Source organism: Gilliamella mensalis, assembly GCF_900103085.1.
Taxonomy (GTDB): Bacteria; Pseudomonadota; Gammaproteobacteria; order Enterobacterales; family Orbaceae; genus Gilliamella; species Gilliamella mensalis.
This window is the reverse complement of the sequence record NZ_FMWR01000008.1, coordinates 1-115,343: the sequence shown is the minus strand read 5'-3', so window position 1 is coordinate 115,343 and position 115,343 is coordinate 1. Positions and strand designations below refer to the sequence as shown.

General features: G+C 35.3%; 101 protein-coding genes and 2 tRNA genes. 42 read left to right on the top strand and 61 right to left on the bottom strand.

Going from position 1 to position 115,343, the window contains the following annotated elements:
• Window positions 1-50 precede the first annotated feature (50 nt).
• The gene (gene dacB / locus BQ5209_RS04460; RefSeq protein WP_085247350.1) at window positions 51-1,478 is read right to left on the bottom strand and encodes a serine-type D-Ala-D-Ala carboxypeptidase; all 1,428 of its coding nucleotides are present in this window, start codon (window positions 1,476-1,478) and stop codon (window positions 51-53) included.
• A gap of 182 nt (window positions 1,479-1,660) precedes the next feature.
• On the opposite strand from dacB, the gene BQ5209_RS04455 reads away from it, so the two are divergent.
• Window positions 1,661-2,686 (top strand): TerC/Alx family metal homeostasis membrane protein, encoded by a 1,026-nt coding sequence (locus BQ5209_RS04455; RefSeq protein WP_085247349.1) that lies wholly within the window; start codon window positions 1,661-1,663, stop codon window positions 2,684-2,686.
• A gap of 49 nt (window positions 2,687-2,735) precedes the next feature.
• On the opposite strand, the gene cycA is transcribed toward BQ5209_RS04455, so the two are convergent.
• Window positions 2,736-4,106 (bottom strand): D-serine/D-alanine/glycine transporter, encoded by a 1,371-nt coding sequence (gene cycA / locus BQ5209_RS04450; protein WP_085247348.1) that lies wholly within the window; start codon window positions 4,104-4,106, stop codon window positions 2,736-2,738.
• A gap of 198 nt (window positions 4,107-4,304) precedes the next feature.
• On the opposite strand from cycA, the gene mltA reads away from it, so the two are divergent.
• The 3 genes from mltA to asmA all read left to right on the top strand — a co-directional run bounded on the left by mltA (window position 4,305) and on the right by asmA (window position 7,961).
• Window positions 4,305-5,396, top strand: a complete 1,092-nt coding sequence (gene mltA / locus BQ5209_RS04445; RefSeq protein ID WP_085247347.1) for a murein transglycosylase A — start codon at window positions 4,305-4,307, stop codon at window positions 5,394-5,396.
• Window positions 5,397-5,466: 70 nt separating this feature from the next.
• Window positions 5,467-6,048: a dCTP deaminase gene (dcd, locus tag BQ5209_RS04440; protein WP_085247346.1), complete on the top strand. Its 582-nt coding sequence runs from the start codon at window positions 5,467-5,469 to the stop codon at window positions 6,046-6,048.
• 32 nt (window positions 6,049-6,080) lie between these two features.
• Window positions 6,081-7,961, top strand: coding sequence for an outer membrane assembly protein AsmA (gene asmA / locus BQ5209_RS04435; RefSeq protein WP_085247345.1), 1,881 nt, complete (start codon window positions 6,081-6,083; stop codon window positions 7,959-7,961).
• Window positions 7,962-8,015: 54 nt separating this feature from the next.
• Here asmA and hslU read toward each other — a convergent pair whose 3' ends face one another.
• From hslU to sucC, 11 genes are all read right to left on the bottom strand, one after another.
• Window positions 8,016-9,344, bottom strand: a complete 1,329-nt coding sequence (gene hslU, locus BQ5209_RS04430; RefSeq protein ID WP_085247344.1) for an ATP-dependent protease ATPase subunit HslU — start codon at window positions 9,342-9,344, stop codon at window positions 8,016-8,018.
• Window positions 9,345-9,367: 23 nt separating this feature from the next.
• Window positions 9,368-9,895, bottom strand: a complete 528-nt coding sequence (gene hslV / locus BQ5209_RS04425) for an ATP-dependent protease subunit HslV (RefSeq protein WP_025316169.1) — start codon at window positions 9,893-9,895, stop codon at window positions 9,368-9,370.
• A gap of 150 nt (window positions 9,896-10,045) precedes the next feature.
• Window positions 10,046-11,191 carry a cell envelope integrity protein TolA gene (gene tolA, locus BQ5209_RS04420; RefSeq protein WP_085247343.1) on the bottom strand — a complete coding sequence of 382 codons (1,146 nt, stop codon included), beginning with the start codon at window positions 11,189-11,191 and terminating at the stop codon, window positions 10,046-10,048.
• A gap of 28 nt (window positions 11,192-11,219) precedes the next feature.
• The gene (gene tolR, locus BQ5209_RS04415) at window positions 11,220-11,648 is read right to left on the bottom strand and encodes a colicin uptake protein TolR (protein WP_370737823.1); all 429 of its coding nucleotides are present in this window, start codon (window positions 11,646-11,648) and stop codon (window positions 11,220-11,222) included.
• Window positions 11,648-12,328 carry a protein TolQ gene (gene tolQ / locus BQ5209_RS04410; protein ID WP_085247341.1) on the bottom strand — a complete coding sequence of 227 codons (681 nt, stop codon included), beginning with the start codon at window positions 12,326-12,328 and terminating at the stop codon, window positions 11,648-11,650. Before tolQ ends, tolR begins: the two co-directional genes overlap by 1 nt.
• Window positions 12,329-12,724, bottom strand: coding sequence for a tol-pal system-associated acyl-CoA thioesterase (ybgC, locus tag BQ5209_RS04405; RefSeq protein WP_085247340.1), 396 nt, complete (start codon window positions 12,722-12,724; stop codon window positions 12,329-12,331).
• A gap of 176 nt (window positions 12,725-12,900) precedes the next feature.
• Entirely contained in the window at window positions 12,901-13,011 is a 111-nt protein-coding gene (locus BQ5209_RS11000; protein ID WP_143421846.1) for a cytochrome bd oxidase small subunit, CydX/CbdX family, read from the bottom strand.
• Window positions 13,012-13,020: 9 nt separating this feature from the next.
• Window positions 13,021-14,157 carry a cytochrome d ubiquinol oxidase subunit II gene (gene cydB / locus BQ5209_RS04400; RefSeq protein ID WP_085247339.1) on the bottom strand — a complete coding sequence of 379 codons (1,137 nt, stop codon included), beginning with the start codon at window positions 14,155-14,157 and terminating at the stop codon, window positions 13,021-13,023.
• Window positions 14,158-14,176: 19 nt separating this feature from the next.
• Window positions 14,177-15,748 carry a cytochrome ubiquinol oxidase subunit I gene (locus BQ5209_RS04395; RefSeq protein ID WP_085247338.1) on the bottom strand — a complete coding sequence of 524 codons (1,572 nt, stop codon included), beginning with the start codon at window positions 15,746-15,748 and terminating at the stop codon, window positions 14,177-14,179.
• A 100-nt stretch (window positions 15,749-15,848) separates the two neighbouring features.
• On the bottom strand, window positions 15,849-16,721 hold the full coding sequence (gene sucD, locus BQ5209_RS04390; protein WP_085247337.1) for a succinate--CoA ligase subunit alpha: 873 nt from the start codon (window positions 16,719-16,721) through the stop codon (window positions 15,849-15,851).
• A 27-nt stretch (window positions 16,722-16,748) separates the two neighbouring features.
• On the bottom strand, window positions 16,749-17,918 hold the full coding sequence (sucC, locus tag BQ5209_RS04385; protein ID WP_085247336.1) for an ADP-forming succinate--CoA ligase subunit beta: 1,170 nt from the start codon (window positions 17,916-17,918) through the stop codon (window positions 16,749-16,751).
• A 184-nt stretch (window positions 17,919-18,102) separates the two neighbouring features.
• On the opposite strand from sucC, the gene fldA reads away from it, so the two are divergent.
• The 5 genes from fldA (at window position 18,103) to cls (ending at window position 21,718) form a co-directional block, all read left to right on the top strand.
• Window positions 18,103-18,615: a flavodoxin FldA gene (fldA, locus tag BQ5209_RS04380; protein WP_085247335.1), complete on the top strand. Its 513-nt coding sequence runs from the start codon at window positions 18,103-18,105 to the stop codon at window positions 18,613-18,615.
• Window positions 18,616-18,693: 78 nt separating this feature from the next.
• Window positions 18,694-19,152, top strand: a complete 459-nt coding sequence (gene fur / locus BQ5209_RS04375; protein ID WP_085247334.1) for a ferric iron uptake transcriptional regulator — start codon at window positions 18,694-18,696, stop codon at window positions 19,150-19,152.
• Window positions 19,153-19,222: 70 nt separating this feature from the next.
• Window positions 19,223-19,765: an inner membrane-spanning protein YciB gene (locus BQ5209_RS04370; RefSeq protein ID WP_085247333.1), complete on the top strand. Its 543-nt coding sequence runs from the start codon at window positions 19,223-19,225 to the stop codon at window positions 19,763-19,765.
• 27 nt (window positions 19,766-19,792) lie between these two features.
• Window positions 19,793-20,248, top strand: coding sequence for an acyl-CoA thioester hydrolase YciA (gene yciA, locus BQ5209_RS04365; RefSeq protein WP_085247332.1), 456 nt, complete (start codon window positions 19,793-19,795; stop codon window positions 20,246-20,248).
• Window positions 20,249-20,254: 6 nt separating this feature from the next.
• A complete protein-coding gene (gene cls / locus BQ5209_RS04360) occupies window positions 20,255-21,718 on the top strand; it encodes a cardiolipin synthase (protein WP_085247331.1) in 1,464 nt (487 codons plus the stop codon).
• A 42-nt stretch (window positions 21,719-21,760) separates the two neighbouring features.
• Here cls and cpdA read toward each other — a convergent pair whose 3' ends face one another.
• Entirely contained in the window at window positions 21,761-22,591 is an 831-nt protein-coding gene (gene cpdA, locus BQ5209_RS04355) for a 3',5'-cyclic-AMP phosphodiesterase (protein ID WP_167370310.1), read from the bottom strand.
• A 168-nt stretch (window positions 22,592-22,759) separates the two neighbouring features.
• Window positions 22,760-23,389: an ADP-ribose diphosphatase gene (nudF, locus tag BQ5209_RS04350; protein WP_085247329.1), complete on the bottom strand. Its 630-nt coding sequence runs from the start codon at window positions 23,387-23,389 to the stop codon at window positions 22,760-22,762.
• 139 nt (window positions 23,390-23,528) lie between these two features.
• Here nudF and tolC point away from each other — a divergent pair, with 139 nt between their 5' ends.
• Window positions 23,529-24,875: an outer membrane channel protein TolC gene (gene tolC / locus BQ5209_RS04345; protein WP_085247328.1), complete on the top strand. Its 1,347-nt coding sequence runs from the start codon at window positions 23,529-23,531 to the stop codon at window positions 24,873-24,875.
• Window positions 24,876-24,950: 75 nt separating this feature from the next.
• Here tolC and BQ5209_RS04340 read toward each other — a convergent pair whose 3' ends face one another.
• Complete coding sequence (locus BQ5209_RS04340) at window positions 24,951-25,841, bottom strand: LysR family transcriptional regulator (RefSeq protein ID WP_085247327.1); 891 nt, start codon at window positions 25,839-25,841, stop codon at window positions 24,951-24,953.
• Between the two features lie 109 nt (window positions 25,842-25,950).
• On the opposite strand from BQ5209_RS04340, the gene BQ5209_RS04335 reads away from it, so the two are divergent.
• Both BQ5209_RS04335 and BQ5209_RS04330 read left to right on the top strand, forming a co-directional pair.
• Window positions 25,951-26,622 carry an NADPH-dependent F420 reductase gene (locus BQ5209_RS04335; protein ID WP_085247326.1) on the top strand — a complete coding sequence of 224 codons (672 nt, stop codon included), beginning with the start codon at window positions 25,951-25,953 and terminating at the stop codon, window positions 26,620-26,622.
• Between the two features lie 122 nt (window positions 26,623-26,744).
• Window positions 26,745-27,530 carry an SDR family NAD(P)-dependent oxidoreductase gene (locus BQ5209_RS04330; protein ID WP_085247325.1) on the top strand — a complete coding sequence of 262 codons (786 nt, stop codon included), beginning with the start codon at window positions 26,745-26,747 and terminating at the stop codon, window positions 27,528-27,530.
• Window positions 27,531-27,815: 285 nt separating this feature from the next.
• Here the strand turns inward: BQ5209_RS04330 and metG are convergent, their stop codons facing one another.
• Window positions 27,816-29,843 carry a methionine--tRNA ligase gene (gene metG, locus BQ5209_RS04325; RefSeq protein ID WP_085247324.1) on the bottom strand — a complete coding sequence of 676 codons (2,028 nt, stop codon included), beginning with the start codon at window positions 29,841-29,843 and terminating at the stop codon, window positions 27,816-27,818.
• Between the two features lie 230 nt (window positions 29,844-30,073).
• On the opposite strand from metG, the gene apbC reads away from it, so the two are divergent.
• The gene (gene apbC, locus BQ5209_RS04320) at window positions 30,074-31,168 is read left to right on the top strand and encodes an iron-sulfur cluster carrier protein ApbC (protein WP_085247323.1); all 1,095 of its coding nucleotides are present in this window, start codon (window positions 30,074-30,076) and stop codon (window positions 31,166-31,168) included.
• A 122-nt stretch (window positions 31,169-31,290) separates the two neighbouring features.
• Here the strand turns inward: apbC and BQ5209_RS04315 are convergent, their stop codons facing one another.
• Window positions 31,291-32,034 carry an acid phosphatase gene (locus BQ5209_RS04315; RefSeq protein WP_085247322.1) on the bottom strand — a complete coding sequence of 248 codons (744 nt, stop codon included), beginning with the start codon at window positions 32,032-32,034 and terminating at the stop codon, window positions 31,291-31,293.
• A 299-nt stretch (window positions 32,035-32,333) separates the two neighbouring features.
• Window positions 32,334-32,687, bottom strand: a complete 354-nt coding sequence (locus BQ5209_RS04310) for a DMT family protein (protein ID WP_085247435.1) — start codon at window positions 32,685-32,687, stop codon at window positions 32,334-32,336.
• Window positions 32,688-32,971: 284 nt separating this feature from the next.
• Here BQ5209_RS04310 and tpx point away from each other — a divergent pair, with 284 nt between their 5' ends.
• The gene (tpx, locus tag BQ5209_RS04305; RefSeq protein WP_085247321.1) at window positions 32,972-33,484 is read left to right on the top strand and encodes a thiol peroxidase; all 513 of its coding nucleotides are present in this window, start codon (window positions 32,972-32,974) and stop codon (window positions 33,482-33,484) included.
• A gap of 139 nt (window positions 33,485-33,623) precedes the next feature.
• A complete protein-coding gene (locus tag BQ5209_RS04300; RefSeq protein WP_085247320.1) occupies window positions 33,624-34,805 on the top strand; it encodes a sugar transporter in 1,182 nt (393 codons plus the stop codon).
• A 97-nt stretch (window positions 34,806-34,902) separates the two neighbouring features.
• On the opposite strand, the gene BQ5209_RS04295 is transcribed toward BQ5209_RS04300, so the two are convergent.
• Complete coding sequence (locus tag BQ5209_RS04295) at window positions 34,903-36,828, bottom strand: ABC transporter ATP-binding protein (RefSeq protein WP_085247319.1); 1,926 nt, start codon at window positions 36,826-36,828, stop codon at window positions 34,903-34,905.
• A gap of 195 nt (window positions 36,829-37,023) precedes the next feature.
• Between BQ5209_RS04295 and BQ5209_RS04290 the strand changes: the two genes are divergently transcribed.
• Complete coding sequence (locus BQ5209_RS04290; RefSeq protein WP_085247318.1) at window positions 37,024-39,201, top strand: MerC domain-containing protein; 2,178 nt, start codon at window positions 37,024-37,026, stop codon at window positions 39,199-39,201.
• Window positions 39,202-39,249: 48 nt separating this feature from the next.
• On the opposite strand, the gene glyA is transcribed toward BQ5209_RS04290, so the two are convergent.
• From glyA to mnmL, 3 genes are all read right to left on the bottom strand, one after another.
• Window positions 39,250-40,506 (bottom strand): serine hydroxymethyltransferase, encoded by a 1,257-nt coding sequence (glyA, locus tag BQ5209_RS04285; protein WP_085247317.1) that lies wholly within the window; start codon window positions 40,504-40,506, stop codon window positions 39,250-39,252.
• A gap of 621 nt (window positions 40,507-41,127) precedes the next feature.
• Complete coding sequence (locus BQ5209_RS10995; RefSeq protein WP_370737822.1) at window positions 41,128-41,283, bottom strand: DUF2645 family protein; 156 nt, start codon at window positions 41,281-41,283, stop codon at window positions 41,128-41,130.
• Between the two features lie 121 nt (window positions 41,284-41,404).
• On the bottom strand, window positions 41,405-42,331 hold the full coding sequence (gene mnmL / locus BQ5209_RS04275; protein WP_085247316.1) for a tRNA modification radical SAM protein MnmL/YtqA: 927 nt from the start codon (window positions 42,329-42,331) through the stop codon (window positions 41,405-41,407).
• A 371-nt stretch (window positions 42,332-42,702) separates the two neighbouring features.
• On the opposite strand from mnmL, the gene BQ5209_RS04270 reads away from it, so the two are divergent.
• The 3 genes from BQ5209_RS04270 to BQ5209_RS04260 are packed head-to-tail and all read left to right on the top strand — an operon-like array spanning window position 42,703 to window position 46,267.
• Window positions 42,703-43,827, top strand: coding sequence for a glycosyltransferase family 4 protein (locus BQ5209_RS04270; RefSeq protein WP_085247315.1), 1,125 nt, complete (start codon window positions 42,703-42,705; stop codon window positions 43,825-43,827).
• Entirely contained in the window at window positions 43,820-44,623 is an 804-nt protein-coding gene (gene rfaP / locus BQ5209_RS04265; RefSeq protein ID WP_085247314.1) for a lipopolysaccharide core heptose(I) kinase RfaP, read from the top strand. The genes BQ5209_RS04270 and rfaP overlap by 8 nt, the downstream gene beginning before the upstream one ends.
• Before the next feature lie 15 nt (window positions 44,624-44,638).
• Window positions 44,639-46,267, top strand: coding sequence for a DUF2813 domain-containing protein (locus BQ5209_RS04260; protein WP_085247313.1), 1,629 nt, complete (start codon window positions 44,639-44,641; stop codon window positions 46,265-46,267).
• Between the two features lie 99 nt (window positions 46,268-46,366).
• Here BQ5209_RS04260 and ettA read toward each other — a convergent pair whose 3' ends face one another.
• Together ettA and nfsB are read right to left on the bottom strand one after the other, a co-directional pair.
• The gene (gene ettA, locus BQ5209_RS04255; RefSeq protein ID WP_085247312.1) at window positions 46,367-48,034 is read right to left on the bottom strand and encodes an energy-dependent translational throttle protein EttA; all 1,668 of its coding nucleotides are present in this window, start codon (window positions 48,032-48,034) and stop codon (window positions 46,367-46,369) included.
• 472 nt (window positions 48,035-48,506) lie between these two features.
• Entirely contained in the window at window positions 48,507-49,151 is a 645-nt protein-coding gene (nfsB, locus tag BQ5209_RS04250; RefSeq protein ID WP_085247311.1) for an oxygen-insensitive NAD(P)H nitroreductase, read from the bottom strand.
• Window positions 49,152-49,598: 447 nt separating this feature from the next.
• On the opposite strand from nfsB, the gene leuA reads away from it, so the two are divergent.
• The 5 genes from leuA to BQ5209_RS04225 all read left to right on the top strand — a co-directional run bounded on the left by leuA (window position 49,599) and on the right by BQ5209_RS04225 (window position 55,206).
• On the top strand, window positions 49,599-51,146 hold the full coding sequence (leuA, locus tag BQ5209_RS04245) for a 2-isopropylmalate synthase (RefSeq protein ID WP_085247310.1): 1,548 nt from the start codon (window positions 49,599-49,601) through the stop codon (window positions 51,144-51,146).
• 68 nt (window positions 51,147-51,214) lie between these two features.
• Window positions 51,215-52,294, top strand: coding sequence for a 3-isopropylmalate dehydrogenase (leuB, locus tag BQ5209_RS04240; protein WP_085247309.1), 1,080 nt, complete (start codon window positions 51,215-51,217; stop codon window positions 52,292-52,294).
• An 86-nt stretch (window positions 52,295-52,380) separates the two neighbouring features.
• Window positions 52,381-53,781, top strand: coding sequence for a 3-isopropylmalate dehydratase large subunit (gene leuC / locus BQ5209_RS04235; protein WP_085247308.1), 1,401 nt, complete (start codon window positions 52,381-52,383; stop codon window positions 53,779-53,781).
• Window positions 53,782-53,789: 8 nt separating this feature from the next.
• Window positions 53,790-54,395, top strand: a complete 606-nt coding sequence (gene leuD / locus BQ5209_RS04230; protein WP_143421845.1) for a 3-isopropylmalate dehydratase small subunit — start codon at window positions 53,790-53,792, stop codon at window positions 54,393-54,395.
• A gap of 46 nt (window positions 54,396-54,441) precedes the next feature.
• The gene (locus BQ5209_RS04225; RefSeq protein WP_085247306.1) at window positions 54,442-55,206 is read left to right on the top strand and encodes a class I SAM-dependent methyltransferase; all 765 of its coding nucleotides are present in this window, start codon (window positions 54,442-54,444) and stop codon (window positions 55,204-55,206) included.
• A 30-nt stretch (window positions 55,207-55,236) separates the two neighbouring features.
• Here the strand turns inward: BQ5209_RS04225 and BQ5209_RS04220 are convergent, their stop codons facing one another.
• The 10 genes from BQ5209_RS04220 to manD all read right to left on the bottom strand — a co-directional run bounded on the left by BQ5209_RS04220 (window position 55,237) and on the right by manD (window position 65,385).
• Window positions 55,237-56,652: an RNA polymerase factor sigma-54 gene (locus BQ5209_RS04220; RefSeq protein WP_085247434.1), complete on the bottom strand. Its 1,416-nt coding sequence runs from the start codon at window positions 56,650-56,652 to the stop codon at window positions 55,237-55,239.
• Window positions 56,652-57,377, bottom strand: coding sequence for an LPS export ABC transporter ATP-binding protein (gene lptB / locus BQ5209_RS04215; protein WP_085247305.1), 726 nt, complete (start codon window positions 57,375-57,377; stop codon window positions 56,652-56,654). Before lptB ends, BQ5209_RS04220 begins: the two co-directional genes overlap by 1 nt.
• Before the next feature lies 1 nt (window position 57,378).
• A complete protein-coding gene (gene lptA / locus BQ5209_RS04210; protein ID WP_085247304.1) occupies window positions 57,379-57,921 on the bottom strand; it encodes a lipopolysaccharide transport periplasmic protein LptA in 543 nt (180 codons plus the stop codon).
• A 3-nt stretch (window positions 57,922-57,924) separates the two neighbouring features.
• Complete coding sequence (lptC, locus tag BQ5209_RS04205) at window positions 57,925-58,488, bottom strand: LPS export ABC transporter periplasmic protein LptC (protein ID WP_085247303.1); 564 nt, start codon at window positions 58,486-58,488, stop codon at window positions 57,925-57,927.
• A gap of 81 nt (window positions 58,489-58,569) precedes the next feature.
• Window positions 58,570-58,845 (bottom strand): acylphosphatase, encoded by a 276-nt coding sequence (gene yccX, locus BQ5209_RS04200; protein WP_085247302.1) that lies wholly within the window; start codon window positions 58,843-58,845, stop codon window positions 58,570-58,572.
• Window positions 58,846-59,333: 488 nt separating this feature from the next.
• A complete protein-coding gene (locus BQ5209_RS04190) occupies window positions 59,334-60,017 on the bottom strand; it encodes a GntR family transcriptional regulator (RefSeq protein ID WP_085247300.1) in 684 nt (227 codons plus the stop codon).
• A gap of 201 nt (window positions 60,018-60,218) precedes the next feature.
• Window positions 60,219-61,700 carry a mannitol dehydrogenase family protein gene (locus BQ5209_RS04185; protein ID WP_085247299.1) on the bottom strand — a complete coding sequence of 494 codons (1,482 nt, stop codon included), beginning with the start codon at window positions 61,698-61,700 and terminating at the stop codon, window positions 60,219-60,221.
• 23 nt (window positions 61,701-61,723) lie between these two features.
• A complete protein-coding gene (locus BQ5209_RS04180) occupies window positions 61,724-63,073 on the bottom strand; it encodes an MFS transporter (RefSeq protein ID WP_085247298.1) in 1,350 nt (449 codons plus the stop codon).
• Between the two features lie 68 nt (window positions 63,074-63,141).
• Entirely contained in the window at window positions 63,142-64,155 is a 1,014-nt protein-coding gene (locus tag BQ5209_RS04175; RefSeq protein ID WP_085247297.1) for a Zn-dependent oxidoreductase, read from the bottom strand.
• A 15-nt stretch (window positions 64,156-64,170) separates the two neighbouring features.
• On the bottom strand, window positions 64,171-65,385 hold the full coding sequence (gene manD, locus BQ5209_RS04170) for a D-mannonate dehydratase ManD (RefSeq protein ID WP_085247296.1): 1,215 nt from the start codon (window positions 65,383-65,385) through the stop codon (window positions 64,171-64,173).
• Window positions 65,386-65,676: 291 nt separating this feature from the next.
• Between manD and BQ5209_RS04165 the strand changes: the two genes are divergently transcribed.
• Both BQ5209_RS04165 and pabB read left to right on the top strand, forming a co-directional pair.
• Window positions 65,677-66,252 carry an anthranilate synthase component II gene (locus BQ5209_RS04165; protein WP_143421844.1) on the top strand — a complete coding sequence of 192 codons (576 nt, stop codon included), beginning with the start codon at window positions 65,677-65,679 and terminating at the stop codon, window positions 66,250-66,252.
• Window position 66,253: 1 nt separating this feature from the next.
• Window positions 66,254-68,008, top strand: coding sequence for an aminodeoxychorismate synthase component I (gene pabB / locus BQ5209_RS04160; protein WP_167370309.1), 1,755 nt, complete (start codon window positions 66,254-66,256; stop codon window positions 68,006-68,008).
• A gap of 44 nt (window positions 68,009-68,052) precedes the next feature.
• On the opposite strand, the gene BQ5209_RS04155 is transcribed toward pabB, so the two are convergent.
• Genes BQ5209_RS04155 through BQ5209_RS04145 form a run of 3 tightly spaced genes read right to left on the bottom strand, consistent with a single transcriptional unit; the run spans window position 68,053 to window position 71,534 of the window.
• Window positions 68,053-68,637 carry a PqiC family protein gene (locus BQ5209_RS04155; RefSeq protein WP_085247293.1) on the bottom strand — a complete coding sequence of 195 codons (585 nt, stop codon included), beginning with the start codon at window positions 68,635-68,637 and terminating at the stop codon, window positions 68,053-68,055.
• Window positions 68,637-70,274, bottom strand: coding sequence for an intermembrane transport protein PqiB (pqiB, locus tag BQ5209_RS04150; RefSeq protein WP_085247292.1), 1,638 nt, complete (start codon window positions 70,272-70,274; stop codon window positions 68,637-68,639). Before pqiB ends, BQ5209_RS04155 begins: the two co-directional genes overlap by 1 nt.
• Window positions 70,275-70,289: 15 nt before the next feature.
• Window positions 70,290-71,534 carry a PqiA/YebS family transporter subunit gene (locus BQ5209_RS04145; RefSeq protein ID WP_085247291.1) on the bottom strand — a complete coding sequence of 415 codons (1,245 nt, stop codon included), beginning with the start codon at window positions 71,532-71,534 and terminating at the stop codon, window positions 70,290-70,292.
• A gap of 474 nt (window positions 71,535-72,008) precedes the next feature.
• On the opposite strand from BQ5209_RS04145, the gene recA reads away from it, so the two are divergent.
• From recA to rarD, 8 genes are all read left to right on the top strand, one after another.
• Window positions 72,009-73,055: a recombinase RecA gene (gene recA / locus BQ5209_RS04140; RefSeq protein ID WP_085247290.1), complete on the top strand. Its 1,047-nt coding sequence runs from the start codon at window positions 72,009-72,011 to the stop codon at window positions 73,053-73,055.
• The gene (locus tag BQ5209_RS04135) at window positions 73,048-73,554 is read left to right on the top strand and encodes a regulatory protein RecX (protein ID WP_167370308.1); all 507 of its coding nucleotides are present in this window, start codon (window positions 73,048-73,050) and stop codon (window positions 73,552-73,554) included. The genes recA and BQ5209_RS04135 overlap by 8 nt, the downstream gene beginning before the upstream one ends.
• Window positions 73,555-73,758: 204 nt before the next feature.
• Window positions 73,759-76,392 (top strand): alanine--tRNA ligase, encoded by a 2,634-nt coding sequence (gene alaS / locus BQ5209_RS04130; protein ID WP_085247288.1) that lies wholly within the window; start codon window positions 73,759-73,761, stop codon window positions 76,390-76,392.
• A gap of 139 nt (window positions 76,393-76,531) precedes the next feature.
• Window positions 76,532-76,732 carry a carbon storage regulator CsrA gene (gene csrA / locus BQ5209_RS04125; protein ID WP_085247287.1) on the top strand — a complete coding sequence of 67 codons (201 nt, stop codon included), beginning with the start codon at window positions 76,532-76,534 and terminating at the stop codon, window positions 76,730-76,732.
• Window positions 76,733-76,855: 123 nt separating this feature from the next.
• Window positions 76,856-76,948 (top strand) — tRNA-Ser (locus BQ5209_RS04120).
• Window positions 76,949-76,967: 19 nt separating this feature from the next.
• Window positions 76,968-77,044 (top strand) — tRNA-Arg (locus tag BQ5209_RS04115).
• 155 nt (window positions 77,045-77,199) lie between these two features.
• The gene (gene serS / locus BQ5209_RS04110; protein WP_085247286.1) at window positions 77,200-78,492 is read left to right on the top strand and encodes a serine--tRNA ligase; all 1,293 of its coding nucleotides are present in this window, start codon (window positions 77,200-77,202) and stop codon (window positions 78,490-78,492) included.
• A gap of 66 nt (window positions 78,493-78,558) precedes the next feature.
• Entirely contained in the window at window positions 78,559-79,452 is an 894-nt protein-coding gene (gene rarD / locus BQ5209_RS04105) for an EamA family transporter RarD (protein ID WP_085247285.1), read from the top strand.
• Between the two features lie 50 nt (window positions 79,453-79,502).
• On the opposite strand, the gene pflA is transcribed toward rarD, so the two are convergent.
• The 5 genes from pflA to BQ5209_RS04080 all read right to left on the bottom strand — a co-directional run bounded on the left by pflA (window position 79,503) and on the right by BQ5209_RS04080 (window position 86,112).
• Window positions 79,503-80,282, bottom strand: a complete 780-nt coding sequence (gene pflA, locus BQ5209_RS04100) for a pyruvate formate lyase 1-activating protein (RefSeq protein WP_244168440.1) — start codon at window positions 80,280-80,282, stop codon at window positions 79,503-79,505.
• Between the two features lie 247 nt (window positions 80,283-80,529).
• Window positions 80,530-82,812: a formate C-acetyltransferase gene (pflB, locus tag BQ5209_RS04095; protein ID WP_085247284.1), complete on the bottom strand. Its 2,283-nt coding sequence runs from the start codon at window positions 82,810-82,812 to the stop codon at window positions 80,530-80,532.
• A 68-nt stretch (window positions 82,813-82,880) separates the two neighbouring features.
• Window positions 82,881-83,729 (bottom strand): formate transporter FocA, encoded by an 849-nt coding sequence (gene focA / locus BQ5209_RS04090; RefSeq protein ID WP_244168439.1) that lies wholly within the window; start codon window positions 83,727-83,729, stop codon window positions 82,881-82,883.
• A 1,028-nt stretch (window positions 83,730-84,757) separates the two neighbouring features.
• Window positions 84,758-85,834, bottom strand: a complete 1,077-nt coding sequence (gene mltC, locus BQ5209_RS04085) for a membrane-bound lytic murein transglycosylase MltC (RefSeq protein ID WP_085247283.1) — start codon at window positions 85,832-85,834, stop codon at window positions 84,758-84,760.
• An 8-nt stretch (window positions 85,835-85,842) separates the two neighbouring features.
• Window positions 85,843-86,112 carry an oxidative damage protection protein gene (locus BQ5209_RS04080; protein ID WP_085247282.1) on the bottom strand — a complete coding sequence of 90 codons (270 nt, stop codon included), beginning with the start codon at window positions 86,110-86,112 and terminating at the stop codon, window positions 85,843-85,845.
• Window positions 86,113-86,325: 213 nt separating this feature from the next.
• Here BQ5209_RS04080 and argD point away from each other — a divergent pair, with 213 nt between their 5' ends.
• From argD to BQ5209_RS04065, 3 genes are all read left to right on the top strand, one after another.
• Entirely contained in the window at window positions 86,326-87,537 is a 1,212-nt protein-coding gene (gene argD / locus BQ5209_RS04075; protein WP_085247281.1) for a bifunctional acetylornithine/succinyldiaminopimelate transaminase, read from the top strand.
• A gap of 65 nt (window positions 87,538-87,602) precedes the next feature.
• Window positions 87,603-88,214 carry a ribosome biogenesis GTP-binding protein YihA/YsxC gene (gene yihA / locus BQ5209_RS04070; protein ID WP_085247280.1) on the top strand — a complete coding sequence of 204 codons (612 nt, stop codon included), beginning with the start codon at window positions 87,603-87,605 and terminating at the stop codon, window positions 88,212-88,214.
• 13 nt (window positions 88,215-88,227) lie between these two features.
• The gene (locus BQ5209_RS04065; protein WP_085247431.1) at window positions 88,228-89,217 is read left to right on the top strand and encodes a serine/threonine protein kinase; all 990 of its coding nucleotides are present in this window, start codon (window positions 88,228-88,230) and stop codon (window positions 89,215-89,217) included.
• 63 nt (window positions 89,218-89,280) lie between these two features.
• On the opposite strand, the gene BQ5209_RS04060 is transcribed toward BQ5209_RS04065, so the two are convergent.
• Window positions 89,281-89,577: a GIY-YIG nuclease family protein gene (locus tag BQ5209_RS04060; RefSeq protein ID WP_085247279.1), complete on the bottom strand. Its 297-nt coding sequence runs from the start codon at window positions 89,575-89,577 to the stop codon at window positions 89,281-89,283.
• Between the two features lie 190 nt (window positions 89,578-89,767).
• On the opposite strand from BQ5209_RS04060, the gene BQ5209_RS04055 reads away from it, so the two are divergent.
• The 5 genes from BQ5209_RS04055 to BQ5209_RS04035 all read left to right on the top strand — a co-directional run bounded on the left by BQ5209_RS04055 (window position 89,768) and on the right by BQ5209_RS04035 (window position 96,085).
• Window positions 89,768-90,472, top strand: a complete 705-nt coding sequence (locus BQ5209_RS04055) for a lipopolysaccharide core heptose(II) kinase RfaY (RefSeq protein ID WP_167370307.1) — start codon at window positions 89,768-89,770, stop codon at window positions 90,470-90,472.
• A gap of 611 nt (window positions 90,473-91,083) precedes the next feature.
• Window positions 91,084-92,403 carry a 2-hydroxycarboxylate transporter family protein gene (locus BQ5209_RS04050; RefSeq protein WP_085247277.1) on the top strand — a complete coding sequence of 440 codons (1,320 nt, stop codon included), beginning with the start codon at window positions 91,084-91,086 and terminating at the stop codon, window positions 92,401-92,403.
• 86 nt (window positions 92,404-92,489) lie between these two features.
• Window positions 92,490-93,650: an NAD(P)-dependent malic enzyme gene (locus BQ5209_RS04045; RefSeq protein ID WP_370737821.1), complete on the top strand. Its 1,161-nt coding sequence runs from the start codon at window positions 92,490-92,492 to the stop codon at window positions 93,648-93,650.
• 124 nt (window positions 93,651-93,774) lie between these two features.
• Window positions 93,775-95,403 (top strand): DcuS/MalK family sensor histidine kinase, encoded by a 1,629-nt coding sequence (gene dcuS / locus BQ5209_RS04040; protein WP_085247275.1) that lies wholly within the window; start codon window positions 93,775-93,777, stop codon window positions 95,401-95,403.
• Window positions 95,396-96,085, top strand: a complete 690-nt coding sequence (locus BQ5209_RS04035) for a response regulator (protein WP_085247274.1) — start codon at window positions 95,396-95,398, stop codon at window positions 96,083-96,085. The genes dcuS and BQ5209_RS04035 overlap by 8 nt, the downstream gene beginning before the upstream one ends.
• 120 nt (window positions 96,086-96,205) lie before the next feature.
• Here BQ5209_RS04035 and yfbR read toward each other — a convergent pair whose 3' ends face one another.
• The 17 genes from yfbR to mraZ all read right to left on the bottom strand — a co-directional run bounded on the left by yfbR (window position 96,206) and on the right by mraZ (window position 114,850).
• Window positions 96,206-96,793, bottom strand: a complete 588-nt coding sequence (gene yfbR, locus BQ5209_RS04030; protein ID WP_085247273.1) for a 5'-deoxynucleotidase — start codon at window positions 96,791-96,793, stop codon at window positions 96,206-96,208.
• A gap of 83 nt (window positions 96,794-96,876) precedes the next feature.
• A complete protein-coding gene (gene lpxC / locus BQ5209_RS04025; RefSeq protein ID WP_085247272.1) occupies window positions 96,877-97,791 on the bottom strand; it encodes a UDP-3-O-acyl-N-acetylglucosamine deacetylase in 915 nt (304 codons plus the stop codon).
• 62 nt (window positions 97,792-97,853) lie between these two features.
• Window positions 97,854-98,993 (bottom strand): cell division protein FtsZ, encoded by a 1,140-nt coding sequence (gene ftsZ, locus BQ5209_RS04020; protein ID WP_085247271.1) that lies wholly within the window; start codon window positions 98,991-98,993, stop codon window positions 97,854-97,856.
• Between the two features lie 81 nt (window positions 98,994-99,074).
• On the bottom strand, window positions 99,075-100,328 hold the full coding sequence (gene ftsA / locus BQ5209_RS04015; protein WP_085247270.1) for a cell division protein FtsA: 1,254 nt from the start codon (window positions 100,326-100,328) through the stop codon (window positions 99,075-99,077).
• Window positions 100,329-100,349: 21 nt separating this feature from the next.
• Window positions 100,350-101,183: a cell division protein FtsQ/DivIB gene (locus BQ5209_RS04010; protein WP_085247269.1), complete on the bottom strand. Its 834-nt coding sequence runs from the start codon at window positions 101,181-101,183 to the stop codon at window positions 100,350-100,352.
• A 13-nt stretch (window positions 101,184-101,196) separates the two neighbouring features.
• Window positions 101,197-102,105, bottom strand: coding sequence for a D-alanine--D-alanine ligase (locus BQ5209_RS04005; RefSeq protein ID WP_085247268.1), 909 nt, complete (start codon window positions 102,103-102,105; stop codon window positions 101,197-101,199).
• Window positions 102,106-102,121: 16 nt separating this feature from the next.
• A complete protein-coding gene (gene murC / locus BQ5209_RS04000) occupies window positions 102,122-103,555 on the bottom strand; it encodes a UDP-N-acetylmuramate--L-alanine ligase (RefSeq protein WP_085247267.1) in 1,434 nt (477 codons plus the stop codon).
• Between the two features lie 169 nt (window positions 103,556-103,724).
• Window positions 103,725-104,777: an undecaprenyldiphospho-muramoylpentapeptide beta-N-acetylglucosaminyltransferase gene (gene murG / locus BQ5209_RS03995; RefSeq protein WP_085247266.1), complete on the bottom strand. Its 1,053-nt coding sequence runs from the start codon at window positions 104,775-104,777 to the stop codon at window positions 103,725-103,727.
• A complete protein-coding gene (ftsW, locus tag BQ5209_RS03990) occupies window positions 104,777-105,928 on the bottom strand; it encodes a cell division protein FtsW (RefSeq protein ID WP_085247265.1) in 1,152 nt (383 codons plus the stop codon). The genes murG and ftsW overlap by 1 nt, the downstream gene beginning before the upstream one ends.
• Window positions 105,925-107,259: a UDP-N-acetylmuramoyl-L-alanine--D-glutamate ligase gene (gene murD, locus BQ5209_RS03985; RefSeq protein WP_085247264.1), complete on the bottom strand. Its 1,335-nt coding sequence runs from the start codon at window positions 107,257-107,259 to the stop codon at window positions 105,925-105,927. Before murD ends, ftsW begins: the two co-directional genes overlap by 4 nt.
• A gap of 22 nt (window positions 107,260-107,281) precedes the next feature.
• Complete coding sequence (gene mraY / locus BQ5209_RS03980) at window positions 107,282-108,364, bottom strand: phospho-N-acetylmuramoyl-pentapeptide-transferase (protein ID WP_085247263.1); 1,083 nt, start codon at window positions 108,362-108,364, stop codon at window positions 107,282-107,284.
• 4 nt (window positions 108,365-108,368) lie between these two features.
• Complete coding sequence (murF, locus tag BQ5209_RS03975; RefSeq protein WP_085247262.1) at window positions 108,369-109,745, bottom strand: UDP-N-acetylmuramoyl-tripeptide--D-alanyl-D-alanine ligase; 1,377 nt, start codon at window positions 109,743-109,745, stop codon at window positions 108,369-108,371.
• On the bottom strand, window positions 109,742-111,295 hold the full coding sequence (gene murE / locus BQ5209_RS03970; protein WP_085247261.1) for a UDP-N-acetylmuramoyl-L-alanyl-D-glutamate--2,6-diaminopimelate ligase: 1,554 nt from the start codon (window positions 111,293-111,295) through the stop codon (window positions 109,742-109,744). The genes murF and murE overlap by 4 nt, the downstream gene beginning before the upstream one ends.
• Before the next feature lie 10 nt (window positions 111,296-111,305).
• Complete coding sequence (locus BQ5209_RS03965) at window positions 111,306-113,075, bottom strand: penicillin-binding transpeptidase domain-containing protein (RefSeq protein ID WP_085247260.1); 1,770 nt, start codon at window positions 113,073-113,075, stop codon at window positions 111,306-111,308.
• Window positions 113,075-113,458, bottom strand: a complete 384-nt coding sequence (gene ftsL / locus BQ5209_RS03960; protein WP_085247259.1) for a cell division protein FtsL — start codon at window positions 113,456-113,458, stop codon at window positions 113,075-113,077. Before ftsL ends, BQ5209_RS03965 begins: the two co-directional genes overlap by 1 nt.
• Entirely contained in the window at window positions 113,455-114,387 is a 933-nt protein-coding gene (gene rsmH / locus BQ5209_RS03955; RefSeq protein ID WP_085247258.1) for a 16S rRNA (cytosine(1402)-N(4))-methyltransferase RsmH, read from the bottom strand. Before rsmH ends, ftsL begins: the two co-directional genes overlap by 4 nt.
• Before the next feature lie 16 nt (window positions 114,388-114,403).
• Entirely contained in the window at window positions 114,404-114,850 is a 447-nt protein-coding gene (gene mraZ / locus BQ5209_RS03950; protein WP_085247257.1) for a division/cell wall cluster transcriptional repressor MraZ, read from the bottom strand.
• Window positions 114,851-115,343: the final 493 nt, after the last annotated feature.

Below are 115,343 nucleotides of genomic sequence, written 5' to 3'. Positions count from 1 at the left end.
GGACACATATTCATTTTCGATAAAACTTATGTGTCCTTCTTACTAAATTATTAATTAATAAAATTTTTATAAAATTCTGATTCAAAACGCATAATTGCACTATTTTTTGGCTCATTTTGTCTATCGGCGTGGTAACCCGATATTAACTGCACAAAAGCCACATATTTACCATCAGATTTTTGGATAAATCCCGCTAAATTATAGCAACCTTGAATATAACCTGTTTTAGCCAATATTGTTTCTTTAAAAGGAGCCTGATTAAAACTCTTACGATTTTGCAACGTACCATCAACCCCGGCAATTGGCAACATTTCAATAATCCTTAATTGCGTATTATGAGCAGCAATGTATTGCAAAATTTCCATTAATTTGTCAGCACTTACCAAGTTTAATCGAGATAACCCAGAACCATCAACAATAACTAAGTTCTCAAGATTAATACCTGCTTTTTTTCGTAAAATTTGCTTAACAGCATCACCACCATTACGCCATGTACCTTGAACATGATAATAATGAGCACCTAACGTTCTAAAAATAGCATCTGCATATAAATTATTGGATTTTTTAAGCATCACCATTAACAGCTCAGAAAGCGGTTGTGATTGGCTAGATGCTAACAAAGTCAACTGAGCATTAGTCCTTTGATTACGTTCTAAAAGTGAACCTGTATACGTTATTTTTTGCTGTTTGAGCTCATTTTTTAAAATAGTAGAAAAATACTCCACCCCATTAATTACCGCAAATTTTAATGCTGTTTTATTCGAGTTTGTAGCAATGCAGCCCGATAGATGGTAACGATTTTTATCTGAATAGCTAACGTCTAATTCACAATACTTATCATTAAGATCTTTACTATTTTTAACGATCGTTTTCACATTTCCCGTTACCATAACAGGAATATTAGGCGACTTAGATATTGTGGCCTGCTCCCCCACTTTACCTGGCGTCACTGTTGCATAAAAACAATTATTATCAATAATCGCAGCTGATGGTGGAGCATTATAACAAGCTGTTAAATTATTCCACGACCATCCCTCTGCTTTATCGTGGCTGGTGAATATTGAAGTATCTAAAATCACATTACCTGCAATTTTTTCAATGCCTTTTTTACGCAGTTCAACAATCATTTGTTTTAATCGAGCTCGGGTAAAAGTAGGATCGCCGCTCAGCTGAATAATAAGATCACCATTTAACTGTTTATTGCTAACTGTGCCACTAGTTTGCATGCGTGTGATAAATCGGAAATCACGCCCTAATTCGAGCTCAGCAGCCAAAGCAGTTATTACTTTTTGAGTACTTGCAGGTTGCTTGAACTGATCACTTTTATATTTTGCTAATGTCTTAGGATTATTTTCCACAGATTGAACTAAAATAGATAAATCACTTCCTTTAGGTAAAGAAGATATATAAGATTCTATTTGTTGTGCATGTAATGATCCCGAAAAAAGAAGAAAAATAATTATCCTAAATTTTGTCATGAATGCTGGCTCAAAATATTATTAAATTAAAACCGTTAAATATAGCTCGCAAATATAACTTTTTTTGATTTAGCTAGCAATATATACTCAACCACTTTTATAATTATGCTCTATTGAATAATTCAATATAACCAAAACACGAAATTCACTCCATATAGCTATTAATATTAGGTAATATAATTATGATTCAAGATTCATTAGGCTTTCCAATAGAAACTATATTGGTATTTATTGGACTTGCCTTGGCGGCAATTATTATTGATTTATATGCTCACCATAACGATAAACCAATTAGTTTAAGAAATGCCATTTTTTGGTCTCTATTTTGGATAATCGTAGCATTGGTGTTTGCACTCTATTTGTATCTTCATCATGGCAGCACTATAGCCAGCTTATTTATTACAGGGTATGTTCTTGAAAAAGCATTATCGGTCGATAATTTGTTTGTGATTATGGCTATTTTTTCGTGGTTTGCAGTCCCAAATAATTATCGTCATCGCTTACTTTATTGGGGAGTTATTGGGGCTATTATATTTCGCGCCATATTTGTTGTAATTGGTACAGGTTTGTTATATTTGGGTCCTTGGATGGAATTTGTATTTTCAATCTTAGTTGCTTGTACAGGAATTATGATGTTGAAAAATCAAGACAAAGACCAAGATATCAAAGATTACTCAAATCACTTTGCGTTTCGCATTGCCAAACGTATTTTTCCATCTTATCCCAAAATTGTCGGCCATCACTTTCTATTGTCTCAAAAACAACTTGATACAGAGCTTATAAAACCTGAAAACAAAAATTTAGTTGATACAATACCTAAAAGTACTTTTTATGCTACACCGCTGTTTTTATGTATTATTGTAATTGAACTCAGTGACATTATGTTTGCCTTTGATTCTGTTCCTGCTGTAATTGCTGTCAGCCAAGAGCCACTAATCGTCTATAGTGCTATGATCTTTGCTATTTTAGGTCTTAGAACTATGTACTTTATTTTACAAGCCATGAAACAGTACTTAGTTCACCTTGGTAAGGCGGTTATCTGCTTACTCTTTTTTATTGCCGGAAAATTAGCTTTAAATGCAAGCAATCATTTACTGGGATATGGTATTGATATCGATCCAAGCACAAGTCTTTATATCGTTTTAGGCATACTTGCTTTAGGTATTATTGCCAGTATTATATGGCCAGAAAAAAATAAATCTCAATAAGTACAATAATGATATGGCAGGATTTCCTGCCATTTTGAGTTTAGATTTATTAGCGTTTTAAAGAGCGAATAAAATAGCTCACACCTAAAATAACAAACCAAATAGGCGTTGCTACTAACGCTTGGCGGGTATCAGCCTCAAAAGTAAGTAACACAATCACGAAAGCAAAAAACGCTAAACAGACACCGCACATCAAAATCCCACCGGGCATTTTAAATTGAGATTGTTCATGTAAGCTTACTTTTTTACGACGATAAGCAATATAAGAAATAAGAATCATCGACCAAATAAACATAAATAAAATAGCCGAAATTGTGGTTACTATAGTAAAGGCTTCCATGACATTAGGCACTAAGTAAATCAAAACCACACCACCAAATAAACAAGCACACGAAAATACTAAACCATTCGCTGGCACTGAACGACTTGATAATTTGCCAAAAGGCTCTGGCGCATCTTGTTTTTTAGCAAGTCCAAATAGCATTCTGCTTGTTGAGTAAATACCACTATTAGCAGAAGATGCAGCTGATGTTAGTACTACAAAATTAATAATACTTGCAGCCGCAGGCAGACCAATTAAAGTAAATAACTCAACAAATGGACTTTTATTTGGAGAAATTAACGTCCAAGGTGTGACACTCATAATAATGATTAAAGCAAAAACATAGAAAAAGATAATACGTGCTGGCACAGAGTTAATAGCACGAGGTAAATTTTTGTTCGGATCGACTGTTTCTGCAGCGGTTGTGCCAACTAATTCAATTCCCACAAAAGCAAAAATAGCAATTTGAAAGCCAGCAAAAAACCCCATAGTACCATGAGGGAATAAGCCACCGTATTTCCATAGATTTGAAAATGTAGCTATGGTATCAGTTTGTTCAGAATGGAAAGCCGTTAAAATAAGCATTAGTCCAATACCAATCAGAGCTAAAATTGCAACAATCTTAATCATTGAAAACCAAAACTCTGTCTCGCCAAACATTTTTACAGTTAATAGATTTAAAGTTAATAGTAAGACTACTGTCAATAACATTGGTATCCAAGATTGCAGCTCAGGAAACCAATGTTGCGCATATCCAGCAATTGCAATAACATCCGCAATTCCTGTAACCACCCAGCAAAACCAATAAGTCCAACCAGTAAAAAATCCAGCCCAAGGACCTAAAAGGTCGTTGGCAAAATCACTAAAAGACTTGTACTTCAAATTAGAAAGAAGAATTTCCCCCATCGCACGCATAACAAAAAAAAGGATAAAACCAATAATCATATAAACAAAAATAATAGAAGGTCCAGCAAGGCTAATTGTCTTTCCTGAGCCCATAAATAAGCCAGTACCAATTGCGCCACTAATTGCAATTAATTGAATATGACGGTTAGAAAGGTTTCGCTTTAGATCATGCTTTGAGGATGTAATGCTCATCGCTTTTATTACCTTTTATTTTCAAAATTTTCCAATATTTCTTTTATCCTAGGACTATAAAGTCTCCAACGTTAAATCGCAAGCTGAATCTTTATGAAAAATTTTTATGGTTAGTTCATAATTATTGGTAGTTTCTTATAATAGAATTGTGTAGCATAAATAGCTATATTACTTAACTTATTATAATAATCTACCAAGATGAAAGAAAAAAAACACTATTATCGTTTTTATTTTTTATGTACTTTGTTTATTTTATCCCTTCTAACTACTAGTAGCCAAAGCGTCTCAAATAAACCAATCAAACAAGGTCAACAATATCAAGATGGAAACCTTTTTTTACCACTTAACATAAACTACCCTAAGTTAAGTACTCCTGTAAATATTTCAGACTACATTATCCAAATTGCCAAAATTAAATCATCATCACCATCTTTGTATCGTAAAAATGAACATATTTATAAGGCCATCGATGCTTGGATTAATCGTTCTTTAGGAACTGATGAGTTTAATAAAGTTGGACTTAATAGCTATGAAATGTCTGGGCAAGATGGGTATGGAAATGTACATTTGACCGGTTATTATACCCCAATAATCAAAGTAAGAAGCCAACCTACCATAGAATTTAAATATCCTATCTACAAAATGCCCACTGACAGTGAAGAGCAATTACCCAATCGTGAACAAATTTATAATGGTGCACTTGCCAATAAAAATCTTGAAATAGCCTACAGCAATTCTTTGATAGATAACTTTATTATGGAAGTACAAGGTAGTGCTTATGTTGATTTTGAAGATAATTCACCTTTAGTCTTCTTCAGCTATGGTGGTAAAAATGGTCATGGCTATTCAAGTATTGGAAGATTATTGGTAGAACAAGGTGAAATAGAAAAAGAAAAAATGTCGATACAAGCTATCAAAAATTGGGCTAACAATAACAGTGACAAAAAACTGAAAGACTTGTTAATTCAAAACCACTCATTTGTGTTTTTCGAACCACAATATAACGCTGAAGTAAAAGGAGCTGCTGCAGTACCTTTAGTTGCCAATGCCTCTATCGCCTCTGATACTTCACTAATACCTCTTGGTTCTGTAGTATTAGTTGATGTTCCTCTCCTTGATAACGATGGCACATATCGTGGCAGACGAGAAAATCGTTTAATGGTGGCTCTTGATGTAGGTGGTGCGATAAAAGGCCAGCATTTTGACCTTTATCTGGGAATTGGTGATAAACCAGGTGAATTAGCAGGATACTATAACCACTATGGTCGTGCATGGGTGATAAAACCTTAGCTGACTAACATCGACGCCGTTAGAAGAACCTGTTAAAATGAAGCAATATGAGCTGAATTAAGGATAACCCATGAGATTATGCGACCGAGATATCGAAGCGTATTTAAAAAATGGTAAATTAAAAATAACCCCACAACCGGCAGCAGGTTGTATTAATGGTGCAACTGTTGATGTTAGATTAGGTAACCAATTTCGAATTTTTCGAGAACATACTACACCTTATATAGATTTAAGTGGGCCTAAAGAAGAAGTATCTGCAGTGTTAGAACGAGTGATGAGTGAAGAAATTGTGTTACCTGAGGGTGATGCCTTTTACCTACACCCTGGTGAATTAGCATTAGCAGTAACATTAGAATCAGTCACCATTCCTGACGATTTGGTTGGCTGGTTAGATGGACGTTCATCGCTTGCCAGACTAGGACTTATGGTTCATGTCACAGCTCATCGCATCGATCCCGGTTGGCAAGGACAAATTGTTTTAGAATTTTATAATTCCGGAAAAATCCCACTAGCGCTTAGACCAGGAATGACAATCGGAGCACTTAGTTTTGAAACATTAACTGGACCTGCTGCAAGACCATATAATCGAAGGCAAGATGCAAAATATAAAGACCAACATGGCGCTGTCGCCAGTCGTATTGATAAAGACTAAACAACTTATAACTTTAACAAAGGAACATTAATATGATCAAAAAAATATTGGTTATTCTATTTGCCTTAATTTTAGTTATCACAATTAGTATTATTTCGCTTATTGTTTTTGTCGATCCAAATAACTTTCGTGGTTTTATTTCTGATACAGTGAAAAATAAAACAGGTTATGAATTATCTATTGATGGCAATTTACGCTGGCATATATGGCCACAAGTGAGTATTTTAACCGATTCAGTAAAGGTATCTGCTGCTGGCGCTAAAAAACCCATTTTAACTGCAGACAATATGAGACTAGATGTTGAATTACTTCCTCTTTTCTCAAAAAAACTAGCAGTCAAAAATGTATTAATAAAAGCAGCGATCATCAACATTACTAATGAAAGTAAAGGCGATGTTGCAAAAAATGATACTAAAATATCCTCTACTACAACTACTGATGAACCTACTGCTTCCAAAGATAAAAAAAGTTCATCTAATTGGAAATTTAGCTTAAATAAATTTAAAGTAACTGATAGTACTGTTGCCTTACAACATAATGGTGATCTAATTAACTTTAGAAATATTAATCTAGTGGTAGAACGAAATAATGACAACAAAGTTTCCATTGATTTAAATGGTAATATAGACAAAAATCAACAAGATTTATTTTATCTGGCACATGCCTATGTCGATTTAAGTCAATTCCCAGAACAAGCGATAATTGATTTAAAAAAATTAGATTTCAATTATAAAGGTGTCGCCAATTCAGCAAAAGAACTAAAAGGTAACATAAGTGGGGTATTTAACTACCAACAAACCCCAATGTTGTTAAAAAGCAAAAATTTATCTTTTTCAGTAAATGAAAACCGTTTTACTGGTGCTATCGATGCCGATTTAGCAAATAAACCGTATATCGATTTGCAGTTAAATTCGGATAAAATCGATCTCTCTTCGATTTTGGAAATAGATGAAAAATCGAATGAAAAGATAACTAACCACCAAACCTCACCTGTGGTATCAAATATCACGAAAAACACTAATGAATTAAGCTTTCTAAATACTTTTAATGCTAAAGCTAAGTTAAATATCAAACAGTTCAATGCCAACAAAATAACATTAAACAATATAGACGTTGATATGACTAATAGTGATGGTATTACAATATTTAAAAACATTAGTTTAGATTTTGCTAAAGGACATATCATTGCAACGGGTATTGCAAATGGAAAACAAAAAAATACACTCATAAAACTTAATACAAAGATCAATGATATTGATTTAAATACTTTCTTTAACCAAGTAGATACAGCTCATGATTTAGAAGGTTTATTTAACGCTACTGGGGATTTAGAAAGTAACAGCGTATCAGGCGCTAAATTATTAGCTAGCTTACAAGGTGATGTGGCAATTATTGTGACTAATGCAAGACTCAACAATATGAATATTCAAAGTATTATCCAAAATGCTGTAGCTCAATATTCAAAAGATGTCATAACACCTGAAAATCAAAAAAAATATACCGAATTTCATAAAATTTCTGCCAATGCTTACTTGAAACAAGGTAATTTGGAATTTTCAACTTTAACTGCTAATTCTGAAACACTTGATGTCATTGATGGTTCAGGAAGAGTCGGGATCTTAAAACGAGACTTGGATATTAATTTAAACTTAAAAATGCTAAGCGGTTGGAACGGTAAAAGTGAAACAATTGGAAAACTACAAAAGTTAACTATACCTCTGCATATTTATGGCCAATTCGCTAATCTCCATTACCAGCTTGATATTGGAAAACTACTCACTGATGTGCTAAGTGATAAATTACAAGAGCGATTAGACAAACTTCGTGAAAAATTAAAGCATCATGACGATAAAGATAATTCAAAATCTAGATCAAAAGCTACCGATATTTTAGGAGAATTACTGAGAAAGTAACAATAAAAAAAGGTGAGCAAACTCACCTTTTTTTATGTCTAAGATATAAGATGATTATAAAATAAACTTACTTAAATCTTCATCTGCAACAAGTTTATCTAAATGATCACCAACATATTTAGCATCAATTGTGACAGTTTGTCCATCAAGTTCACTAGCTTCAAATGAGACTTCTTCCATCAAACGCTCTAATACAGTATGCAATCGACGCGCACCAATATTTTCATTTTGCTCATTCACTTGCCATGCTGATTCGGCAATCTTACGAATACCATCAGGAGTAAAATCGATATTAACGCCTTCAGTAGCCATTAGCGCCTTATATTGAACAGTAAGTGAAGCATTTGGCTCAGTTAAAATACGCTCAAAATCCTCACTGGTTAGTGCCTGTAATTCCACTCTAATTGGCAATCTACCTTGCAATTCAGGAATTAAATCAGATGGATTGGCAGTTTGGAAAGCACCTGATGCAATAAACAAGATGTGATCTGTTTTAACAGCCCCGTGTTTAGTCGACACAGTACAACCTTCAACCAATGGTAAAAGATCTCGTTGCACGCCCTCACGTGAAACATCTGGACCTGAAGAGTTACCTCGTTTACAGACTTTATCTATCTCATCAATAAAAACAATTCCGTTTTGCTCTACCGCTTCAATAGCTTCATGTTTAAGATCATCAGGATTAACCAATTTAGCCGCTTCTTCTTCGATGAGTTGTTTAAACGCATCTTTAATCTTCATTTTACGTGGTTTAGTTTTTTGTCCACCTAAATTTTGAAACATCGACTGTAGTTGGCTTGTCATCTCTTCCATACCTGGAGGAGCCATTATTTCGACACCGATATTAACACCCGCTAACTCAATTTCTATCTCTTTATCGTCAAGAGAACCTTCACGCAATTTTTTACGAAAAGCTTGTCTTGCTGTTGAATTATTATTATCTTCAACTTGCCCCCACCCATCTTTAGCTGGTGGTACAAGCACATTTAAAATACGGTCTTCAGCAAGTTCTTCCGCTCGATTACGATTTCGTTCAATCGCTTGTTGACGGATCATTTTTACCGCTGAGTCAGTTAAATCACGAATAATGGAATCAACTTCTTTTCCCACATAACCAACTTCAGTAAATTTAGTTGCTTCTACTTTAATAAATGGTGCACGAGCCAATTTTGCTAAGCGTCTTGCAATTTCAGTTTTACCCACACCAGTTGGACCAATCATCAGTATATTTTTAGGCGTAACTTCATGACGCAATGTTTCATCTAGCTGCATCCGACGCCAGCGATTACGCAATGCTATAGCCACAGAACGTTTTGCTTTATCTTGTCCTATGATGTGTTGGTTTAATTCGCTTACAATCTCACGAGGAGTCATTTCAGACATAGTTAAATTTCTCTTAAATCAGATTAATAATTAAGTTCTTCAATTGTTTGGAAGTTATTAGTATAAACACAAATATCACCAGCAATCGATAATGATTTTTGCACAATATCATGTGCAGAAAGTGAGGTATTATCTAATAAAGCCCTAGCCGCTGCTTGCGCATAAGGACCTCCGGAACCAATAGCAATTAAATCATCTTCTGGTTGAATAACATCCCCAGTACCTGTAATAATCAGTGATGCACTTTCGTCGGCAACAGCAAGTAATGCTTCTAGTTTACGTAACATTCTATCTGTTCGCCAATCTTTAGCTAATTCAACAGCGGCTTTGGTTAAATGCCCTTGGTGCATCTCTAATTTTCGCTCAAACAGCTCAAATAGTGTAAAAGCATCAGCAGTACCACCAGCAAAGCCTGCAATCACTTTGTTATTATATAAACGACGAACTTTACGGGCATTCCCTTTCATAATAATACGTTCGCCTAACGTGACTTGGCCATCACCACCGATAACGACTTGCCCCTCACGACGGACACTGACAATTGTTGTCATGTTCTGCTCCTTCTTTTACTTAAATAACTTGATTCAAAATGAATAGAGGATATATTGGGATGATTAATGTAATTTCAATATTTACACTTGAAGATATAGATAATTTATTGTAAATAAAGTTTAACAAAACATAATGCTTACGTATAAAAATTATTTCGGTTGAAAGTCAATTGTCATCGTTTTTACTTGATCATAAAACCTACTTGCTGGTTTTGGAATTACAGCTTGTTTAGTCGCTGCAAGTGCTTCTCGACATAATGCTGCATCACCATCTTTCGCACTCACATTAAGTAATAAACCATCAGGTGCAATTTGAATTTCTAATACACAATTCCGACCACTATATAATTTATTAGGATTAATAAATTTATTACTAATAGCATTTTGAACTAAAGATTTATATTTATCGAGTTCTCCATCTGAAACACCTTTACGACTAGCAACACTACCTGATGGGCCAGGCGTACCTGATGTAAGCCCACCTAACAAATTATCAAGTTCTTTATCTTTTTTTGCTTGCGCGGCTTTTTTTGCTTTTTCAGCAGCAGCTTTATCCGCCGCAGCCTTTTCTGCAGCGGCTTTTTCAGCGGCTTGCTTTTTTGCTTGTTCTGCTTTCTGCTTAGCTAATTCTGCTTGTTTACGTTCGTTTTCAGCTCGTTGCTTTTCAATAAGTTCTTGTTCAGCTTTTGCTTTAGCTTCTTGTTCGGCTTTTTGTTTTGCTAGCTCTTCTTGTTTACGCTGATTTTCTTCACGCTGTTTTTGCAATAATTCTCGTTCTGCTTTTAATTTAGCTTCTTGCTCCGCTTTTTGTTTTGCTAACTCAGCTTGCTGTTGTTCTAAACGCTGTTTTTCAGCTTGTCTTTGTTGCTCTTCTAACCGTTCTTTCGCTTTGCGATCAGCTTCTTCTTTTTGTCTTGCAACCCGTGCAGCCTCCGCGGCTTCTGCTTCTTTCTTTTGCAGCTCTTCTAATTTCAGACGCTCTCTTTCTAACTCCTTAAGTCGCTGTTGTTGAGCCAGTTGCTGCTCTTGTAGCTTGAGGGCTTGCTCATCTATCTGTTGCTGCCTTTGTTGTTCAGCTTGTTTTTGGCTAACCTGTGTCTTTAATTGTCTTTGATATTGTTCGGTCATGACGGAAGGATCAACCATAATAGCGTCGATAGAATTTCCATTAACACTACCATAGTTAGCATCATTATCATGCATAGCCCGATACCCCAAAATGATAATTAAAATCACATGTAAGATAATTGATATTATAATAGCTATACTTAATTTTGAATTTGACTTATAAGACATTGCAAACAACTTATTATATTATTTTTGTTTAAATTGGTTGAGTCATTAAACCTACAGACTTAACGCCTGCAGATTGTAATAAATTCAACGCTTTTATAATTTCTTCATAGGGAACATCTTTAGCCCCACCTACTAAAAAAACCGCTTTGTCATTCAATGACATTTGTTGCTTAACTTCTGCAACAATTTGTTCTTGTGGTAAATTAGCTTGACGATCCTGATCAATAATCAGTGCATATATGCCTACACCAGAGACTTCAATAATAATTGGTTTATTTTCTGAAGACGAAACTGTTTTTGATTCCGACGCTTCAGGCAGATCAACCTCTACACTTTGACTAATAATTGGCGCTGTTGCCATAAAAATAAGCACTAATACCAATAGCACATCCAGTAAAGGTACTATATTGATTTCAGATTTAGCTGAATAACGTGAACGTCTATTTCTGCGCATAATTATTTCCTAACAGCAACAGCTTGACGTTGTAAAATTGCAGAAAACTCATCAATAAAATTAAGATAGCTTTGTTCGATTCGGCTTACCCCTAACGACAAGCGATTATAGGCAAGAACCGCAGGAATAGCTGCAAATAAACCAATTGCAGTTGCAATTAGCGCCTCAGCAATCCCAGGTGCGACCATTTGTAACGTGGCTTGTTTAACTGCACCTAACGAAATAAATGCATGCATAATCCCCCAAACTGTACCGAACAAACCGATATATGGACTTATAGAACCTACTGTTCCTAAAAAAGGAATATGTAATTCTAGAGTATCTAACTCACGATTCATTGCTAAGCGCATAGAGCGTGATGCACCATCTAAAGCCGATTCAGCCATATTTGGGTTAATTTGATATAGACGTGAAAACTCTTTAAAACCTGAATAGAAAATATGCTCTGTACCACTAATATCTTCTTTATTAAATTTTGCCTTATCAAATAACACATTTAAATCATCAGCAGCCCAAAAGCTATTATCAAATTGTTCAATTTGTTTTGTCGCTTTACCTAAGATTTTAGTTCGTTGAAAAATAATAGCCCATGACATAACAGAAAAAGTCAGTAGCAGCAACATAACACATTGCACTAATAAGCCTGCTTGCAAAAACAGATCAATAATATTCAGATTTTCCACTTATATAAACTCCAAAACTAATAACTTAGGAAGCCCACATGGCTTCATCTTAGTGAGATCCACACTAGCAATAAGAACTTTTGCTGTGCAAATAACTTGATTATTTTGATTAAAAATAGTCTGTTTAAAAATAATAGACGCCTTACGAACTTGTTCGACCCTTGTGCTAACAGTCAGCATATCATCTAAATGAGCCGGAGAATGGTAGTTAATATCCATATTTTTTACCACAAAAGCAATACCTTCTTGTAATAATTTCTGCTGGCTAATATCAAGTTGCCTTAGTATTTCCGTCCTGGCTCGCTCGAAAAAAGCAAGATACCGAGCATGGTAAACAACACCGCCGGCATCTGTGTCTTCATAATAAACTCTTACATTCCAATTGAATTGTCTCATATCCAAATAACACTAATTAAGTTTAGCGCTATTATATCTGAATATAAAATTCGCTGCACTATGATATAAAAAATCACAAATGAAAACAATTATCATTTATGATTTACGCTTAGCAACTCTATCTGTAAATTAAAAAGGCGGCTATTTGCCGCCTTTTTATTACTATTTAATTGATATTATTTGTTGTTAGATTCTTTTTCACTACTGTCTCTCTCAACCCATAAACCAGTTACAGCTGATAACATACATGCCGCAATAAGTCCTATACACCATAAAACATAATACATAATAGTTCCTTAATAAAGAGAATGTTTATTATTTTCGATATGATTTTTATCCAGTCTTCCAAACATTTTGATATATGACCAAATGGTATAAAAAAGAACAATAGGTAAAAATATAAGAACAACAACAAACATAATATTAAGCGTTAATTGACTTGATGATGCATCCCATATTGTCAAACTTGCATTTGGCATAATGCTTGAAGGCATAATAAATGGGAAGGTTGCTATACCATAGGTAAATAATACACAGACAATTGTTAATATTGATGAAATAAATACTAATGCATTTTTATTTAAACTAGAAAAAAGAATAGTTAATAGTGGTAATATTACACCCAAAGCAGGTACTATCCATAAAATAGGATAATTCATATAATTGGCTAACCACGATGCATCAGTAGATACTGTCTTGCTTAGCGGATTAGATGACGCATTATAATCAATCACACTAGTTACTTCATAACCATGAATACCAAATGCCACCCAAACACCTGCTAACACAAATGCAATTAACATGGCTAAACTAGCAATTTGTGTGGCCTTTCTAGCTCTTAAATAAAGCTCACCTGATGTTTTCAGCTGTAACCATGCTCCACCATGAGCAACAAATAACATTAAGCTCACAACACCGGTCAATAGTGCAAAAGGATTAAGCAGGCCAAAGAAGTTACCATCATAAAACACGCGATAAGAGTTATCAAATCTAAATGGAACACCTTCTAATAAATTGCCAAAAGCGACACCAAAAACAAGTGCAGGTACAAAGCTACCAGCAAAAATACCACCATCCCATACATTACGCCATTTTGAGTTTTCTAGCTTACTGCGATAATCAAAGCCAATGGGTCTAAAAAATAGTGCACAAAGCACTAAAACCATCGCAATATAAAAACCGGAAAATGACGCAGCATAGGCCATTGGCCAAGCTGCGAATATCCCTGCGCCAGCAGTGATCAACCAAACTTGGTTACCATCCCAATGAGGCGCAATTGCATTAATCATAATACGACGTTCTGTATCTGTTTTACCGATAAATGGTAATAAAATACCCACACCCATATCAAAACCATCTGTGACAACAAAACCGATTAAAACAACACTAATCAGCACCCACCAGATAACGCGTACAATTTCGTAATCAATCATTGTGTATACTCCCTATGCCCTATTTTGTTATCGGTTGTGTTTTTTCATAATGATAGTTGCCAGTGCCCAAAGAACTTGGTCCTAAACGAGCAAACTTAAACATTAAGAATAATTCAACAACTAAGAACAATGTATAAAGTCCACAAATAAGTACCATAGTGAATAACACTTCACCCGCAGTTAATGATGAATTTGCCACTCCAGTCGGTAAAATATCTTGAATTGCCCAAGGTTGGCGTCCATACTCGGCAACAAACCAACCACATTCACATGCTAACCAAGGGAACGGTAAAAATAGAACTAATAAACGATGTAACCAACGTTTTTCACCAATTTTATTTTTATATGTTGTCCATAACGCAAATCCAGTCCCAAGAATCATTAATACACCTAGACCAACCATCACTCTAAATGCCCAAAATAGTGGCCATACTGTAGGAATTGAGTCCTCTGTCGCAGCTTTAATATGTTCTTCTGTCGCTTGAGGAATCGTTAAATTATCACGATCGGTAAAACGTTTAACCAGATAACCATAGCCTAAATCAGATTTATTATCCTCAAATGCTTTAAGGACGTCAGGATCTTGATTGCCTTGTTGAATTTTTTCTAAATTTGTATAAGCCAAAATACCTTTACGAATTCTCGTTTCGTTATTCGCTAATATGTCTCTTAATCCAGTTACTTGCGTGTCAAATGAACGAGTGGTCATTATGCCCATTGCATAAGGAATTTCTATTGCAAATAAATTTTCTTTATTTTTTTGTGATGGAAAGGCAATAACATTGAATGATGCTGGTGCCGGTTGAGTTTCCCATTCAGCTTCAATGGCAGCAAGTTTGGCTGGTTGGACAGTTGTCATTTCATGCCCAGCTTCATCCCCCATTAGAGCAACTGCAATCGACATAATAAACCCAAATGTCGCGGCCACAGCAAAAGAGCGTTTTGCAAAGGCAACATCACGCTTTTTCAGCAAATAGTAAGAACTAATACTTAAAACAAAAATAGCACCTGTCAAATAACCTGCAGCAACGGTATGAACAAATTTATATTGAGCAACGGTGTTAGTAATCAGCTCAAAAAAGTTCGCCATTTCCATACGTGAATTAATTGGGTTAAATTCAGATCCTACTGGAAATTGCATCCAACCATTAGCGACTAAGATCCAAAGTGCCGAAAGATTAGAACCAAATGCAACACACCAAGTCACCATTAAATGCTTACCACGGCTTAATCTATCCCAACCAAAAAAGAATAAACCTACCATAGTTGACTCTAAGAAGAATGCCATTAAACCTTCAATGGCTAACGGCGCACCAAAAATATCACCCACATAATGTGAATAATAAGACCAGTTAGTTCCAAACTGGAATTCCATGGTTAAGCCTGTTGCCACACCTACTGCAAAGTTGATAGCAAACAGCTTACCCCAAAATTTTGTCATATCCTTCCAGACTTGCTTACCACTAACAACATATACCGTTTCCATAATTGCTAGCATAAACGCCAAACCTAGCGTTAATGGTACAAAAATAAAATGATACATTGCAGTGAGTGCAAACTGGAGGCGTGAAAGTTCTACTATATCTAACATAAACGCTCCCTAAATCTTAAATGCTCACAAATTTTTTACGTTATTGGTGAGCATTATACACAGATAACCATAGAATAAAAATTGATATATATCAAAAAAACTATATTCTCATTTGTTTTTTTACAGCATCGCCAATATCGGTAAGGCTTGTTACAACCGTAATGCCCGCCGATTGCAATGCTTTAGATTTTTCCGCCACAGTGCCTTTATTACCTGAAATAATCGCACCGGCATGCCCCATGCGTTTTCCTGCTGGGGCAGAAACACCGGCGATATAAGCAATCACAGGCTTAGTTACATGTTTTTTAACATATTCAGCAGCTTCTTCTTCGGCGCTACCACCAATCTCGCCAATCATCACAATAACTTCAGTTTTAGGATCTTGCTCAAGTAAGGCTAAAATAGAGATAAAATCGCTACCAGGAATAGGATCACCGCCGATGCCAACACACACTGATTGTCCTAAACCAATATCCGTTGTTTGTTTAACCGCTTCATAAGTTAGTGTTCCAGAACGAGAAACGATCCCCACCTTTCCTGCTCGATGAATATGACCTGGCATAATACCTATTTTACATTCATCTGGGACAATAATACCCGGACAGTTTGGTCCAATCATTACGACATCATTTAGCCTTAATTTTTCTTTAACAACTAACATATCTAAAGTTGGGATACCTTCAGTAATACAGACAATGAGTTTAATCCCCGCATCAATTGCTTCTAAAATAGAATCTTTACCAAACGCTGCCGGCACATAAATAACACTTGCTGTTGCACCTGTTGCTTCAACCGCTTCTTTAACTGTATTAAAAACCGGTAAACCTAAATGAATTGTACCACCTTTGCCTGGCGTCACGCCACCAACTAACTTTGTACCGTAAGCAAGCGCTTGCTGTGAATGGAAGGTTCCTTGACCTCCCGTAAATCCTTGGCAGATAACTTTGGTTTCTTTATTGACTAAAATTGACATAATAACTATTCTCCTCGCGTCCTATTATTAGGCAACAGCAACGATTTTTTGAGCCGCATCGATTAAACTTTCTGCAGTAATAACATTTAATTTGCTTTTAGCCAAAATTTCTCGAGCAAGCTCAGCATTATTACCTTCAAGACGTACAACAACAGGAACAGTAAGACCTATTTCTTCAATTGCACTAATGACACCATCGGCAATTAAATCACAACGAACAATACCACCAAAAATATTAACCAAAATCGCTTTCACGTTTGTATCAGATAATATTAACTTGAATGCTTCAGTAACACGCTCTTTCGTCGTGCCACCGCCCACATCCAAAAAGTTAGCAGGTTCTCCACCATGTAGTTTAATAATGTCCATCGTTGCCATCGCAAGACCTGCGCCATTTACCATACAACCGATATTACCATTTAATGATACATAGCTAATACCTTGTTTTGCAGCGATTGACTCACGTTCATCTTCTTGCGTTGTATCTCTTAGAATATTTAAGTGTGGGTGTCTAAAAAGACCATTATCATCTAAAACAACTTTTGCATCTAAACAAACTAGCTCATCTGAATCAGTAATCACTAACGGGTTGACTTCCGCTAATGAAACATCATTATCTAAAAATAGTTTTGCAAAATTAACAAATAATTTTGTAAACTGATTAACTAATTTTCCTGTTAATCCCAATTTAAACGCAAGTTCGCGGCCTTGGTAAGCACAAGGACCGATTAAAGGATCAAGTGAAGTTTTATAAATTAAGTGTGGTGATTTTTCGGCGACACTTTCTATATCAACGCCACCTTCTGTCGATGCCATAATCACAATACGCTTAGAACTGCGATCAACCACCGCGCCTAAATAAAGTTCTTTATGAATATTAGATGCTTTTTCTATCAAAATTTTATTAACTGGCTGCCCTTTATCGGTGGTTTGATGAGTAACAAGATATTGCCCTAACCATTTTTCAGCAAATTGCTTTATTTCGTCATAACTTTGAGTGCAAATAACGCCACCAGCTTTACCTCGTCCTCCTGCGTGAACCTGACATTTAGCAACCCAGGAATCTGAGGTTGTGCCTAAGGACAATTGAGCTAATGTATCTTGTATTTCATCAATTGAGTTACAAACGTACCCTTCTGGTACGGGTAAATTATATTGTTTAAAAAGACATTTAGATTGATATTCATGCAGATTCATAAAGCAATTCCACAGCCTAAGTTAGTAGAAAAATAGGCAATAATTCTAATCCAAGATGAATAAATTGTATAGCAAAGAATAACTTATGTTATGTTGCTCAATATAACTTAGAATTATTGATGATAATAAGTGACAATGATATACTGCTGAAATATTTTAATATCGTAAATAGTAAAGGACACATATGAAACAAGTTGGTATTTTTTTTGGTAGTGATACTGGCAATACAGAAAATGTAGCAAAGCAAATCCAACTCATTTTGGGTAGCGACAAAGCGGAACTTTTCGACATTGCAAAAACCACTAAAGAGAACATTGAACAATACAATTGCTTATTTTTCGGTATTCCAACTTGGTACTATGGCGAATCACAAGCTGATTGGGACGACTTTTTCCCTAATTTAGAAAAAATTGATTTTAGTGGCAAAACAGTAGCTATTTTCGGTTGTGGCGATCAGGAAGACTATGCCGAATATTTCTGTGATGCTATGGGAACACTTCGCGATATTATCGAGCCTAAAGGTGCAAAAATTGTTGGGCACTGGTCAACTGAAGGTTATAGTTTCGAAGCGTCAAAAAGCTTAGTGGATGATACACATTTTGTTGGTTTAGCAATTGACGAAGATCGTCAACCCGAATTAACCGAAGAACGCATCAATAAGTGGGTAAGTCAAGTCAAAAGCGAAATGAAAATTTAATCTATCAAAATGATTTCTTTTATTTACCATACATAGTTCCTATAATAGGTAGTTGTTCATAACTTAATGGAAAGTAATATGATAAATCATGAAAATGATAATAATGCGGCGCTCAAAAGCGCTGGTTTAAAGGTTACGTTACCACGATTAAAGATTTTAGAATTATTACGCGATCCTTCATGTCAACATATTACAGTAGAAGATCTTTATAAAAAACTACTTGATATGGGCGAAGAAATCGGACTTGCAACCGTTTATCGTGTTTTGAATCAATTTGACGATGCAGGAATTGTGACACGCCATAACTTTGAAGGCGGAAAAGCGGTTTTCGAACTAGCTACACAACAACATCACAACCATTTAATCTGCTTAGATTGCGGCGAGGTATTTGAGTTTAGAGATGATATTATCAATGCTAGACAAAAAGAAATCGCCGAACAATATGGTGTTAAATTAACTTTTCATAGTTTATATCTTTATGGACATTGCCAATCGGGTAATTGTAAAGAACATCCAGAACTTCATCATAAAAAATAAGCCTATTCCAATAGGCTTTTTACTTATTTACAATATACCAACTCATCTTTTGTACTAGGTTAATAATTAAATGAAACAACTTTTAAACTTTATTCCGCTTATATGCTTTTTTATTTTTCTAACCATGTATGATGTCTTTGTTGGCGTTCAAGCATTAATGATCGCGGCAACAGTATGCTTTCTTCTCATTCTTATTCTATATAGAAAAATAGATAAAGTAGAGCTGATTTCTTATCTAATGGTGATGATTTTTAGTGGATTTACACTCTATTTGCGTGACCCGAATATAATCAAATGGAAAGTCACTATTATTAATTTTTTATTTGCCACAGCCTTATTAGTTAGCCAATTTATTTTTAAAAAAAATCTACTTCAAAAAATGCTTGGCAAAGAAATACAGCTCGATACCGCTATTTGGAATAAACTCAATTTATTATGGATATTCTTTTTTATATTGTGTGGCGCCATTAGTTTAGGTGCAACCTATTACACTACTGATGATTTCTTTTGGATATTTAAAGTATTTATTTTACCTGGTGCATCGTTACTATTATCGTTAATATCAGGTATCTATATTTACAAAAATATGAATAAAGATATAGACAGCAAATAATAAATAGTACAAATGGAGTATTTCAGAATGACACAAGATACAACCCCTAAAGGTCAATTAGTGCTTAGAACGCTTGCCATGCCGGCTGATACCAATCCTCACGGACACATTTTTGGTGGGTGGATCATGTCTCAAATGGATCTTGCTGGCGGTATTTTATCAAAAGAGATCGCGAGAAATCGAGTTGTAACAGTAAATGCTAGTAGCATTACATTTTACAAACCAGCAATGGTCGGTGATGTTGTTTGTTGTTATGCTCATTGTATCAAAACTGGAAAAACATCGATCACAATTGGTATTGAAGTTTGGGTTAAAAAAGTCATTGATACATCAGACAATACACAACGTTTTTGCATAACAGATGCTGTTTTCACTTATGTTTCAGTAGATAAACATAATAACCCCAAACCATTACCTGAGATTTTTCAACATTATGATTGTACTAAAGATCCAATTGCTAAATTGAACCTAACTAATAGCTAATTAACTATGCAATTTACCTCATTTCATGCATTAATAAGTACTTTGATCTTCCTTGCTTATTGGCTGATCATTGTTTCAACAACATTACGCATTATCTTCAAACGAAGACCAACCACTTATGTTATTGCATGGATGTTAGTCATTTATATCTTACCGCTTGTTGGTGTGTTTCTTTATTTTGCTCTGGGCGAAGCGCACTTAGGTCAGCAACGCGCTAAACGAGCGCAAAAAATGCGCCCAACAATTTCCAAATTTATTAACCGATTAAGTGAATTTCCAGATATCTTCACTAAAAACGTAAGCCAAGTTAGCAAGCCAATTTTCCAGCTTTGTAAACACCAAACAGGGCTTGATGGAATTAACGGTAATCATATTGAGCTATTGAGTGAAACAAATGTCATTTTCGACCGCTTAATTGATGATATCAATGGAGCAACGTCAAATATTGAAATGGTATTTTATATCTGGAATGAAGGTGGTCGGGCAGACGAAGTCGAGCAAGCACTCATTCAAGCAACACAGCGAGGGGTAACTTGCCGATTAATGGTTGACTCTGCCGGTAGCAGACACTTTATTAAAACTAATGCCAGTAAAAGAATGCGTGATGCGGGCATAATCATTGTCGAAGCGTTACAAGTCAACTTGCTTCGATTTATGTTTAGGCGACTGGATTTACGTCAACACCGTAAAGTAGCTATTATTGATAACTATATCTCTTATACTGGTAGTATGAATATTGTCGATCCACGTTTTTTCAAACAAAATAAACATGTTGGTAAATGGGTTGATATTATGGTCAGAATGAATGGACCGGTTACAACACTCATGGGTGCGATATATGCCTGTGATTGGGCGCTAGAAACAGGTAAATATCTAGCCCTACCACAAATTACTGATTTTGCCGAACCACCAGAAGATAAAAAACACATTATGCAATTAATCGCATCGGGTCCCGGTTATATGGAAAACATGATCCACCAAGTGTTATTAACTGCAATTTATTCAGCACAACAACAAATTATTTTTACTACACCTTATTTAGTACCAACTGATGATATTTTACATGCTGTATGTACCGCAGCTCAACGAGGTGTCGAAGTCATCATCATCATGCCCAAAAATATTGACTCACTAATGGTAAAATGGGCAAGCCGAGCTTTCTTTTCTGAGTTATTAAATGGTGGCGTAAAACTCTATCAATTTAATGATAACTTATTACATACCAAAAGTGTTTTAATTGATAACCAACTCAGTCTTGTTGGCACTGTTAATTTAGATATGCGCAGCTTATGGCTTAATTTTGAGATTACAACGGTAATTGATGATGCAGAATTTGCTAAATCACTATCAACGCTCTTAGAAAAATATTTATCTAATTCAGATAAAATAAATACTGAAAAATGGAATCAACGCCCAATTTGGCAACGTGTTGTCGAACGACTGTTCTACTGTTTTGCACCTTTGCTATAATTTTTAAGTTAGATTTGAGAACGGACTGATTATTACTGTCTGTTAATAACCGCTTTGAGAAACATCGGGTAAAAACTGATTATCCGCTAAACGATAAACCTCGCTCTCGATAGAACCATCAGTATTAAGCGTAATTTCTCGCCAACCAGGCGCATCGTCACTTGATACTTGAAAATCATAACATTCAGGCTTAAATTGAAAACACGTTGAAGGGGTTGAAAACGCATTACAATGATGCCAAACATAATCTTGTTTTTGATGAATGTGTCCCCAACCAATCCCTTTTACATTAGAATGTTTTTGAATAATTTGTTCTAATTGATCACTATTTTTTAAAATATGGTGATCTAACCAATGACAACCAGAATTAATTGGATGGTGGTGTAAAAAAACTAATGTATTTCGATCATAATGCTCAGTTAAAGCATTATGTAAAAATTCAAGTTCAGATTCAGGTAAAAAACCATATGCTTGACCAACAACTTGGCTATTTAATAAAACAATCAGCCAGTTATCCCCTAACTGCACTATTTTATTATCGGCCAGTTGATAAGTTGCAAACACATCTTGCATACCCGTATAATTATCATGGTTACCAGCCAACCACACACAAGGCATATTAAACTTGTTAATTTGCTCGGCAAAACGAGCATAAGCTTTTTTAGAACCATCTTGCACAAAGTCACCGGTTGCCACAATCAAATCAAACTGCTTATTATTACGTCCAATTTCATTGATAACTGCTAAAAAACTTGCATTGGAATTAATACCAAGCAATGAACCATCGTCATCAGAAAAAAGATGAGTATCAGTTATATGCAATATTTTACCGCAATTTTTATTACGAATTGGAAGTTTTAACAATGACCTCAAAATTCACCCCAATTATTTATCAATCTATAATTATGGTTAATAATATCAACAACAAAATAGACATTGTGACAGGAAACACAATTTTTATTGTAAATCTTAGCGTTATACAAAAGTGTAAAATAGATCACACTTTTATGAAAGAAATAATTAAATATGAATACTAAAAAGTTATTCCCACTCTTTTTTTAATAACTGATGATTAAGTTCTAACCATTGTAGCGCAATAATTGATGCAGCATTGTTAATTACTCCATCTTTGACCCATTGATAAGCTTGATTACGACTGACAACATGAACTTTAATATCTTCGTTTTCTTCAGCAAGCCCATGAATACCTTTAGCTGTTGATGAATCGACTTCACCCACCAAAATATGCAATTGTTCAGTTATACCACCGGGCGATGCTAAATAACTGATGATAGGTTTACATCGACCAATAACAACTCCAGCTTCTTCTATTGCTTCACGTTTTGCCACTTCTTCAAATGATTCATTTTCATGATCCATCATGCCTGCAATAAGCTCTAACATCCAAGGACTCTCTTGGGTTTCAATAGAGGCAATCCGAATTTGTTCAATTAGCACAACTTCATCACGTTTTGCATCATATGCTAAAAGCACAACTGCATGACTACGTTCTAAAATTTCACGAGTTACAACCTCGCTTATTGAACCATCAAATTTACGATATTGAAAACGATATTCAAATAAAGAAAAAAAACCTTTATACAAAATTCGTTTAGTTAGATTAAACACATCGTTTTTGTCAAAATGTACCGGATTATTTTTCATTTTCATATAAGATCTCGATGTTAAACTTAATTTTAATAAAAAGTGCGAATGACATACAAACTATGCTTACTATATACTAATAATCTGTTAAAATTATGCCATTAAAAATACTACTATATTTTAATGATTTTTAAAGAGAAGATTAATGAAAAAAACTTTAACCTTTTTAATTGGCTTAGCATTAAGCCAATCTGTATTTGCTGAAAATTTGATTCAAGTCTATGAACAAGCAAAAGAAACTAACCCTGATCTACGCAGTTCATTAGCTGAAAAAAATAAAGCATACGCGGCAATTTCAGGTTCTCGAGCGAGTTTACTACCGCAAGTTGGTTTAAGTGCTTCTTATGGTGTAACTCATGGTCGACGTGATATCAGTGGTGTAAAATCCAAAAGTGGCAATTTATACCAAATTGCAGTATCTCAAAGCATTTTTAATTTCTCAAATTGGAAAGCCTTAGATATTACTAAAAAACAAGCAAGTGTTGCCGATATTGCCTATCAATACCAAGGTCAAACATTAATCTTAAATACTTCAGTGGCTTATTTTAATGTATTAAAAGCACTTGATGCATTAAGTTTTATTGATGCCCAGAAAAAAGCCATTGGCCGTCAGTTAGAACAAACGAGTCAACAACACCAAGTTGGTTTAGTTGCCATTACTGATGTACAAAATGCCCAAGCAAATTACGACCTAACGGTTGCACAACAAGTCAACGCATTAAATGAGCTAAATAATGCAATTGAAGATTTACGCCAAGTAAGTGGTCGTTTTTATTCAAGTTTGGCAAGTGTTAACACCGATACATTTAAAACAGAGTCCCCAGCACAAATCAGCACACTGTTAAAACAATCTGAAACGTCTAATCTTAATTTATTAACAATGAAATTAAATCAAGACATTGCACGTCAACAGATCAAACTATCACAAGCCGGTCATTTACCAATAGCAAGTTTAGATGCATCAACTAATTTAAATAAAACTGAAAGATATGGTAATAATGTAGCGGCTGGTGCACATGGTGGTAAATCTTATTCAGGAAATAACTATGTTGGTGTCAGTGTAAACCTACCTATCTTTTCGGGTGGCGCAACAATGTCTAAAGTTGAACAAGCACAACAAAATTATGTAAGCTTCAGCGAAAAATTAGAAAGCACCAATCGTGGTGTGATTAATCAAGTACGTTCATCATACAACAATATTTCATCATCAATTAGTGCAATCAAAGCTTATCAACAAGCGGTAGTTTCAGCACAAAGTTCATTCGAAGCAACTAATTCTGGTTATCAAGTTGGAACACGAACAATTGTTGACGTATTAAATGCAACAACTCAGCTTTACAGTTCTAAACGAAATTTATCAGATGCAAAATATAATTATCTAACTAGCTTACTCCAATTAAAATATGCAGTAGGAACCTTAACTGCTAACGATTTAGTTTATCTAAACAATATGTTAGGTAAAGAAGTGAGCACTTTAGTGACGATAAAATAACTATTGGTTCTTTTATTACAACTGTTAAAAAGGCGAGCAAATCGCCTTTTTTATTATGGATAAAAAGCACACTGATTACGATATTGCATTCAACACAAATTCAATAAATGCTTTTAATTTTGGTGGTTGCTGACGATCAGCAGTATAAAGCATATTAAGCGGCTTGGCAGGTGGTAAAAATTTTTGTAATATGGGAAATAATTTTTTTTGCTTAATTGGTTCTTGTAACATAGATTCTGGCAACATGGTGATACCTAGCCCTTCAATCGCAGCTATCGCTAACGCTGAAGTCTGATTACTTTGAAATGTCCCTGATATAGGAATATTAACTATTTCACCATTAATCATAAACGACCAAACATGATCTTTTTTATTCTGATTCACATATTGGTAAATCAAGCATTGATGCTTTTTTAAATCATCAGGTATTAGTGGAACACCATATTGCGCTAAATAATCTGGTGAGGCAGCAAAAATAAGTTGATGAGGATTAAGTTTACGAGCAATAAGCCCTGAATCACTTAAATCACCAATCCGAAAAGCGATATCAAAACCGTCCTTAACTAAATCGACATAACGATCACTTAATTGTATATCGACACTAATTTGGGGATAACACTTCATAAAACTACTAATTAATGGCACTAAAGTAAAATTACCAAAAGTAAATGGCGCACTAATTCTAAGCGCACCACTAGGTTTATCTAAAAACTGTTGCGCAAGCATAGAGGTGGCTTTAACTTCACCTAAAATACTCACACAGCGCTCATAATACTGCTTACCAAATTCGGTAAGATTTTGTGAACGTGTTGTTCGATTAAGTAACTTTAACCCTAATTGAGTTTCTAAAAAAAGAATATATTTCGCAACCATTTGCGGAGAGGTATTTAATGAGATAGATGCCGATGCAAATGAACCTGTCTTCACAGTCAATACAAAAGCCTTCATACTTCTAAAAAGATCCATATTGCCAATCTCCAGTTGTTAATAAAACAATTTTAAAGCCATTTACTATCTTTTATTTTATAAATATTATAACGCAAATCAAGCAAACAAATAAAAACAGGGTAAATATATGGAAAAAATCGGCATTATAGGGGCAGGATTTGTAAGTCAAGCCTACACAACATTATTTATGCGCGCAGGTTATCAAGTTATGTTAAGTAATTCTAGAGATAAAAAGACGTTATTTAGCGTAGCCACACGCTTAAACTGCCAAATTGGGAGCCAAGAAGAAGCCATTAAATTTGGTGATATAATTCTCGTTGCTATTCCTTTTATCAATTATACACAATTACCTGCAAAGCTACTCAGCGGAAAAATAGTACTTGATGCCACTAACTATTATCCTACCCGCGATGGTCATTTAGGACAATTAGATAATCATGAAACAACAACCAGCGAGTTAGTCGCTAAACATCTTGATAAATCTAGAGTAGTTAAAGTTTTTAATGCAATTCTCGCAAAAGATGTTATTAAAGATGCAAAGCCTAATGATAAATCAGATAGAAGAGCAATTCCTATAGCTGGAGATGACTTAGCTGCCAAACAAATTGTTTTCACTCTTCTAGAAAGTATTGGCTATGATTATGTTGATGTAGGCGCTTTATCAAACAGTTGGCGGTTTGAACGTGCAAAGCCTGCATATTGCATACCTTTAAGCCGTCAACGATTGAATGATGCTTTAGCTCAAGCCTCTAAAGAAGTTGAAGTACCACATAATTCATGGCAAACAAATAACCAATAAAAAAATATAAAAGACCAAAATGAGTCCACCTTCCAGTAGAATAAAGTTATATTTATCATATATTTAATAGTTTGAATGCTTTTAATTAAATACAGATATTTAAAATATTAGAGGAAATAAAAATGACCAATACACATAAAAAATATACCGTCATAACCGGCGCAAGTTCAGGCATAGGTTATGCAACAGCTATTGCTTTTGCAAAACGAAATAAAAACCTTATTGTTATTGCAAGAAGACAAGAAAATTTGGCACTTTTACAACAAGAAATTGCAAAAATTTCCCCAGAATTAGAAGTAATTATAAAACTTTGTGATTTATCACAACCAACCAACGCTTATTCCCTTTTTAATGATTTAGACAACTATTTTATTGAAACATGGATTAATAATGCCGGTTTTGGTCATTACGGCAGTGTTAGCGATCAAGATTTAGGAAAAATCGAATCAATGCTTCATTTAAATATTGAAGTCCTAACAATTTTTTCAACACTGTATGTACGTAAATATCAAAATGAATCTGGGACACAACTAATAAACATCTCCTCCCGTGGTGGATATACACTCGTTCCTAATGCGGTAACCTATTGCGCAACAAAATTCTATGTCAATGCCTTTACCGAAGGGCTAGCACAAGAATTAAAGCAAGCTAACGCCCAATTAACCGCAAAGGTGTTAGCTCCGGCCGCGACAAAAACAGAATTTGGTGAAAAAGCCAATAATGTCAGTAACTACAATTATGATGCAAGTTTTACCAAGTACCATACAGCAAAGCAAATGGCCGATTTTTTACTGGCTTTATACGATAGCAACAAAGTGATTGGTGAGATTAATACAAATGATTTCTCTTTTTCACTAAAAGACAGCATATTTCCTTATTCAGGAAATCCGTCAGAAAATCAAAAGTAAGGAAATAACGAATTTACAAGCAATGTTAAATAGAACAATAAAATATGAAGTTTAACAAAACTGAGCTTGGGCAATCGTTATTTTGATTGCAAATTTCGATAAAATAGAGACGTAGTCAATTAATTTAATTTTCAGATATTTTTTATTTCAATGGCTATCTATTATGTTGCTTTATCCAACAATGTAAACAGATCAACTTGTTATACTAAAACACGTCGTTTTATAAAACATCTTAACAAGCACATTAACTTGCTAAGATGCATTTTTGCATGATAAGAATAAAAATTACGAAATGCGCATTCCCGGTTTAGCACCACTATCTGGCGATAACAAGTACACGCCGTCACCATCATCTTTACCACTGGCACAAAGCACCATACCTTCTGAAACACCAAATCGCATTTTACGAGGCGCTAAATTGGCAATCATAATGGTTAAACGCCCAATTAGTACTTCTGGATCAGGATAAAACTGCTTGATGCCTGAAAACACATTACGGGTTTCATCACCAATATCAAGCGTCAACTGGAGTAATTTATCGGATCCTTCAACAAAACAAGCATGTTTAATTAAAGCAACACGCATATCAACTTTGGCAAAATCGTCAAAATTAATCGTATCAGCAATAGGTTCAGCAACATTTGTTTTAGCTGGTGTTGCTAGGGCAGCTTGCTCTTTTGTTTCTTCAATCATGGCAGTAATTTTATCCATATCAATACGGTTAAATAGGGCTTTAAACTGATTAATTTTATGGCTAGTTAACGCATTAGCAATGGTATTCCATTCTAATTTGCTATTTAAAAATGCTTCTGTTCGCTCAGCTAATGAAGGCACTATTGGTTTTAAATAGGTCATTAAAATACGGAATAGGTGAATACCCATTGAGCAAATATCTTGCAATGTTTGATCTTGCCCTTCTTGTTTAGCAACTACCCATGGCGCTTTTTCATCAATATAACGATTAGCTTCGTCAGCAAGTGCCATAATTTCACGAATCGCCTTACCTAATTCACGTTGCTCAAAATAATTAGCAATGATTTGAGATTTTTCAACAAAATACGCATAAAGTGCAGGTTCAGCTACATTATCCGATAATTTGCCGTCAAAGCGTTTATAAATAAATCCAGCCGAACGTGAAGCAATATTAACAACTTTATTAACTAAATCGCTATTTACACGTTGAACAAAGTCTTCTAAATTTAAATCAATATCATCAATATGTGGTGACAGCTTAGCGGCATAATAATAGCGTAAGCAATCAGGATCTAAGTGTTTTAGATAGGTACTTGCTTGAATAAAAGTACCTCGCGACTTAGACATTTTTGCGCCGTCAACAGTCACATAGCCATGCACAAAAATATTCGATGGTTTGCGATGTTCGCTACCCTCTAGCATTGCCGGCCAAAATAAACTATGAAAGTAAACAATATCTTTACCAATAAAGTGATAAAGCTCAGTGCTTGAATCTTTATTCCAAAACTCATCAAAAATTGGTTTATTTTGTGTATTGCAGTAGTTTAAAAAAGAGCCCATATAACCAATTGGTGCATCTAACCAGACATAAAAATATTTACCTGGCGCATCAGGGATTTCAAAACCAAAATAAGGAGCATCACGGCTAATATCCCACGGCTGTAAGCCTGATTCAAACCACTCTTGCATTTTATTAGCGACTTGCTCTTGTAGTGTTCCAGAGCGAATCCACTCTTGTAACATAGTTGAAAAAGCCGGCAGATCGAAAAAGAAATGTTCTGACTCTTTTAAAATTGGCGTCGCCCCTGAAACCACAGACTTAGGATTAATTAAATCAATCGGGTTGTAAGTTGCACTACACACTTCACAGTTATCACCATATTGATCTGGGGCTTTACAACGTGGACAAGTACCTTTTACAAAGCGATCTGGCAAAAACATCTGTTTTTCAGGATCAAATAGCTGTGAAATGACTTTGGTTTTAATATAACCATTGGCTTTTAAACGCTTATAAATTTGCGCTGATATTTCACGATTTTCTGAGCTATGAGTTGAATGGTAATTATCATAACTAATATTAAATCCCGCAAAATCACGCTGATGCTCAGTTTTCACTTCACTAATCATCTGTTCAGGCGTAATGCCAAGTTGTTGTGCTTTGAGCATAATTGGCGTGCCATGCGCATCGTCAGCACAGATAAAATAGATCTCATTACCACGCATACGTTGATAACGTACCCATACATCAGCTTGAATATGTTCAAGCATATGACCTAAGTGAATTGCACCATTGGCATAAGGCAGTGCGCAAGTCACCAATATTTTGCGTTGAGTTGTCATGTTGATTTATTACCCTTTATTACATAATGGCAGAAATAGTACATCAATCGTGGGATTATCGCTAGATTTATGCCATAATTTGATGAAATTTCTATACTCGATTCACTTTGTAGATGGCAAATAATCTTTTTTCGAAAATGTAAAATAATAGACTTTTTACACCTTTGCCATTGATTATGTTCCACCTCTTTAAAGGAGGAGCATGGGAAATGAAGCAAGTATAAATATTAATGTACAACGAGATAATAATAATGAACATTGAAGTAGAAAATATTCTTGAGAATTTTACTCATTCAACCTTACAAAAAAACTTGCTTGAACTTGGAGCAGTAACAAAATGCGAATTAGTTAATCAAAGCTTATCTATCCACTTAGCCATGCCCTTTGCTTGGCAAAACGCTTTTGATGAGTTAAAAAAAATAGCCACCCCAAAATTACTAAAGCTTAACGGCATTAATGACGTTAACTGGCACATTGACTATAAAATTGCTACATTAAAACGCGCTAATGACCAACATGCCATTAACAATGTCAAAAATATTATCGCCATAAGTTCTGGCAAAGGTGGCGTGGGCAAATCATCAACAGCTGTCAATCTTGCACTAGCTTTACAAAAACAAGGCGCCAAAGTAGGTATTTTAGATGCGGATATTTATGGACCTTCAATTCCAACCATGTTAGGCACAGAAAAACAGCAACCGTTAACACCTGACAATAAACACATGACCCCTATTATGGCACACGGATTAGCCAGTAACTCTATTGGTTATTTAGTCGATCCAGATAGCGCCATGGTATGGCGAGGACCAATGGCAAGCAAGGCATTACTACAAATATTACAAGATACATTATGGCCTGAACTTGATTATTTGGTTATTGATATGCCTCCAGGAACTGGGGACATCCAATTAACCCTAGCACAAAGTATTCCAGTAACGGCTGCAATTATTGTCAGTACACCACAAGATATCGCATTAATTGATGCCAAAAAAGGCATGACCATGTTTAATAAAGTCAACATCCCAACGCTAGGCATTATTGAAAATATGAGCTATCACATTTGCGAAAATTGTGGTCATCACGAAGCTATTTTTGGAGAAGGTGGAGCACAGCGTCTAGCTGAGCAATATCAAACAAAATTGCTCGGACAAATACCACTTCATAAAATATTACGCCAAGATCTCGATACAGGGCAACCTACTGTTATTAGCCACCCTGATAGCGAATTTAACCAACTTTATTGCCAAATTGCTGAGCGTATTGCCAGTGAACTATATTGGCAAGGCGAAGCAATTTTGCCTGATATCTCTTTTAAAACTGTATAAATTAAAAATTTATATATTGGCTGATAACTATAAACAGCCAATATATTAAGGTCGAATTTGCATAATTTTAATAATATAAAATATATAAATAACAAATGGTAATCTGTTAGCTTATCCAGTATTTAGTCTTTTAAATGGTTAAACTCCTCCTTGGCTTTAGCTAATTGTTGTATAAATGCCGAGTTTGTATGTAGTTGTGCCACAACGGCCGCTGCCATAAACTTTGCTGCATCAACATCACTTTGCCAATGATAACCACAAATAACCCGGCTTTCCCCTATTTCATAACCGCGCTTTAAAATTTCATTTTGTTTTTCAGGATTAATTTCGGCAAGTATTAGTGAAATAGCAAATCCTATTGTGGTATGGCCTGATGGATAAGAACCATTGGTTGATAACGTTTTTTCATCTTCTGGGCGGCAAGTTGGCTCGTTAAAAAATGAAAATGGTCTAACTCGATTATAATAATTTTTAGCAGAACGCGTCGCCAGATCACCGGCATCTTCTTTCATGGTTGTAATCAGTTTATAAATTTCGGGGGTATTAGTTACAGAAATGTCAAAACCAAAAGCAGGTGAAAACTGTTTAGCTACATTATCCTTACTAGCATCAGCATCTAAATAGGCTTGATGCCCTCGTTGAGAATGACGAACAGACTTACCCCAATCGTACATCGCTTTATCTCTAAGGAAATCAATACTATTAAAAGAAGGGGGCGGAGGTAACAAAAATAAACTATTCGGAGATTGATCTTCTTTAAGATAAAAATCTTGTGGATCAGTTGTTACATCTTTAATATTGCTGGCATTAACATTTGAACACATAAAAAAAACAACAAATAACGAACAAAAAATTTTTTTTTGCATATACCTCTCCTTATACAAATAAGGGATAAAGATCAAAACATGTTATCAAAACAAAAACGCTTAAATAACACTTAACTAATCAACAATTTCATATGAAATAATGACATGATATGGTCAGCAAGATATCAATGGTTGTTGAGTGATATAATACAATAACATCTTAATAAAGATTGATTATTTTTAATGTGATAGGCATCACAATTATATTGACCGCGCAATATGTGGAATAGTTGAGATGCTAATTTAGAGCATTATCGTGACAAATATGATCAATATTTATCACGTTTTTTAACATGAAATTAAGCAAAAATCTTATCGCGGAACATAAAAAATACCGCACCTAAAAGACACAAGCCAGCCCAAATATAGTCTGTCTTAAATGGCTCTTTTAAAATATAAATTGAAAAAGGGATAAAAACAGACAAACTAATTACTTCCTGAATAATCTTTAATTGACCTGCGCTAGCAACCTGAAAACCAATGCGATTAGCAGGCACTTGCAATAAATATTCAAATAACGCAATTCCCCAGCTAGCAAACACCGCCACTAGCCAAACTTGATTATGTAAAAACCGCAAATGCCCATACCACGCAAAAGTCATAAAAATATTACTAAAAGTCAGTAAACAAACAGTAATAATTAATTGATTCATAGTGTTGATATAAGAGTAAAGAAAGGGACTGGCATTATATACCATTGTCGAATAAACATCCAAAATGGAAATGGTTTAATTACATTACAAAACAACATTATTAACAATAGTTGAAATCGGCTAATTCATCACTTAAAACACGATAGCACTATTGCTCAGTAGTCAGTTTAGTTCTATATTGAATTAATGCTAATAGGTACAGAAGCTTTAATGCATTGAAAGACGTTGTCCTATCAATACTGAAATTTTTCACAACACGATTATTACACCCCAAGGAAACAGTTATGCAAAAAAGAGTTAATGAAGTTACTATGCGCGGAGCCCCGATTACTTTGTTAGGTCCCAAAATCAACGTTGGTGACATCGCACCTGATTTTATCGTGCAAGATTTAGCAATGAAGCCCATTAAATTATCCGATTTTAAAGGTAAAATCAGAATTATTAATTCGGTTCCATCCATTGATACTTCGGTATGCAGTGCCCAAGTTCACCGTTTTAACGTCGAAGCGGCAAAATTAACAGATACTGTAATATTTTCAATTAGTCTTGATTTACCTTTTGCATTAAATCGCTATTGTGCTGCTGAAGGCATTGATGCTGTTAAAGTGACCTCCGATCATAAAGATCTTGATTTTGGTCTAAAATATGGCACTGTTATTGAAGAGTTACGCTTACTTTCTCGAGCCGTATTTGTGATTGATAAAAATGACAAAGTTGTTTATGTTGAATATGTTAAAGAAACATCTTCAGAGCCCGATTATGACAAAGCACTAGCAGCAGCTAAAGCATTAGTATAAATTGCAGCAATGATGTACTGCCATCTAATACCAATAAGGTGGCAGTTTACTTTAAGATTTATTCATCACAACTATTTAATAGACAAACATATTCAGTTATAATCTGACATAATCTAATCTTCCCCCCATAATCTTAATCATGAACAATAGCATTACCCGATCTCGCATTTGGTCATCAATTCTTTGCCTTGCATTTGCTGCATTTATTTTTAATACAACGGAATTTGTACCTGTCGGGTTATTACCCAATATTGCTCAAAGCTTTTCAATGGATGTGGCTCATGCTGGATTATTACTCACCATTTATGCATGGGCTGTTTCTTTATTATCATTACCATTGACGATATTAACGTCAAAAATAGAACGAAGAAAACTACTTATTTTTCTATTTTGCCTATTTATCGGTAGTCATATTTTAGCCGGATTTGCGTGGGATTTTTACAGTCTAATGGCTGCAAGAATTGGCATTGCTTGTGCGCATGCGGTATTTTGGGCAATTACAACACCGCTTGCTGTTCGATTAGCCCCCAATGGTAAAAAAGCTAAAGCAATGGGCTTTATTGTTATTGGCGTGTCGATGGCAACCATCCTAGGGATCCCAATTGGTACAATGATAGGTCAGTTCGTTGGCTGGCGAGTGACTTTTTTATGTATTGCTGGTATCGCTTTTTGCGTAATGATATTACTGCTCCGCTTATTACCTGCTGTACCAAGCATGGATATTATTTCAATCAAAGATATTCCAAGTATATTAAAACGCCCAATATTACTAAATATTTATCTATTAATAGCCATTATTGTTGCCGGTCACTTTACTGCTTATACCTATATTACGCCATTTATGAAAGATGTGGGCGGATTTAATCAAAATGTTATCGTCGCTTTATTGTTAGTAGTGGGTTTTTCCGGCATGATTGGTAGTGTTATTTTTGCAAGATATGCCGAAAAAAATCCAACCGCCATTTTAGTTATCCCCATGTTGTCATTGATCATTTGTTTATTATCACTTTATGTCTGTTCATTTGCACTTTATACTGCAATCATTCAATGTTTGATCTGGGGCCTTTCGATCACTATTATTGGCATGGTCATGCAAAGCAAAGTGATTGATGCAGCGCCTGATGCAACCGATATTGCCACATCGGTTTATTCAGGAATCTACAATATCGGCATAGGCGGAGGCGCTTTTATAGGTAGTAAAGTATTAATTCTACTCTCAATTGGTGACATTGGCTTTGTTGGTGCTATTTTTGTTATCATTGCACTATTGTTATTCTGCTTCGGCTCTAGAAAATTATGGAATAACAAAACTGCTGTTTAAAAAACAGTTAGGTAAGATGATGGCATAAAAACCTTAGTATGGGAAAACAGCATTATTTATATCCCAAATAAATAATGCTGAAAATAATGCTTTTATTTTATGATTTACTTAAAGACTCTAGCTGTTCCCAGCGTTCAAAAGCAGACTCTAGTTCGGCTTCTTTATCGGTCAAAGATTGTAAGATTGGTCCAGTCACTTCGTGGGGTTGATTAAAAAAGTCACTTTGACCAATTTGAACTTGTAAATCAGCAATGGCTAACTCTAATTGCTCTATTTTGCTTGGCAATTGTGTTAACTCTCGTTGCTCATTATAACTGAGCTTAACTTTCTTTTTAGTGGCTTGATCATTGCTTTTGTTATTCGCCGTGCTTAACGCTTTTTTAGGCTGTTTAACATCATTAACTGCCGCTACCTTAACCGGTTGTGCTTGTTGCTGTTGTTGCAAAGCATCGGCATAACCACCAGCATAAACACCAATATGTCCTTTTTCTTCAAAAAACCAACATTGGGTAACGACGTTATCAACAAACTGCCGATCATGGCTAACTAGCAAAACTGTTCCCTGATAATCATTAACCAACTCTTCTAACAATTCCAGCGTTTCAATATCAAGATCATTGGTCGGTTCATCAAGTATTAATAAATTGCTAGGTTTTAAAAATAGTTTAGCCAGCAATAAACGATTACGCTCCCCACCTGATAATGCACGAACAGGTGTTCTGGCGCGTTTTGGCGGGAATAAAAAATCTTGCAGATAACCAAGAACATGACGTGATCGTCCATTAACCATCACCTCTTGTTTACCTTCAGCTAAATTATCCATCACGGTTTTTTCAGGATCAAGTTCTAATCGATATTGATCAAAATAAGCCACTTCAAGCTTTGTACCACAATGTACGCTACCTGATGTTGGCGCTAAATTACCTAACATTAGTTTTAACAACGTCGTTTTACCAATACCATTAGGACCAATCAGGGCGATCTTATCGCCACGTAATACTTGCACAGTAAAATCATTAACTAGCAACTTATCTTCAATCTGATAGGTCACATTTTCAAGCTCAAAAACGATTTTTCCAGAACGTAATGCCTCTTCAATTTGCATTTTGGCACTGCCCATCACTTGGCGACGCTCGCTATATTCTTGGCGCATTGCTTTTAATGCACGTACTCGCCCTTCATTACGTGTACGGCGTGCTTTAATACCTTGGCGAATCCAAACCTCTTCTTGAGCTAATTTTTTATCAAATTCCGCATTTTGCAACTCTTCAACGCGCAAGGCTTCTTCTTTACCAAGTAAATAGTTATCGTAGTTACCGCTCCAAGAGGCAATTTTACCCCGATCTAAATCAATAATACGCGTTGCCATTTGACGAATAAATGAACGGTCATGAGAAATAAACACAATACTGCCATTAAAGCTTTTTAAAAACTCTTCCAACCATTTTATGGTTTGAATATCTAAATGGTTTGTTGGTTCATCAAGCAATAAAACCGATGGTTGACAAACTAATGCTTTGGCTAATGCAGCTTTACGAAGCCAGCCACCTGATAGCGAAGATAACAAGGCATCACCATCAAGTGATAACGACGAAATAACATTACGAATACGACTATCTAATTGCCAACCATTTTGATGATCTAACTGCTCTTGCATTTTCGCTAATTTAGCCAAGTTACTTTCGCAAGGATCGTGTTCAACACGATGAGCTAAATCGTAATAATCTCGGAGTAACTGTGCTTGTTCATGTAATCCTTCTGCCACAAAGTCAAACACATTGCCTTGCACATCGCGAGGAGGATCTTGCTGTAAGCGTGAAACAATCACATTATTTTCATAAATAATTTGCCCTTCATCTAATGGTACTTCTTTATTTAACACTTTAAGTAACGTTGATTTGCCCGCACCATTACGTCCAACAAGACAAACACGCTCGTTTGGTTCAATAGACATATCAATATGATCAAGTAGCGGTGCATCACTAAATGAAAGATAAGCATTGGTAAGATTAATTAATGACATATTATTGGTTTTTATTTAGGTATTGAGTAATAAGGCATTATTCTATCATAAAGTTGCCAAAGCCAGCTAAATCAAATAGTAAAGATACACCAATAGATCTTACAAATATTAGAAATTACTGTTCTATTCTATAAAAAAAAATAAATACTGCTATATTAATAAAGATATTAATTAGATTTCGGTGTGGAGATTATTATGAGTCATATGTGGACATTTCAACGTGTCGGTGGGCTTGATCAAGTTGTATTTAAAAGTGCCAATGACATTATCAATTTACCTGATTTAGATCCTAAATTATGGGTCGCGCTAAGTTGTCCAACAACAGGATTAGATTTTGATAAACGAACCCTAGCCCTACTTGATTCAGACAATGATGGACGTATTCGCATACCTGATATTTTAGATGCTATTAGCTGGACTGAAGATAAAATTATCTCATTTGATAGTATTTTGAAAACGAGTGAAACACTCCCCTTATCACAAATTGACACATCAACGCCATCAGGGAATAAACTCTCTGTCACCGCGCATAGTATTTTAGCAAGCTTAAATAAAAGTAACGTGGATTATTTAACCCAAGACGACATACAGCAATGCATAAAGATCAATGCTGACAATCTTTACAATGGTGATTTAATCTTCCCCGTATCAAACGAATTATCGCCCGAAATGCAAACGTTTATTCAAACAGCAATCCAAACCACCGGCGCACAAAAAGATATGAGTGGGCAAGACGGTATTGATCTAAACATCGCCACCACTTTTGTTGACAACTTAAAAACGTGGTTACAATGGCAAACCAAAATAAGCAACACGCAAACACCATTTGGTGAAAATAGCGCCGAAATTTGGAAGTTAATCCAACAACTCAAACCCAAAATTGATGATTATTTTTTACGCATTGAACTAGCACAATACGCTCCACAAGCGCAAACTGCGCTCAATGTCGATGAAAAATATATTGTACCAACACAAAATGGATTACTATCTGATGAAGCTTTAGCCGAATTACCACTATCAAAAATCGATACAACCAATGCGCTTGATCTCGTCAATGGGCTTAATCCTCTTTGGAAAGCTAAAATCAGCCGATTTAAAACATTAGTGGCGTCATCATTATCTAATCCCGATCAATTAACACCGCAAGAATGGCTAGATATTCAACAAAGTTTGCAAGCTTACGCTACTCTTATTAGCGCGAAGCCCGAAATGGCAAAATTAACAGTTGAAATTGAACCTTCTACCAGTATAGAAGATATGTCAAATAGCGCTATTACCAATCTAGCTAACGATGATTTACTCAACGAATTTAAGCAGATGGTTGAACAAGACAACAAAACGCCAATATCTGCATCAGATGTGCTAGTGTTAGAAAAATTAGTCCTGTTTCATAAACATCTTTACCGTTTACTGGTTAACTTTGTCTCTTTTGCAGACTTCTTCACGCCAAAAACTCGAGCTGCCTTTCAACTAGGTAATCTTTATATAGATGGTCGCTGCGCAACCCTTTGCGTTGCAGTTGACAATATCGCCAAACACGCAACCATGGCAAATTATTCTGAACTTTGTCTACTTTATTGTGAATGTACACGGCATGGGCAAAAACAATTGATTGCCGCTGCTATGACCGCAGGGCAAGGTGATTTATTAATTGAAGGTCGCAATGGTGTGTTTATCGACAATGATGGGAATGATTGGGATGCCAATGTCGTTAAAATAATCACCAAACCAATTAGTATTCAGCAAGCAATTTTGGCACCATATCAACGCATTGGGCGCTGTATTACCGAACAAATTAACAAATGGGCAAGCAGCAAAGATGCCGATGTTGAAAAATCGAGTGAACAAGCATTGCAAAACCCAGCTAATAAATTTGATATTGGCAAAAGCGTCGGTATTTTTGCGGCAATTGGTTTAGCCGTTGGCGCAATCGGCACAGCATTAGCTTCGATTTTTCAAGCGATCTTTTCGCTCACTTGGTGGCAATTCCCTTTGTTTTTTGTTGGGATATTCCTGATTATTTCGGGTCCTTCTGTTATTTTGGCATGGTTAAAATTACGCCGAAGAACCCTTGGACCACTGCTTGAAGCATCAGGCTGGGCTATTAACGGGCAAGTTAAAATCAACTTAATGCTAGGCAGGTTACTCACCAGCAAAGCTGAACTACCAACAAATGCAAAACGTAATTTGCATGACCCTATGAAACAGCGCCACCAAAAGCTGATTGTTATTTTTTGGTTAGCTATTTTACTTGGTGTTGGAGCGACAGCAGGATGGTTATGGCATGAAGGTTACCTTGACCACTATATCAAGCAGCACAATCAAGAGCAAACTCAAAATAAAGCTGACACAACCACCAATATTGACAAATAAAATCAACAGAGCATTTCGCCGACACTAGTCGGCGAAATTAATCAGCTATTAATGCTGATAAACCGGCAAGCGGCGACAAATAGCTAAAACTTTGTCTTTTACTGCTTGAATGGTTTGCTCGTCATCAATATTATCTAAAACATCACAAATCCAATTTGCCAAATCGCGTGATTCGGCTTCTTTAAAACCTCGGCGAGTAATAGCTGGCGTACCAATACGCACGCCTGATGTCACAAACGGGCTTTGTGGATCTTTAGGTACACTATTTTTATTAACCGTAATATTGGCACTCCCCAAAGCCGCATCAGCTTCTTTACCTGTGATATTTTTATCGACTAAATCAATTAAAAACAGATGGTTGTGTGTTTCACCAGAAACCACTTTATAACCACGTTGCACAATCACTTCAACCATCGTTTTGGCATTTTTCACCACTTGCTGTTGATATTCTTTATAAGCGGGTTCCATTGCCTCTTTTAATGCCACCGCTTTAGCGGCAATCACATGCATTAAAGGTCCACCTTGCGCCCCCGGAAAGACCGCCGAATTTAACTTTTTATATAATTCTTCACTGCCACCTTTAGCTAAAATCAATCCACCGCGTGGACCGCCTAGAGTTTTATGGGTTGTTGTAGTCACAACATGCGCATAAGGAACAGGATTTGGATAAACACCTGCGGCCACCAAACCAGCAACGTGCGCCATATCCACAAATAAATAAGCACCCACACTATCAGCAATTTCGCGCATACGTTTCCAATCCACCACTCCAGAATAAGCCGAAAACCCACCAATAATCATTTTCGGTTTAGACTCTTGGGCTGTTTTAGCTAACTTGTCATAATCAATACGTCCTGAATCATCAACGCCATAATCCACAATATGATAAAGCTTGCCAGAAAAGCTAACCGGCGAACCATGCGTCAAATGCCCACCTTCAGACAAATTCATACCCAAAACAGTATCGCCGGTTTTTAGTAGCGCCATGTAAACCGCAAAATTGGCCTGCGAACCTGAATGCGGTTGTACATTAGCATAATCAGCACCAAATAAGGTCTTAGCACGTTCAATTGCTAATTTTTCAACAATATCAACATATTCACAACCACCATAATAACGTTTCCCTGGGTAACCTTCGGCATATTTATTAGTGAGCTGTGAGCCTTGCGCTTGCATTACTCGTGGGCTGGTATAGTTTTCTGATGCGATCAGCTCAAGATGATCTTCTTGACGCTGCTCTTCGCCTTTAATGGCATCCCACAATTCCTTATCATACTCGGCAATAGTCATATCTTTACTAAACATATTGACTCCTTATTTTTTATTACATCAGCCTTAAAGACATTGTTGCACAATGTGTGTATACATAATGGTGTGTACATAATGTATGTGTAAAAAAAACATCACCATCGATTATCCTTACTTAATCAGCGTGTGATTTCAATCTTTTTTTAGAGTTATAAAAAATATTTATATTAAATGAACAAGTAAAAATGGTATTGAGGAGGCAAGCATGATGGATAATATGAACCCTAAGACAGTTTTGGGTGGTTGTTGATTAAAATGATAAAAAATGCTTTAGAAAAAACGTCAAAAAACCTTCAGGTATAATATTGATTTTATTTAATTTTTTAAATGCGTAATTAAATAAATCAGTTATAGGTTGGCATCTGTTTTTTGTTGTTGGTGAGTTTTGGTAGGTAGTTTGGTGCATTTTAACTTTTAATTTAAAACTAGCTTAAATGCCTGATTCAGTAAAATTTCAAACTAAAATAAAGTAAAACCCGCACTTTCCATAAAAATACTTATAAAAAAGTTAAAATGTTACTTTTAGCTGTTAACATCCAGCATAACGTCCACAAAATGACCATAAAAGATAGGTGAGAGCAATGAATAGATATGCATATCTTACTTTTTTATTTTTTATTAGAAATAGCAGAAAAATACAGGGAATTGCCAGAAATATAGGTTCGTAGTATAGCGCCCATCTAATGGAAGCTGACAGAGGTTATCGATATCACCTGATTCCAACATCCATTCGTAATGAGAAGTTGAAAATAAATTAATTAAACCTAATAGCAAAAACAAATAGATAAACGAGGCTACTATTCATAATAGAGCCAACATCCTTTTAAAATTTTTAGGTAACATATTAATTTAATGATTATTTAAGCTGCTTTGTTTTGGTTTGCCAACATCACCACTACAACTTAAAAGAATAACTATCGCCAATGGCGCTACCTTGGGCGCCAAATTGGCGTAAATTATGATCGACTGCATTCATTGATTGCCAGTGGTTTTCGCACCAATCTGGCGCTAACAAGGTTGGTTTTCTGGCGTTGGCCGATATGCGGTGATAAACGATGTTTGCTGGGGTTTGTCTGATGATGTCGCCTGCAATATCAACATATTCATCCAATGATAAAATATTAATACGACCAGCTCGCCATGCTTTTGCCATAATACTGCCATCAACAATATGCAAAGGGTGCAATTTTAAGCCGTCAACGCCACTATTTAATACCCGTTCAAGCGTGATTAAATTATCTTGTTTGGTTTCTTTGGGTAAGCCAATAATTAAGTGCGTGCACACTTTAATACCAAGATTACGAGCTTTTTGTACGGTTTGATGATAATCGTTAAAAGTATGTCCACGATTTATGTCGTGCAAAGTTTTATCGTGAGCCGTTTGTAAGCCCAGTTCTAACCATACTTCAAAACCTTGAGATTGATAACCTGCCAGTAAATCAAGCGCTTCATTCGGTACGCAATCAGGGCGAGTCCCCACACAAAGTCCGACAATATCGGCACTATTTAGCGCCTGTTCGTACATATTTTTTAGGATTGCAACTTCAGCATAAGTACTGGTGTAGGCTTGAAAGTATGCAAGATAGCGTTTGGATTTTTTCATTTGATGAGCTTGCGATACAAGTTGATCAGCAATCGATTTAACTTGTATTGATTCATCAATAATCGATGCCACATTACAAAAAGTACATCCCCCCAAGCCGATAGTGCCATCGCGGTTAGGACAGCTAAACCCCCCGTGTAGGGTGAGTTTATAGATTTTTTCGCCATATCGACGCTGAAGATCGGAGCCAAAGGTATTAACGACAAGATGAAGTTGCATAATAGACCAAAAATAAAATTTTACTTATTTTACGAAGTTAGCTAGTTTACTTCAAGCAGCGATGTATGGGATTATTTTTTTACTTAGTTAAGTAATAAAATCAATTTGCTAACACACTAGTTCTGCGCCATTAAATAACCATTTTCAATTAATGGTAAAGACTTACTTATCTTTGCTTATTAAGATTTATGGAATATTTTCTTTTTATTCAATTTATGTAAATAATTGATTTTAATAAAAAAAATTAAAAATTAAATAAAATCAATAACCTACCTGAATGTTTTTTTAATCGCCCCCCATAAAACCAGCTATTTTTGCACCTTGCTTATCAACAAGTATATAATATCCCTTTCAGATTTGAGGCAATTTGCATGCAACTGGCGTTTTGTATTTATAAATATTTCCCTTTTGGTGGTTTGCAACGTGATTTTTTGCAAATTGCTAAAGCTTGCCAAGCTCAAGGTCATCATGTACGAATTTATGTGATGGCTTGGCAAGGCGATAAGCCGACAGGCTTTGATGTAGTTTTGGTTCCCCAAAAAGGTTGGTCTAACCATAGCCGTAACCAATCTTATTACCATTGGGTGAAGGCACACTTACAAGCGAATCCGGTTGATTGTGTGGTTGGCTTTAATAAAATGCCCGGTCTTGATGTCTATTTTGCAGGGGATACCTGCTTTGCTGAAAAAGTATCGCATAAGGGCTTTTTGTATAAATGGTCAAAACGCTGTAAACACTATTTAGCCTTTGAAGATGCGGTATTTAATCAACATAGCCAAACCAAGATTATGGTGTTAACTAAACAGCAGATTAGTGATTTTGAGCACTATTACCATACTGATCCATCACGCTTTTACCTATTGCCACCCGGTATTGCGCAAGATCGCCAATATCATTCGGAATCAAATGCTAAAGGTAAGCAATTTAGGCAAGCCAATCAAATTGATGAGCACAGTTTTGTTATTGTGCAAATTGGTTCGGACTTTAAACGTAAGGGGGTGGATCGTTCGTTAACTGCCATTGCCGCACTACCTTGTGATTTAAAGCAGAAAGTCACTTTTTTAGTTGTGGGGCAAGACAAACCCGATACTTATCAAAAACTGGCAGTGAAACTGGGCATTGAACATCAAGTGCGTTTTTTTGCTGGACGTAATGATATCCCTGATTTTTTATTTGCGGCTGATTTACTATTGCACCCTGCAAGGCAAGAAGCCGCCGGTATGGTATTGGTTGAAGGATTGGCCGCTGGTGTGCCAGTTATTGTATCGGGCATTTCAGGGTATGCTTATCATATACACGATGCAAATGCTGGGGTGATCCTTGCCGATCCTTTTGTACAAGCAGATCTCAATCACGCGGTGCAAAATGCCATCACCGATCACGATCAATTACTAGCTTGGCACAACAATGCGATAGATTATGGTAAAACGGCAGATTTATATCATTTAGCCCAGCGCGCCGCAGATATTATTTTAGGTTGTGATAATCATGAATGAAATTAAGTTAAAATCACCTTTTGATCAGTTATGGACAGACAAAGATCCATTTGCTGAGGTTGAGTTAATCTCGGGTAAAGTCTATCGTGCTGTAAAACAACGCAAAACGTTGAATTTTGAGCTCGCTGGGCAATCTTACTTTATTAAAATTCATCGTGGCACAACAGTTAAAGAGATTGTTAAAAATCTAATTTCATTGCGTTTACCTGTTTTAGATGCTAAACAAGAGTGGAATGCCATTCATCGCTTAGAGCAAGCTGGCGTAAATACCATGGATGGGCGCGCATTTGGTCGTAAGGGATTCAATCCACTGACCCGTCATTCGTTTATCGTGACAAGGGATCTTAATCCGACCGTGAGTTTAGAAGATTTTACTAAATCATGGTTAACTAACCCACCTAGCTTTCATATAAAGCGTTCTTTAGTTATTTATTTGGCAAAAATGGTCGCCCAAATGCACGCCGCTGGCGTTAATCATCGTGATTGTTATTTGTGTCATTTTTTGCTGGATTTACCGTTATTTGAAAATCAGCAACAAATCAAATTATCGGTTATCGATTTACACCGAGCGCAAACTCGCAATAAAGTGCCTACCCGCTGGCGAGATAAAGATTTAATTGGACTTTATTTTTCATCCACGACAATTGGCTTAACTGATCGTGATATTTGGCTATTTTTAAAAGTCTATTTTAATAAGCCTTTGAAAACCATTTTGCATGATGAATCGAAATTAATTAATAGTACCCATAAAAAAGCAGAACGAATTCGTAAACGGACCGAAAAGTATCACCTTTAGCAATAAGGATACATTATGTTTATTGAACAAATTGATATTTCAGGATTTAAGGGTATCAGTCAGCTATCTTTAAAATTAAATACGGGCTCTAGTGTACTCATGGGGGAAAATCGTTGGGGGCGATCGAGTTTAATTAGTGCGTTGCAACTGTTATCGCTCGATAATAAGTTTTATCAATTTGTTGATTCCGATTTTTACCATGATCAATATCAACATTATGGTGATAATATCATCATTAAAGCCACTTATTGCCAATCGCATTTGCATGAATTAGATCATGAAGATTATCAACCATTACGTTCTGTTGCGTATCTATCAGAGCAAGATAATCTGCCTCGTATTACTTATCAAATGTCTGCCAATAAACAAAATAATCAAATTATAACGCAACATAAATTGCTCAATGAACAGGGCAAACCTGTTAATATTAAAAATGAAAACTTATTAATTGCCATTTTAATCAGTCTAAACCCAGTGATGATACTTAAAAATGCGATTAACCCTACGCAATTACCTGTAACTAACGAACCGTTTTCAGAAAACTATATTGAACAGCTTTCTAACCAACTAAAAACCCATTCAGCCGAATTAACCCAAGAGGAATTAGCTCGAGGTCTACAAGCCGCACGCTCATTATTAGCATATTACTTTATCGATCAAGCACACCGTTATCATTACAAACAAAAAAATACAACAAGTACGCCAAGAACTGAAGATTGGACGGTTTTAGAACAAATTAATGACATATTAGATAATCTTGATAATGATTATTTACGAACTGTATTTTTAGGTATTTTCGGATCTATTATTGAAGCAAAAGGGAATTATTCACTTTCACCAAGCGCCATGCCGATTTTAATTTTAGAAGAGCCTGAAAGTTCACTTCATCCTATCATTTTATCTGTCGCATTTCGTTTACTTAAAAACTTTCCTACTCAAAAAATTATTACCTCGAACTCAAGTGATCTGGTTTCATTATTTCCATTAGAAAGCCTTTACCGCTTAATTCGCCAGCCTGATCATATTATCGTCAAATACATCCAACCCCATTCACTAAGCATCAGTGATAGCCGCCGTATTGCCTTCCACATTCTTTACCGGCGATCAAATGCCTTATTTGCTCGATGTTGGTTATTAGTCGAGGGCGAAACCGAAGTTTGGCTACTGCGTGAATTGGCTGAACAGAGTGGTTATCATTTAAGTTCTGAAGGCGTTCAGTTGATTGAATTTGCGCAATGTGGTTTAAAACCGTTGATTAAATATGCTAATAAAATGGGCATTCATTGGTATGTGATAACCGATGGAGATATGGCTGGTAAAAAATATGCCGATACCATAAAATCGCTATGTGGCGACGATAAAAACCCCAATGATTACCTAACCGTTTTACCAGCCCGAGATATTGAAAACTTTTTATTTAAACATGGTTTTAGTCATGTTTATAAACTTGCCGCTTATAATACAACACAGCATATTGATCTGCCTGTACATCAAATTATTCAAAAAGCGATTCATAAAAGTTCAAAACCTGATCTTGCGATTGCCATTTGTGATGATGCAAAATCACGTGGTATAAACGCCATACCGCGTTTGCTAACCGATACCTTTGCCAAAATTATTAAAGTATCTAAGGCGCTAGTTTAAGTCACTACCGTATAAAAAATAGTTTAAGATTGATATCAAGAAAATAAACCATTCCGCTGGCATCATTTCAGCGGAATGGGATGCAGGTTCAGGTTAAATCTATTTGGTGATTCGTTTATATTTAGCGCGTTTTGGCTCTAATGCTTCAGCACCTAGTGTGCGTTTTTTCCACTCTTCGTACTCGGTAAAGTTACCTTCAAAAAATTCAACATGACCTTCATCTTGATAATCCAAAATATGGGTGGCAATGCGATCTAAGAACCAACGGTCATGCGAAATCACTAAGGCACAACCCGGAAATTCTAATAATGCATTTTCCAGCGCACGTAACGTTTCGACATCTAAGTCATTGGTCGGTTCGTCAAGTAACAGAACATTACCGCCTACTTGCAATAATTTGGCTAAATGCACGCGTCCACGTTCACCACCTGAAAGTTCACCTACACGTTTTTGCTGATCAACACCTTTAAAGTTAAAACGACCAACATAAGCACGGCTTGGAATTTCAAAATTGCCGATACGCATAATATCTTGACCATTTGAGATCTCATCCCAAACGGTTTTTTTATCATCCATGTTATCGCGGAACTGATCAACCGAGGCTAACTGCACTGTTTCACCTAAAGTAATGGTACCTGAATCGGGTTGCTCTTTGCCCGACAGCATTCTAAATAGCGTTGATTTACCAGCCCCATTTGGACCAATAATGCCAACAATTGCCCCTTTGGGAATGCTAAAAGAGAGGTTATCAATCAACACGCGATCGCCATACGATTTAGTTAGGTTATTGACCTCAATCACTTTATCACCCAAACGTTGCCCAGGTGGAATAAATAGTTCGTTAGTTTCGTTACGTTTTTGATAATCGTTGCTGTTTAGTTCTTCAAAACGGGCTAAACGGGCTTTGCTTTTTGCTTGGCGCCCTTTTGGATTTTGCCGTACCCACTCGAGTTCTTTTTCGATCGATTTACGACGTGCTGATTCGGTCGAAGCTTCTTGCGCTAAACGCTGATCTTTTTGTTCAAGCCAAGATGAGTAGTTCCCTTCCCAAGGAATGCCTTCACCACGGTCAAGTTCTAAAATCCAACCAGCTACGTTATCTAAAAAGTAGCGATCGTGGGTTACCGCAACAACGGTACCTTCGTAGTCATGTAAAAATCGTTCTAACCATGCAACCGATTCGGCATCTAAGTGGTTGGTTGGTTCGTCAATTAATAACATATCAGGTTTTTCCAGCAATAACTGACAAATAGCCACACGACGGCGTTCACCACCGGATAAGTTTTTAATTTTCGCATCCCAATCAGGTAAACGCAGTGCATCGGCTGCCCGTTCTAATTGGTTATCTAAATTATGCGCATCTTGTGCTTGAATAATGGCTTCGAGTTCAGCTTGTTCTTTGGCTAATTTGTCAAAATCGGCATCAGGATCAGCATAAGCGGCATATACTTCATCTAATCGAGCCAATGCTTGTTTAGCATCACCAACCGCTTGTTCAACGGCTTCGCGTACGGTTTGTTTAGGATCTAATTTCGGCTCTTGTGGTAAATAACCAATTTTAATGCCTGGCTGTGGGCGTGCTTCACCTTCAATTTCGGTATCAACCCCTGCCATAATTCGCAGTAAAGTGGATTTACCCGCCCCATTTAAACCAAGCACACCAATTTTTGCACCCGGAAAGAAGCTTAAAGAGATATCTTTTAAAATATAGCGTTTAGGAGGAACAATCTTCCCAACGCGGTTCATGGTATAAACATATTGCGCCATAAAACATCATCCGTTTATTGGGTTAAAAATAGCAAAAGGCATTTGCTATATGACTAATGGCGTATATTGTAGCGATTCTGGAGATTGGGTCTAGGGTTATTTGTAATAATGTGAGTAATTTGGTTAAATGGTGTTAACGGTAGATTTATATAAAACCGTTCAAATTCACCCCATGTGCATATATAATCAACAATACCTTAAATTAGATTTACTATGCATATCTTGGTTCTTTAGATATTTTCAATTTTATAAAATTGAAAAATTCAACAAAGGCTATTTGTTCTATATTCTTGTTCTATATTCAAAAATATGCTTGTTATCTCTGTTTTAACGAAGACTTTACTCCAGAACAACAACAAGTACTAGAAGATAAACTCAAGCAATATCAAAATTATTATCAAAAATGATGTAAAGCCATTTTAAGGTATCCCACCTTTTACTAGGTGGGATAATTTGGAAACGTTATTTTTGTTTATAAAAACGTAAAAAGTTGCTCTTTCGGTAAGCGTGATTTTGGTCGGTGAGCGTTGCCGTCATTTTCGGCTCGATAGCCTAATGTGGCTACAATAACACTTTTAAGCCCTTTGCTTTTGAGCTCTAAAATCTCGTCCATTTTTTGGGCGTCATATCCTTCAATAGCCGTTGAATCAATACCTATTGCCGCTGCTGCAAAAAGCAGTTGCCCCAATGCAAGATAAGCTTGTTTACTTTCCCAATATTGTTGCGATTCAATGGTTGTGCTATTGAGTTTTACAAAGTGCCGACGACCTTGATCTTGTGCTTGTTTAAGATCGGCTGAAGGGTATCGACCGTCTTTCTCTTCTTGATTAAGCAAGTTGACTAAATGAGCTTCATCTATTGGCGTTTTAATACAAAAGACAATAGTGTGCGAAGCGCCAGTCACTCTTGGTTGATTAAATTCAAGTATAGCGGGTAAAATTTTATTTTTTGACGCATCACTATCAATAACATAAAAATGCCATGGCTGTGAATTAACCGATGATGGACTGTTTTTTAAAACAGTCAATAATTGTTCAATCTGATCGGCTGGGATTTTTTTGGTTGGATCATAATGTTTGGTGGTATAGCGTTTTTCAGAAATATCAACGATATTCATTGTTGTGCCCTCATCAGTTATGTTTTAGATTATTATAATTCGGTTACGTTATATCTCAACTTATCATTTTAATCGATTTGTTAAATAGTAAAGTAATGCTTATTAGTTTATGTATTTTTTACTTTATTTTAATAAAAGCAGAATTATATTAAGATTGATAGAAAATAATCATTGACACCACCAATAACATCTGATAAAAATATCAACAATATTAGTCTATATTAATTACAATCAAAATAGAGATTTTTATGTTTGTTAACTATTTATCATTCGACCTCAGCCTCCTCCTCGCATCAACTTGCGCGGATAGCTTGTGTGTGGAGTAATAAGAGAAATAGTTAAATAAATAACTCAACAAATTACAAGAACCCGCGCTAAAGTGCGGGTTTTTTGTTTTCTTAACTTGAAATACCGTGATAGCGCTAAAATATATAAAAAGGAAAAACAATGAGTGATCAAGTTATTATTTTTGATACAACGTTACGTGATGGCGAACAGGCATTGCAAGCAAGTTTAAGTGTTAAAGAAAAGTTACAAATAGCGCTTGCACTTGAGCGAATGCGAGTCGATGTGATGGAAGTTGGCTTTCCTGTATCATCACCCGGTGATTTTGAATCGGTACAAACGATTGCAAAAACAATTAAAGATAGCCGTGTTTGTGCCTTATCTCGTTGTGTTGATAAAGATATTGATGTTGCAGCCGAGGCATTAAAAGTTGCCGATCAATTTCGAATTCATACTTTTATGGCAACATCAACCTTACATGTTAAAGATAAATTAAAAATGACATTTGATGATGTCATTGAACGGGCTGTGCACTGTATCAAACGTGCACGTAATTATACTAATGATGTGGAGTTTTCTTGTGAAGATGCAGGTCGTACCCCAATTGATAACTTATGTCGGATCGTTGAAGCAGCAATTAAAGCCGGGGCAAAAACGATCAATATTCCGGATACTGTCGGTTATACTGTCCCTTATCAATTTGGTGGCATTATTCATACCTTATTTGAACGTGTCCCGAACATTGATCAAGCGGTTATCTCTGTGCATTGCCATGATGACTTGGGTATGTCGGTGGCTAACTCGATTAGCGCGGTTCAAGAAGGCGCTCGGCAAATTGAAGGGGCGATGAATGGTTTAGGCGAACGTGCAGGTAATACCGCTCTTGAAGAAGTGATTATGGCAATCAAAGTTCGCCAAAATATTTTAAATGTTCATACCAATATCAATCATCAAGAGATTTATCGTACCAGCCAAATTGTCAGCCAAATTACTAACATGCCAATTCCGGGCAATAAAGCAATTATTGGTAGTAATGCTTTTGCTCACTCGTCAGGAATTCATCAAGATGGGGTTTTAAAAAATCGTGAAACTTACGAGATTATGACCCCAGAATCAATCGGCTTAAATCAGATTCAATTAAACTTAACCTCTCGCTCTGGGCGCGCCGCGGTAAAACATCGTTTAGAAGAGCTAGGGTATCACGATAAAGATTATAACTTAGATCAAGTCTATGAGGCTTTTTTAGAACTAGCTGATAAAAAAGGTCAAGTGTTTGATTATGATTTAGAAGCATTAATCTTCATCAACCAATTGAAAGACGAAAAAGAACATTATGTTTTGGATTATTTTAATGTTCAGTCAGGTTCAACAGTGGTTTCAACTGCTTCAGTCAGTTTATTAATTGGCGATAAAAAGTATTCCGATGCAGCAACAGGTAATGGTCCGGTCGATGCGGTTTACCAAGCCATAAATCGGATTACTGGCGAACCGATTTCGATTGTCAAATACCAATTAGCTTCTAAAGGACAAGGTGAAAACGCGTTAGGGCAAGTGGATATTGTTGCCGAATATAAGGGGCGTAAGTTCCATGGTGTTGGGCTTGCAACCGATATTGTTCACTCATCGGCGTTAGCTTTAATTAATGTATTAAATAATGTGTATAGAGCAAATCAAGTTGCCCAAGAAAAACAAAAATTACACCAAGATTAAAAAATTATTTGTTTTGCTCGTTTAACAGCAAAATAAGAAGATTAAATGAGATTATAAAGGAATAAAAAATGTCACAAAACTACCATATTGCAGTACTGCCCGGCGATGGCATTGGCCCTGAAGTGATGAAACAAGCCTATAAAGTATTGGATGTTATCCGCCAAAAATATCAACTTTCTATTACTACTAGCGAATATGATGTCGGTGGTGCAGCAATTGATATTCACGGTTGTCCATTACCTAATGAAACCCTTGAGGGTTGTGAAAAAGCGGATGCCATTTTATTTGGTTCAGTGGGCGGACCAAAATGGACTCACTTACCACCCGACCAACAACCTGAACGCGGTGCGTTATTGCCTCTTCGCAAACATTTCAAACTATTTGCTAATATGCGCCCTGCCCGCTTATATCAAGGATTAGAAGATCTTTGCCCATTACGAGCCGATATTGCTGAGCGTGGTTTTGATATTTTATGTATGCGCGAATTAACTGGCGGTATCTATTTTGGTCTACCAAAAGGACGAGAAGGAAGTGGTGCGCAAGAAAAGGCTTTTGATACTGAGGTGTATCACCGTTTTGAAATCGAACGCATCGCAAAAATGGGCTTTGAAGCCGCGCGTTTACGCCGTAAGAAAGTGACATCAATTGATAAAGCTAATGTATTACAAACCTCAATTTTATGGCGTGAAGTGGTGAGTGAAGTTGCTAAAAACTATCCAGATGTTGCTCTTGAGCATATGTATATCGATAATGCCACTATGCAATTAGTTAAAGATCCTTCACAGTTTGATGTGATTTTATGTTCAAATTTATTTGGTGATATCTTGTCTGATGAATGCGCTATGATAACGGGCTCTATGGGTATGTTACCTTCTGCCAGCCTTAATGAACAGGGTTTTGGATTATACGAACCTGCAGGCGGTAGTGCGCCAGATATTGCTGGTAAAAACATTGCCAATCCAGCAGCACAAATTCTATCTTTAGCATTGCTAGTCCGTTATAGTTTAAAAAGAGATGATATTGCCTCAGCTATCGAAACAGCCGTAAATAAAGCATTAGAGCAAGGCTATCGTACTATTGATCTAGCCCAAAAAGAACAGCCAGTATCGACCGATGAAATGGGTGATATTATTTGTAAGTTGATTTAACCGCATGGTTTGATTATAACCGTAAATAAAATAATGCGATAAACCAAGTCATTAGTACTTGTTGTAAAAATAATAAGGAATATGCAATGTCAAAAACACTGTATCAAAAATTATATGATGCACATGTCGTTTATGAAGCACCAAACGAAACACCTATTTTATATATTGATCGTCATTTAGTGCATGAAGTTACCTCTCCACAAGCATTTGATGGTTTGCGTGCAATGAATCGTAAGGTGCGTCAGCCTCATAAAACTTTTGCGACCATGGATCATAATACTTCAACCAAAAGTAATGATTTAAATGCTTGCAGCGAAATGGCTCGCATTCAATTAACTGAACTGGCAAAAAACGCCAAGGAGTTTGGTGTTTCGTTATATGATTTACAAAGCCCATTACGTGGTATTGTCCATGTGGTCGGTCCTGAACAAGGTATGACTTTACCCGGTATGACTATTGTGTGTGGTGATTCACATACCGCAACACATGGCGCATTTGGCGCACTCGCATTTGGGATTGGCACCTCTGAAGTTGAGCATGTACTAGCTACTCAAACCTTAAAACAAGGTCGAGCTAAAACCATGAAAATCGAGGTCAAAGGTCAAGTAGCTGAAGGAATCACTGCCAAAGATATTATATTAGCAATTATTGGTAAAACCACTAGTGCTGGTGGTACTGGGCATGTGGTTGAATTTTGTGGTGATGCCATTAAGTCATTATCAATGGAAGGACGTATGACATTATGCAATATGGCAATCGAGATGGGGGCTAAAGCTGGTATTATTGCGCCAGATGAAGTGACTTTTGAGTACTTAAAAGGTCGTCAATTTTCGCCAAAGGGTGAAGATTTTGAAAAAGCTGTTGCCTATTGGAAAACCCTAAAAACCGATGACGGTGCGCAGTTTGATACCGTGGTCACACTTGAAGGTAAAGATATTGCACCTCAAGTCACTTGGGGAACAAATCCGGGTCAAGTCACATCCATTGACGCAACAGTACCCAATCCTGATTGTTTTACTGATCCTATCGAGAAACATTCCGCTGAACGCGCATTAACTTATATGGGATTAACCGCTGGCACCAAAATGACAGATATTAAGATCAATAAAGTGTTTATTGGCTCATGTACAAATTCGCGAATTGAGGATTTACGCGCAGCGGCGCAAATGGCTAAAGGTCGTAAAGTGGCAGAAGGTGTGCAAGCATTAGTCGTGCCTGGCTCAGGTCCTGTTAAAGAACAAGCCGAAGCCGAAGGATTAGATAAAATTTTTATCGACGCTGGTTTTGAATGGCGGTTGCCAGGCTGTTCAATGTGCCTTGCAATGAATGACGATAAATTAGCACCTGGGGATCGCTGCGCATCAACTAGTAATCGTAATTTTGAAGGTCGCCAAGGGCGGGATGCCAGAACACATTTAGTCAGCCCTGCTATGGCAGCTGCAGCAGCTATTACTGGTCATTTTACTGATATTCGCAAACCTTTTTAAGGAGACTTATCATGGCTAAATTTACAAAACATACCGGATTAGTTGTTCCTTTGGATGCGGCTAATGTTGATACAGATGCAATCATTCCAAAACAGTTTTTACAGAAAGTAACACGTACTGGATTTGGTAAACATGCCTTTCATGAATGGCGCTTTTTAGATGATGCTGGCGAGCAGCCTAATCCTGAATTTGTCTTGAATAAACCCCGCTATAAAGGTGCCAGCATTTTATTAGCACGTGAAAATTTTGGATGCGGTTCTTCTCGTGAACATGCCCCTTGGGCATTAGCTGATTATGGCTTTAAGACTATTATTGGTTCAAGCTTTGCCGATATCTTTTACAATAACTCATTTAACAATCAGTTATTATTGGTTAATTTATCCGAAGAAGATGTCGATGAGCTGTTTAAAATTGTCGAAGCCAATGAAGGCATTGAGTTTACTATTGATTTAGTCAATGAAGTTGTTATTGCCGGTGACAAGCAATATACATTTAAAATTGATGCTTTTAAACGTCATTGCTTGTTAAATGGGTTAGATAATATTGGCTTAACCTTACAACATGAAGAAGCTATTAGCGACTTTGAACAAAAAATCCCTTCATTTTTAGCTTAACTTTAACTTTTGGGCGCTTATTTGCGCCCAATAATGAGAATCAACAATGGCAACACATCATGACAATGTTAAACAGCAGTTTGGCGAACAAGCCAATGCTTATTTAACCAGTAAAGTACATGCTCAAGGGCCTGATCTTGAATATTTATCTAACCTACTTATACCTCATTCCGAAGCAAGTCTACTTGATATGGGATGTGGCGCAGGTCATGTCAGTTTTATTGCAGCAAAATATGTTAAACATGTTACAGCCTATGATCTTTCAAATGAAATGTTATCGGTTGTAGCGCAAACAGCAAAAGAGCGCGGTTTACAAAATATAACCGTTAAGCAAGGTTATGCTGAATATCCACCTTTTGCTGATAATCAATTTGATATTGTTGTCAGCCGTTACTCAGCACATCACTGGCATGATGTGGGCAAAAGTATTCGACAGCTTCATCGCATAACCAAAGCTGGTGGTAAATTAATTATTATGGATGTTGTTTCACCTGGTCATCCTGTACTAGATATTTGGCTACAAACTGTTGAAGCTTTGCGTGATACATCACACGTTCGCGACTATACCCCCGGTGAGTGGTTAACCTTTTTAACTGAGGCAGGTTTCGTCATTAACAATATAGCCCGCCATCGTTTAACGCTCTCTTTTGATACATGGGTTAAACGAATGCGTACCCCTGAACAGTTAATTGAGGCAATACGAATTTACCAAGAAACGGCAGCTGACGATACAAAAAATTATTTTGATCTTCAAGCAGATGGTTCTTTTACTACAGATATGATGATTATTGAAGCTGAAAAAGTCATTTAAAATAATCAGTTTTTATAAACAGCTTTACCTTTAAAGCTGTTTTCGTTGACTTGATGGTGGAATTGATAAGGCTTCACGGTACTTTGCTACGGTTCGACGGGCAATAATTATACCTTGCTCTTCAAGTATTGCGGCCAATTTACTATCACTTAATGGTTTTTTGCGATCTTCTGCCAATATATATTTTTTAATTAAAGCACGAATAGCCGTTGATGAGGCTTCGCCACCTGATTCTGTGTTTACATGGCTAGAAAAAAAGAATTTTAACTCAAATATTCCTGTAGGGCATTGTAAATATTTCTGTGTTGTCACACGGGAAATCGTTGATTCGTGCATGTCTATTGCTATTGCAACATCAGACAAAATCATTGGTTTCATGTATTCAGTGCCGTGTTCAAAAAATGCTTGCTGATGTTCAACAATAAATTGACTTACTTTAAGTAATGTTTCATTACGATTTTCAATACTTTTAATAAACCAATTCGCATTTTGCATATGTGATCGGATATACTGGCTATCACTTTCATTTGCTATCTTTTCCATTGCAGCATATTGCTGATTAATGCGTAAGCGTGGCATAGTGTCATTATTCAAATCGACCATCCAGTTTCCATTCACTTTTTTTACTAAAACATCTGGGATCACGTAATCTGGCGGTGTAGTATTGACTGAATCACCTGGGTATGGCTGTAGATGTTGAATAAAATTGACTGCTTTTTTTAACTGCTCATCGCTAGCATTTAATACTTTTTTTAAAGTTCTATAATCTCGATTCGCTAATAAATCTAAGTAGTTATCAATAATTGGTTTAACTAGTAGTGGATAGGTTAAATGTTGAATTTGGATAGACAAACACTCCTGTAACGATCTGGCACCAACGCCAATTGGATCAAAATGCCAAATACGCTTTAAAACAGTTTCAACTTCGTTCAGTTCAATTTCGTCATTACCCTGCTCTTCCAAAATTTCATCGATAGAAACCGTTAGATACCCCCGCTCATCAATCGCTTCAATAATCGACACCGCTATCGCTCGGTCGGTATCACTAAAAGGCGTTAACTCAAGTTGCCATCTTAAATAATCATGTAACGTTTCGTGAGTTTCACCTTGATAGATAGGCAATTCATCATTACAATAATCAGAATGAGTACCAGAGGGGGTTCCTGCGGTATAGATATCATCTAATGAGGCATCTAATGGGATATTTTCAGGTATTTCTCGGCTATCTAAGGCTTCGCGGGTATCGATATTTTCATCTTGAACGTTTTGTTCAACATTAATTTCGTGATATTGTTCGGCAATTTCAAGCAATGGATTATTTTCCAGTTCAGTTTGAATCTCTTGTTGAAGCTCTAAAGTTGACAACTGTAGCAATCGAATCGCCAATTGTAATTGTGGTGTCAGCGAAAGCTGTTGCGAGACTTTCAGTTGTAAACTTGGTTTCATCATAGTCTAAATTCATTTCCTAAGTAGACACGTTTTACATCTTCGTTATTTAAAATACTCGCCGGCGTACCTTCAGCTATTAAATGACCTTTATTAACAATATAAGCTCGCTCACAAACATCTAACGTTTCACGTACATTATGATCAGTGATTAATACACCTAGTCCTCGATCACGTAGATGTTTAATAATGCTTTTGATATCTATCACTGAAATCGGATCAACGCCCGCAAAAGGTTCATCAAGTAAAATAAATTTAGGATTAGCGGCTAATGCGCGAGCAATTTCAACTCGACGTCTTTCACCACCTGATAAAGATTGCCCTATACTGTCACGAATATGCGTAATATGGAACTCTTCAAGTAATTCTTCAGCTCGGTCAATTTTTTCATTTTTATCAATATCTTTGCGCGTTTCTAAAATTGCCATAATGTTATCAATTACAGACAATTTCCTGAAAATAGAGGGTTCTTGCGGTAAGTAGCCGATGCCTTTTTGTGCTCGCTCGTGTAAAGGTAAAATGCTGATATCATGATCATCAAGGTAAATTTTACCCGCATTTAAAGTCACAATACCAACCACCATATAAAAAGTAGTAGTTTTACCTGCACCATTAGGTCCCAATAATCCAACGATTTCGCCTGAATTAACAGTTAAACTCACATCTTCAACTACACGGCGTTTTTTGTATACTTTAGCTAGATTTTCCGCTTTTAAAATTGACATTTTATTTGCTCATCTCTTTAACTTGGTTTGGGATGATCGTGCTTTTAACTCGCCTATTCTTACCTGGCTGCGCAAATATTTGCTGCTTTTTGACATCATAAATAATCATTTCACTCACAATATGATTGTCTTGTTGAAATAGCTCTGCATTCCCTTGTAACACAACATTATTTTGTTTTACTTCGTAAATCACTTGTGATGAGTGCCCTGTGACAACTTTATTGTTTTTCGGCAAAATTTGCTTGTAATTCACTGGATTACCATAAGCTGTAATTTTTTGTTTTTCTGTATCTTGCATTTCAGTGATAACCACTTTATCCGCTTTTATGGTTAATCCTTCTTGAACAATGACCACATTGCCAATAAACGTAATAGTATTATTTTCAATATCAATTTGTTGATTATCAGCATCAATTGCAATGGGTTTATTATCGGCAAATAGCTTGGAATTTTCTGATTGCGTAGTCGGCTCATTTGCAAAACTACTTAAAGAAATAGGTAGCAATAAAATGAATGAACAAATAACTTGTTTTAGCGAACTCATGTTTTATTTTGCCTCAGTGTTATAATATGTTTTTACATTTTCAAGTATGTTAGCCGTTTTGGCACGCAAATCCCCAGCTAAACCAATACCGGTTGAATAAAACCCCACCCCATTAATGATGACAGGATCTTCCGATGTAACTAGCTGTGAGGTTAAATCTACCACTGCATTATCTGTTTTAACTTGTTTTAATTGAGCTTCTTGTGTCAAATTATCTAATTGTACATCATGATAAAGGTACAAAAGTTTATTACTCGTTAGCGTCGCTTTTTTTGCTTTAATATGCCATGTAGCTACATGCTGTTGATCATAAATGGTAAAATTAGGCGAATCAAATTCAGTATTATCTGAATCATCATAATGCCTAACATTACTCGACTCAATTTTATACACAAGTTCCCCTGATAAGTCGTAAATATCTGTCAACATTTCATCACTTTGATAAATCGGTTTATCTGATATATTTTGGGTAGATTGGCTTGCTGCCCCATCTCCTTTTTGATAATTGTAATAAACACCAATAACAATAATGAGCAGTAAAAAACAGATTAGATTTTTTTTATTCATAACATACGTTATTCACATTAATTAGAAATTATTATTCCGAATATCCAAAATTTTAATTATTTTACTTTATTTTTCGTTAAATTAATATCGAACATTAAAAGAAGTTAAATCGTCTTGTGGCAATAACTCACAAATATTTATATGTGAAATATGCGACGAAGCAGGACCACCATTTTCAATCCATTTTGTTAATTTAGCTATTTGTAAATGGTCACCTTGAGCAATAATTTCAACATCGCCATTATCTAAATTACGAACATAGCCAACTAATCCTAGCTTTTGGGCTTGCTGATATGTAAAAAAACGAAATCCAACGCCTTGCACTCGCCCTTTCACATTTATTTTAACTTTCTTCATCCTGCAATTCCCCGTTATTATTAACTCAAACATAGATAACATAATGATAATTCAGATTATAAGCAGAGAATAATCTTTCATCAGTCACTAACTTATACAAAAGATAGATGCTATTGTACTTATAAATACCGTACGAGTAAGTTTAATATAAGATACCGTAATAATATTACTATGCAGTTGTTATTATTAGATTAGATTTATTTTATTGTTTTAATAAAATAACGATTAAAATTAATAATAGATTATAAAAACAATGGAAATAAAAAATGCTATTGAGCTATAAAAAAAGCCTATTCTTATTTTGGCTATTATCAGTATTAAGCTACTATACATTTTATTCGTGTGCTTTTGCCAATGTTGAAATTGATAATTCCAAAATTGGTAAGGTCGTTGATGAATTCAATGGGGTGAAAGTCTATTATAATGGTAGTATTTATAATGTAAAATGATTCACAACATAAAAAATCATCTAGGATATTTAATAAATATTAATCCACAAACCATTCATTTTTCTGCTTAGACACTATTTTTATTGTCTCTAAAATAGTTGATAAATGTTCATGTTGAGCTATAGCAGCAAGCTCGGAATCATGATTTTTTAAAGCTATCAGAATTTTTTCGTGTTGTTTAACAAGATCCTCTGGCGGAGAAATCTGTTCTAATGAAAGAAATCTTACTCTATCCATCATTGCTTTAATATTCTCGACACTTTCCCAAGCCATTTGGCAATCACTCACATTCATTAAAATTTGATGGAATTCATCATCTTTTTCAAGAAAATAATGAGTATTCTTATGTTTATTAGCTTGTTTTTGTTCATTAATATTTTTTTGCAGCAATAAAATATCTGCCTTACTAATTTTTAGTGCTGCTTGTTTGATAATTGCACACTCAACAGCATCTCGGATAAATTGACCATCAATAACTTTTTTAATCGATATTTTTGTAACAAACGTTCCTCGTTGCGGAAGAATTTGGACAAGCCCAGCCTCGGCTAACTTAATAAATGCTTCTCTGACAGGTTGTCTTGAAACATTAAATTGGTTAGAAATCTCTTTTTCTGAAAGTAAAACACCTGGCAATACCTGACAAGTAATAATTGCCTTTCTTAAAGTACGATAAATTTGTTGATTAACCGGTGCTGAAATATTTAAGGCGACAGATTTAAACATATATCATCTTATGTAAAAAATTAAATTATGAAGAATAGTAGGGGATTTTTAAATATAAGAAAAGTTTTTTTGATAAATCACCATAATTATAAAAAGGCTATTTACACTAAACTTAAGTTCAAATGAAAAGTGTAATTGCTAGCAATTACACTTTGTTTATATTAATTATGTTAGTTGTGTTAGTAATGCTTTAGAAATACTTTAAAAACTTTTTGCTAATCGCTCAACTGACTTTTTGGCGCCAGTATCCCGCAAAGATAAATAAGCTTTAGTTACCTGCTCAACAAAACGTGGATTATTAGGTAAATCATAACCAAATACTTGTGACAATGACAAAAACGATTCTACCCGATTTTCACTATTTTGGCTATTTATCACTAATTGTTTTAACTTACTGCTCATTGGATCACTTATTTCAATTGTCTTACCAACATCATCTGTACCACTTACATACCGCATCCAAGCGGCAATGCCTAGAGCTAAACAATCAAAAGGTGTGTTATTCGCTAAATGGAAACGGACTGAATCGAGCATACGTTGAGGTAATTTTAAAGTGCCATCCATGGCTATTTGCCAAGTACGATGTTTTAACCCTGTATTGCGATAACGATCAAGCAACGAATCGGCATAAGCCTGTAAATCAACTCCTTTTACTCGTAATGTAGTTGCTTGCTCATTTATCATCAAATGTTTTGCTGCCTTCACATAATTAGGATCTTGCATACATTCATCAATATGTAAATATCCTGCTAAATAGCCTAAATAAGCCAAAAACGAGTGACTACCATTTAACATGCGTAGCTTCATCTCTTCATAAGGCAAGACATCACTAACAAGTTCAGCACCAGCTTTTTGCCACTCGGGTCTGCCGGCAACAAAGTTATCTTCAATCACCCATTGCTTAAATGGCTCACCGGCAACGCCCGCCGGATCTTCAATACCACCCAGTTGTTTTTGGATTTTTTCCATGGTTTCAGGTGTCACAGCAGGTACAATTCGGTCAACCATCGTTGATGGGAATGTCACGTTTTGCTCTATCCAACTAGCCAAACTTTGATCACGTTGTTTGGCTAACGCCAAAACAACATTACGTGTCACATGACCATTTTCTGGCATATTATCACAAGACATTACCGTAAACGGTTTTAAACCTTTTTCTTTACGTAAACGTAATGCCTCAACGATCAGACCCGGAACAGTTTTCGGTTTAGCTGCATTTTCAATATCGTGTTTAATCAACGGATTATTTAGATCAATTGATGCCGTTGACGGTAAATAACAATATCCCTTTTCAGTAACAGTTATTGAAATGATAGCGATTTCAGGGCGTGTCATAACTTCTAATATTTTTGCAATACCATCAATATCAGCATGTAATGCCTCTTTGGCGACCCCTACAACTCGCGAGTTCCAATTATCATAAGCCATTTCACACACACTAAATAGGTAATCTTGCTGCTTTAAATCTTCAATTTGTTTTTCACCGCCGATTAAATTAACTTCACAATATCCCCAATCACTGCCATACTTTGCTGCCAAAATGTCAGTAAAAACAGCTTGATGAGCACGATGAAAAGCACCAAAACCAAGATGAACTATTTTAGTTTTAAGCTTATTTCTATCATAATTTGGTACAACTACCTTTTCAGGTAGTTGTGATAACGTTTGATTTGATAATTTCATTATTTTCCCTTTAAAGCATTAAATTATAATGCGGCATCATTTAAATCGGACAAATCACGATCTTTAACTTCCGGCATAAAAATCGCAGATATCAAGCCAATACAAGAATAAACTATAATCATAGCAACAATAGGCCACCAATCATTAACAATATTGCAGAAAATTCCAGCTAACATAGGACCAAATCCAACAGCAATAAGACCTCCGGCTTCTTTAGATATTGCCATTTGAGTAAAGCGATTACGAGCACCAAACATTTCAGCCATAGTAATATTTTCTAGCGCAAATAACCCTAGTACTGCAATGTTATGAATAATAATTAAACATAACATTATGGTATTTACAGAATGATTTTTATCAACAACAATCGATAACATTGGGTAAGCAAGAATAATTGCCAAAACGGTCAAAACAATATATGGGATTCGTCGACCTATTTTATCAGATAACCATCCTAAAAAAGGAATTGTGACAAATCCTACAATCGAACTAATCATTAATGCATCTGTCGGTATCCCTTTTTCGAATAATAAAGCTTGCACTAAGTAGCCAGCTAAAAAAGTTTGAATTAGCCCAGAATTTCCTGCCTGACCAAAGCGTAAACCTGTTGCGAGCCAAAATGATTTACTTTTTATCATTTCAGCTAATGAAATATGTTTGATTACCAGCCTATTATTCATTGATTGAGTATTGACATTATTGACGCCATCAAATACAGGGCTTTCTTTCAAGTTCATTCTAAGCCATATAGCAAAAATCATAACAAGCGCACTAGCAAGAAAAGGGATTCTCCATCCCCATGCAATTAGCTGTTCTTTATCTAACAAGAAAAACATAATAGCCCAAATTGCAGTAGCACTTAGTGTTCCACAGTTAGTACCCATTGCAACTAAAGAAGAAATAATTCCTCTTTTCCCTTTAGGCGCATATTCTGCAAGCATAGTGCCCGCCCCTGAAATTTCAGCACCGGCTCCCAAACCTTGAACAATCCGTAAGATAACTAGCATTAAAGGAGCCAAAATACCTACTTGAGCATAAGTCGGTAATACACCGATTAATGTTGTACAAATACCCATCATAGTAATTGTTATAAATAAAACTTTTTTTCGACCAATCGCATCACCCATTCGTCCAAAGATAAAGGCACCAACAATGCGAGCAATGTATCCTGCACCATAGGTTCCCATTGCTAAAATTAGTGCCATAATTGCCGATTGTTCAGGAAAAAATATTTCACGAAATACTAGTGCTGCACCTAAAGAATATAATTGAAAGTCCATAAATTCTAATGCTGTTCCAAGCCATCCAGAAACAGCTGCTTTAACTAAATCTGAAGCATTTCTTTCACATTTATCATTTCCTATACTGTTCATATTTCGCTCTCTTTATAATTTTGTATATAATTAGGATCACTCATAAAATTGAGCTTAAAAATCTCCAACTAAAAAGTTAGTAATACCTTGCAACACTGTTTTTGATCTTTTTCAAAGATCTCTATCGCTTGAATGGCTTGTATATAATCAAATTGGTGAGTAATTAATTTTTGTGGAGCGATTAATTTTTTCTTAAGCCAATCAATAACTACTGGAAATTTATTAGCATTTAATCGAGAGGAAAAAATAGATAACTCTTTACTTGTAATACTTTGCTGAGTTATTTGACATATATCACTTGAAAACCCCATAATCAAGATTCTGGCTGCTGGCGATGCAACGTCAATAGCTTCTTGTAATATGGCTGGGTGACAGGCTGCATCTATAATAACCGTCGGTTTAATACTGAGCTTATCCAGCTCATCTTTTAAAGATAAACAGGTATTGTTTATTACTCTGTCAGCACCACTAATTTTTGCCATATTTAAACGTTCTTCAATTCGATCAACAACAATGACCTCTTTAACGTTATAAACTCCTTTTAATACTTGTACTGAAGTTAGCCCCATAGGTCCTGCACCATAAATTAATGCAATATCATTTTCGGTTGGTTTTAAATGGCTGGCTGCATTTGCTGCGATAGTAAATGGTTCAATCATCACTGCAAACTCATCACTAATTTCATCTGGGATAACATAAGCATTTTTACTTGGAACTACTGCGTACTGACTAAATCCACCATCTCGATGAACCCCCAATACAGTGAGAGAGGTACAAACATTAGGACGACCAGCTAAACAAGGATAACAATGCCCACAACTAATAACAGGATCGACTGATACTCGCTCTCCAATTCTAGATCTATCAACTCCTTCACCAACTTCATCAATCACACCAAAAAATTCATGACCAATAACTCTTGGATATTTAACAAAAGGATTATGTCCTCGATATATGTGACTGTCAGATCCACAAATACCTGCTAATTTTACTTTTACTCTTACTTCCCCATTTGCAGGCTGAGGAACCTTTCGTTCCTCAATTACCAATTCATTAGGTTGTTTGATTACAATACTTTTCATATAACCTCCTATAATTTACCAATTCCACAACGTGCCATCTTCTAAACGAGCAATCGGTAAGTAAGCTGGGTTGTATGGATATTTCTCGGCAAGTTTTTCATCAAAATCGATACCAAGACCTGGTTTATCGCTTGGGTGCATATAACCATCATTAAAAGTCCAGTTTGGTGAAAAAACTTCTAGCATTTGCTCTGAATAACCCATAAATTCTTGCACACCAAAATTAGGTACCCACATATCAAAATGCAGTGCGGCTGCATGGCAAATTGGGGATAAATCAGATGGTCCGTGCGATCCTGTTCTTACTTGATAAAGGGCGGCAAAATCAGCAATACGACGCATATGGGTAATACCGCCTGCATGGGTAATTGTAGTTCGAATGTAATCTATCAATTGCTCTTGAATAAGTTGTTTGCAATCCCATATGCTATTAAACACTTCACCAACTGCAATTGGGGTGACTGTGTGTTGACGTATTAATCGGAAACATTCTTGATTTTCAGCAGGCGTTGGATCTTCCATCCAAAACAGCCTGTAATCTTCTATACTTTTCCCAAAACGAGCCGCTTCGATTGGTGTTAAACGGTGATGCATGTCGTGCAGTAGATGCTCATTAAAACCAAATTTATTGCGTACGGCATCAAACAATTTAGGCATAAAATCGAGGTATTTCTCTGTTGCCCAACATTGTTCTTCTGGGTAATTTCCACGCGTGGCGGGTTCGTAAGCTAGGTTTTTCCCTTTACTTTGACCATAGGTGGTCTTCATTCCTGGTATACCACATTGCACTCGAATTGCTTTAAACCCCATTTCCTTATGTTTAGCATAGTCATCTAATGCTTCGTCAATGCTTGCACCAGTGGTATGACAGTAAACCATAACGCCTGTGCGAGATGCGCCACCTAATAGCTGGTAAAGAGGCATGTTGGCTAATTTGCCTTTAATATCCCACAGTGCCATATCAACAGCCGCAATAGCCGACATAGTCACAGGACCACGACGCCAGTAGGCGCCTTTATAGAAATATTGAAAGATGTCTTCTATTTGATGTGGATCGCGCCCAATGAGTTGAGGGCACAGGTGATCTTTAAGATAAGATGCTACGGCTAATTCACGCCCATTAAGTGTTGCATCACCAACTCCATAAATGCCTTCATCAGTGGTAATTTTTAATGTAACAAAATTTCTTCCTGGACTGCATACAAAAACGTCTGCTTTTACAATTTTCATCCAATACCTCTTGTGTAAATTTAAGCATCCTAAAAATAACCGCGCAACAACTACCATACAAGTAGAGTTGTATGTTTTTGTGAGCTTAATCACAGAAAAAACGTTTTTTGTTAAAAAGTTTCAGAAAAGATACTGTTTAAGTATAAAAAAAGAGATAAAAAGAGAGTAAAGCTGCAATACGCTCTTCTTTTAAGAGTATTAACGATATAATAAAACCTATTACGACTGGATTTTAACTGTTACAGCTACCAGTTTTTAAATCAACATGCTTTGTAATTAATGGACTATACTTTGATATTATTAATAGATAATTATGATTCTTTTACATTTAATATTAACGATTATTTATGCCAAGTTGGCGCAAAAGTTAAAGTCATCAAAAACGACGAACTGACAATTGAACAAGTAAAGGAACTCGGCTTTTCTAAAATTATCATTTCCCCTGGCCCAGGAGCACCAATTAATGCAGGAATATCACTTGCTGTGATTGCTGAATTTGCTCATATTTGCCCGATATTGGGAATTTGTTTAGGACATCAAGCCATTGCACAATATTATGGTTACCGCATTGCCAAAGCACCAATACCGATGCACGGTAAAGTCGATGAAATAACGCATGATGGTCAAGGGTTATTTAAGGGAGTCAAAAACCCGCTTTCAGTGGTTCGCTATCATTCATTGATTGCATGTGATAATTTTTCACAAAAAAATTCTCACCTAGTTGTAACTGCTCGAAACAATCAAGGATTGATTATGGGATTGCGTCATAAAACATTACCCATTGAGTCAGTTCAATTCCACCCTGAAGCGATAAAAACCGAATCAGGTTTACAAATGATTAATAATTTTGTCCATGAGCAATCTTAATATGAAAATTTATATAGATTTTGAAAGTCAGCATAAATATTTTTGCAATCCTATCGCCATTTTAAGATCGAATGATTACTCGACAATTCAACAACAATTCGAATTAATCGAAAAATTTACCCAACAAGGTTTTTATGCGGTTGGGTATCTCGCTTATGAAAGTGCAACGGGGTTAAATAGTGAAAATAAAACAAAATATAATGATGAGGTCCATCAAGGTTTGCCACTATTGTTATTTGGTATTTTTGATCATTTTTCTATGGTTGAACAAGTAGAACTCAATGATTATACACCGCCAAGCTTTAATTTAATAAGCGATACATCAAGAGATGAATATAATCAAAAAATTGACTTTATTCGATCACAAATTGAATCAGGCAATACTTATCAAACCAACTATACTATTCAATTTACCGCACCATTTAATGAAAGCGCTATTGATTATTACCACTTTCTACAAAAAAACAATCAGGCAGATTATTGCGCTTATCTTGAGTTTGACGATTATCATATTTTATCGATTTCGCCGGAATTATTCTTTAAGTTAGACAATAACATTATTACGACAAAACCAATGAAAGGAACAACCGCACGTGGCTTAAATAATCAACAAGATAAACGACAATTAGAGTTGTTATTTTCTGAAAAAAATCAAGCTGAAAACATGATGATTGTTGATTTGTTGCGTAATGATTTAAGTCGCATTGCAAAACCAGGAACGGTGACAGTGCCTAAATTATTTTCAGCGGAAAAATATCCAACCGTTTGGCAATTGACTTCAACGATTCAAGCTGAAATGAAGGAAGATGTTAGTTTATATCAAATTTTTCAAGCCCTATTCCCTTGTGGCTCAATTACCGGTGCCCCAAAAACCAGTACCATGCAAATTATCACAGATATTGAAAACTCCCAACGGGGTGTTTACTGTGGAACAATTGGTTATATTGAACCTTATATAAATAAAGCTATATTTAATATCCCAATTCGTACATTAACCATACACAATCAACAGATGCGCTATGGTGTTGGAGGTGGGATCACCTGGGATTCAACATCTCAAGACGAATATAGTGAGATCTTAGCGAAAACAGCCATTTTGAATCGCACTATTTCTACCCCCAAATATATTATTGAATCATTGTTGCTTGAAAAAGGGCAATTTTTATTATTAGATGAACATTTAAGCAGACTTGCTCAATCAGCTAATTATTTTGATTTTAACTGTGACATTCATGCAATTAAGATGCAACTTATTAAGTTAGCAAATTCAATGCCTAACAGCCTTTATAAAGTGAGAATTTTACAGCAAAAAGATGGGGACTATACCATTAGCCAAGATATAATTAATAACCCAATGAAAATTAATGAAATTCATCTGGCAACACAATGTGTTAATACCCAAAATGTGTATTTATATCATAAAACTTCCAATCGTGAGCACTTCCCAGATTTAACTGTAGGAAAAGAATATATTAATTTTAATCAATACAATGAGATAACTGAGTTTGTTAATGGTAACCTTGCGCTATTGATTAATGATCAATGGGTGACACCTAAAAAAGAATCGGGATTATTAGCTGGAACCATGCGACAATTTTATGTGGATCACAATCAATTGTTAGAAAAAACGATTTTAAAAGATGATCTGATAAATGCTGAAAAAATCGCTTTTATCAATAGTGTTCGTAAATGGGTGAACATTGATGATAAGGTTTTTAGTCAATTTAAATTGGCATTAAGATCTACTGGCATTTAAGTGTATACATTCCGCCAGCACGCTGACGGAATGTGAGTGTTACACTAATGTTTTATTGAGTTTGCAAAGTCTAGCTCTTCATCTTGCCACCCTTTCGATAGCGCTTTAACTAGAGCTTCATAGCCATTGGTTGCTAAAGGAACATGGCGTTCAAATGGTTTGGTTTCAATATTATTTTTAGTGTCAGTAACAACCCATCGGCCTTTAATTATCGCATCACCCGTATAACTGCCATGAAAACTATCTATAAATAATTTTACCGTTAGTGTTGGTGTTGTAATTAACTTACTGGATACTAAATAATTAGGTAACATAGCCGTTAAATCCTGCGTTAATCGGTCTTGAAGCTGCTGAGATAACGTTGATACCCATAAATGGTTGATTGCTGTTTCGTATTTGATATTATCGGTTTGTAATACAATACCCGGTTTATTTAAAAAACTCGCCACATCAACTGACTCAATCCAAATAAATTGATTCGTGGTTTTCATGTTTTGCGATACAGGAATCTGTGAATTGCTAGTGAGTTGAAAATAACTTTTACTCGGGATGCTAGCTGAGCAACCCACTAATATAGCAAATAATGGCATAAATACGACTATAAGCAGTTTTTTATATATTCTGTTCATTATTTTTTACCTTTTGCTTGAGGTTCTTGGTCTTTCTTCGATGGAGCAGAAAAAATTAGTGCATTACTCTTATCATTAAGCGTGTTGAGTAATGGAGTGAGTTCATCCATCATATGTTGCACTTTTTGCAAACTCTCCTTCATTTGATTGTTGAGCTCAGAACCTGGTTGTAATCCTTTCATTGTTTCATTTAATGAACGTAATGTTTTTTGCAGATCTTTTGGCATATTTTGCATCTCTTTACTCGCCATAATCTGATTCAATGATTTCATTAACTGTTGACTTGACGCTAATGATTGATTGAACTGTGATAGGGTATTGTTAAGCGGTAAATTATTAAAATTATCCAGCAATTGCATAATTTTTGCTTGCATTTGCGCAATTCCAGTCGACGTTGTCTCAATGGTATCGTAACCAAATTGTTTTTCCATTTTTGGATCATATTTATTTTTTAAATCAGGATAAAAATCAAGATCTATATACAGTGCGCCTGTGAACATGTTTGAGGTTTTTAGTGAGGCTCTTAACCCATTTTTTTGCTCTCTCATAATCAATGTGGCAATGTCGACCTTTTCATCAACCAGTTCAGATAAACGATCGGGTTCGATCCTAATGAGTACCGGCACACTTTTATTTAAAATAGATGATTTTTCTAACATTTCTGCAGTATAAAATGGTACTTTAGATACCGTACCTAGCCTAATACCATGATATTCCACCGGTACACCTTCGGTTAATCCTGATATGGAATCAGAAATCATAATAAGAAACTCTTTATATTCAGTATATTGTGAGTCTTGGATAGCTTTTTTATCTTCATATAATTTATAAACTGCATTTTGCTCAGCTGGCGCACCTAATTTGGAACCTTCAGGTAAATCAAAGCTAATTCCACCAGACATTAATACATCTAAAGAAGGCACATCTAAGTTTGCGCCTTGAGATGAAAGTGTTAAGTTGATCCCTCCCTCTTTCCAAAAGCGAACATTTTGTGTTACTAGCACATCGTAAGGCTTAGTAATAAAAATTTGATATTTCATCTTGCGTGATTCAATATCAAATTCTGAGGTCTCAACATTACCTACGCGATAACCGTGAAACATAATAGAAGCACCTCGAGGAATCACACCATTTTGCTCACTTTCTAAATTTAGACGAAGACCTTGAATACTTGGATCGGACAATGGTGGATTATCCGATAGCACGAAAGGTTTATGTTGAAAACTATGCGTATCATTTCCCGCAGCTAATTCTATATAAACGCCCGATAAAATAGTGCCTAATCCAGTCACCCCATCGCGACCAATTTCCGGCTTGACCACCCAAAAAATCGAATCATTTTTAAGTAGCGGTTCCATATCATTATAAATACGACCTTTTATTACTACTTGTTTATAGTCATTAGATAAAGTCACTTCATCAACTATACCTACATCAACACTACGGTTTTTAATTACCGTTTTTCCAGCAATAATGCCACTTGCATCTTTAGCAAGCAATGTGAATGAGGTACCTCTATCGGCAAAATGAGCATAGATTATCCAAAGACCCACAATTGCAGTTACGATGGGAATAATCCATATTGCTGAAATAGCTCTAATTTTAATTATTTTTGCTAATTTACTTGATGTTGCCATATTGTTCCTATTGATTTATTTTCTATTTTGCGGACGATCCCAAATTAACCGAGGATCAAATTTTTGTGATGCAATCATCGTGATAATAACGACAGTTGCAAAAAATGTAACACCAATATCTGGGTAAACGCCCATCATTTGCTGATTTCTAACTAAAGAACAAATAACAGCAACCACGAATATATCAATCATTGACCATTTACCAATAAACTCAACAGCAGTGTACAATTTTTTCATTTTTAAACAATCATGTTTATTTTTCTTTTTTACCGTTAGTGCAAAATAGCAAAGCCAACTAAGTGCAATTATTTTTAAGATCGGAATGACGACACTAGCGATAAAAATGACAAGAGCAACAGGTATATCACCGGCTTGCCACATATAAATGACACCATCCATAATAGTCGATGTTGATGACGACCCAAAAACAACGGTTATCATAATTCCAAATAAATTAGCGGGAATGTAAAGAATTAATGAAGTAACCAATAAGGCTAAGGTCCATTGTAGTTTATCACGATCTCTGATTTTGCTTTTTTGCTTACACCTTGGACATTTTACATAATGCTCAGGCAATATAGCCTGACAGCATTTACATAGTTTTAAATTTTGACAAATACCTGTTTTACCGACTTTTAGTGTATTGGTAACAAAGTTATTACGATGAATTTCATTCCAAATTGTTTCCGGCGAAAAAATCACTAAAGACTTTATATAAAAAAAGACAAATAGACAGAACGCCCAAAATGGACCAGTCACACCAATACTGCCATAACTCATTAATTTAACAAAACTAACTAAAATACCAGTAAGAAATATTTCAGGCATACACCAATGCTGGCACTTTTCATAAACAATAAGCAGATCTCGTTTGCGGTACTTTGTTAATTGTAGTTTGGAGCAGAGCAAAACAATAATTGATAAATTTAATATAGGAAAAAGTAAAACAAACAAGATAAAAAGTGCTGAAATATAACTATATTTATCAAAAAAAAGGGTTTTAGGAATATCTAATACGCTAACACCAATGAAATTCCCCACAATGCGAATATCAATAAAGATAAAACCAAAAGCTACAATAATCATAATTAGAGAACAGATTGCATACATAGCTGCGCTAAACTTCATATTACTATTATTTTTAGCTAAGGTCGTATTACAACGAGGGCAAACAGCTTTATGCCCTATAGTTATATCGGATAACTCTATAACCAAATCACAGTGTGAGCATAAAACATAATGTTGTTTATCAATAATCATTATTATCCTTTGTTTGATGTATATTTTAACCTATAGAACTATTTCAGATTAATGTAACGTTTAAGTATAAAAACTGATAAATTATTTTTAAATAATTACCTTAACAAATAAAATTAGGTTAAAAACACTTCAAATCTAATTATGTCAAATTGATCATTATTAGATTTTGTATATAACAATTTTTATAAAATACACTACTTTTCTTATTTATATTTAAACAATCATTATTAGTTTACAATTGCTCAGGTATTATAAGCATAAAATTAATAGAATAATCCAATAAATTTAATCTTGAATATCAATATTTCATCACCATCTGTTAGTTTTAACTATTGCACCAAAATGGATTACTCTTAAAAAAATGGTGAATAAGCTCCCATAATGAATTCACTATCTGTTATATATAAAAAACTTGATACTGTATAATAATACAGTATAATATATCCATATCCTAACTCATTGGAATTTTATAATATGAACGAAAATAAACAACGCGCACTTTCAGCTGCATTAAGTCAAATAGAAAAACAATTCGGTAAAGGTTCCATTATGCGTTTAGGGGATACCCAAACGTTAGATGTGGATGCGGTATCTACTGGTTCTTTAGGACTCGATATTGCATTAGGTATTGGCGGCTTACCAATGGGCCGAATCGTTGAAATTTTTGGGCCAGAATCATCAGGTAAAACAACGCTTACCTTATCGGTTATCGCGCAAGCTCAAAAAGAAGGTAAAACGTGTGCATTTATTGATGCTGAACATGCGCTCGATCCAATTTATGCTGCAAAATTAGGCGTACAAGTCGACGACTTATTAGTGTCTCAACCTGATACAGGTGAACAAGCACTTGAAATTTGTGATGCCTTAGTTCGTTCTGGTGCCGTTGATGTGATTATTGTCGACTCGGTTGCTGCTTTAACACCAAAGGCTGAAATTGAAGGAGAAATGGGCGATTCTCATATGGGATTACAAGCCCGCTTGATGTCACAAGCATTACGCAAATTAACTGCAAATATCAAAAATGCCAATTGTTTAGTTGTATTTATTAACCAAATTCGTATGAAGATTGGTGTTATGTTTGGTAATCCAGAAACTACAACTGGTGGCAATGCACTTAAATTCTATGCATCAGTACGTTTAGATATTCGACGAACAGGTGCAGTAAAAGAAGGCGAAGATGTGATTGGTAGTGATACACGTGTAAAAGTGGTTAAAAATAAAGTGGCAGCGCCTTTTAGACAGGCCGAGTTTCAAATTCTTTATGGTTGCGGTATTTCTAAAGAGGGTGAATTAATTGACTTAGGGGTTAAAAATAAATTGGTCGATAAAGCCGGTGCATGGTATAGCTACAATGGTGAAAAAGTGGGTCAAGGCAAAGCTAACTCAATTAAGTTTTTACAAGAACATCCCGAAATTGCTAAAGAACTTGAAACCAAACTACGTGAGTTGCTACTAAATAGCCCTGCTGTTTTTACAGCTGATGACGAAAATATTTCATCAGAGGATGAAAGCATTGAATAATGAGAAAAAACTCAACAAATTAATCCTAAATAAAGCTGTGCAGTTACTTGCACAGCGCGATCACTCTTCGTATGAGCTAAGCCAAAAAATAACATTCTTTTTTACAAAGAAACAACAAAGCACAGATGAAGAATATCATGACCAGTTAGCCAAACTAAAAACAGAAATACGAGATGTAATTGAGGATTGTATTAATCAAAATTGGATTAATGATGAGAAATATATTGAAAAATATATTGTTATGCGTGCCAATAAAGGTTACGGAAAATATAAAATTGCAATGGAACTTAAACAACGCGGTTTATCCGTTGATTTAAGCCAACAACAATTGCAAATGGCCAATATCAACTGGGGCAATCTAGCGTATGAACAATTGCTAAAAAAGCTAAAACAAATTGATTCTAAAAATAACAATAAAAAACAAAAAGGTATTCAATTTTTAATGGCAAGAGGTTATACGCAAGATGATATTAAAACTGCATACAATTTATTGACTTAAATAATGATAATATCTAGAATACAATATATACAATTTAACAAGACCGATTACAAATAAAAGCTCACTAATTCTTTTTTATTTTTTCCTTATTTACTTGTAATATTAATTAGCTCCACCTCAATATAAGAATATTTACTTTTCAACTTTTATTGTAACGGGTATATTACTATGTTTAAACCTCTATCGTTTTATATGGAAGAATAAATGAAAAGCACTGCAGAAATTCGTCAAAATTTTCTTGACTTTTTCCGTGGCAAAGGACATGAAGTTGTCTCAAGTAGTTCCCTTGTTCCACACAATGATCCAACACTATTGTTTACTAATGCTGGAATGAATCAATTTAAAGATGTATTTCTAGGTGTTGATAAGCGTTCTTATACAAGAGCAACGACATCACAACGTTGCGTCCGTGCTGGTGGTAAACATAATGATTTAGATAATGTTGGCTATACAGCTCGGCATCATACTTTTTTTGAAATGTTAGGAAATTTTAGTTTCGGCGACTATTTTAAGCATGATGCAATACATTTTGCATGGGAATTATTAACCAGTAAAGAGTGGTTTAATCTACCTAAAGATAAGTTAACCGTCACCGTTTATGAGACAGATGACGAAGCCTATGCAATCTGGGAAAAAGAGATTGGTATACCTAAAGAACGCATAGTTCGTATTGGTGATAATAAAGGTGCTCCATATGCCTCGGATAATTTCTGGCAGATGGGTGATACTGGGCCTTGTGGTCCTTGTACCGAAATTTTCTATGATCATGGTGATCATATTTGGGGCGGACCTCCTGGTAGTGCAGAAGAAGATGGTGACCGATTTATCGAAATTTGGAACATTGTCTTTATGCAATTTAATCGCCATCCTGACGGCACAATGGAGCCATTACCTAAACCGTCTGTTGATACTGGTATGGGGCTAGAACGCATTGCAGCAGTATTGCAACATGTCAACTCTAATTATGAAATAGATCTGTTCAAAAAATTAATTAATGATGCAGCCAATGTTATTCAAACTAAAGATTTAGAAAATAAATCTTTACGCGTTATTGCTGACCATATTCGTTCTTGCGCATTTCTAATTTCAGATGGGGTATTACCTTCAAATGAAGGCCGAGGTTATGTTTTAAGACGTATTATTCGACGTGCTGTGCGCCATGGGCACATGCTGGGTGCAAAAAATATTTTCTTCTACAAGCTCGTTAAACCATTAATTGATGTGATGGGAAGCGCAGCGGTTGAACTAGAAAAAAATCAAAAATTAGTGGAAGATGCGCTCAAAATCGAAGAAGAACAGTTTTTAAAAACATTGGAACGCGGTTTATTTTTGCTCGATCAAGAATTAGTCAAACTAACCGATCAAGTATTACCTGGTGATATTGCATTTAAACTTTATGATACTTACGGCTTCCCGCTAGATTTAACGGCGGATGTATGTCGCGAAAAAAATATTACTATTGATGAAGCGGGTTTTAATCATTGCATGGAAGAGCAAAGAAAACGAGCGCGCGAATCAAGCTCATTTAATGTCGATTATAGCAATGTTATTAAACTTGATGATAAAACTGAGTTTTTAGGCTATCAGGCAACAGAATCCTTAGGAAAAGTTATTGCTATATTTAAAAATGGCCAGAAGGTTGAAAATATTAGTGCTGGTGATGAAGCTATCGTCGTTTTAGACAAAACACCATTTTATGGAGAATCAGGTGGTCAAATTGGTGATAAAGGTTTATTAACTGCAGCTAATCTTGAATTTAGCGTTTTTGATAGCCAAAAATATGGTAAAAGTATTGGCCATTTAGGAAAACTAATTAAAGGTTCTTTAAAAATTGGCGATAATATCACTGCAGCTATTGATATCGAATTACGCGAACGTATTCGCCGTAATCATTCTGCTACACATTTATTACAAGCGGCTTTACAACGTGTTTTAGGTAACCATGTTCATCAAAAAGGATCTTTAGTTAATGATACCTATCTGCGTTTTGACTTTTCACATAATCAAGCCATTACACCAGAACAAATTATTGAAATAGAGAACTTAGTAAATCAACAGATTCGTCATAATTTACCAGTAAATATTGAGCTAATGCCAATTGATAAGGCTAAAGATAAAGGCGCTATGGCTTTATTTGGTGAAAAATATGAAGATATTGTTAGAGTTCTAACAATGGGTGATTTTTCAATTGAACTTTGTGGTGGTACTCACGTAGATAGAACTGGTGATATTGGTTTATTTAAAATAATATCAGAGTCAAGCATTGCATCTGGTGTACGCCGTATCGAGGCAACATCAGGACAAAATGCCATGGATCTGATACATAATGAATCCAACTTATTAACTCAAATTGGACAATTAGTTAAAACTGACAAATCTGCAGTTATAACACGCATTGAACAATTGCTCGATCAAACTAAACTGCTTGAAAGAACAATTGAACAATTAAAAGCACAGAAAGCTAGCCAAGAAAGTACACAATTGCTTAATCAATGTGAAACAATCAATAGCAAAAATTTGCTCATTGCTAAACTTGATAACGTCGACGCAAAATTATTACGGACGATGATTGATGATCTTAAAAATCAATTAAAAACAGGTGTAATTATTTTAGCTGCCGTTAATGATAGTAAAATTAATTTAGCTGCTGGTGTAACCAATGATTTAGTCAATATTGTTAAAGCAGGCGAATTAGTTTCTCAATTAGCTTTAAAAATAGGTGGTAAAGGTGGTGGGCGACCTGATTTTGCTCAAGCAGGTGGAATGGATCTTTCAGCATTACCAGAAGCGTTATCTTCTGTGAAAAAGGAAATCAGTAATAAATTACAAGCAAGTTAGCCAGATACACTCAAGTGTTTGTTAATAAAATATTAGAGTTTTTCTGTAAAATTCCGTCTTTCTGTCTTATTGATGGGCGCTGACGAAGCTATATATTAAAATTGTTTGGATATATACTTAACTGATATTAGGAGATCTAATGTTAATTTTAACTAGGAGAGTAGGTGAAACACTAATAATTGGTGACGATGTAGTTATTACCATCTTGGGCGTAAAAGGTAATCAAGTCAGAGTTGGTATTAATGCACCTAAAGAAGTTTCTATTCATAGAGAAGAGATATATAACAAAATTCATCAACCACAAGATACAAATGATGAATTATCCGAGCCCAGAGGGTAATATTGGGCAGGAAATAAACAACTAGCACACATAAACAAAAAAATGTTTGACTTATTTTTTGTAAAAAGTAATATGTGCGCCACACATTATGATTTTGTTGTTCAAGAGAGATTATAATGTTTTGGTGAGATGGCCGAGAGGCTGAAGGCGCTCCCCTGCTAAGGGAGTATGCGGTCAAAAGCTGCATCGAGGGTTCGAATCCCTCTCTCACCGCCATTTTTAAAAATTAAAATATGCATCCGTAGCTCAGCTGGATAGAGTACCCGGCTACGAACCGGGCGGTCAGGGGTTCGAATCCCTTCGGATGCACCATTTAGGTTGAATCCCGATATAATTCTAGTATACTAAGCTCTCAAATTTTAATATCAATAAATCAATCTACTTTTTTTGATTTATATGTTCTGTTATCTATATTAGAATAACAATAAAGTAGAAAGATATTACCTAATTAATAATGGACATTATGTATGTTGGACCCAAATTTACTCCGAAATGAATTGGATCTTGTCGCTAATAAATTAGCGCGTCGTGGATTTAAATTAGATGTTGATACTATTGGTCATCTAGAAGAAAAGCGCAAGGTATTACAAGTTGAAACAGAAAGCTTGCAGGCTGAACGTAACGCTCGCTCAAAAGCTATTGGTCAAGCAAAGGCTCGTGGTGAAGATATCACAGCTGTACGTGAAGAAGTCAACAAACTAGGTGAAAAACTTAATAGCGCAAAAACAGAGCTTGATACATTACTCAATCAAATTAAAGATATTGCCTCTACTATCCCAAACATTCCTGATGATTCTGTACCTGATGGTAAAGATGAAAATGATAATATCGAAATATCACGTTTTGGTACACCAAGAACATTTGATTTTCCAATTCAAGATCACGTTGCATTAGGTGAACGTTTTGGTGGGCTTGATTTTGCAGCTGGCGTAAAACTAACAGGCGCCCGTTTTGTGGTTATGAAATCACAAATAGCACGCTTGCATCGTGCTATCACCCAATTTATGTTAGATTTACACACCGAACAACACGGCTATGCCGAAATTTATGTGCCTTATCTTGTAAATCAAGCAACACTTTTTGGTACAGGACAATTACCTAAATTTGCAGGTGATTTATTTCATACGAAACCACTAGATGAAGAAGCTGATAGTAGCAATTATGCATTAATTCCAACTGCTGAAGTGCCAGTCACTAACCTTGTACGTGATGAAATTCTTGATGAAAGTGTATTACCATTAAAAATGACAGCGCATACTCCTTGCTTCCGTTCTGAGGCAGGATCTTATGGCAAAGACACTCGTGGCTTAATTCGTATGCATCAATTTGATAAAGTAGAATTGGTTCAAATTGTTAAGCCTGAAGAGTCTATGAAAGCGCTAGAGGAGCTAACTGCTCACGCAGAAAAAGTACTACAATTACTTGAACTGCCATATCGAAAAATTGTACTGTGTACTGGTGATATGGGCTTTGGTTCATGTAAAACCTATGATCTTGAAGTATGGGTACCTGCTCAAAATACCTATCGTGAGATCTCTTCTTGTTCAAATATGTGGGATTTCCAAGCTCGACGTATGCAAGCTCGTTATCGTAATAAAGCTGACAATAAAACATATTTAGTCCATACACTAAATGGTTCTGGATTAGCAGTTGGTCGAACGCTGGTTGCCATTATGGAAAACTATCAACAAGCAGATGGTTCAATTAAAGTTCCATCAGTTTTAGTACCTTATATGAATGGTGTTGAGTTTATTAAATAAACCTCCCCTTCTGATGTAGATATAGCGCTACTTGTTAGCGCTTTTTTATTAATAACGGTGAACAAAATGATAAAAGGTGTAGCGCTTTCAATACTGGCATCATGTTTATTTGGGCTACTTTATTACTATCCCGTTTTATTACATCCCTTATCTGTTGTTGATATTTTTTGTTGGCGATTATTAACTTCATTTCCTGCAATAGTTGTATTAATCATTGCAGGAAAACAGTGGTCAGCTATAACTACTCTTTTTAGTCGAATAAAACAACAACCACTTTTTTTATTGGGGTTATTATTATCTTCGACTTTGCTTACAATACAGATGATGATTTTTATCTGGGCACCACTTAATGGGCATGGATTATCAGCCTCATTAGGCTATTTTTTATTACCATTAGCAATGGTGATTTCTGGACAGTTCGTTTATAAAGAAAAGCTCAGTTTTTTACAAAAAATTGCGGTTGGACTTGCTGTATTAGGCGTTGCTATTGAAATCTACATTACAGGTGCATTTTCATGGGAAACCGCTGTTATTGCTCTAGGGTATCCAATATACTTTATATTAAGGCGCAAATTGCAAATAGATGGCATTTCTGGCACCTTTTCTGACTTTTTGTTTATCTTCCTAGGGTGCCTAGTATATTGTGCTTTAAATTATCGTTTAGAGAAAGTAATCAGTGATCTTTCTCATTTCCATATTTATATACCTATGTTAGGCATCATCACTGCTGTAGCTTTTGCTATGTATTTTGTTGCAAGTCGTTTACTACCCATGGGATTATTTGGTTTATTGGGATATGTAGAACCCATACTACTAACAATTATTTCGATAGTATTTTTACATGAAACAGTCTCATCAAAGCATATTGTGTCATATGGATTTATTTGGCTATCGGTTAGTATTCTAGCTTTGGAGGGTGGAATTTTTGTTATGCGAGCAATAAAACGCAAAAGAATTTAAGGGATACAAAAGGCACAATTTATTGTGCCTTTTGTCAAACAGCTGATCTATTATTTACTAAATGTGACATAATGACCATAGCTTTCTAAAATACTTTGGATCCTATCGAGCGTTTCTCTTGGTGGTGCCTCAACACCTTCCAGCTTATATTTATCGCCAAGCGTATCCCATTTATAAGCGCCCAATTTATGATAAGCAAGTAATTCAACACGCTCAATATTATTCATACCTTGTATAAATTTACCCAGCAGATGAGCGGAATCATCATCATCAGTCCATCCTGGAACAACCACATAACGAATCCATGTTTTTTTATTTATTTTTTGTAAATATTTAGCAAACTCAAGAACCCGCTTATTAGGGACGCCAACTAATTTTTGATGAATTTCATCATTGACTTGTTTTAAGTCAAGCATGACTAAATCGGTCACTTCTAAAAGTTCATAAAGGACATGATCGAGTTGCCTTGCATAACCATTTGTATCTAAACAAGTACTGATACCTTCTTGATGACAAGCTTTAAACCATTCTGTAACAAATTCAGCTTGTAGCGTTGCCTCACCACCAGAAGCCGTTACGCCACCGCCATTAGGCATAATAAAACTCTTGTAAGAAACAATCTCCTTCATCAATTCATCAACAGTGACTTCTTTTCCTGCTTTTAAATCCCAAGTATCACGATTATGGCAGTATAAACAACGCATTAAACAGCCTTGAAAAAAGACAATAAAGCGAATTCCTGGTCCATCAACAGTGCCAAAGGATTCAAAAGAGTGCATGCGGCCTTTAATAGGTGATTTGGTTGTCATAATAATATTTTGTTGTTCCATAGATAATCTCTAATCATTGCTCATATTGCTTTTTAATAATTTTAACTCCGATAATATCTGGCTTACACCAATTGTACTAATCGTCCGAATTATATTTTGTTTAATTATATCGAATAAATACCAACAATATTCAATTATCGGCATCATATTGATATTTAATTAAAATTAACATAAATATTATTTTTAGCTTGATAAAAAAATAGCGCCCTTAAGGACGCTATTTCGGTTAAGTTAATCATTAACTAAATTACATTGCTTGCGTAAATGTACGACTAATTACGTCATTTTGCTGCTCTTTAGTTAAAGAATTGAAACGTACCGCATATCCAGAAACACGAATAGTTAATTGTGGATATTTTTCAGGATGTTCCATTGCATCTAATAATGTATCACGATTTAATACGTTAACATTTAGATGTTGACCACCTTCAACTGTTGCTTCGTGATGGAAGTAACCATCCATTAAACCAGCTAAGTTACGTTTACGCGCACTATCATCTTTCCCTAATGCATTTGGAACGATAGAGAAAGTATAAGAAATACCGTCTTTAGCATAAGCAAATGGTAATTTAGCAACAGAGGTTAATGAAGCAACCGCACCTTTTTGGTCACGTCCGTGCATTGGATTAGCACCCGGTCCAAATGGTGCACCAGCACGACGACCATCAGGAGTATTACCAGTTTTCTTACCATAAACAACGTTTGAAGTAATAGTTAATACTGACTGAGTAGGAATTGCATTACGATAAGTTTTAAGTTTTTGAATTTTCTTCATGAAACGTTCAACTAGATCAACAGCAATATCATCGACTCGTGGATCATTGTTACCAAATTGTGGATATTCACCTTCGATTTCAAAGTCAGTCGCTAAACCATCTTCATCACGAATAGTTTTTACTTTTGCATATTTAATCGCAGAAAGTGAGTCAGCCGCAACAGAAAGACCCGCAATACCACATGCCATAGTACGAATAACATCACGATCATGTAATGCCATTAATGATGCTTCATAACTATATTTATCATGCATGTAGTGAATAGCGTTTAATGCTGTTACGTATTGTTTTGCTAACCAATCCATAAAGTGATCTAAACGTGCAAATACTGTATCAAAATCTAAATATTCATCAGTAATTGGCGCTTCTTTAGGACCAACTTGCATTTTTAATTTTTCATCCACACCGCCGTTGATTGCGTATAGAAGTGTTTTAGCAAGGTTTGCACGCGCACCAAAGAATTGCATTTGTTTACCCACAATCATTGGGCTTACACAACATGCAATAGCATAGTCATCATTATTAAAGTCAGGACGCATTAAATCATCATTTTCATATTGTAATGATGAAGTATCAATTGATACTTTTGATGCGAACTCTTTAAATCCACTTGGTAATTTTTCAGACCAAAGGATAGTCATATTAGGTTCTGGTGATGGACCCATTGTATATAAAGTATTTAAGAAACGGAAAGAAGTCTTAGTAACTAAAGTACGACCATCAACCCCCATACCTGCGATAGATTCAGTTGCCCAAATTGGATCGCCAGAGAATAACTCATCATATTCAGGAGTACGTAAGAAACGAACCATACGTAATTTCATAACGAAATGGTCAACAATTTCTTGCGCATCTTTTTCAGTAATTAATCCTGCTTGAAGATCACGTTGGAAGTAAATATCAAAGAAAGTCGACGTACGACCTAATGACATTGCTGCACCATTTTGTGATTTAACCGCAGCTAAATAACCAAAGTATGTCCATTGCACGGCTTCTTGTGCAGTTTTAGCTGGCGCTGAAATATCGTAACCATATTTAGCGGCCATTTCTTTAATTTGACCAAGCGCACGATGTTGTTCTGCGATTTCTTCACGACGTTGCATAGTCATTGCTAAATCAACACCGTTTTCGAAATCTGCTTGTAATGAATTGAACTGTGCAAATTTGTCTTGCATTAAGTAGTCAATACCGTAAAGCGCAACACGACGGTAATCACCAATAATACGACCTCGACCATAAGCATCAGGAAGACCAGTGATAACACCTGATTTACGACAACGAAGAATATCTGGTGTATAGATATCAAAAACACCTTGGTTATGTGTTTTACGGTATTCTGTGAAGATTTTTTTAACTAAAGGATCAAGAGTTCTATTATAAGCTTTACAAGAATTCTCGATCATTTTGATACCACCAAACGGAATAATTGCACGTTTTAGTGGTTTTTCAGTTTGTAAACCAACAATTTTTTCTAAATCTTTTTCAATATAACCTGCATCATGAGCAGTAATTGTCGAAATAACACTAGTATCAAAATCCACAGGAGCATGGGTAGCATTTTCAATTTTAATGCCTTCCATTACTTTATCCCATAACTTAGTTGTAGCTTCGGTAGCACCAGCTAAGAAAGACTCATCGCCTTCATATGGCGTGTAGTTTTTTTGAATAAAATCGCGGACATTAACATTATTTTGCCAATCACCATCTTTAAATCCTTTCCAAGCAACTGCTTGTACTTCGTTTAAATTACTCATAATTTTCACCTCAGGTTTACAAAAATATTTATTTATCCTCTTAATATGTGAGGGTAAATATTATAAAATCAATGTGGCTTGCGTAAATATAAAGCCCAATAAGGTAGCGCTACAGCTAAACCACCTAAAATATTCCCTATTGTAACTGGGATTAAATTGTTAAATACAAAATGCAATACAGTTAGTTCTTTAAAGGCATCTGGTGATGCGCCAACTGCTTGCCAAAATTCAGGAGAAGCAAAATTGTTAATGACAATTCCCATTGGGATCATGAACATATTTGCAATGCTATGCTCAAAGCCACTAGCAACAAACATGGCGACAGGTAATATCATAATGAGCATTTTATCGAGTAAACTACGGCCTGCATAACTCATCCAAGCAGCCAAGCAAACCATTAAATTAGCGAGAAAACCAAGACAGACTGCTTCAATAAAAGTATGATGCAACTTATGATCTGCAGTTTGCAATACATTTAATCCCCATAAGCCATTAGCTACCATATACTGACCAGAAAACCAAATAACTGCTACAAACAGTATAGCACCAATAAAGTTACCAATATAGACCAATATCCAATTACGGATCATTTTCATAAAGCCAACTTTATGGGTCATTTTAGGTAAAATGGTTAATACTGTTGAAGTAAATAAGTCAGAACCACAACAGACAACCAGCATCAGTCCTAATGAAAAACAGATACCGCCCACCAATTTTGCTAAACCAAAAGCAACGGTTGCAGTTCCGGTTGTTACGGTAATATAAAACACGAAAGCAATAGAGATAAAAACGCCTGCAAGAATCGCAGATAAAATTGTGCTACATGGGTGTTTGTTTACTTTATAACTACCGATTTCTTCGGCAATTTTGGTCATTTGTGCAGGAGAATAGCTATCCACAAGTTTATCGGTACTCAAACTAACATCCTTAAAAAAACTAGGGTTTTATGAAACGCATAGTATACTCAAAATTTGAAGCAGATCACGTTTTTTTATTAAAAAATTTTAAAACCACAAAAAAATGCTGTTTATTAAATAAGTTGCTAGTAATGAAAAGAGTAATATAAGCTTTCTGGAAAAATTTATTCACGCTTAGTATGCGAATATCACTCTGTCGTTGACATATTCCGATAACAGATAAATAGTAATAATGACCTTTGGGTCTGTAAAAGATTGGTGTGTTTTCCTATAAAAAATATAGATATATAATTAATTTTATTTATTTTTATACTTTAGCATTTTTAAATAAATAAAATTTTTACTTAGTTTATGGATTAAAGTGCAAAAACACTGAGTTGTTTACACATTATGATTAAATAATCCTTTAAAAAAGGATAAGGCTTTTTACCAAAAATTGCTTAATCTTTTGTTTTTTAACTTTTGAATTATTAAATATTGGCTGATTATGTTGTATAATCATTTAAGTACATGTCACTCTCTTTCTTCTTTTTCATTCGTTTGTGGTTTGTGAGTAGACGGTTGAGTGAATTTTGATTCCCACAGATAAATATCACAGGTTTTAACAAATTAATACTTGCACGTCCAACCTGCATAAATATTCAATATTTACTACTTAAAAGGACATCATCATACTGTTGTAGTCTGGCTTTTTTAGTACGATATAAATGGTCTAATAACTCAGCTTAAAATATTTCAGCAACTAGTGGCTGTTATTTTTTCTTTGTGTAATTGCCCTTTTCTTTGTCTGTGATTAAGGTGCTAATTTCAATTTTATGTATATTCATTATTGTTGTTTCTTAAATTACTGTAAACAGCGCTAGTAATTCCTATAACTGATGTGTTTTAACAAAAAAACAAAACTCTATAAAATCGCATATTCCTCCTTTTGGCTAACCAAAAGATTATTATTCCTATTTTTTCAAAATTGAATATCTCTTTATCGTTCATAAGTAATGATAAAGAGATATTCAATGTTTGTTACTAGCTTATTTATTATCTAAAATCCTACTAACTTTTATCAGATAATTTCGTGATTCTTGAGAAACATGAGAGGTTACTAATTTTCGATAAACTTGTTGTGGTGTCATCGAATTTATGATGTTGATTGCTTGATTGCGATCGTTAGAAAAAGTACGCAACACGCTACCTGCCCCACCATTATAAGAAGTGATCATAGCGTATCTTAACGAGATTGGGTTATTAATACCAGCTAAGTATTTTGTTTTTAACAATGATAAATAAGCAGTTCCCATATCAACATTATTACGCGGATCGAGCAAAAATTTTCGACTTGGTTCACTTGATTTACCTCGTAATTTAAAAATATCACGACCTGCAGTATGTTGTTGTACTTGCATCAATCCGAGCGCATCAGTGCGACTGACAGCATAAGGGTTAAAGGCTGATTCCACTTCAATAATAGCTAAAATCAATCGCTCATCAATAAAGTAACGATTTGATGCCTCTGTGACGAGTGGTAAGAATTTTCTAGCACGCTGATTAATATGATTTGGAACAAGTTTAATTTCAACATAAGCGATATTATGCGAACCAGACGAACGAGTTTTTGTATTATTGGCAAGTACATAGTCAGCAAAATTATTAGCTCTACCACTCCAACGAATAGGTTGATGTTCTTGGTCTAACACCTGATTGTATAAAAATGGTTCTTCAGACAAATCTTGGCTGATTTTATCATGGCGAATAATATCCACTGGCTCAGGCATAAGTAATGTAGAAACAATCGCTTCCTTTAAGTTATCTATTGGTGATTCAGCCATAGTTTCAATTGTAATCACACCTGAAACAAAGTTAATATGGACACGCGTTTTTAAATTATCTTCGTATTGAACATAGTCTTTAGGGCCGGCAATAAGGACTTCTTTCGGTCCCCAAATTTGTTCAATGTTATTAGCATATTGGCTAATTAAAATATTAAAAGCATTAGTGTCTTTAATATAATAGTCTTCATCCTGTTTTTCTTTGTTTGAATTTGTACTAGGACAACCAGTTAGAAGGCTCACAGCAACGAGTATTGCTATGATCTTTTTATTTTTTTTCATGTGATATCTCAATTTTGTGGTTTATATCCATCAATAACAACATCTTCACCTTCAAATAAAAATTTGATCATTTCAGCTTCAATTTTTTTACGATGTTCTGGATTCATCATATTGAGTTTATTTTCATTAATTAGCATAGTTTGTTTTTTAAGCCATTCCTGCCATGCTTGTTTTGATATTTCATTAAAGATACGTTTTCCAAGCTCCCCTGGATACAGCTGGAAATCTAAACCCTCTGATTCTTTTTTTAAATAATGGCAATAAACAACACGACTCATTTTTATCTCTTTTAGGTACAATTAACAAACAGTGACTGATTATACCTGAAAATAATTATAGATAAGAAGAAAATTATTGCGTAAGTTTTCAAATTGAAATTACCATTAAAAATGAATATTAATTTAAAATATTCGAATAATTATTTGCTTTACACCGTAATTAGTTCGATTAAAATATATAAAATATTTAATGAAATAAATAAGGTTCGAATAATGCAACCAAAAACTTCACGGGAACTATTTGATAAAGTCATTTTACCTGTTTATGCACCCGCTCAGTTTATTCCTGTTAAAGGTCAAGGTAGCCGAGTTTGGGATCAAGATGGTGAAGAATATATTGATTTTGCTGGAGGTATAGCAGTTAATGCACTGGGTCATTGTCATCCAAGGTTAGTAAAAGCACTACATGAACAAAGCGAAAAGTTATGGCATGTAAGCAATGTTTTTACGAATGAACCGGCACTAAATCTTGCGCAGAAGCTTATTGATAACACTTTTGCTGACCGTGTATTTTTTGCAAATTCAGGTGCTGAAGCTAATGAAGCGGCGTTTAAATTAGCTCGTTATTATGCAATACATAAACGCAATCCTTATAAAACTAAAATTATCACCTTTTATCAATCTTTTCATGGACGCACTTTTTTTACTGTATCTGTTGGCGGTCAAGCAAAATATTCTGATGGTTTTGGTCCCAAACCGGCTGATATTATTCACGTTCCTTTTAATGATCTTAATGCCGTTAAAGCGGTAATGGATGACCATACTTGTGCTGTTGTATTAGAGCCAGTACAAGGCGAAGGCGGATTAACGTCAGCAACACCAGAATTTTTACAAGGCGTGCGTGAGTTATGTAATGAACATCAAGCACTACTTGTATTTGATGAAGTACAATGTGGGATGGGGCGAACAGGCAGTTTATATACTTATCAACAATATAATATAAAACCGGATATTTTAACCTCCGCTAAGGCATTAGGGGGAGGATTTCCAATTAGTGCTATGTTAACAACCAATGAAATTGCGTCAGTCATGCATCCTGGCGTGCATGGTACCACTTACGGTGGTAACCCTCTTGCTTGTGCGGTGGGCTGTGAAGCTTTTGATATAATTAACTCCCCTGAAGTACTTGACGGCGTACAAAAACGGCGTGCGCTGTTCATTGAAAAACTCGAAGAAATTAATGATCAATTTAAACTATTCCGCGAATATCGAGGTAAAGGATTGTTATTAGGAGCAGAGTTACAACCCAAATTTCACAATAAAGCGCGCGATTTTTTGAACGTTGCCACTGAGTTTAAGGTGATGATCTTAAATGCTGGTCCAAATGTACTGCGTTTTACACCATCACTGATTATTTCAGATGATGAGATAAAAGAAGGTATGTTGCGATTTGCAAAAGCAGTGGAAAAGGTTGTCAATGCTTAAGTTTTTCTATACAGTAACGGCATTTTAATCAATTAAGTGCCGTTGCATTTAAAGGATACTTATTTATGACCGATTTTCACCCATTAAATTATGCCAAAACTCATTTTATTTTAAGTGCGCCCGATATTTCTCATCTACCTATTGACAGTGGTGTCGAAATTGCTTTTGCGGGTCGCTCTAATGCAGGTAAATCAAGTGCACTAAATACCTTAACCAATCAAAAAGGTCTCGCTAGAACGAGTAAAACCCCAGGGCGAACACAACTTATCAACCTTTTTGAAGTTGAAGAAAATTGCCGTTTAGTTGATTTACCGGGTTATGGTTATGCTCAGGTACCGGAAGCCATAAAGCGAAAATGGCAAAAATCACTGGGCGAATACCTCCAAAAACGCGAAAGCCTAAAAGGACTGGTTGTATTAATGGATATAAGGCACCCTTTAAAAGATTTAGATCAACAGATGATCGAGTGGGCGGTTTCAGTTGATATTCCTGTTATGTTATTACTGACTAAAGCCGATAAACTGGCTTCTGGTGCGCAAAAAAAACAGGTTAACATGGTCAAAGAAGCTATCTTACCTTTTCAGGGGGATATTACTGTTGCGCCTTTTTCATCGCCTAAACGCATTGGACTTGAAGCGCTAAAACAAAAACTAGATGAATGGTTTAGTCAGCAATAAAGGAAATCCTTTAATGGATAGTTCAACATTTTCGTTTCAATCTTTATCGCCGGATCTTATTCTTGATAGCTTATCTTCAATAGGCGTATATGTAGATTCTGGTTTAACCGTATTGAATAGTTATGAAAATCGGGTTTATCAATTTCAAGATGAGGATCGCAAACGTTATGTTGCGAAATTTTATCGCCCTCTTCGCTGGAATAAAAATCAGATTTTGGAAGAACATCAATTTACGCAGCAATTAGCTGATGCTGAAATACCCGTTATTGCGCCATTAACATTTAATAATACCACGCTACACCAGTATCAAGGTTATCTGTTTGCCCTGTTCCCAAGTGTGGGTGGGCGACAATACGAAATGGATAATATAGTACAAATGGAATCGGTGGCTATGTTTCTTGCCCGTATTCATCAAATTGGCGCAAAGCAACTTTTTTTGCATCGCCCAACTATTGGATTAGAAGAATATCTCTATCATCCTCAAGAAATTTTATTATCTTGTCGATTAATTCCTAAGAAATTGCAATCCGATCTTAAAATAACCTTAGCGCAATTAATTAAAACCGTTGAGCAATACTGGCATAACGATTGGCAACCTATTCGACTACATGCCGATTGTCACGCAGGTAATATTTTATGGCGTGATAATGCAATGTTTGTTGATTTTGATGATGCGCGTAATGGCCCTGCTATTCAAGATCTGTGGATGTTGCTTTCTGGCAATCAGCAAGAGCGACGCATACAGCTAGATATGCTAATTGAAATGTATCAAGAGTTTTATGACTTTGATAACCATCAATTACAACTTATTGAACCTTTAAGAGCAATGAGAATGGTTCACCATTTAGCATGGATTTTAGAACGCTGGCAAGATCCTGCTTTTCCTATCGCCTTTCCATGGATAACTGATGATGATTTTTGGCGTCAACAATTAGTTGAATTTGCACAGCAAATTACCACTATAAAATCGCCACCATCATTGATGACAATGTTACAAAATTAAGAAATCAGGTAACAATAAAATTCGTCTTAAATTTTTACAATTTAAGACACTAAAGAGAACCATTTATAATGCAATTAAAAGCAACAACTGTTCTAAATCAGGTTGTTGCAAAACCAATCGCTCTTTTTTTTGCTTAGATAGTTGCTTTATTCGATACTCAATTTTAAGCGCAGTTGACCTCTCACCTACATTAATTTGATAAACAATACTGAGATCTTTATGACCTTTTAAATGTTTAGCACCTTTACCATTTTTATGTTGTTGCAAACGCCTAGCAACATCGGTAGTAATACCTGTGTACAATGATTGCTTTGCTGTTCTAATAATATATAAAAACCATACTGATACGTTGTTTTTCATAAATAATAAAGAATAATCGATTTATCTATTTGTTAATAATAGTATTTTCATCTTATTATCAGTATAACACCGATTTTAGTCACTTTTGTGTAAAGTGGATCGAGTAATGCAAAAGTGATAGCTTCGTTTACTTTAATGGGGATAATGTTTAAGATAGGCGTAATTTTTTATGTATTTTAAGGCAATAAATTTGAATAACTTTGCAAAAATTATTGAAATCCAACGTGGCGATATGAAATTCGCTTATGTACAAAATGATGAAATCAATTATCTAGACCTTTTCGACCAATTTTTGGCGGAAGAAGGACATCATGAATTACTCGATCCTAGCGATAAATTAGAGCGATATACTTATTTAATCAATCATAATAAAAACCAATTTATTTTTAAAATTGATGGCGGTGTTGAACACCGTTTAGAGCGTCGTTTGATCGCAAAAATTACAGGTGATTTTTATTTCAATTTAATTCGTAAACTCGCCAAAATATCGCTTGATAAATGTGATATTGCTTATGAACTTTATTTGGTTGCTTTCGACCGAAAAACAAAGCGTCATTATATGATTTTCAATTTTATTGAAGGACGATCTTTAAAATGGGAAGAAATGAAAGAGTATGGCGAGCAAATAAAAAACTGTATAGAAAAACTACACAGCTATAACCTAGTATCTAATGATGTCCATGGCGGTAATTTTATCTTAACACCTGAAGGAAAAATCAAAGCCATTGATTTAACTAACTCAGGTTTTATTTGGTTAACTAAAGCCAATGACGCAATCGAATTAAAAGAACGTTTTAATATTAAAATTAAGGTTCCTTTTTTTGCCATGGCAATTAAAAAATTTACTCATGGATTTAAACGGTTATCTCGTAAAATCCGTGGTAAAGAAGATTAAACATTTTATCATTGTGAGGAATTAGTTACTCACAATGATAATTAATGCGGGTATCTAACTTACGTTACCAATACATAATCGTTCGATTAATCTATAATTTAATTAAAGTCGTATTCATGATTTTTAAATCTTAGTTAAAGGTAATCATGTTGTCGCTAATGCTATAACTAATTATCTATACCAGCTAAGTATTTTATCAGTTATACCTTAACAACCTCTCGTCATCAAAATAATATTTGTTATGTGTTGAGCAATATTAAACAGGTGAACTAATATATAGTTTCAGTCATAAATGATGGATTGGAAAATACTTATTAGGTCAATAATGAATTAGTTTCCATAAATACTTGTAAAAAAGTTTCAGAAAAGTATGCGTTTGAGTATATTTTTCTAATCTGCTGTTTACTTGGATAATATATTAACGCCATTATCATAAATCATACTCATTTATATGTTACTTATTGAATAACTTATGAATCTAGTTAGATAAAGTTACCTCTATATTTCAATGTATACGCTCAACAACTTACATTAATTACAAAATTAGTTATATAACTTTCTTATTCTTCTGATTTTTGTATCTATAACTATACTTTATGTGTTTAAAATAAATGAGAAGCGCAAGAGGTCGTATTATGAGCATGATGCAACAATTAAAAAAAAACAAACTATATATAGGTTCTTTACCTTTGCCTATTTTTGTTGTTTGTTCAATCATTGTTATTATTGCAGCCCAATTAGATATACTACCCAGAACTTTAATTGGAGGCTTTGCTATTATTTTGCCATTAGGTTGGTTTTTAGGAACGCTTGGTCAAAATATACCATTTTTAAAAAAATTTGGTGCGCCTGCAATATTATCTTTAATTGTTCCATCATTGTTAGTTTACTGTGGTGTTTTTGATGAAAACACATTAACCGCAACCAAAATGTTGATGAAAGAATCTAACTTTCTACTCTTTTACATTGCAAGTTTAGTTTGTGGTAGTATTTTAGGTATGCATCGTGTCATTTTAATACAAGGTTTTATTCGAATGATGATTCCAATGTTTCTTGGTATGTGCCTAGCTGCATTGGTTGGTGTTTCTGTAGCCGTTGCTTTTGGTGACACTTGGGAGCATGCTTTTTTCTATACTATATCACCTGTTATGGCCGGCGGCATTGGCGAAGGTGTATTGCAATTATCTAATGCCTATAGCAATATTCTTAATCAAAACTACGATTCATTTGTTAGTGCATTAATTCCTGCAACTGTCGTAGGTAACTTTTTTGCTATTACCTTTACTGCCATAATGAGCAGAATTGGTGAAGTTAAACCACACTTAAGCGGTCATGGACAATTAGTGAAAATTGAATTTGATGGATTAGCTGATGCTTTAAAAGAAGATAAAACGCCATTGGATGCTAGAGCTATGAGTGGTGCAGTAATGATTTTAGCCACATTATTCATCTTTGGTATGATTTTAGAAAAGATTACTCATTTTCCTGGACCCGTATTAATGATTATTGCCACAGCTGTTGTAAAATATTTCCGTTTACTACCACAAAGCGTAGAGCTTGGCAGTCAGCAATGGTATAAATTTATCTCAGGTAACTTTACTTTTCCACTCATGGCTGGATTAGGATTGTTATATATTGACATAGGTAGTGTTATTAATGTGTTAACTATCCCTTATTTTATTACCATTATTTCTGTCGTGTTTACCGTTTCTATGACAGGTTTTATTTGTAGCTTTTTCTTAAAAATGCATCCAATTGAAGCCTCTATTATCTCATCATGTCAAAGTGGTATGGGGGGAACTGGCGATGTAGCAATACTATCTACGGCAAATAGAATGAACTTAATGCCTTTTGCGCAAGTAGCAACTCGTTTAGGTGGCGCGTTAATGGTTATTTGCACCACCGCATTATTACGCTACCTACATATGTAATAAAAAAGAAATAAGACAATATTTAAAATTAAATGATGTTTTAAAAAATGAGTTATATAAATAATATTAAAAATAATTTGAAAGGAATAAGTATGACAACAGTTCAAGAAAAAGCATTAGCAATTAGTAAAAAAATGCATGGAAAATTAGAAATTAATTCAAAAGTACCTATAAATTCTATGGCAGATCTAAGTATCGCCTATACTCCCGGCGTGGCCGCAGTGTGTACAGAAATAGCTAAAAATCCAGAATCTGTTTACGAATATACAAGTAAACGTAATTTAGTGGCAGTTATCACTGATGGCTCAGCAGTACTAGGACTTGGAAATATTGGTCCTGAGGCGGCTATTCCTGTCATGGAGGGAAAAGCAATATTATTCAAACAATTTGCTGATGTAGATGCAATTCCTCTGTCATTAAATACACAAGATCCTGATGAGCTAGTTAAACATATTGCTGCACTAGCACCTTCTTTTGGAGGTATTAATCTTGAGGATATCAGTGCACCACGATGTTTTGATATTGAAAAACGTTTGCAAGAAATATTAGATATACCGGTATTTCATGACGATCAACATGGTACAGCTATTGTTGTATTGGCGGCATTATACAATGCATTAAAAGTTGCCGGTAAAAAAATTGAGTCAGCCAAAATTGTTATCAATGGTGGCGGTGCTGCTGGCTTAGCTATTGCAGATATGTTATTAGCCGCTGGGGTAACTAATCTAAAAGTAGTTGATAAAATTGGCATCTTATCTGAAGATGATGATTCATTACCACCTCATCATTTAGCTATAGCTAAAAGAACTAATCGAGAAAAACAAAAAGGTACATTAGAAGATGCAGTCAAAGGAGCGGATGTATTTGTTGGCGTTTCAGCACCCGGTGTATTAAAACCTCAATGGGTTTCAACGATGGCAGAAAAATCGATTATTTTTGCCATGGCTAACCCAACACCTGAAATATTCCCTGAACAAGCAAAAGCCGCAGGTGCTTATATTGTTGGCACTGGACGTAGTGATTATCCAAATCAAATTAATAATGTTTTAGCATTTCCTGGTATTTTTAGAGGGGCGTTAGATGCGAGAGCTAAAAATATTACGTTAGCAATGCAATTAGCCGCAGCCAAAGGATTAGCAAGTATTGTAACTGACGATAAATTGTCGGTAGAATGTATATTACCTAATGCATTTGAACCCAATGTTGCCAAAGTAGTGGCTGAAAGTGTAAAAAATGCTGCAAAATAAGTACATTATTTTATTAGTTAAGTTGTATTAATAATAAATCTGCTAATTAACCATTCTATTAGCAGATTTTGTCATTATTTAGGTTAATATAGATTTACAACATTTCTGTCGAAATAACTATTAAATGAAATACCTTTTTAATCGGTTAACACTTAAATTTAAGCTCATCAGCTTGTTCTTTTTAGTTTTTACATTATCAGCCATTGCTGAAAATATATATATTATTCACTTGGTTAATAATGAATATTTACAGGCTTCTCGTCAACGTGTTGAAAATATCGCTACTATTATTTCTTCATCAAATAATACAATAAAAAGCATACAAACTCCCTCTCCTCAAAATTTAGCTCGACTCCAAAATGAAACCGAGCAAACACGGATATTAACGCAAGTTGATTTTGTCGTTGTTTTTAATATGCAAGGTGTGCGGCTTTCTCACCCAGATAAAAATAAAATAGGACAACTTATTGTTGGTGGTGATGAGCACAGAGCATTAAAAGGAGAATCTTACATATCAATAGCTAAAGGAACGCTCGGCAATTCGGTGCGGGCATTCAGCCCTATTTACAATAATAAGCACCAGCAAATTGGTGCCGTATTAGTGGGACAAACACTACAAAAAATTAATCATCTGGCTTCAAGAACAAGTCAATCAATCTGGTTATCTTTGTTCGCATCTTTAGCTGTGGCAGTTATGTTATCTTTATTATTATCACGCAATATAAAAAGAATATTATATGGACTTGAGCCTACCGAAATGGCTCAATTATTTGAAGAAAGAGATGCTATAATAAGAACAGTTAAAGAAGGTATTGTTGTCATAAATCGAGATGGTTCTATTACCCAAATTAATAATGAAGCTAAACGTATCTTACGGATTAATAGCAATAAAGAAGATGTGATTGGAGAACAAATTGCGGATATTATTCCTAATACACGCTTACATGAAGTAATGCTTAGCGGTATTGCTGAATATGATTGCGAACAAAATATAAACGGCGTAGTCATTCTAACAAATCGATCCCCTCTGTTTGTTAATGGTTCATTAGTTGGCGCTATTGCCTCGTTTCGAGATATGACTGAAATACGGCAATTGGCAGAAAATTTAACTGGGGTAAACCGTTATGCCGACGCGTTACGTTCACAATCACATGAATTTAATAACAAACTGCATGTTATTTATGGTTTAGCGTTTAATAATAATAAACAAGAATTAATTGATTATCTTGAAGAAATTATTGGGAATGAACAAGCTGAATCAAAGCTTGTTACTCAAGCAATCAAGGATCCTATTATTTCTGGTTTTTTAAATAGTAAATTTAGCCGAGCTCGAGAACTGGGTGTAAGTTTGTCATTTAATATAGATGGAGAATTAGCACCAATTACGGATATTTCAATTACTCACGCTTTAATCACAATTCTTGGTAATTTAATTGATAATAGTTTAGATGCAGTACAATTTTTAGATAGCAAACAGATGAATGTCAATTTGATGATTACTGATGATACTCTTCAAATTGAGGTCAATGATAATGGTGAAGGTATTTCTGATGAAGATACACAATACATCTTTCAAAAAGGATATTCAACCAAAGGCGATAATCGAGGAATCGGCTTATATTTAGTTTTAGCAAGCATTGATGAACTTAATGGACATATTCAATTATGTGACTTAAGTAATAAAAAAGGAACCTGTTTTAAAGTATTATTACCACTTAAAGCAATCTACAGGGAGAAAGAGATTCATGGTTGATGTTTTAATAGTTGAAGACGATCCGATGGTGGCCGAGCTCAATAAAAAATATGTACAAATGGTGCCTGGTTTTAATTTAATCGCAAATGTCAGTAATGGTGAACAAGCACTACATTGTATTCATGATAATCATATTGATTTAATCCTACTTGACGTATTTATGCCCAAACTCAATGGATTAGAGTTATTACAACATATTCGCATAAGTTACCCAAAAATTGATATTATTATGGTAACTGCCGCTTGCAAAACTAATGAGATCCAAGCCGCCCTGCGCTTAGGTGTGATTGATTATATAGTAAAACCCTTCACTTTTGAGCGTTTACGCACAGCATTAGTTTCCTATCAAGAACGCATACGTTTGTTATCATCATCCAAAATATTAAATCAGCATCAACTAGATGATCGGATTTTTGCCAAACCAACTTATCACAACAAAGGGTTACCTAAAGGTATCGATAATCAAACTCTACAAAAAGTTCGAGAGGTTATTATTCAATATAATCGTGAGTTTTCAATGAGTCATATAGTTGAGTTAATTTCACTATCACGTATATCACTAAAAAAATATCTTGATTACTTAGAAGAACTTGGAGAACTTAAAAGCCATTTGACCTATCTATCTATTGGTAGGCCTGTCAAACGTTATATTTATCAAAATATAAATTATCATCTAACATAAGGCTTGTATATTATAACAATCTATTTTCATTGCTAAAATTGAAATTTTAAACAAGAAGTTTTTTATTAATAAAATATTATAAGAATAAAGTAAAAAAATATTTAATTTGATAAATTATTTTTACATAGTTATCTCGTCTAATGACAAGCTAAAACTTGGCGTAAAAATGTCTAAAAAGTAATTCATTTCAGGACTATTACGTTCAGATAAAGTCTTTTTTAAACGTTGCTCAGCCAATTTAAACTCATTATTACCTGCACTGAATTCTTCAATCGTTTTAAGATAAGCACATAATGCATCAGCTTGTTTTACGATGTTTTTTTCTGATTCATCATAAAAATCATCATCAATTAATGTTCTAAAATCATCTTGTAACTCTTCAGGGAGCATATTAATAAGTTTTTGTTGTGCTATTTTTTCAATCTTTTTATATTCAACCGTGATTTGCGGATTATAATACTTTGTAGGTGTTGGTAAGTCACCGGTTATGACCTCTGAAACATCATGATACATGGCTAATAATGCAATTCGCTCAGGATTCACATTACCATTAAATTTTTTGTTTTTAATTATAGCTAATGCATGTGCAACAAAAGCAACTTGTAAGCTATGCTCTGATACATTTTCAATTCTTACATTACGCATTAAAGGCCAACGGTTAATTAGTTTTAATCGTGATAAATGAGCAAAAAAATGGCTATTATTCATATTATTATCTCTTTAATATAAAATAAAAACGCTCCTATTAAAAATAGGAGCGTTCATAATATATAACAATATTACTTATGATTTTACGCTAAAACAAGCTGCTGCGTACCCAACGCAAGTGGTACCGTTTGCTCTTCAGTAAATGTCACATATTCCCATGCATCTTGTTTTGCAAGTAATGCTTGTAATAATTGGTTATTCAATGCATGACCTGATTTATAACAGATTACTTCACCAATCATATTATGACCACTCATATATAAATCACCGATAGTATCAAGCATTTTGTGGCGCACAAACTCATCTTCAAAACGCAAACCATCTTCATTAAGCACTTTATAATCATCAACTACAATTGCACAATCTAAACTACCACCTAAACATAAGCCTTTAGACTGTAACGCTTCGATATCACGCATAAAACCAAAAGTTCTAGCACGGCTAATCTGACGAATAAACGATTCGGATGAAAAATCTAATTGATAACGTTGCGAACTACTATCGATAGCCGGATGATGAAAATCAATAGTGAAATCTAATCTAAATCCACTATAAGGCCTTACTTCAGCCCATTTATCACCATTTTCAACTCGAACTGTTTCTTTTACGCGCAAAAACTTTTTAAGCGCATTTTGTTCCGCAACACCTGCATCAAGTAACAAATAAACAAAAGGACTTGCGCTACCGTCCATAATTGGTATTTCAGGGGCATTAACTTCAATAATAAGATTATCAATACCTAGCCCTGCTAAAGCAGAATTGATATGCTCAACAGTTGAAATACGAACATTGTCTTCGTTTACTAAACAAGTACAAAGCATTGTGTCGCGTACTGATTTTGCATCCACTGGAAAATCCACATATGGATTTAAATCAGTACGACGATAAATGATACCCGTGTTTTCAGGCGCAGGGCGTAATGTCAAAGTAACTTTCTTGCCAGTATGTAAACCAACACCAGTTGCTTGAATAGTCTTTTTTAATGTTCTTTGTTTCACTTTGCACCTACTTCTTGTCTGTTCTTATCGATTTTGACAATAAAAAATCAAATAAGTTCATTTTAATTCGCTTGCTTACGGATAAAAGCAGGAATATCTAAAATTTTATGATCTTCAAGAGCTGAAGCTGTTGGTTCATTAACAACCTTAGCTAGCTTCTCATCTCGTTGTCCTAACGTATTACTTTGCCCAAATAGTTCATTGTTCGGCACAGGTTTAGGTATTTTAACTTCTGGACGTCTATCCATACCAATACCGGTTGCCACCACTGTTACTCGAATTTCATCAGACATATCGGGATCAAAAGTTGTACCTACAACAACAGTAGCATTGTCAGAAGCAAATGCTCTAACTGTACTACCTACTGTTTCAAATTCTTCTAAACCAAGGTCTAATCCTGCTGTTACATTTACTAATACACCTCGAGCACCAGATAAATCGATATCTTCAAGTAGTGGGCTAGAAATTGCCATTTCAGCAGCTTCTTCTGCACGATTATCTCCACTTGCTCGACCTGAACCCATCATAGCATATCCCATTTCAGACATCACTGTTCTTACGTCAGCAAAGTCGACATTGATATGACCTGGTTTAGTAATAAGCTCAGCAATACCTTGTACAGCACCTTTTAAAACGCCATTGGCTGCAGCAAAAGCATCAAGTAATTTAACACCACGACCTAATACTTTTAATAACTTATCATTTGGAATAGTAATCAGTGAATCGACATGTTTTGCTAATTCAGAAATACCTTGTTCAGCAAAAGCCATACGTTTTTTACCCTCAAACCCAAACGGCTTGGTAACAACAGCAACAGTTAGAATACCTAATTCTTTTGCTATTTCCGCAACGACTGGCGCTGCACCTGTTCCGGTACCTCCACCCATTCCTGCTGCGATAAAAACCATATCAGCGCCTTCTATAGCACTACGGATAACCTCACGATCTTCTTCAGCAGAGTTTCTGCCAACTTCTGGATTAGCGCCCGCACCAAGTCCTTTAGTAACATTAGTACCGATTTGGATAGTTTGACCTACCTTAATTCTTTTTAATGCCTGTGCATCTGTATTTGCTGCAAAAAATTCAACACCTTCAATATGCTCGGCAATCATATGCTCGACAGCATTACCTCCGCCACCACCGACACCAATAACTTTAATGACTGCTGCTGGTTCATCATCTGCAACCATAGGCTCAAACATAACTTATCTCCAAATTTACGATCTAGTAACATTGTACAGATAATCGTCTACAATGTCCACGAAGTTCTTGAAATATATTAGCTAAAATTCTTTTTTAAACCAACCGGTCAATCGTTTAGCTATCCCTTTTAGTGATGATTTCTCACTACCTTTATCATCATCATTTAATAAACTTTGTTTACCATAATGCAATAACCCTATAGTTGTTGAACAATAAGGTTTTTGTACATAGTCTGTTAATCCAGATATATTTAATGGCTGCCCGATACGAACTTGATTTTGAAAAACTTTTTCGGCGCACTCGACCATTCCTTTTATTTGAGCCGCACCACCAGTTAATACAATACCTGCTGCCAATTGATATTTGATATTTTGTTTTTTTAGTTCTTCTTGCAATGCAATTAACTCTTTTTGTACTAACGAAAGAAGTTCTGAATAACGGGGTTCTATTACATCTGCAAGAGTTTGTCGTTGTAATGATCTAGACGGTCGTCCGCCAACACTGGGTACATCAATGACTTCATCTTTTCCAATGAGTGAACCTACAGCACATCCATAACGAATTTTAATATTTTCAGCATCCATCGGCGGTGCACCAAAAGCATAGGCAATATCACTAGTAACAACATTGCCAGCATAAGGAATGACAACAGAATGACGTAAAGCACCACCAGTATAAACCGTGACATCCATTGTGCCACCACCTATATCAATTACGCAAACACCTAGTTCTTTTTCATCATCCGTCAAAACTGCATAACTAGAAGCCAGTCCAGAAAAAATAAGTTGATCCACTTTTAATCCGCAACGTTCAACTGCTTTAACAATATTTCTAGCCATATCATTGTGACAGGTGACTAAATGAACTTTGGCTTTCATTCTTACCCCTGATAAGCCAATAGGGTTTTTAATGCCTTCTTGTAAATCAATAGAATATTCTTGCGCAATGACATGTAAAATACGGTGCTCATCTAAAATTCTAACTGACTTTGCTGTATGAACAACATTTTCTACATCCTCAGCGGTTACTTCTTCATCTGCTATAGGTACCATACCTATTTCATTTTGACAGCGGATATGTTTACCTGAAAGGCTTAAATATACTGAAGATATTTGACAATCAGCCATTAATTCTGCTTGATCAACCGCACGTTGGATTGATTTGACGACAGACTCAAGATCGTTCACTCCACCTTTATCTACTCCTTTAGATGGACAATGTCCCACTCCAATAATATTAACAATACCATCAGGAAGAACTTCACCAACAAGAGCGAGCACTTTGGAAGTACCAACTTCTAATCCAACGACCAATTTCTTTTCTGTTGCTTTCATACTTCAGCCTTAATTTATTCCTTACTGCACCATTTGTTCTCTTTGCACTGAAATACCATTTTCGTAACGTAAATCAGCTACCGTTATTCTTTCATTTTCTGGCACACTTGACTGAATTTCCGGAAATAATTTAATGAATTGTTGATATCGATGTTCAATATTTTCACTACCTAACAACAACTTTATTTCCTTATTTTCAATGCAAAAACCAGATGCACACTGTTTCACCATCAATTGCCATGCATTACGCTCATCAGTTATAGCTGCTTTTATATGTAATGCCAACTTATTATTAGCCAATTCTTTAGAAATACTCTCTAATTTATAATAGATTTCTAACGCCGTTTTTGCTTTACTCTCAGGACCATATAACCTTGGTAATTGTAATTCAGTAATACGGTCAAGCGGCACGCTAAATACATTACCATTTTTATCAAGTAAAAATAGGTCATTCCAATAAAGTACTGGCTTATATTCTTCCACATAGGTAATTAATCTGTCAGGCCACTGTTTACGTACACTGGTCTGTTTTACCCACGGAAATCGCATTACTTCTTGTTGTATATCGTTAACATCTTGTCCAATGTAGGTATTAGGTAACCCTAATCCTAAAATAGCTTGCCGAAGATCATCCTCAGTTGTATAGGTATGTTCGCCACTTAACGTTAATTGCGATAGTACCATTTGTTCAGGATCATCCATCCAATTTTTAAAGCTTTGAACGACCCAAATACTAATAAAAATAATCATAATAAAGAACAAAAAACCTATCAACTGTTCTGTATTATGAAAAATGAGTAACCGCCTTCCATTTCTATCTTCTCGTCTATGAGCCGCTTGCCGAACTCGTTTCATAAAATAAGGCCAATTATAGAGTTGCCAAATTTAAGATTCTGGCGACAAGTTCATTAAATGACCAACCATGTTGTTTTGCTGCCATTGGCACTAAGCTATGATCAGTCATACCTGGTGCTGTATTAACTTCAAGTAAATATGGATTTTGATTAGCATCAAACATAACATCTACCCTTCCCCAGCCTCTGCATCCTACTGCTTTATAAGCATCTAATGCTAATTTACGAATCTGTTGTTCTTTGTCATCTAGTAAACCACTTGGGCAAAAATACTGGGTAGTGTCAGATAAATATTTAGCATCATAATCATAAAATTTGCTTGCAGGCTTAATATGAATTGATGGTAAAACTTCTTCATCAACAATCGCCACTGTAAATTCAGGACCTGCCAAAAATGACTCAACCATCACTACACTATCATATTTAAAAGCCTCATTAATGGCTTGTTTCAATTCAGATTCTTGATTAACTCTAGCCATTCCAACACTTGAGCCTTCATGGCTTGGTTTAACAAACAGCGGTAAACCCAGTTGTTTAACAATAGCATCTGTATCTATTAATTGCGATTTTTCTACCATAACGTAATCAGCAACGGGTAAATTAAGCGATTTCCAAACTAATTTAGTTTTCAACTTATCCATAGTTAATGCTGATGACAAAACATCACTACCTGTATAAGGAATATTTTGGTAAGCCAAAATTGCTTGAACAATACCATCTTCCCCGCCACGTCCGTGCAGAATAACAAAAGCTTTTGTATAACCTTCTTCTTTTAAATTGGTAATAGGGTGATCTTTAGTATCAATAAGATGGGCATCAATACCATTTGCCAATAATCCTGCATGTACAGCCTTACCTGACTTAAGTGACACTTCCCGCTCAGCGGAGGTACCACCATACAATACAGCAACTTTATCTATCATTTTATAAAACCTCTTTTCAAGATAATTGAGTTTTGGCTAATTGGCGTGCTATACGACCAACACTACCAGCACCTTGTGTAATTAATAAATCACCACCTTTTAATATTTCTTGTATAATTTCTGGTAGCAAATCTAAATCAGAAACATAAATTGGATCAACTTTACCTCGATTACGAATCGAACGGCATAAAGATCGACTATCTGCACCAGCTATAGGTTGCTCACCTGCAGAATAGACATCTAATATGACAAGAGCATCAACTTGAGAAAGCACTTGTGCGAAATCATCAAATAAATCACGAGTACGCGTATATCGATGTGGCTGGAATAACATGACTAGTCTGCGATCTGGCCAACCATTTCTTGCCGCTTGAATAGTTGCATTAACTTCACTAGGATGATGACCATAATCATCAACCATCATAATATCTCCACCATCAACATGAGGGAAAACACCTAATAAATCAAACCGTCGACTGGTACCAGCAAATTTAGCTAATGCATTTATAATTGATTCATCACCAATACCCTCTTCAGTTGCAGCAATAATTGCAGCAGCCGAATTTAAAGCATTATGTCTACCTGGCGCATTCAATTCAATCTGCAAATCCTGACGATCGGGGCGACAAACCGTATAATAACTTATTCCTCGTTCTTGACGATAATTTTTAATAACTACATCAGCTTCGTCACTAAAACCATAAGTAATGACTTTACGTCCCACAATCGGTAATAATTCACGATTAATAGGATCGTCATAACACATAATAGCTAAACCATAAAATGGAAGATTACGTAAAAAGGAAATAAATGTTTGTTTAAGATTATCAACACTACCTTGATAAGTATCCATATGGTCTGGTTCGATATTGGTTACAATCGATACCATCGGTTGCAGATGAAGGAATGATGCATCACTTTCATCCGCTTCGGCAATAAAATAACGACTAATACCTAATTTCGCATGAGTTCCTGCCGCTTTAACTAGCCCACCATTGACAAAAGTTGGATCAAGTTTTGCTTCAGCATAAATAGCCGTAACCATCGCAGTTGTAGTTGTTTTGCCATGAGTACCAGCAATAGCAACTCCATAGCGAAAACGCATTAATTCAGCTAACATTTCAGCGCGTTGAATAACCGGTATCCGTGCTTCACGAGCAGCAATTACTTCAATATTATCTTGTGAAATAGCCGAAGATATAACAACAACACTAGAATTAATCACATTTTCAGCAGCGTGACCAATGACAATTTTTGCGCCTAATGTTTCTAGATGTTGAGTTACAGCATTTTCAACAATATCTGAACCACTAATTTCGTATCCTTCATTAGCTAGAACTTCAGCAATCCCGCCCATACCCGCGCCACCAATACCCACAAAGTGAATATGTTTAACTCGTTTCATTTCAGGAATAATGGCTCTTAACCTCGCTAATTCCCTTGTATTCACTATTGAACTCCTAATTACTCTTTTTGTTGTGTAGTGTACCGCGTCATACCATCATTGAACATTTGTATCGTGATTATTTTTCTTATCCCAAATAAATCATTGACTAAAACATGTACCCAACCTGAAACTTTTTGACAAAATTATTACATAAATTCATATCAAAAACTAATCATTTTATCACTGATTCAATGGTTTTAGCCACTTTTTCGGTGGAATTTACAATAGATAAACTTTTAGCTTTAATTGCCATTTCAAGTAACTTGTTACGATTCAAATTTAATAATAATTTTGATAACGATTCAACGTTAAAGTCGGGTTGTTCTATAATATTAGCAGCCCCTATATCCGCTAATGATTTTGCATTCCAAAATTGCTGGCGATCTTTGTGCATAAACGGAACGAAAATAGCTCCAATGCCCACTACTTCTATTTCACTAACGGTTAATGCTCCGCTGCGACAAATCACAATATCAGCCCAATTATATGCTTCTGTAACATCTGAGATAAATTCAGTCACTTTATTATTTGTCATATCACAATGTTGATAAGACTCAATTACTGAATTTAACATTCCTTTTCCTGTTTGATGCCAAACCACATATTTATCGGATAATTTTGCTACCACCTGAGGTACAATGTCGTTAATAATTTTAGCTCCTTGGCTTCCTCCCATAACTAATATTCTAATTGGTCCATCACGATCTTTGAGTCTTTCTTCTGGTTTTGCAACTGTTAAAAGATCACTGCGCACAGGATTCCCCACTACTTCAGCTTTAGCAAATGCAGTAGGGAATGCTTGCAAAACTTTAGTCGCAATTTTAGCCAGCCACTTATTAGTTAAACCAGCTATACCATTTTGTTCATGTAATACTATGGGTATGCCAAGTGTTTTTGCAGCGATGCCTCCTGGTCCAGAAACATATCCGCCCATACCTAAAACAACATCTGGTCGATATGCTTGCAAAATTTTTCGTGCTTGTAAAACCGCTTTTAGAATTTTATAAGGTGCCTTTAATAATGCCATAACACCTTTGCCTCGTAGCCCTGATATTTCGATAAAATTAATATCAATACCATTTTCAGGTACTAGGTGTGCTTCCATTCGATCGGCAGTACCTAACCATTTTACTTGCCAACCTTGCTTCATCAAATAATGCGCAACAGCAATTCCCGGAAAAACATGTCCCCCTGTTCCTCCTGCCATAACTAATAATTTTTTCATTATTTTATTAACCTTATTCTTGCTTGCGCTTGTTGTTGCCTAAATTCAAAATCTATTCTGAGCAATATTGCTGCCGCAATACTCATCACAATAAGGCTTGAACCACCATAACTAATAAATGGCAATGTTAATCCTTTAGTCGGTAACATACCAGATGTAACACCAACATTTACAAATGTTTGAAAACCGAACCATATTCCAATTTCACAGGCTAAATACCCTGAAAATATTGAGCCCTCATTCAGTGCTCGATAACCAATTGCAAGCGCCTTAAATGTCAAAAAGAAAAGTAATGACAATAAAACAACTACACCTATATATCCATACTCTTCAGAAATAATTGAAAAAATAAAATCTGTATGGCATTCAGGTAAATAACCTAATTTCAGTATAGAATTTCCCATACCTTGCCCAGTAACGCCTCCACTACCAATTGCCATTAATGAGGCAACTAATTGATAACCAGATCCTGTGGCATCTTGCCAAGGATCAAGAAAGGTTAACAGTCGAGTTAAACGGTAAGCCTCGTATAAAATCAAACAAATCACTGCACCAACACCTGTTAGCAAAATGGCAATAAACTGCCACAATTGGGCACCAGCAATAAATAGGATACCAATAGTCACCATAAATAAAACAATAACCGTACCTAAATCGGGTTGCTTAAGTAACAAAATTGAAAGTACGGCCATAACAACCATTGGTTTAAAAAATCCCCAAAAACCACTTTGCACTTCTTCAGACTTGCGTGATAAGTAACCCGCTAAAAATAAAAAGAGTGCTAATTTTGAAAGTTCTGCCGGTTGAAAATTAAACACCCCTAGAGGTATCCAGCGGGATGCTCCATTAATTGAAGAACCAATACCTAACACAACGATTAACATAATAATAGCTATAATTAATAATATTGAGCCAAACTGTTGCCAACGTTGCATCGGGATATATAGCGTAATAGACATAAAAAATAGTGATAGCCCTAACTGAATAAGCTCTCGTTGTGTATAAAAGAACGGGTTATTATCATTAAATGACATCGAAGCGGATGTCACCATGATCAAACCAAAAATCATTAAACCTAATACGGTCCATAGTAATTGATTATCAAATGGTATATGTGGATTAACATGTTTTTTTAACCCGAAAAATGTCATTTTTCACTTCCTTGAGTATATTGTTCAGCAAGTTGTGCAAACTGTTTTCCGCGTTCAATATAATTTTTAAATTGATCCAAACTTGCACAAGCAGGGGAAAGTAGAACCACGTCATTTGACACTACTTTCTGAGCAATAATTTGCATTGCTTCACTGAGTGTTTCAGTTACGGTTGTCACATGAGGCGCTAGCTTAGCAAGGATAAAACGATCGCGACCAAAACAAAAAATTTCAAGATTTCGGTTTTCAAAATAAGGAATCAATGGCGAAAAGTCTGCTGATTTACCATCCCCTCCTAATAATAAATATAATTTACCCCTGCAAACAACACTGTTTAAAGCAGCTTCAGTGCTACCCACATTGGTTGCTTTGGAATCATTAATCCACTTCACACCATTTTTTTCCCACACTAATTCAAAACGATGTGATAAACCATGGAATGAAACAATTGTTGCCATGCTTGATTCTCGTGAAATTTTCAATTTATCAGCTATTGCTAAAGCCGCTAATGCATTCAGATAATTATGGCATCCAGTTAGTTTCATTCTTTTTGTCGCTAACACTCGGTGCTCTTGTGCAATTAGATGTTCATAGTGGAAATCTAAATGGTAATTACCTTTATTTACACCAAATGAAACACAGTCTTTTGATTTATCAGTTGGAATGGTCAACTTATCATCATAGTTAATTACGCAATACTTTGCGTTATGATAAATACGCTGCTTAGCCTGAACATATTGCATTAAACCAAGAGGGTAGCGATCCATATGATCTTCTGAAATATTTAAAATTGTTGCAACTGTTGCTTGTAAACTGTAAGTTGTTTCTAATTGAAAGCTTGATAATTCAAGCACATATACATCGTAATCTTGATTTAAAAGGCATAATGCTGGTTCACCTATATTCCCACCAACACCAACTTTAATACCTGATGATTTAATTATATCACCAACAAGAGTTGTCACCGTTGTTTTACCATTAGCACCTGTGATAGCGACAATTTTTTTATTAGATTGGGCATTTACTTCACGGCAAAAGAGCTCAATATCTCCTATAATCTCAACCCCTTTTTTAGCTGCTTGTTGCATTTCAGGGGTAGATAAAGCAATGCCAGGGCTGGCAATTATTAAGTCAGCATCAAGCATCCAATCAATATTTAGCTCGCCTAAGTGACACGCAACACGTTTATCTAATTGTTCAATCCCTGATGGCGATGGACGTGTATCAATAACTTTAGGTATAACATTTTGCGCAAGAAAATAGTCAATACAAGAAAGTCCTGTGACACCTAAACCAATAATAACGACTTTTTTTCCTTGATAGCTAACCATGATTCAATCCTGATATTTTTTATTAACGTAATTTCAAAGTTAATAAGCCTATAACAACTAACATCAATGAAATTATCCAGAACCGTACAATAACACGTGGTTCTGGCCAACCTTTTAATTCATAATGATGATGAATTGGTGCCATACGAAAAATTCTTTTACCACGTAATTTAAATGATCCTACTTGCAGAATTACTGACAGCGTTTCGATAACAAAGATCCCCCCCATAATGAGTAATAAAAACTCTTGTCGTAATAAAACCGCAATAACGCCAAACACCCCGCCCAAGGCTAGCGATCCAACATCTCCCATAAAAACCATTGCGGGGTATGTGTTAAACCATAAAAAACCAAGTCCCGCACCAATAATTGCAGTACAGACTATCATCAATTCACCACTAAATTTAATGTAAGGGACATTTAAGTAAGCTGCAAAATTAACGTTTCCTGTGGCCCAAGCTACAAGCGTAAACCCTGCTGCTACAAAAACAGTTGGCATAATGGCTAATCCATCAAGCCCATCAGTTAAATTAACCGCATTACCTGCACCAACAATAACCACGTAGGTGAACAAAATAAACCATAATCCTAATTGAGGTAAAACGTCTTTAAAAAATGGTACAACTAACACGGTGACTGGAGTGTTTTTACCATAAATATAAAGACCAAATGCAACAATTAAGGCAATAACAGATTGCCAAAAATATTTCCATCTAGCAATTAGCCCTGCGCTATTTTTACGAATAACCTTTAAATAATCATCAGCAAAACCAATAACTCCATAACCAATTAAAACAAACAAAGTTACCCAAATATAAGGATTACGCAAATCTGCCCATAACAATACCGATAATGAAATTGAAGCTAAAATTAGCGTCCCTCCCATAGTTGGCGTTCCCTTTTTGCTTAAATGCGATTCAGGACCATCATGACGAACAACTTGACCTATTTGTAGTTTTTGCAACCAATCAATGACTTTTTGCCCCATAAATAATGAAATTGCTAACGAGGTTAATAAACCTAAAATAGCTCTTACTGTTAAATAAGAGATAACATTAAAAAAGCTAAAATGTTTAACTAAACATTCTGATATCCACAGCAACATAATTTTAATCCTGACTCATTTTGAATTGTTCAAGTTGAATTTTTTCGATAAGTTCTTCCATTTTAGCACTACGCGAACCTTTAACTAACATAGTTAAAGTTGAATATTGACGTAATAACGTTAACAGAAAATTCACAGCATCTTGTTTATTATTAAAATGGTGACCCACACCACTATACTGGCTAATAAATTGACTTAATTTACCGACACTAACGACACAATCAAGTTTTTCTTGATGAGCAAGTTGACCTATTTGCCGATGATATTGTTCAGCTTCAGGTCCTAGCTCGCCCATATCACCAACAACTAAAATTCGATATCCTGGCTCTTTTGCTAAAACTTTAACCGCTGCCGACATTGAACTCACATTGGCATTATAAGTATCATCCCAAATTAATTGGGTTTGATTTAATTTTATTGGAAATAACCGCCCTTTTACGGGCTTTAATGTGGCTAAACCTTGCTGAATTTGATTCAAAGTTGCACCAACAGAGAGCGCTAAAGCAGCTGCCGCAATAGCATTTGAAATATTATGCTTCCCAACTAGAGGCAACATAATTTTACATTCACCTTGAGGTGTATGTAATATAAATGTTGTGGTTTGAGCATGTTGAATATTGCTAGCATAAAAATCGGCTGATGAATTGGCCAACGAAAATGTCCAAACTGTTTTATTTGTTAGCTGAGTAAACCATTTATCTGAACAACTATCTAAATTAATAATAGCAGTACCATGATCAGATAATCCTTGAAAAATTTCACCTTTCGCTTTTGCCACACCTTCAAGCGAGCCAAAACCTTCGATATGTGCTTCTGCGATATTATTAATTAAAGCGCTTTGTGGTTTAACGATATTTGTTGTATAGGCAATTTCGCCAATATGATTAGCACCTAGTTCTATCACTGCAAACTGGTCTTGCTCTGTTAAGCGAAATAGTGTTAATGGTACACCAATATCGTTATTAAAATTGCCCTGAGTATAAAGTGTTTGTCCACAATATTGAAGAATGGTCGCAGTCATTTCCTTAACAGAAGTTTTTCCTGATGATCCTGTCAAGGCAACAATTTTAGCCCTGCTTTGCTCACGAAGAAAAGATGCTATTTGGCCTAGTGCTTGCCGAGTATCATCAACTACTATCTGTGGTAATAAATCATCGTCAATTTTATGATTAACAAGGACGGCCATTGCGCCATCTTTAATGGCTTGTTGAGTAAAGCTATGTCCATCAAAATTATCACCAACTAACGCAATAAACAACGAATTTTGGGTGATTTCCCGAGAATCGCTACAAATAGAATCAATAATTCTATTTTCATCTTGAAGATAATAAGACTGACCATTCACTACTTCCTTTATTTGTTTAAGCTCCAATGGCATCATGATTGATTTTCTACTCCTAAAAGCCGTTTCACTGTTTCTTGATCTGAATAGTGATATTTAGTTTTACCAACTATTTGATAATCTTCATGCCCTTTACCTGCGATTAGAATCACATCATTAGGCTTTGCTTTCTCTAATGTTTGAGTAATAGCTTGAACTCTATCGGTGATTATCTGTATGTTGTCGGTATAATGTAAACCTTGTTGAATGTCGCGAATAATTTTCATTTCATTCTCAGTGCGTGGATTATCATTAGTCAGAATAATTTTGTCTGCAAATTGTTCTGCTATTTCACCCATTAAAGGTCTTTTTCCGGTATCCCTATCCCCACCACAACCAAAAATTACCCATAATAAACCTTTACAGTGTATTCGGCAGGCTTGTAAAGCTTTTTGTAATGCATCTGGAGTATGCGCGTAATCAACAATAACTGTTGGGCTATTTTTTACGTGGAAAACTTCCATTCGGCCACAAATGGGTTTTAAAAAACAAGCCATATTAACGACTGCAAAAAATGGATAGTTCAATGTTAAAAGAGTAGCTATAGCTAATAACAAATTAGAAACATTAAATTCACCTAATAATCGGCTATTGATAATGGCGTTACCCCAACTTGATTCCATATGAATTTTGGCACCTTTATCGTGATAATCAATCATAGAAACCCCAACATAAGGTATATTTAATGCTTTTAACTGACGTAATGATTTAGGTTGGCACGATACAGCGGTTACTTGCGGAAGTTTTTCAATCCACCTTTTGCCATATTTATCATCATAATTAATAATCGATTTACCTGCAGATAAAACTTGTTTTTCTTTTTCATCGGGACTAAATAAAGACCATTTTGCTTTGGCATATTTGCTCATAGTTTTATGATAATCAAGATGATCACGGCTTAAATTAGTAAATACAGTAGCCGCGCAATTGAGCCCTTTTACACGATCCATGGCAAGTCCGTGAGAAGAAATCTCCATTGTCACAACTTTGACTTGTTTTTTTACAAAATCAGCTAATAATGTTTGTACCTCTATTGCTGAAGCGGTCGTATTAGCAGACGGCTCAAGTTGATTATAAATTCCATTACCAATGGTTCCCATTAGTGCGGATTTTTCATTCAATAATTTTACACATTGGGCAATAAGCTGAGTAACGGTTGTTTTTCCATTAGTCCCTGTCACGCCAATAACGGATAATTTTTTTGATGGAGAATGATAAAAATCATTAGCAATCAATGATAAACGTTGTGAGAGTTGAAAAACACTAATTTGTGGAATTATAGATTTATCATCTTGCTTAATATAGCCAATTTTTAAATCATTTGATTTTCTATTCGTTTCTGTTAAGACAACAACAGCTCCAGCTAAAATAGCTTGAGGAATAAATGCTCGACCATCAACCGTATGCCCTTTGATAGCGACAAACACATCGTTTTTTTCCACTTTACGGCTATCAATACGTAAATGATTAAGCGGAAAATTGTCTAATTTTAGATTACGACTTCCACCTAATAATTCAAATAATTTTTTAAATGAGCTTGTTGCCTTCATTCTCCACCTATTAATAAATAATCATTTGACCATCAACTTGACGATCTGGTTTTACATTCATCGTTCGAAGAACGCCTCCCATAATGCGACTAAAAACAGGTGCAGAAACGGAGCCACCGTAATATTGACCTGCTTTGGGATTATCAATAACAACTACAAGAGAATATTTTGGTCCCGTTGCTGGTGCAATACCTGCGGTATAAGCTAAATATTGATTAACATACCGCCCACCAGATAATTTTTTGGCTGTTCCTGTTTTAACTCCAACACTATAACCGGGAACCGATGCTTTGGTGCCCCCCCCAGTAATAGCCACCGCTTCCATTAATTGAACTACTGTTTTTGCTACTTTTTCAGGAACTACCCGTACACCTTTAACTCGTTCCGTGACTTTTAAAATTGAAACGGGTCGATAAATTCCATAACTACCAATGGTTGCATAAGCTCTTGCTAATTGTAATGGGGTGACACTTAATCCATATCCAAAAGCGAATGTAGCTCGTTCAATATCAGCCCATTTTCTTGTTCTGTCTGCTGCAATTGAACCACTTACCTCACCACCTAAACCAAGCCCAGTTGGTTGTCCTAATCCAAAACGACTGTAATATTCAACCAGATCGCCCGATTGCATCTGTAACGCTAACTTACTAACACCAACATTACTTGATTTTTCTAAAATCCCCGCCAAATTCAATGTTTTTTGATACGATACATCTTTAATTTCATAACGATTTACTAAAAATGGTCTCGTATCAATAATAGTATTTAAATTAGCAATATTTTTTTCTAAAGCAGCCATTACCACTAAAGGTTTAACCGTAGAGCCTGGTTCAAACGCATCGGTAACAGCTCTATTTCTCAATAAACTATAATCAATCGATGAACGATTATTGGGATTATAAGATGGACTGGTTGCCATTGCTAAAATCTCACCGGTATGTACATCAATCAACACCGCTGTTCCACTATCTGCTTTATTAAATTCAACAGCTTGACTAAGTTCGCTATATACTAGCGATTGTAAACGTTCGTCTATACTAAGTGTTAAATCTGATGCTTTCTCACTGTCTGTACGTTCCAATTCTTCAATCACACGACCTACTCGGTCACGCCGCACTATTCTTTGCCCAGATTCACCAATCAACCATTTATTAAAGCTTTTTTCAATACCCTCGGAACCTTTTTCTGTACCATTTTCATCAATATCTGTTAAACCAACTAATTGGGCTATATTTTCTGCTGCTGGATAATAGCGTTTAGAAGTTTTCGCAAATGATATTCCCGGTAATTTTAGCTTTTTCAAATAATCAGATATTGTTGGCGTTACTTGTTTAGACAAATAAACAAAGCGCATTGATGGATTACCTAATTTTTGCTCTAATGTTGACATGGGGATATTTAACGTTTTAGCTAACCCTTGCCACCTAATATCATCAGCTTTAACACCACCTTTTTGTACAACTATTTTAGGATCTGCCCAAACATCAAACATTGGCACACTTACGGCTAATGCTCGACCGTTACGATCGGTGATCATGGCTCTTGGCGCATCCATTTCTTGGTGACGAAGCGAACGTTTATTACCTTCGGCAATAAGTCTATCTGGCTCAATAATTTGTAACAATGCCATTCGAACAATAAGACAAATAATTGCAAAAATAATAAGACTATATACAATATAAAAACGATTTGGTGTAAAAAATTGTTTTTTAGCAATTAACTTATTTGTTTTATTAGCCTTTTTAGTTTTGTTTTTTTTATGTTTAGTGACAGATTTCATTATTTACTCTTTATCACAATAACTGTTTCATTTTGCGGTGTCACATAAGACATACCTAATCTGTTTTTAGCTTTCTCTTCAATACGTTTTGGATCAGCAAGTACATTTTCTTCAATAACTAAATTCCGCCACTCGCTTTCTAATACATCGTGTTCTAACAAAAGTTGTTCACGCTCAAATAACTGTTTACGAACTTGTTGCGTTGTTATTAATACAGCACCAGCAGAAATAATAATCATCACGAGTAATAACAATGAAATTTTTTGATGCCCAAACAAATCACCAATAATTAAACCAAATAAGCTTTTACTTGGTCTTTTTTGAAGATTTTTATCAATATAGGTTTTATCTGGAAAAGTATCATTGTTTTGGTTACTATTCATTTTTTCCTTTCTGCTACCCTTAATATTGCACTTCGAGAACGAGGATTATTATTAATTTCCATAGTAGTAGGTTTAATTTTGCCAAAAGATTTTAATTTAGCGCCACCATATTGGTTAATTTGTTGCTCTGTTAGTGGTAATCGAGCAGGTAAATCTGGACCTTTACTCTGTTTACTAATAAATTGCTTTACAATTCTATCTTCTAGAGAATGAAAGCTAATAACAGCAAGCCTTCCATGATTGGCAAGAACAGATAAACTACTATTTAATGCTTGCTCAACTTCTTCTAATTCACTATTAATATAAATACGGATAGCCTGAAAACTACGTGTAGCTGGATGCTTGTTTTTATCTTTTCTTGGCGTTGCTTGTTCAATTAAATTAGCTAAATCCAATGTACGAGTGATCGGTGAAACTTTATTTTGTTCCACGATCGCTCGAGCAATACGTTTAGCAAATTTCTCTTCACCGAATGTCTTTAATACCCATGCAATATTTTCTTCATCACTGCTGAGTAACCATTCACTTGCAGTTAAACCTTTATGATTGTTCATGCGCATATCAAGTGGTCCATCGCGCATAAAAGAAAATCCCCTTTCAGGGTCATCAAGCTGTGGTGATGAAACACCAAGGTCTAACAAGACACCATCAATTTCACCCAATAATCCTAACTCATTAATATATTGGTATATATTTGAAAACTCACCACGAATAAAAGTAAATCTTGGATCTGTTATCTGTAAAGCAGCTTGCTCAGCATGCTCATCACGATCAATCGCAATCAATCGCCCTTGTGCACCTAGTTTTTCAAGTATTAAACGAGTATGACCGCCTCGCCCAAAGGTACCATCAACATAAATGCCATCTTTTTTTATATTTAATGCCTCTACAGCTTCGTTTAATAAAACCGTTGTATGTTGATAAACCATTAATCTTTTACTCTTATTAAATAGTTAAACTTTTTAAATTATCTGATAAATTTTCAATATCTGTAGGTAACGCAGCAATATCATCACTAATTTGTTGATACCAAATTGTTTCATCCCAAATTTCAAATTTATTAGATTGGCCAACAAACATTGTATTTTTCTCTAATTTTGCATAAGTACGTAATGTAGACGGCAATAAAATCCGACCTGAATTATCCATCAGACACTCAATTGCATAGCCCAATAGCAATCGCTTAATTCTACGTTCAACTTCAACAATTGTTGATAATGTCGCAAGTTGTTGTTCGATGCATTTCCACTCAGACATTGAATAAAGCGTCAAGCAAGGATGATATAAACCAATTGTGCAAACCATACCTTCAGATAAAAATTCACGGTAACGAGTAGGAATAGCTAACCGCCCTTTATTATCTAAATTGATTAAAATTGCACCGCTAAACATAAATGCACCATTATTTATTAATTTCTCATTAGTTTTTAATCAATAGAAATCAACGTGTTAATAAACAACCCTATTTTTACCACTTAACCCCACTTTTTACCACAAAAGTTTATAAAATAATAGGTACTTGGTTAATTATTTATAAAAGATTGATATTTGTCCTATAAATGGACAAATATCACAAAAAATCATAGAGAGAAACATATTATAGTTAAAAAATTTAAAGGACAGTTTAAAACAACAATTGGTAAATTGTGCCTTAACCAATCCCTACCTTTTTATTGGCGAGTTAGCTAAACATTTTGGAGTAGGCGACGCAACATTAGACGAGTGAATTAGCTATTTTTTACAATAAAAAAAATTATCTATATCAAAAAAATATTAATTAAAAGAGATTAAATTTTTCGTTAAAATAATCTATAATAATCGCTCAATATTGAAATAATCATAATAAAACAATATGATAGCTATACACAAATAACATAACTAAAAA

Coding starts and splice junctions, on each gene's coding strand:
- dacB (WP_085247350.1), bottom strand. CDS start 1,478: ATGACAAAATTTAGGATAATTATTTTTCTTCTTTTTTCGGGATCATTA.
- BQ5209_RS04455 (WP_085247349.1), top strand. CDS start 1,661: ATGATTCAAGATTCATTAGGCTTTCCAATAGAAACTATATTGGTATTT.
- cycA (WP_085247348.1), bottom strand. CDS start 4,106: ATGAGCATTACATCCTCAAAGCATGATCTAAAGCGAAACCTTTCTAAC.
- mltA (WP_085247347.1), top strand. CDS start 4,305: ATGAAAGAAAAAAAACACTATTATCGTTTTTATTTTTTATGTACTTTG.
- dcd (WP_085247346.1), top strand. CDS start 5,467: ATGAGATTATGCGACCGAGATATCGAAGCGTATTTAAAAAATGGTAAA.
- asmA (WP_085247345.1), top strand. CDS start 6,081: ATGATCAAAAAAATATTGGTTATTCTATTTGCCTTAATTTTAGTTATC.
- hslU (WP_085247344.1), bottom strand. CDS start 9,344: ATGTCTGAAATGACTCCTCGTGAGATTGTAAGCGAATTAAACCAACAC.
- hslV (WP_025316169.1), bottom strand. CDS start 9,895: ATGACAACAATTGTCAGTGTCCGTCGTGAGGGGCAAGTCGTTATCGGT.
- tolA (WP_085247343.1), bottom strand. CDS start 11,191: ATGTCTTATAAGTCAAATTCAAAATTAAGTATAGCTATTATAATATCA.
- ybgC (WP_085247340.1), bottom strand. CDS start 12,724: ATGAGACAATTCAATTGGAATGTAAGAGTTTATTATGAAGACACAGAT.
- BQ5209_RS11000 (WP_143421846.1), bottom strand. CDS start 13,011: ATGTATTATGTTTTATGGTGTATAGGACTTATTGCGGCATGTATGTTA.
- cydB (WP_085247339.1), bottom strand. CDS start 14,157: ATGATTGATTACGAAATTGTACGCGTTATCTGGTGGGTGCTGATTAGT.
- BQ5209_RS04395 (WP_085247338.1), bottom strand. CDS start 15,748: ATGTTAGATATAGTAGAACTTTCACGCCTCCAGTTTGCACTCACTGCA.
- sucD (WP_085247337.1), bottom strand. CDS start 16,721: ATGTCAATTTTAGTCAATAAAGAAACCAAAGTTATCTGCCAAGGATTT.
- sucC (WP_085247336.1), bottom strand. CDS start 17,918: ATGAATCTGCATGAATATCAATCTAAATGTCTTTTTAAACAATATAAT.
- fldA (WP_085247335.1), top strand. CDS start 18,103: ATGAAACAAGTTGGTATTTTTTTTGGTAGTGATACTGGCAATACAGAA.
- fur (WP_085247334.1), top strand. CDS start 18,694: ATGATAAATCATGAAAATGATAATAATGCGGCGCTCAAAAGCGCTGGT.
- BQ5209_RS04370 (WP_085247333.1), top strand. CDS start 19,223: ATGAAACAACTTTTAAACTTTATTCCGCTTATATGCTTTTTTATTTTT.
- yciA (WP_085247332.1), top strand. CDS start 19,793: ATGACACAAGATACAACCCCTAAAGGTCAATTAGTGCTTAGAACGCTT.
- cls (WP_085247331.1), top strand. CDS start 20,255: ATGCAATTTACCTCATTTCATGCATTAATAAGTACTTTGATCTTCCTT.
- nudF (WP_085247329.1), bottom strand. CDS start 23,389: ATGAAAATGAAAAATAATCCGGTACATTTTGACAAAAACGATGTGTTT.
- tolC (WP_085247328.1), top strand. CDS start 23,529: ATGAAAAAAACTTTAACCTTTTTAATTGGCTTAGCATTAAGCCAATCT.
- BQ5209_RS04340 (WP_085247327.1), bottom strand. CDS start 25,841: ATGGATCTTTTTAGAAGTATGAAGGCTTTTGTATTGACTGTGAAGACA.
- BQ5209_RS04335 (WP_085247326.1), top strand. CDS start 25,951: ATGGAAAAAATCGGCATTATAGGGGCAGGATTTGTAAGTCAAGCCTAC.
- BQ5209_RS04330 (WP_085247325.1), top strand. CDS start 26,745: ATGACCAATACACATAAAAAATATACCGTCATAACCGGCGCAAGTTCA.
- metG (WP_085247324.1), bottom strand. CDS start 29,843: ATGACAACTCAACGCAAAATATTGGTGACTTGCGCACTGCCTTATGCC.
- apbC (WP_085247323.1), top strand. CDS start 30,074: ATGTACAACGAGATAATAATAATGAACATTGAAGTAGAAAATATTCTT.
- BQ5209_RS04315 (WP_085247322.1), bottom strand. CDS start 32,034: ATGCAAAAAAAAATTTTTTGTTCGTTATTTGTTGTTTTTTTTATGTGT.
- BQ5209_RS04310 (WP_085247435.1), bottom strand. CDS start 32,687: ATGAATCAATTAATTATTACTGTTTGTTTACTGACTTTTAGTAATATT.
- tpx (WP_085247321.1), top strand. CDS start 32,972: ATGCAAAAAAGAGTTAATGAAGTTACTATGCGCGGAGCCCCGATTACT.
- BQ5209_RS04300 (WP_085247320.1), top strand. CDS start 33,624: ATGAACAATAGCATTACCCGATCTCGCATTTGGTCATCAATTCTTTGC.
- BQ5209_RS04295 (WP_085247319.1), bottom strand. CDS start 36,828: ATGTCATTAATTAATCTTACCAATGCTTATCTTTCATTTAGTGATGCA.
- BQ5209_RS04290 (WP_085247318.1), top strand. CDS start 37,024: ATGAGTCATATGTGGACATTTCAACGTGTCGGTGGGCTTGATCAAGTT.
- glyA (WP_085247317.1), bottom strand. CDS start 40,506: ATGTTTAGTAAAGATATGACTATTGCCGAGTATGATAAGGAATTGTGG.
- mnmL (WP_085247316.1), bottom strand. CDS start 42,331: ATGCAACTTCATCTTGTCGTTAATACCTTTGGCTCCGATCTTCAGCGT.
- BQ5209_RS04270 (WP_085247315.1), top strand. CDS start 42,703: ATGCAACTGGCGTTTTGTATTTATAAATATTTCCCTTTTGGTGGTTTG.
- rfaP (WP_085247314.1), top strand. CDS start 43,820: ATGAATGAAATTAAGTTAAAATCACCTTTTGATCAGTTATGGACAGAC.
- BQ5209_RS04260 (WP_085247313.1), top strand. CDS start 44,639: ATGTTTATTGAACAAATTGATATTTCAGGATTTAAGGGTATCAGTCAG.
- ettA (WP_085247312.1), bottom strand. CDS start 48,034: ATGGCGCAATATGTTTATACCATGAACCGCGTTGGGAAGATTGTTCCT.
- nfsB (WP_085247311.1), bottom strand. CDS start 49,151: ATGAATATCGTTGATATTTCTGAAAAACGCTATACCACCAAACATTAT.
- leuA (WP_085247310.1), top strand. CDS start 49,599: ATGAGTGATCAAGTTATTATTTTTGATACAACGTTACGTGATGGCGAA.
- leuB (WP_085247309.1), top strand. CDS start 51,215: ATGTCACAAAACTACCATATTGCAGTACTGCCCGGCGATGGCATTGGC.
- leuC (WP_085247308.1), top strand. CDS start 52,381: ATGTCAAAAACACTGTATCAAAAATTATATGATGCACATGTCGTTTAT.
- BQ5209_RS04225 (WP_085247306.1), top strand. CDS start 54,442: ATGGCAACACATCATGACAATGTTAAACAGCAGTTTGGCGAACAAGCC.
- BQ5209_RS04220 (WP_085247434.1), bottom strand. CDS start 56,652: ATGAAACCAAGTTTACAACTGAAAGTCTCGCAACAGCTTTCGCTGACA.
- lptB (WP_085247305.1), bottom strand. CDS start 57,377: ATGTCAATTTTAAAAGCGGAAAATCTAGCTAAAGTATACAAAAAACGC.
- lptA (WP_085247304.1), bottom strand. CDS start 57,921: ATGAGTTCGCTAAAACAAGTTATTTGTTCATTCATTTTATTGCTACCT.
- lptC (WP_085247303.1), bottom strand. CDS start 58,488: ATGAATAAAAAAAATCTAATCTGTTTTTTACTGCTCATTATTGTTATT.
- yccX (WP_085247302.1), bottom strand. CDS start 58,845: ATGAAGAAAGTTAAAATAAATGTGAAAGGGCGAGTGCAAGGCGTTGGA.
- BQ5209_RS04190 (WP_085247300.1), bottom strand. CDS start 60,017: ATGTTTAAATCTGTCGCCTTAAATATTTCAGCACCGGTTAATCAACAA.
- BQ5209_RS04185 (WP_085247299.1), bottom strand. CDS start 61,700: ATGAAATTATCAAATCAAACGTTATCACAACTACCTGAAAAGGTAGTT.
- BQ5209_RS04180 (WP_085247298.1), bottom strand. CDS start 63,073: ATGAACAGTATAGGAAATGATAAATGTGAAAGAAATGCTTCAGATTTA.
- BQ5209_RS04175 (WP_085247297.1), bottom strand. CDS start 64,155: ATGAAAAGTATTGTAATCAAACAACCTAATGAATTGGTAATTGAGGAA.
- manD (WP_085247296.1), bottom strand. CDS start 65,385: ATGAAAATTGTAAAAGCAGACGTTTTTGTATGCAGTCCAGGAAGAAAT.
- pabB (WP_167370309.1), top strand. CDS start 66,254: ATGAAAATTTATATAGATTTTGAAAGTCAGCATAAATATTTTTGCAAT.
- BQ5209_RS04155 (WP_085247293.1), bottom strand. CDS start 68,637: ATGAACAGAATATATAAAAAACTGCTTATAGTCGTATTTATGCCATTA.
- pqiB (WP_085247292.1), bottom strand. CDS start 70,274: ATGGCAACATCAAGTAAATTAGCAAAAATAATTAAAATTAGAGCTATT.
- BQ5209_RS04145 (WP_085247291.1), bottom strand. CDS start 71,534: ATGATTATTGATAAACAACATTATGTTTTATGCTCACACTGTGATTTG.
- recA (WP_085247290.1), top strand. CDS start 72,009: ATGAACGAAAATAAACAACGCGCACTTTCAGCTGCATTAAGTCAAATA.
- alaS (WP_085247288.1), top strand. CDS start 73,759: ATGAAAAGCACTGCAGAAATTCGTCAAAATTTTCTTGACTTTTTCCGT.
- csrA (WP_085247287.1), top strand. CDS start 76,532: ATGTTAATTTTAACTAGGAGAGTAGGTGAAACACTAATAATTGGTGAC.
- serS (WP_085247286.1), top strand. CDS start 77,200: ATGTTGGACCCAAATTTACTCCGAAATGAATTGGATCTTGTCGCTAAT.
- rarD (WP_085247285.1), top strand. CDS start 78,559: ATGATAAAAGGTGTAGCGCTTTCAATACTGGCATCATGTTTATTTGGG.
- pflA (WP_244168440.1), bottom strand. CDS start 80,282: ATGGAACAACAAAATATTATTATGACAACCAAATCACCTATTAAAGGC.
- pflB (WP_085247284.1), bottom strand. CDS start 82,812: ATGAGTAATTTAAACGAAGTACAAGCAGTTGCTTGGAAAGGATTTAAA.
- mltC (WP_085247283.1), bottom strand. CDS start 85,834: ATGAAAAAAAATAAAAAGATCATAGCAATACTCGTTGCTGTGAGCCTT.
- BQ5209_RS04080 (WP_085247282.1), bottom strand. CDS start 86,112: ATGAGTCGTGTTGTTTATTGCCATTATTTAAAAAAAGAATCAGAGGGT.
- argD (WP_085247281.1), top strand. CDS start 86,326: ATGCAACCAAAAACTTCACGGGAACTATTTGATAAAGTCATTTTACCT.
- yihA (WP_085247280.1), top strand. CDS start 87,603: ATGACCGATTTTCACCCATTAAATTATGCCAAAACTCATTTTATTTTA.
- BQ5209_RS04065 (WP_085247431.1), top strand. CDS start 88,228: ATGGATAGTTCAACATTTTCGTTTCAATCTTTATCGCCGGATCTTATT.
- BQ5209_RS04060 (WP_085247279.1), bottom strand. CDS start 89,577: ATGAAAAACAACGTATCAGTATGGTTTTTATATATTATTAGAACAGCA.
- BQ5209_RS04050 (WP_085247277.1), top strand. CDS start 91,084: ATGAGAAGCGCAAGAGGTCGTATTATGAGCATGATGCAACAATTAAAA.
- dcuS (WP_085247275.1), top strand. CDS start 93,775: ATGAAATACCTTTTTAATCGGTTAACACTTAAATTTAAGCTCATCAGC.
- BQ5209_RS04035 (WP_085247274.1), top strand. CDS start 95,396: ATGGTTGATGTTTTAATAGTTGAAGACGATCCGATGGTGGCCGAGCTC.
- yfbR (WP_085247273.1), bottom strand. CDS start 96,793: ATGAATAATAGCCATTTTTTTGCTCATTTATCACGATTAAAACTAATT.
- ftsZ (WP_085247271.1), bottom strand. CDS start 98,993: ATGTTTGAGCCTATGGTTGCAGATGATGAACCAGCAGCAGTCATTAAA.
- ftsA (WP_085247270.1), bottom strand. CDS start 100,328: ATGAAAGCAACAGAAAAGAAATTGGTCGTTGGATTAGAAGTTGGTACT.
- BQ5209_RS04010 (WP_085247269.1), bottom strand. CDS start 101,183: ATGAAACGAGTTCGGCAAGCGGCTCATAGACGAGAAGATAGAAATGGA.
- BQ5209_RS04005 (WP_085247268.1), bottom strand. CDS start 102,105: ATGATAGATAAAGTTGCTGTATTGTATGGTGGTACCTCCGCTGAGCGG.
- murG (WP_085247266.1), bottom strand. CDS start 104,777: ATGAAAAAATTATTAGTTATGGCAGGAGGAACAGGGGGACATGTTTTT.
- ftsW (WP_085247265.1), bottom strand. CDS start 105,928: ATGACATTTTTCGGGTTAAAAAAACATGTTAATCCACATATACCATTT.
- murD (WP_085247264.1), bottom strand. CDS start 107,259: ATGGTTAGCTATCAAGGAAAAAAAGTCGTTATTATTGGTTTAGGTGTC.
- mraY (WP_085247263.1), bottom strand. CDS start 108,364: ATGTTGCTGTGGATATCAGAATGTTTAGTTAAACATTTTAGCTTTTTT.
- murF (WP_085247262.1), bottom strand. CDS start 109,745: ATGATGCCATTGGAGCTTAAACAAATAAAGGAAGTAGTGAATGGTCAG.
- murE (WP_085247261.1), bottom strand. CDS start 111,295: ATGAAGGCAACAAGCTCATTTAAAAAATTATTTGAATTATTAGGTGGA.
- BQ5209_RS03965 (WP_085247260.1), bottom strand. CDS start 113,075: ATGAAATCTGTCACTAAACATAAAAAAAACAAAACTAAAAAGGCTAAT.
- ftsL (WP_085247259.1), bottom strand. CDS start 113,458: ATGAATAGTAACCAAAACAATGATACTTTTCCAGATAAAACCTATATT.
- rsmH (WP_085247258.1), bottom strand. CDS start 114,387: ATGGTTTATCAACATACAACGGTTTTATTAAACGAAGCTGTAGAGGCA.
- mraZ (WP_085247257.1), bottom strand. CDS start 114,850: ATGTTTAGCGGTGCAATTTTAATCAATTTAGATAATAAAGGGCGGTTA.